Origin of the sequence: Polyangium sp. 6x1, assembly GCF_029946515.1 — a bacterium.
Lineage (GTDB): Bacteria > Myxococcota_A > Polyangia > Polyangiales > Polyangiaceae > Polyangium.
Genome location: NZ_JARZHH010000022.1, coordinates 1 through 115,343 on the forward strand (window position 1 = coordinate 1; position 115,343 = coordinate 115,343).

The 115,343-nt window shown below is 69.5% G+C and carries 82 protein-coding genes (1 of these 82 running past the window's edge); 30 read left to right on the plus strand and 52 right to left on the minus strand.

Annotated features, from left to right (window positions below; genetic code table 11):
* The 4 genes from QHF85_RS21310 to rpsL form a co-directional block, all read right to left on the minus strand.
* A partial coding sequence (locus QHF85_RS21310; RefSeq protein WP_281329091.1) for a GTP-binding protein occupies window positions 1–196 on the minus strand: 196 nt, incomplete at its 3' end.
* A gap of 3 nt (window positions 197–199) precedes the next feature.
* Window positions 200–2,314, minus strand: a complete 2,115-nt coding sequence (fusA, locus tag QHF85_RS21315; RefSeq protein ID WP_281329092.1) for an elongation factor G — start codon at window positions 2,312–2,314, stop codon at window positions 200–202.
* Window positions 2,315–2,618: 304 nt separating this feature from the next.
* The gene (gene rpsG, locus QHF85_RS21320; protein WP_136932397.1) at window positions 2,619–3,089 is read right to left on the minus strand and encodes a 30S ribosomal protein S7; all 471 of its coding nucleotides are present in this window, start codon (window positions 3,087–3,089) and stop codon (window positions 2,619–2,621) included.
* A gap of 46 nt (window positions 3,090–3,135) precedes the next feature.
* Entirely contained in the window at window positions 3,136–3,534 is a 399-nt protein-coding gene (gene rpsL, locus QHF85_RS21325; RefSeq protein ID WP_136932396.1) for a 30S ribosomal protein S12, read from the minus strand.
* Window positions 3,535–3,688: 154 nt separating this feature from the next.
* Between rpsL and QHF85_RS21330 the strand changes: the two genes are divergently transcribed.
* Complete coding sequence (locus tag QHF85_RS21330; protein ID WP_281329093.1) at window positions 3,689–4,507, plus strand: hypothetical protein; 819 nt, start codon at window positions 3,689–3,691, stop codon at window positions 4,505–4,507.
* A gap of 133 nt (window positions 4,508–4,640) precedes the next feature.
* Entirely contained in the window at window positions 4,641–5,504 is an 864-nt protein-coding gene (locus tag QHF85_RS21335; RefSeq protein WP_281329094.1) for a hypothetical protein, read from the plus strand.
* A 19-nt stretch (window positions 5,505–5,523) separates the two neighbouring features.
* Here QHF85_RS21335 and QHF85_RS21340 read toward each other — a convergent pair whose 3' ends face one another.
* The 9 genes from QHF85_RS21340 to QHF85_RS21380 all read right to left on the minus strand — a co-directional run bounded on the left by QHF85_RS21340 (window position 5,524) and on the right by QHF85_RS21380 (window position 14,205).
* Complete coding sequence (locus QHF85_RS21340) at window positions 5,524–6,567, minus strand: hypothetical protein (protein ID WP_281329095.1); 1,044 nt, start codon at window positions 6,565–6,567, stop codon at window positions 5,524–5,526.
* A gap of 46 nt (window positions 6,568–6,613) precedes the next feature.
* Window positions 6,614–7,207, minus strand: a complete 594-nt coding sequence (locus tag QHF85_RS21345; RefSeq protein ID WP_281329096.1) for a hypothetical protein — start codon at window positions 7,205–7,207, stop codon at window positions 6,614–6,616.
* Between the two features lie 42 nt (window positions 7,208–7,249).
* Window positions 7,250–8,875 carry a 1,4-alpha-glucan branching protein domain-containing protein gene (locus tag QHF85_RS21350; protein WP_281329097.1) on the minus strand — a complete coding sequence of 542 codons (1,626 nt, stop codon included), beginning with the start codon at window positions 8,873–8,875 and terminating at the stop codon, window positions 7,250–7,252.
* A gap of 24 nt (window positions 8,876–8,899) precedes the next feature.
* Window positions 8,900–9,796 (minus strand): hydroxymethylbilane synthase, encoded by an 897-nt coding sequence (gene hemC / locus QHF85_RS21355; RefSeq protein ID WP_281329098.1) that lies wholly within the window; start codon window positions 9,794–9,796, stop codon window positions 8,900–8,902.
* On the minus strand, window positions 9,793–11,280 hold the full coding sequence (gene hemA / locus QHF85_RS21360; protein ID WP_281329099.1) for a glutamyl-tRNA reductase: 1,488 nt from the start codon (window positions 11,278–11,280) through the stop codon (window positions 9,793–9,795). Before hemA ends, hemC begins: the two co-directional genes overlap by 4 nt.
* 7 nt (window positions 11,281–11,287) lie before the next feature.
* Entirely contained in the window at window positions 11,288–12,160 is an 873-nt protein-coding gene (ccsA, locus tag QHF85_RS21365; RefSeq protein ID WP_281329100.1) for a cytochrome c biogenesis protein CcsA, read from the minus strand.
* Between the two features lie 66 nt (window positions 12,161–12,226).
* Entirely contained in the window at window positions 12,227–12,622 is a 396-nt protein-coding gene (locus QHF85_RS21370; RefSeq protein ID WP_281329101.1) for a hypothetical protein, read from the minus strand.
* 66 nt (window positions 12,623–12,688) lie between these two features.
* Window positions 12,689–13,516 (minus strand): CDP-diacylglycerol--serine O-phosphatidyltransferase, encoded by an 828-nt coding sequence (pssA, locus tag QHF85_RS21375; protein WP_281329102.1) that lies wholly within the window; start codon window positions 13,514–13,516, stop codon window positions 12,689–12,691.
* A 254-nt stretch (window positions 13,517–13,770) separates the two neighbouring features.
* A complete protein-coding gene (locus QHF85_RS21380; protein WP_281329103.1) occupies window positions 13,771–14,205 on the minus strand; it encodes a helix-turn-helix transcriptional regulator in 435 nt (144 codons plus the stop codon).
* Between the two features lie 305 nt (window positions 14,206–14,510).
* Between QHF85_RS21380 and QHF85_RS21385 the strand changes: the two genes are divergently transcribed.
* On the plus strand, window positions 14,511–15,302 hold the full coding sequence (locus tag QHF85_RS21385; protein ID WP_281329104.1) for an alpha/beta hydrolase: 792 nt from the start codon (window positions 14,511–14,513) through the stop codon (window positions 15,300–15,302).
* Window positions 15,303–15,312: 10 nt separating this feature from the next.
* Here QHF85_RS21385 and QHF85_RS21390 read toward each other — a convergent pair whose 3' ends face one another.
* The 5 genes from QHF85_RS21390 to QHF85_RS21410 form a co-directional block, all read right to left on the minus strand.
* Complete coding sequence (locus tag QHF85_RS21390; protein ID WP_281329105.1) at window positions 15,313–16,851, minus strand: ATP-binding protein; 1,539 nt, start codon at window positions 16,849–16,851, stop codon at window positions 15,313–15,315.
* A gap of 147 nt (window positions 16,852–16,998) precedes the next feature.
* The gene (locus tag QHF85_RS21395) at window positions 16,999–18,072 is read right to left on the minus strand and encodes a hypothetical protein (RefSeq protein ID WP_281329106.1); all 1,074 of its coding nucleotides are present in this window, start codon (window positions 18,070–18,072) and stop codon (window positions 16,999–17,001) included.
* Entirely contained in the window at window positions 18,072–18,905 is an 834-nt protein-coding gene (locus tag QHF85_RS21400) for a hypothetical protein (RefSeq protein ID WP_281329107.1), read from the minus strand. Before QHF85_RS21400 ends, QHF85_RS21395 begins: the two co-directional genes overlap by 1 nt.
* Complete coding sequence (locus tag QHF85_RS21405) at window positions 18,902–19,831, minus strand: ABC transporter ATP-binding protein (RefSeq protein WP_281329108.1); 930 nt, start codon at window positions 19,829–19,831, stop codon at window positions 18,902–18,904. Before QHF85_RS21405 ends, QHF85_RS21400 begins: the two co-directional genes overlap by 4 nt.
* Window positions 19,832–19,844: 13 nt before the next feature.
* Complete coding sequence (locus QHF85_RS21410) at window positions 19,845–23,429, minus strand: CHAT domain-containing protein (RefSeq protein WP_281329109.1); 3,585 nt, start codon at window positions 23,427–23,429, stop codon at window positions 19,845–19,847.
* On the opposite strand from QHF85_RS21410, the gene QHF85_RS21415 reads away from it, so the two are divergent.
* Window positions 23,428–24,372: an alpha/beta fold hydrolase gene (locus tag QHF85_RS21415; RefSeq protein ID WP_281329110.1), complete on the plus strand. Its 945-nt coding sequence runs from the start codon at window positions 23,428–23,430 to the stop codon at window positions 24,370–24,372. The genes QHF85_RS21410 and QHF85_RS21415 overlap by 2 nt on opposite strands.
* Before the next feature lie 3 nt (window positions 24,373–24,375).
* Here the strand turns inward: QHF85_RS21415 and QHF85_RS21420 are convergent, their stop codons facing one another.
* Window positions 24,376–25,908 (minus strand): cytochrome c peroxidase, encoded by a 1,533-nt coding sequence (locus tag QHF85_RS21420; protein WP_281329111.1) that lies wholly within the window; start codon window positions 25,906–25,908, stop codon window positions 24,376–24,378.
* 790 nt (window positions 25,909–26,698) lie between these two features.
* Between QHF85_RS21420 and QHF85_RS21425 the strand changes: the two genes are divergently transcribed.
* Window positions 26,699–27,502 carry a GNAT family N-acetyltransferase gene (locus tag QHF85_RS21425; RefSeq protein ID WP_281329112.1) on the plus strand — a complete coding sequence of 268 codons (804 nt, stop codon included), beginning with the start codon at window positions 26,699–26,701 and terminating at the stop codon, window positions 27,500–27,502.
* Between the two features lie 15 nt (window positions 27,503–27,517).
* Window positions 27,518–28,210 (plus strand): iron-containing redox enzyme family protein, encoded by a 693-nt coding sequence (locus tag QHF85_RS21430; protein WP_281329113.1) that lies wholly within the window; start codon window positions 27,518–27,520, stop codon window positions 28,208–28,210.
* Here the strand turns inward: QHF85_RS21430 and QHF85_RS21435 are convergent.
* From QHF85_RS21435 to QHF85_RS21460, 6 genes are all read right to left on the minus strand, one after another.
* Window positions 28,182–29,207 (minus strand): LuxR family transcriptional regulator, encoded by a 1,026-nt coding sequence (locus QHF85_RS21435; protein ID WP_281329114.1) that lies wholly within the window; start codon window positions 29,205–29,207, stop codon window positions 28,182–28,184. The genes QHF85_RS21430 and QHF85_RS21435 overlap by 29 nt on opposite strands.
* Before the next feature lie 73 nt (window positions 29,208–29,280).
* Window positions 29,281–30,849 (minus strand): sigma 54-interacting transcriptional regulator, encoded by a 1,569-nt coding sequence (locus QHF85_RS21440; RefSeq protein ID WP_281329115.1) that lies wholly within the window; start codon window positions 30,847–30,849, stop codon window positions 29,281–29,283.
* Window positions 30,850–31,231: 382 nt separating this feature from the next.
* Window positions 31,232–32,662, minus strand: a complete 1,431-nt coding sequence (locus QHF85_RS21445; protein ID WP_281329116.1) for a peptidoglycan-binding domain-containing protein — start codon at window positions 32,660–32,662, stop codon at window positions 31,232–31,234.
* 77 nt (window positions 32,663–32,739) lie between these two features.
* Window positions 32,740–35,349 carry a polynucleotide kinase-phosphatase gene (locus tag QHF85_RS21450; RefSeq protein ID WP_281329117.1) on the minus strand — a complete coding sequence of 870 codons (2,610 nt, stop codon included), beginning with the start codon at window positions 35,347–35,349 and terminating at the stop codon, window positions 32,740–32,742.
* Entirely contained in the window at window positions 35,346–36,743 is a 1,398-nt protein-coding gene (locus tag QHF85_RS21455; RefSeq protein WP_281329118.1) for a 3' terminal RNA ribose 2'-O-methyltransferase Hen1, read from the minus strand. Before QHF85_RS21455 ends, QHF85_RS21450 begins: the two co-directional genes overlap by 4 nt.
* Window positions 36,744–36,786: 43 nt before the next feature.
* A complete protein-coding gene (locus tag QHF85_RS21460) occupies window positions 36,787–39,147 on the minus strand; it encodes a MopE-related protein (RefSeq protein ID WP_281329119.1) in 2,361 nt (786 codons plus the stop codon).
* Window positions 39,148–39,312: 165 nt separating this feature from the next.
* On the opposite strand from QHF85_RS21460, the gene QHF85_RS21465 reads away from it, so the two are divergent.
* The gene (locus tag QHF85_RS21465; protein ID WP_281329120.1) at window positions 39,313–42,576 is read left to right on the plus strand and encodes a DUF2135 domain-containing protein; all 3,264 of its coding nucleotides are present in this window, start codon (window positions 39,313–39,315) and stop codon (window positions 42,574–42,576) included.
* Between the two features lie 75 nt (window positions 42,577–42,651).
* Here QHF85_RS21465 and QHF85_RS21470 read toward each other — a convergent pair whose 3' ends face one another.
* Together QHF85_RS21470 and QHF85_RS21475 are read right to left on the minus strand one after the other, a co-directional pair.
* Entirely contained in the window at window positions 42,652–45,846 is a 3,195-nt protein-coding gene (locus QHF85_RS21470) for a beta-propeller domain-containing protein (protein ID WP_281329121.1), read from the minus strand.
* A gap of 186 nt (window positions 45,847–46,032) precedes the next feature.
* Window positions 46,033–47,637, minus strand: coding sequence for a L,D-transpeptidase family protein (locus tag QHF85_RS21475; RefSeq protein ID WP_281329122.1), 1,605 nt, complete (start codon window positions 47,635–47,637; stop codon window positions 46,033–46,035).
* Between the two features lie 109 nt (window positions 47,638–47,746).
* Here QHF85_RS21475 and QHF85_RS21480 point away from each other — a divergent pair, with 109 nt between their 5' ends.
* Complete coding sequence (locus QHF85_RS21480; protein WP_281329123.1) at window positions 47,747–48,661, plus strand: hypothetical protein; 915 nt, start codon at window positions 47,747–47,749, stop codon at window positions 48,659–48,661.
* A gap of 59 nt (window positions 48,662–48,720) precedes the next feature.
* Window positions 48,721–49,872, plus strand: a complete 1,152-nt coding sequence (locus QHF85_RS21485; protein WP_281329124.1) for a hypothetical protein — start codon at window positions 48,721–48,723, stop codon at window positions 49,870–49,872.
* Between the two features lie 7 nt (window positions 49,873–49,879).
* Here the strand turns inward: QHF85_RS21485 and QHF85_RS21490 are convergent, their stop codons facing one another.
* From QHF85_RS21490 to QHF85_RS21500, 3 genes are all read right to left on the minus strand, one after another.
* Window positions 49,880–50,290, minus strand: a complete 411-nt coding sequence (locus QHF85_RS21490) for a CBS domain-containing protein (protein WP_281329125.1) — start codon at window positions 50,288–50,290, stop codon at window positions 49,880–49,882.
* A 71-nt stretch (window positions 50,291–50,361) separates the two neighbouring features.
* A complete protein-coding gene (locus tag QHF85_RS21495; protein ID WP_281329126.1) occupies window positions 50,362–50,889 on the minus strand; it encodes a hypothetical protein in 528 nt (175 codons plus the stop codon).
* Between the two features lie 15 nt (window positions 50,890–50,904).
* Complete coding sequence (locus QHF85_RS21500) at window positions 50,905–51,678, minus strand: SDR family oxidoreductase (protein ID WP_281329127.1); 774 nt, start codon at window positions 51,676–51,678, stop codon at window positions 50,905–50,907.
* 144 nt (window positions 51,679–51,822) lie between these two features.
* Between QHF85_RS21500 and QHF85_RS21505 the strand changes: the two genes are divergently transcribed.
* Window positions 51,823–52,266 (plus strand): hypothetical protein, encoded by a 444-nt coding sequence (locus tag QHF85_RS21505; protein ID WP_281329128.1) that lies wholly within the window; start codon window positions 51,823–51,825, stop codon window positions 52,264–52,266.
* 10 nt (window positions 52,267–52,276) lie between these two features.
* On the opposite strand, the gene QHF85_RS21510 is transcribed toward QHF85_RS21505, so the two are convergent.
* From QHF85_RS21510 to QHF85_RS21525, 4 genes are read right to left on the minus strand one after another with little or no spacing between them, the layout of a single operon-like run.
* Window positions 52,277–54,760 carry a CehA/McbA family metallohydrolase gene (locus QHF85_RS21510; RefSeq protein WP_281329129.1) on the minus strand — a complete coding sequence of 828 codons (2,484 nt, stop codon included), beginning with the start codon at window positions 54,758–54,760 and terminating at the stop codon, window positions 52,277–52,279.
* Between the two features lie 28 nt (window positions 54,761–54,788).
* Window positions 54,789–58,172, minus strand: a complete 3,384-nt coding sequence (locus QHF85_RS21515) for a Zn-binding domain-containing protein (RefSeq protein ID WP_281329130.1) — start codon at window positions 58,170–58,172, stop codon at window positions 54,789–54,791.
* Window positions 58,169–60,541 carry a hypothetical protein gene (locus tag QHF85_RS21520; RefSeq protein WP_281329131.1) on the minus strand — a complete coding sequence of 791 codons (2,373 nt, stop codon included), beginning with the start codon at window positions 60,539–60,541 and terminating at the stop codon, window positions 58,169–58,171. The genes QHF85_RS21515 and QHF85_RS21520 overlap by 4 nt, the downstream gene beginning before the upstream one ends.
* 15 nt (window positions 60,542–60,556) lie before the next feature.
* Window positions 60,557–63,775, minus strand: a complete 3,219-nt coding sequence (locus tag QHF85_RS21525) for a tubulin-like doman-containing protein (RefSeq protein WP_281329132.1) — start codon at window positions 63,773–63,775, stop codon at window positions 60,557–60,559.
* 201 nt (window positions 63,776–63,976) lie between these two features.
* Here QHF85_RS21525 and QHF85_RS21530 point away from each other — a divergent pair, with 201 nt between their 5' ends.
* Window positions 63,977–65,464, plus strand: coding sequence for an arylsulfatase (locus QHF85_RS21530; protein ID WP_281329133.1), 1,488 nt, complete (start codon window positions 63,977–63,979; stop codon window positions 65,462–65,464).
* A gap of 27 nt (window positions 65,465–65,491) precedes the next feature.
* Here the strand turns inward: QHF85_RS21530 and QHF85_RS21535 are convergent, their stop codons facing one another.
* The 4 genes from QHF85_RS21535 to QHF85_RS21550 all read right to left on the minus strand — a co-directional run bounded on the left by QHF85_RS21535 (window position 65,492) and on the right by QHF85_RS21550 (window position 73,675).
* Window positions 65,492–66,001: a hypothetical protein gene (locus QHF85_RS21535; RefSeq protein ID WP_281329134.1), complete on the minus strand. Its 510-nt coding sequence runs from the start codon at window positions 65,999–66,001 to the stop codon at window positions 65,492–65,494.
* Window positions 66,002–66,025: 24 nt separating this feature from the next.
* Entirely contained in the window at window positions 66,026–68,143 is a 2,118-nt protein-coding gene (locus QHF85_RS21540) for a vWA domain-containing protein (protein WP_281329135.1), read from the minus strand.
* 19 nt (window positions 68,144–68,162) lie between these two features.
* Entirely contained in the window at window positions 68,163–70,376 is a 2,214-nt protein-coding gene (locus tag QHF85_RS21545) for a SulP family inorganic anion transporter (protein ID WP_281329136.1), read from the minus strand.
* A gap of 149 nt (window positions 70,377–70,525) precedes the next feature.
* Window positions 70,526–73,675 carry a tetratricopeptide repeat protein gene (locus QHF85_RS21550; RefSeq protein WP_281329137.1) on the minus strand — a complete coding sequence of 1,050 codons (3,150 nt, stop codon included), beginning with the start codon at window positions 73,673–73,675 and terminating at the stop codon, window positions 70,526–70,528.
* Between the two features lie 355 nt (window positions 73,676–74,030).
* Between QHF85_RS21550 and QHF85_RS21555 the strand changes: the two genes are divergently transcribed.
* The 3 genes from QHF85_RS21555 (at window position 74,031) to QHF85_RS21565 (ending at window position 76,323) form a co-directional block, all read left to right on the plus strand.
* Window positions 74,031–74,627: a hypothetical protein gene (locus tag QHF85_RS21555; RefSeq protein WP_281329138.1), complete on the plus strand. Its 597-nt coding sequence runs from the start codon at window positions 74,031–74,033 to the stop codon at window positions 74,625–74,627.
* Between the two features lie 161 nt (window positions 74,628–74,788).
* Window positions 74,789–75,520 (plus strand): hypothetical protein, encoded by a 732-nt coding sequence (locus QHF85_RS21560; protein WP_281329139.1) that lies wholly within the window; start codon window positions 74,789–74,791, stop codon window positions 75,518–75,520.
* Between the two features lie 59 nt (window positions 75,521–75,579).
* Complete coding sequence (locus QHF85_RS21565; protein ID WP_281329140.1) at window positions 75,580–76,323, plus strand: ABC transporter substrate-binding protein; 744 nt, start codon at window positions 75,580–75,582, stop codon at window positions 76,321–76,323.
* A gap of 46 nt (window positions 76,324–76,369) precedes the next feature.
* Here the strand turns inward: QHF85_RS21565 and QHF85_RS21570 are convergent, their stop codons facing one another.
* Window positions 76,370–77,368 carry a hypothetical protein gene (locus QHF85_RS21570; RefSeq protein WP_281329141.1) on the minus strand — a complete coding sequence of 333 codons (999 nt, stop codon included), beginning with the start codon at window positions 77,366–77,368 and terminating at the stop codon, window positions 76,370–76,372.
* Between the two features lie 233 nt (window positions 77,369–77,601).
* Between QHF85_RS21570 and QHF85_RS21575 the strand changes: the two genes are divergently transcribed.
* A complete protein-coding gene (locus tag QHF85_RS21575) occupies window positions 77,602–77,970 on the plus strand; it encodes a hypothetical protein (protein ID WP_281329142.1) in 369 nt (122 codons plus the stop codon).
* A gap of 23 nt (window positions 77,971–77,993) precedes the next feature.
* On the opposite strand, the gene QHF85_RS21580 is transcribed toward QHF85_RS21575, so the two are convergent.
* The 4 genes from QHF85_RS21580 to QHF85_RS21595 all read right to left on the minus strand — a co-directional run bounded on the left by QHF85_RS21580 (window position 77,994) and on the right by QHF85_RS21595 (window position 86,587).
* Window positions 77,994–83,543: an AAA family ATPase gene (locus QHF85_RS21580; protein ID WP_281329143.1), complete on the minus strand. Its 5,550-nt coding sequence runs from the start codon at window positions 83,541–83,543 to the stop codon at window positions 77,994–77,996.
* A gap of 227 nt (window positions 83,544–83,770) precedes the next feature.
* A complete protein-coding gene (locus tag QHF85_RS21585; protein WP_281329144.1) occupies window positions 83,771–84,283 on the minus strand; it encodes a hypothetical protein in 513 nt (170 codons plus the stop codon).
* A gap of 528 nt (window positions 84,284–84,811) precedes the next feature.
* The gene (locus tag QHF85_RS21590; RefSeq protein ID WP_281329145.1) at window positions 84,812–85,852 is read right to left on the minus strand and encodes an STAS domain-containing protein; all 1,041 of its coding nucleotides are present in this window, start codon (window positions 85,850–85,852) and stop codon (window positions 84,812–84,814) included.
* Between the two features lie 207 nt (window positions 85,853–86,059).
* Complete coding sequence (locus QHF85_RS21595) at window positions 86,060–86,587, minus strand: sterol desaturase family protein (protein ID WP_281329146.1); 528 nt, start codon at window positions 86,585–86,587, stop codon at window positions 86,060–86,062.
* Between the two features lie 408 nt (window positions 86,588–86,995).
* Here QHF85_RS21595 and QHF85_RS21600 point away from each other — a divergent pair, with 408 nt between their 5' ends.
* Genes QHF85_RS21600 through QHF85_RS21610 form a run of 3 tightly spaced genes read left to right on the plus strand, consistent with a single transcriptional unit; the run spans window position 86,996 to window position 89,735 of the window.
* Complete coding sequence (locus QHF85_RS21600; protein WP_281329147.1) at window positions 86,996–87,919, plus strand: hypothetical protein; 924 nt, start codon at window positions 86,996–86,998, stop codon at window positions 87,917–87,919.
* Complete coding sequence (locus tag QHF85_RS21605) at window positions 87,916–89,076, plus strand: hypothetical protein (RefSeq protein WP_281329148.1); 1,161 nt, start codon at window positions 87,916–87,918, stop codon at window positions 89,074–89,076. Before QHF85_RS21600 ends, QHF85_RS21605 begins: the two co-directional genes overlap by 4 nt.
* Window positions 89,077–89,114: 38 nt before the next feature.
* Window positions 89,115–89,735, plus strand: a complete 621-nt coding sequence (locus QHF85_RS21610; protein ID WP_281329149.1) for a TetR/AcrR family transcriptional regulator — start codon at window positions 89,115–89,117, stop codon at window positions 89,733–89,735.
* A gap of 16 nt (window positions 89,736–89,751) precedes the next feature.
* Here the strand turns inward: QHF85_RS21610 and QHF85_RS21615 are convergent, their stop codons facing one another.
* The gene (locus QHF85_RS21615; protein ID WP_281329150.1) at window positions 89,752–90,273 is read right to left on the minus strand and encodes a hypothetical protein; all 522 of its coding nucleotides are present in this window, start codon (window positions 90,271–90,273) and stop codon (window positions 89,752–89,754) included.
* A 171-nt stretch (window positions 90,274–90,444) separates the two neighbouring features.
* Here QHF85_RS21615 and QHF85_RS21620 point away from each other — a divergent pair, with 171 nt between their 5' ends.
* Window positions 90,445–90,948: a GFA family protein gene (locus QHF85_RS21620; protein ID WP_281329151.1), complete on the plus strand. Its 504-nt coding sequence runs from the start codon at window positions 90,445–90,447 to the stop codon at window positions 90,946–90,948.
* On the opposite strand, the gene QHF85_RS21625 is transcribed toward QHF85_RS21620, so the two are convergent.
* A complete protein-coding gene (locus tag QHF85_RS21625) occupies window positions 90,905–91,921 on the minus strand; it encodes an ABC transporter ATP-binding protein (RefSeq protein WP_281329152.1) in 1,017 nt (338 codons plus the stop codon). The genes QHF85_RS21620 and QHF85_RS21625 overlap by 44 nt on opposite strands.
* Window positions 91,918–93,309, minus strand: coding sequence for a sigma-54 dependent transcriptional regulator (locus QHF85_RS21630; RefSeq protein WP_281329153.1), 1,392 nt, complete (start codon window positions 93,307–93,309; stop codon window positions 91,918–91,920). The genes QHF85_RS21625 and QHF85_RS21630 overlap by 4 nt, the downstream gene beginning before the upstream one ends.
* Before the next feature lie 181 nt (window positions 93,310–93,490).
* Between QHF85_RS21630 and QHF85_RS21635 the strand changes: the two genes are divergently transcribed.
* The 4 genes from QHF85_RS21635 to QHF85_RS21650 all read left to right on the plus strand — a co-directional run bounded on the left by QHF85_RS21635 (window position 93,491) and on the right by QHF85_RS21650 (window position 98,389).
* Window positions 93,491–96,187, plus strand: a complete 2,697-nt coding sequence (locus QHF85_RS21635) for an OmpA family protein (protein WP_281329154.1) — start codon at window positions 93,491–93,493, stop codon at window positions 96,185–96,187.
* Window positions 96,188–96,233: 46 nt separating this feature from the next.
* A complete protein-coding gene (locus QHF85_RS21640) occupies window positions 96,234–96,890 on the plus strand; it encodes a hypothetical protein (RefSeq protein WP_281329155.1) in 657 nt (218 codons plus the stop codon).
* 82 nt (window positions 96,891–96,972) lie between these two features.
* Window positions 96,973–97,371 carry an STAS/SEC14 domain-containing protein gene (locus tag QHF85_RS21645; RefSeq protein ID WP_281329156.1) on the plus strand — a complete coding sequence of 133 codons (399 nt, stop codon included), beginning with the start codon at window positions 96,973–96,975 and terminating at the stop codon, window positions 97,369–97,371.
* Window positions 97,372–97,384: 13 nt separating this feature from the next.
* Window positions 97,385–98,389 carry a glycosyltransferase gene (locus tag QHF85_RS21650; protein WP_281329157.1) on the plus strand — a complete coding sequence of 335 codons (1,005 nt, stop codon included), beginning with the start codon at window positions 97,385–97,387 and terminating at the stop codon, window positions 98,387–98,389.
* Window positions 98,390–98,715: 326 nt separating this feature from the next.
* On the opposite strand, the gene QHF85_RS21655 is transcribed toward QHF85_RS21650, so the two are convergent.
* A complete protein-coding gene (locus tag QHF85_RS21655; protein ID WP_281329158.1) occupies window positions 98,716–99,813 on the minus strand; it encodes a DUF2786 domain-containing protein in 1,098 nt (365 codons plus the stop codon).
* Between the two features lie 196 nt (window positions 99,814–100,009).
* On the opposite strand from QHF85_RS21655, the gene QHF85_RS21660 reads away from it, so the two are divergent.
* The 4 genes from QHF85_RS21660 to QHF85_RS21675 all read left to right on the plus strand — a co-directional run bounded on the left by QHF85_RS21660 (window position 100,010) and on the right by QHF85_RS21675 (window position 106,450).
* A complete protein-coding gene (locus tag QHF85_RS21660; RefSeq protein ID WP_281329159.1) occupies window positions 100,010–101,974 on the plus strand; it encodes a sulfatase-like hydrolase/transferase in 1,965 nt (654 codons plus the stop codon).
* A 13-nt stretch (window positions 101,975–101,987) separates the two neighbouring features.
* Window positions 101,988–103,988: a sulfatase-like hydrolase/transferase gene (locus QHF85_RS21665; RefSeq protein WP_281329160.1), complete on the plus strand. Its 2,001-nt coding sequence runs from the start codon at window positions 101,988–101,990 to the stop codon at window positions 103,986–103,988.
* Window positions 103,989–105,161, plus strand: coding sequence for a formimidoylglutamate deiminase (locus tag QHF85_RS21670; RefSeq protein WP_281329215.1), 1,173 nt, complete (start codon window positions 103,989–103,991; stop codon window positions 105,159–105,161).
* Window positions 105,162–105,535: 374 nt separating this feature from the next.
* Window positions 105,536–106,450: a zinc metalloprotease gene (locus tag QHF85_RS21675; protein ID WP_281329161.1), complete on the plus strand. Its 915-nt coding sequence runs from the start codon at window positions 105,536–105,538 to the stop codon at window positions 106,448–106,450.
* Between the two features lie 91 nt (window positions 106,451–106,541).
* Here the strand turns inward: QHF85_RS21675 and QHF85_RS21680 are convergent, their stop codons facing one another.
* Both QHF85_RS21680 and QHF85_RS21685 read right to left on the minus strand, forming a co-directional pair.
* Entirely contained in the window at window positions 106,542–108,827 is a 2,286-nt protein-coding gene (locus tag QHF85_RS21680) for a tetratricopeptide repeat protein (protein WP_281329162.1), read from the minus strand.
* A 1-nt stretch (window position 108,828) separates the two neighbouring features.
* Complete coding sequence (locus QHF85_RS21685) at window positions 108,829–109,647, minus strand: SDR family oxidoreductase (RefSeq protein ID WP_281329163.1); 819 nt, start codon at window positions 109,645–109,647, stop codon at window positions 108,829–108,831.
* Between the two features lie 108 nt (window positions 109,648–109,755).
* Here QHF85_RS21685 and QHF85_RS21690 point away from each other — a divergent pair, with 108 nt between their 5' ends.
* The 3 genes from QHF85_RS21690 to QHF85_RS21700 are packed head-to-tail and all read left to right on the plus strand — an operon-like array spanning window position 109,756 to window position 113,431.
* Window positions 109,756–110,514 carry a ribonuclease H gene (locus tag QHF85_RS21690; RefSeq protein WP_281329164.1) on the plus strand — a complete coding sequence of 253 codons (759 nt, stop codon included), beginning with the start codon at window positions 109,756–109,758 and terminating at the stop codon, window positions 110,512–110,514.
* 10 nt (window positions 110,515–110,524) lie between these two features.
* On the plus strand, window positions 110,525–112,081 hold the full coding sequence (locus QHF85_RS21695; RefSeq protein WP_281329165.1) for an alkaline phosphatase family protein: 1,557 nt from the start codon (window positions 110,525–110,527) through the stop codon (window positions 112,079–112,081).
* 9 nt (window positions 112,082–112,090) lie between these two features.
* A complete protein-coding gene (locus QHF85_RS21700) occupies window positions 112,091–113,431 on the plus strand; it encodes a serine/threonine-protein kinase (RefSeq protein ID WP_281329166.1) in 1,341 nt (446 codons plus the stop codon).
* Here QHF85_RS21700 and QHF85_RS21705 read toward each other — a convergent pair.
* The 3 genes from QHF85_RS21705 to QHF85_RS21715 all read right to left on the minus strand — a co-directional run.
* Window positions 113,423–113,788, minus strand: coding sequence for a YkgJ family cysteine cluster protein (locus QHF85_RS21705; protein ID WP_281329167.1), 366 nt, complete (start codon window positions 113,786–113,788; stop codon window positions 113,423–113,425). The genes QHF85_RS21700 and QHF85_RS21705 overlap by 9 nt on opposite strands.
* Window positions 113,789–113,799: 11 nt before the next feature.
* Window positions 113,800–114,666 (minus strand): hypothetical protein, encoded by an 867-nt coding sequence (locus QHF85_RS21710; RefSeq protein ID WP_281329168.1) that lies wholly within the window; start codon window positions 114,664–114,666, stop codon window positions 113,800–113,802.
* 87 nt (window positions 114,667–114,753) lie between these two features.
* Window positions 114,754–115,343, minus strand: the 3' portion of a protein-coding gene (locus QHF85_RS21715) for a hypothetical protein (protein ID WP_281329169.1). It continues 370 nt past the right edge of the window; the window shows 590 of its 960 coding nt (coding positions 371–960); the start codon falls outside the window, past its right edge; its stop codon occupies window positions 114,754–114,756.

The following is a 115,343-nucleotide window of genomic DNA, read 5'->3' on the forward strand; positions in this document are numbered from 1 at the left end:
CGATCGTCACCGTCTTGGTCTCGTCGCGAACGGTGCCGCCCTTGGCGATGTCGGCGTACTTGATCTCTTTCGCAAGCTTCTGCTTGGACTGGACCTTGACGATGGCCGCCGTGAGCGTCGTCTTGCCGTGATCGATGTGACCGATCGTGCCGACGTTCACGTGGGGCTTCGTTCGACTGAATTTCTCCTTGGCCATTGCCTAACCTCGCTGCTTGGCGACGATCTCTTCCTGGATCGCGACCGGGACTGGTGCGTAATTCGAAATCTGCATCGTGTGCGTCGCGCGGCCCTGCGTCTTTGAACGCACGTCCGTCGCGTAGCCGAACATCGAGGCGAGCGGAACCTCTGCGCGCACGACGCGCGCATTTCCCCGCTGCCCCATGTCGAGAATCCGCCCGCGACGGCTGTTCAGGTCGCCGATGACGTCGCCGAGGTATTGCTCCGGGCAAACCACCTCGACCGACATGACCGGCTCCAGGAGCACAAGGCCCGCGCCCTTGGCTGCCTCCTGGAACGCAATCGAGCCAGCCACCTCGAAGGCAGGGCCCGACGAGTCGACCTCGTGGTAGCTGCCGAAGTGCAGCCGCACCTCGACGTCCACCACCGGATAACCAGCGAGCACCCCGCGCCCGAGCGCGTCTCGAATCCCCTTCTCTGCGGAGGGGATGAACTCCTTGGGGATGATGCCGCCGGTGATGTCGTTGACGAAGACGAACCCAGCGCCGCGCGGCGCAGGGCCGAGATCGATCACGACGTGACCATATTGACCGTGCCCACCGGTCTGCCGGACGAACCGACCTTCGACGTCGGTGACCTTGCGCGTCACCGTCTCGCGATAGGCGACCTCGGGCTTGCCCACGTTGGCGTCGACCTTGAACTCGCGCTTCAGGCGGTCGACGATGATCTCGAGGTGCAGCTCGCCCATGCCGGCGATGATCGTCTGCCCCGTCTCCTCGTTCGTGTACGTCCGGAAAGACGGGTCCTCGAACATGAGCTTCTGGAGCGACACGCCGAGTTTGTCGAGATCCGCCTTGGTCTTCGGCTCGATCGCGATGGAGATGACCGGGTCCGGGAACTCCATCCGCTCGAGGACGACCGGGTGCTTCTCCTCGCAGAGCGTGTCACCCGTGCGCGTGTCGCGTAGACCCACCGCCGCGTAGATGTTGCCGGCGTAGCAGGTCTTGACCTCTTCACGCTTGTTCGCGTGCATGCGCAGGATGCGCCCGAAACGCTCGCGCTTGCCGCGCGTCGAGTTGAGGACGCTCGAGCCGCTCTCGACCGTGCCCGAGTAGACGCGGAAGTACGTGAGGTGGCCGAAGGGGTCGTTCATCACCTTGAACGCGAGCGCAGCGAACGGCTCTTTGTCGTCCGCTTTGCGCGTCACCACCTTGTCCTTCTTGTCCGGATCCGTGCCCTGCACCGGCGGGATGTCGACCGGCGACGGCAGGAGCTGGATGATCGCGTCCAGCAAGAGCTGGATGCCCTTGTTCTTGAACGCCGAGCCGCAGAGCACCGGGACGAGCTTGAAGTTCAGCGTGCCCGCGCGGACCGCCGCGTAGATCTCTTCCTCGGTGATCGACGCGATGTCACCGGCGACGAACTTCTCCATCACCGCGTCGCTCGCGTCCGCGCACGCCTCGATGAGGCGCTCCCGGAGCTCCTGGCACTTCGCCACGAGATCCGCGGGAATGGCTTCCCACTTGTACTCGGCGCCCTTCGTCTCATCGTCGAAGACAGCCGCCCGCATCCGCACGATGTCGATGACGCCGCGGAACTTGTCCTCCGCGCCGAGCGGGTAGTGCACCGCCACCGCGTTCGTGCCGAGACGGTCCTTCATCGAGTCGACGCACATGTCGAAGTCCGCGCCGATCTTGTCCATCTTGTTGATGAACGCGATCCGCGGGACGTGATACTTGTCCGCCTGACGCCAGACCGTCTCGCTCTGCGGCTCGACACCGTTGCCGCCGTCGAACACCGCGACCGCGCCGTCGAGCACGCGCAAGCTGCGCTCGACCTCGATCGTGAAGTCCACGTGGCCCGGCGTGTCGATGATGTTGATGCGGTGCCGGAGCCCCGCGTTCGGACCTTCCTTCGGCTCCCAGAAGCAGTTCGTCGCCGCAGCCGTGATCGTGATCCCGCGCTCCTGCTCCTGGACCATCCAGTCCATGGTCGCAGCGCCCTCGTGGACCTCGCCCAGCTTGTAGTTGACGCCCGTGTAATAGAGGATGCGCTCGGTCACCGTGGTCTTGCCCGCATCGATGTGGGCCATGATCCCGATGTTTCTCGTGCGCTCCAGGCTGTATTCGCGGGCCACTGCTTCCTCCTGCGGTCGGTTTGTCTCTGCAGATGTCGGGGCGTCGGTATCGGTTGCTAGGTTTCGTCTGGGTCGTCGTCGCCTGCGCCGTTCGTCGCTTCGAACCCCGAACGCACGACACCCTCTCCAGCCCTGCCCGCCTCCGTTTGGCGTGCTTCGAGAACCTGGAGAGGGTGTCGGGGTACGTTCGTTGGCGGAGCGCTTCGCTCCGCCATGTTCGAGCACGTAACCCGATCCTTATGTCGCCTTCGCCATCTCGCTCGACGTATCTCCTGCCGTGTCCGACCGCTCTAGGTCCGAACGATCACCAGCGGTAGTGCGCGAAGGCCTTGTTCGCCTCCGCCATCTTGTGCGTGTCGTCCTTCTTCTTCACGGCGTTGCCGCGGTTCTGCGCCGCGTCGATGAGCTCGGCCGCGAGGCGCTCGCGCATCGTCTTCTCGCCGCGCGAACGCGAGTACGTCACGAGCCACCGCATCGCCAGCGCCACGCGACGCTCCGGCCGAACCTCGACCGGGACCTGGTAGGTCGCGCCGCCGACGCGCCGGCTCTTCACCTCGAGCTTCGGCTTGACGTTGTCGAGCGCCTTCCGGAAGACCTCGATGGGCTCCTCCTTGAAGCGGTCGCGGATGACGTCGAACGCGCCGTAGAGGATGCTCTCCGCCGTCGCCTTCTTCCCGCTCAACATGAGCGAGTTGGTGAACTTGGCGACGAGCTTGTCCTTGAACTTCGGGTCCGGAATGATTCTGCGCTTCGGAACTTCACGTCGACGAGGCATGGTGCTTCCTTCTGGCGGACTGTGATCGGGGGAGAGCGAGCTCGGCTCAGCTCTTCGGACGCTTCACGCCGTACTTCGAGCGCTTGCGGTTGCGGGTCGCCTTGTTGGTCGAGCTCGGCCCCGCGGCGCCCGAGGCGTCGAGCGTGCCACGCACGACGTGGTAACGAACGCCCGGCAGATCCTTCACGCGACCCCCGCGGATGAGCACGACCGAGTGCTCCTGCAGGTTGTGCCCCTCGCCCGGGATGTAGCTCGTGACCTCCATCTGGTTCGTGAGGCGCACGCGACACACCTTGCGGAGGGCCGAGTTCGGCTTCTTCGGCGTCGTGGTGTACACGCGGACGCACACGCCACGCCGCTGCGGGCAGGACTTGAGCGCCGGAGAGGCCGTCTTGTAACGAGCGGCTTCGCGGCCGTTTCGGATGAGCTGGCTGATGGTCGGCATGGTGGTTCGTCTACCCGGAATCGGGGGACGCGGAGGATACTCGGCGAAGGGGCCATGTCAAGCCGTCCGAGAACGGACTTGCGGACCAGGTTGCTTTTCTTGCCCTGGATCCGAGGTTTTGCCTGATCGAACCCGCTTCGGCTAGCGTCGGATCGTGAGCAAAAAGCTTTCCCGTGCCCAGCGCAAGGAGAACCGAGCGCGCGCCGCGCGTCCGCCGTCGGTCTCCACGTCCGTCCCCAAGCCGACCGCGACGGCCAGCCCGGCGAAGGAATCGCCGGCCGCCCCCCGTGGGACGAACCCCACGGAGGCCACGAGCCCTTCGAGTGTAGCCGCCCGAGCCGCGACGCGAAAGGCCACGAAGGCCACCACGAAGACCACCTCGGACACCGTCACGAGCGAGAGCGCTGCGCCCGAGACGAAAAAGCCAGAGATCAAGACAGAAAAGAAGTCCGCGAAGGCGACCGCACGCGCCGCGGAAGCGACGCCGGCGAAGGAGAGCGACGCGAGCGCGAGCAAAGCGATCGAGCCCGCGAAGAAGAAGGGCCCGAAGACGGAGCACGCAGTGCTCGTGCTGCTCGGCCTCGTGGCCATCGCGTTCGTGTTCGTCTATCTCGGGCAAGGTCGTTCGTCGCCGACGGTTCAGCCGGACAAACCCACCACGAACACGCAGGAAAAGAAGCCCGCGCCGAAGCCCGAGGCCCCGCCGGAGACGAGGCCCGCGTCGCTGCCGCTGCCGCCGATCCAGGCGGCGCCCGCGGAGGCACCGAAGCCCGCCGCGGACGAACCCGCCACGAAGGCGAGCGCCACCGTGTCCGCGGAAGAGCCGCCCGCCACGAAGGAGGCGGCGTCGAAGCCGGCCGCGAGCCCGACGGCGACCCCCACGGGCAAGCCCAAAGCCGCGCCGAAGAGCGGCGCGAGCAAGCCCGCCGCGCCGAAGGCGCCGAGCCGCTCCGCCGAAGATGCCTACGAGTGATCGCGCCCTCGACGCGGGAGCACGCTTGACGCGCCACGTGCATCTCGTTTTTCGTTATCGTAAGAGCGAGCCCGGTCCGCGAGGCCTCGACTCCCCTCGCCCAGGCCCCTTCCTTCCGAAAGGACAGTCCTCGATGCCCACGTTGCCGGATCCGGAGCTTCTTCGCGCGACGCCCGCCGCTCGCCGAGCGCGCGCTTCCCTCGCGTGCGTCGCAGCCGCCGCGCTGGGCCTCTCCGTGCTCTCGATCGGGCCCGCGGCGCACGCGCAGGTGCCGCCCGCGCCGCCTCCGCCGAGCACGGCGCAGGCCCCGGCGCAGCAGCCCGCCGCGCCTCCGCTCGCCGCACCTCCGCCCGCGCCGAGCGCGCTTCCCGGCACCGCTCCAGGTGCGCCGCCGAGCGGTACGAGCGCAGGTGCGCCGCCGCCCGCACCGCCGCCGCCCGCGGGATACGGATATCCGCCCGGCTATGGCCCGCCTCCGCCCGGATACGGCCCGCCTCCGCAAGGCGGCGAGTACGGCCCGCCTCCGCCCGGATACGGTCCGCCGCAACAAGGATACCCGTACGGATATCCGTACTACGGCCCCTACTACGGCGAGCCGCAGCCTCCGCCGCCGCGCTACGAGCGCAAGAGCACGGCGATGATGGTCGGCGGCATCCTGGCCACGACCGCGGGCATCGTCGGCGTGCTCGCGGGCTCCGCGATCGCGAGCACCGCGGCGAACCAGATCCCGATCTACTGCGACTCGCAGTTCGGGCCCACGATCTGCGAGACACGCGCCGACGAGACGCAACAAGCCGTGGGCTACGGCGTCCTGATCACGGGCGTCGTCGCGCTCGGCGTGGGCGTGCCGCTGTGGGTGATCGGCAGCAAGCGCGTGCCCGTGAAGAGCGACGAGACCACGCCCGGCGCGCCCTCCACGACCCCGCCGGCCGCGCCGCAGACGAGCTTGCGTCTGCTCGTCGGGCCGACGTCCGCGGGGCTTCGCGTCGCGTTCTGATCACGTCGCGCCCGCGACGTCACTTGCAGTTGCCGCTCCCATCACACGTGCCGGGCAGAGCGCCCGCCATGCACATCGTGCCCTGCATCGCGGGGCCCGTCGATGGCGTGCCGCTCGAACACACGGGGATCGTGCAGTCGCTCGGGGTCGGATCATCGGGCAAGTCCGCGTCGTCAGGCTGATCGAGCGTGCCTCCCATGCCGTCGCACACGGTGCGGCGGCAATCGCCCGGCACCTGCGTCTCCGTGAGGACGTCCGTGCCCGGCAAGGGCATCATCTGCACGCACGCGCCCGCCGAACACGAGCTCGGATTGCACGTGGAGGATCCGCCGCACGTGGTGCCGTCGGGTTGCGGCGTGTGAACGATCGCGCCGCTCTCGCCACATGACTCGACGTCGCATTCGTTGGTGTCGGGCGAGGGCATCTCGAGCGGCGCGGGCGCGGGGACGATGAGGCCGTTCATGTCGCAAACGGCCTGCACGCAGTCGCCTGGATCGACGTTCGAGACCCCCTTGCCGACGGCGATCTCGAGGCCACACGCGCCCGTCATGCCCATCAGATTGCACACGGCGACGTGGCAGAGGCCGCCCTGCGGACACTGCAAAGGATCGGTGCAACCGACGCACTGGCCAGCGGAGCAGATCATCATGCTGCTCGCGCCGCACGCCGCGCCCTCCATCGCAGGATCCGGCGCGTGGAGCGGCACGCCCTCGGTGCACGTGTCGAGCGTGCAGGGGTTGTAGTCCTCAGGTTTGTCCGTTTCGTCGGAGACCTCCTCGATCGTCCCATCGGCCTTGCAATGCTTGCGTTTGCAATCACCGGGGACGAGGCCGTCGAGGACGAGCTTGCCCTCGGGCGCCTGGGTCTCGACGCATGCGCCAGCGACACACGCGGCAATCTTGCAAGGATCACTCGCGCCGCACTGCGCGTCGCTCGTGCACACGGGCTCGGATCCGCCGCCCGACGACGACGACGCGGCGTTGCCTTCACCTCCGCCGCCGCACGCAGCCGCGAACACGAGACCAGCAAGACCAAGCCCGAGCAGGGGATCGGAGCGAAGCATGGAGCGATCGTCTCCACGCGCGGCGATCGCTGTCAACTCGTGCCGCTCAAGGCGTCTTTTGCGCGAGGCAGGAGAGGATGTAGGGGCCGCACGAGGTCTCGACACACGCGTCACACGCCGCCACGTCCGTCCCGGTGTTGCCGCACGCTGGCGTGGACGAGCAGCTCGAGGAACACACGCTCATCGCCTCGCACCGGCACTGGTCGAGCAAGGTGTAGATGTCGACCGAGCTTGGACACACGGGGACATCGGCAGGTTTCGCCACGCCCGCGCCCGCGAGGTTGGCGCATGGGATGCAGGGGCCGCCTCCGCTCGTGCCGCCGCCCGCTCCCGCAGCGCCGCCCGCTCCCGCAGCGCCGCCCATGCCCCCTGCGCCGCCCGCTCCCGCAGCGCCGCCCATGCCCCCTGCACCGCCCGATCCACCGGCGCCGCCCATGCCCCCGGCACCGCCTGATCCCGCAGCTCCGCCGCCCTGCCCGGCGCAGCCCTTCGCGGTCGGATCCACGTCGCAGCGCGTGGCCCAGTCGGTCGAGTGGAAGAGATCACTTCCGCAGGCGATCGACGCGAGCGCAAAGCACGACGGCAAAAGGGATGCGAGACGGGACCAGCTCGAACGAACACGCATCGCGAAGAGGAGCATCCGTGATCCAGGGGCGGATCGACAAGGGCGAAGATGCGTGCGTCACACGTCGAACGCGTCGCGCAAGCGCTCGCCTTCGAGCCCCGCGAGAAACGGCGTCCGCTCGCACGTCGCCTCGATCCACCGCGCCTCGCTCTCGCCGAGCCAGTCGCGCCCCGCGAGCCTGCAAAGCCGATCTACGCGGCTCGCGTGCGCGCGCACCCGCGCCGCCGCGTACGTCGCCATCTCGCCGCGCCGGATCATGAAGCCCCAGTCGCTCGCCTCGAGCAGCACGAGCTCGCGGATCGCTTGATCGAGCGCGCGCCCTGCGAGCCCGTCCACGCCGCGCCGCGCCCGCACGAGCCCCTGCACGGTCTGCTCTGCATGCCGCACGTGCCGCACGAGGTGCGCCGGCGACATGCCCTCCGTGCGGTCGGGCTCGAGCGCGCGCCCGAGCCACGCCTCACCGAAGCCCCCTTCGCCCCACGACGAGGCCGAGGGCTCGGCGACCGTGAGCGCAGGCTCGGCCGCGAGATAGGCGCCGAGCGTCACGGGCGCGATCTCGCCCGAAAGCTCCGCGTGATGCAGAGCGCGGAGCGCGTGTTCGAGGAAGATCGGTCCTTCGAACCACCAGTGGCCGAAGAGCTCGGCGTCGTACGGCGCCACCACGACGGGCCGGGGTCCTCGTCCTTGCGCTGCGCGCAGCGCGGCGGCCCGCTCGGCGACGAAATGCGCGGCGTCCGCGCGCGCGCGCGCCTCGGCCGCGGCCGGATCCCAGAGCTCCTTGCGAGACCCGGGGCCCGTGATGCGGTGGTACTTGAGGCCCGTCATGAGGCGCGCGCCGCCCGGGCCGATCTCCCCGGCGAGTGCGGCTTCCGGCAGATCGAAGCCGATGTCGCGGTAGAAATCGCGATAGTCCGGGTGGCCCGGATAGCCGACCTCGCGTGACCAGACTTCTCGCGAGGCACGCGGATCACGGCCAAAGAACGCGACGCCCGCGGGCGAGAGGATCGGCGCGAGCACGCCCCGCGGAGGACGCGGCAAGGCGAGCTCGAGGCCGTGCGCGTCGAGCACCGAGTACCCCACGCCCGCTGCCGCGAGCTCCGGCAAGAACGAAGGATCGTAGCCGCACTCGGGCAGCCAGAGCCCGCGCGGCCTTCGCCCCACGAGGGCCTCGAACGCGCGCAAGCCGAGTTTTACCTGGGCGCGCGCGGACGAACGCGTGAGCGCGGGCAGATACGCGTGCGTCACGCTCGTCGTGAGCAGCTCGATCGAGCCGCGATCCTCGTGCCCCGCGAGCGCGCCGAGCACGTCGCCGGAGATCCGCTCCCACGCCGCGCGCGTGGCCTCGATCCGCGCCCGGTAAAACGCCACGATCGGGCGCAGCGCCGCGTCGCCGCTCGTCCGCCGCGCCTCCTGCGCGGCGAGCTCGTCCAGCCGATCCATGTGCAGGACGAAGCGCTTTCGAAGCAGCGGATCGGCGAACATCGCCGCGAGCGTCGGAGACACCGACACCGTGATCCGCGCCGCGATCCCGTCTGCTTCGAGCCGCGCGAGCATGTCGAGCAGCGGCAGGTACGACTCCCAGAGCGCCTCGTGGAGCCATCGCTCTTCGAGCGGGCGTGCGTGCTCGGGGTGGCGCACCCAGGGCAGGTGCGCGTGCAGGACGATCGCGACGTATCCCAGCATCGGCCGCAGGATAAGCGAGCGCCCTCAGGCGCGGAGAAGCTCTTGCCCGAGATCCAGACCGACCCGCGTCGCCTCGGCCGCGCTCGGCCACGCGACGCGCCGCTCGCCCATCCGCGGACGCGTCCCGTCCGCCTCGGCGATCATGGCCCGGAGCCAGAGACCCTCGTTCACGCGCACGGCGTGCGCCGCCACGGGCGTGCGGCAGTCGGCCCCGAGCGCGACCATCACGCCGCGCTCGGCCGCCACGCGCACGCTCGTCTCGGGATCGTCGAGCGGCGCGAGCGCGCGTCGCGTCTCCTCGTCGGCCTCGCGGCACTCGATCCCGAGCGCGCCTTGCCCGATCGCGGGCAGCATCACGGCAGGATCGAGGATCTCGGTCGCGCGTCGTTCGAGCCCGAGACGCCTGAGCCCAGCGAGCGCGAGCACGATCGCGTCCACGTGCCCCTCGTCGAGCTTGCGCAGCCGCGTGTCCACGTTCCCGCGCAGCGGCACGATCACGAGGTCGGGCCGCGCCACGCCGATCGCCGCCGCGCGCCGGAGGCTCGACGTCCCCACGCGCGCGCCCGCGGGCAGGTCCGCGAGCGTCGCGCCCGTCCGCGTGATGAAGACGTCGCGCGGATCTTCGCGCCGCGGCACGCACGTGATCACGAGCCCGTCCGGGATCACGGCGGGCACGTCCTTGTACGAGTGCACCGCGAAGTGGGCGCGACCGTCGAGCAGCGCCTCTTCGAGCTCCTTCACGAAGAGCCCCTTGCCGCCGACCTCTTGCAGCGGCCGATCCGTGATCTTGTCGCCCGACGTGACGACCTCGAGCTCGCCGACGTCGAGGCCGGGCGAGGCCTCGACGAGGGCGCGCGCGAAGGCGCGGGACTGAGCGAGCGCGAGGGCCGAGCGACGAGTGGCGAGTATCAGGCGAGTCATCCGAGATCCTTTGCGCCCGCAACCTCCCGCGGGGAGGCGGAGGACGATGTCGAAGCGAGTGGCGCCGCGGCAGGCGAGCCCGCGGCCGAAGCCTGCGCCGCCCCGCGCGGGAGGACCGACGATGCGCTCTGCGCCTTGCCGTTCGTGCCCGCGGCCTTCAGCGTGATCGCTCCGTCGATCGCGCTGGCGTCGCCGCCCTCCAGGGAGATCGCCGACAGAGGGAGCGCCGACAGGTCGAAGAGATCGTGCACGGCCTCGACGTACCCCTCGGCGCGCGCGTCGCCCGCGAGCTCTTTGAGGCGCGTCACCGGCGCGTGGAGCAGCTTGTTCGTCGCGGCGTCGACCATGACGAGCAGCGCCTCCTTCTCGGCGGCGCCGAGGTGCTTGAGGCGCCCGGCAAAACTCCGCTCGAGCTCGGCGAGCAGCACGGCGCGCGTCCGGCTGAAGAGCGCGACGATCGTCGGCGTGAGCTCTCGCTCGAGCGTCCAGTGCTCGAACGCGCGCGCCTCCTCCTCGACGATCGCCTCGGCGCGCGCCGCCTCCGCGGCCCGACCTTCGAGCGACTGCGCCACGATCTGCGAGAGGTCGTCGACGTCGTAGAGATAGACGCCGTCGAGATCGTTCACGGCGGGCTCCACGTCGCGCGGGACGGCGATGTCGATCAAGAACAGGCTCTTGCCGCGCCGCACCTTCCGCACGCGCTTGACGAGATCCACCGTGATCACCGGCGTCGGGCTCGACGTCGATCCGATCGCGATGTCGACCTCGCCGAGCGTCCGTTCGAGCTCCGCCATCCCGCGCGGCTCGCCGCCCACGTCGTACGCGAGCACCTTCGCGCGGGCCGGGCTTCGGTTCAGCACGATGATCTTCGCGCCCGCCTTCGCGAGCAGCTTCGCCGCGGCCTCGGCCATCTCGCCCGCGCCCACGAGCGCCGCCTTGCGCCCCGCGAGGTCCCCGAAGATCTCCTGCGCGAGATCCACGGCCACGCTCGAGACCGACACCTGACCTTCGCCGATCGCCGTCTCGCTCCGTGCGCGTTTGCCCACGCGGACCGCCCTGAGCATCGCCTTGCCGAGCGTCTGTCCGAGCGCCTTGCCTTCCCGCGACAGCTCGATCGCGTCCTTGAGCTGCCCGAGGATCTGCGGCTCGCCTACGACGAGCGAGTCGAGCGACGAGGCCACGCGGAAGAGGTGCCGCACCGCGTCGCCCCCTTCCTTGCGCCCGAGGTGCATCGCGACGGCGTCGCCGCCGATCGCCATGAGCGCGCTGATCGTCGCGCGGCTCGTCGCTTCGAGCGAACCTCCGCGCGGCGGCGCGGCGTACACCTCGACGCGGTTGCACGTGGAGAGCACCACGGCTTCCCCGATCGCCCGCTCCGCGAGGAGCCGCTCGTAGAGCGCGGGGAGCGCGTCGCGCTGCACGGCGAGCCGCTCGCGCACCGCGATCGGCGCTGTCTTGTGGGAGAGGCCGACGACGACGATCACGCTCGCCCTAGCCTCCGATCCTCGGCGAGCCGAGCTCGAGCATGGGTCGCACGAGGTAGACGACGAGCACCGCGGCCACGCAGCAGAACCCCGCGATCGTCCCGTACGCCGCCCGCCGCCCGCGCCACCCCGCGGCGGCGCGCAGGAGCAGCACGGCCGCGATCACGAGCCACGTCGCGTACCCCAGCACGGCCCGAAGGATCTCCTCGACCGAGCCGTTCTCCAGGCTCTTCGCCCAGATCGTGCCCGTGAGCACGCCGAGCGTGAGCAGCGGGAAGCCCGCGACGAGGAAGCGGTGTACGGCCTGATCGAGGACCTCGAGCGGAGGCAGGTTGCCGATCCGCAGGCGATCCGTGCGCTTCTTTTTCAGGCGCTTCTCCTGGACGAGGTAGAGCATCGCCGCGCCGCCCGCGAGCAGGAACAGCGCCGTCCCCGCGAGGTTCGCGAGCACGTGCAGCGCGAGGAAGACGGGGCTCAGCGGATGCGCGGGCCCCGGCTGACCGAGGAAGAACGTGCCGAGCACGAAGACGAGCCCGAGCGGCGCGAGCAAGAACCCGATCGCGTCGATGCGGAACCAGCGCCGCGCCGGCAGGTACACGACGATCGCGAGGATGGACGCCATGGAGAGCGAGAAATGCACCGAGGTCACGGGGCACACGCGCGCGACGAGGCTCGCGAACGTCACGTATGCGAGGTGAAACGCCGCGGCCACGCCGAGCATCGTCGCGGCGTGCGACATGCGCCGCGGCGGCGGCACGGAGCCGATCGACGCGTTGATCCGCGTCTCCTTGCGGGCGATGTCGAGGAAAAAGAGGGCGCTCGCTGCCCCGTAGAGCAACACGGCCACGAAGAACGTCCCCGTGGAGAGAGCGCGTGTCATGGCGGGAGAAGGTAGCGCGTCTTTTGTGCGGCGGCAGGCCGATGCGCGCGGAACTCTATCGAAGGGTCAGAGCTTCGTGGCGAGGAACGCCGCGAGCAGATCTTCGTCGGTCGTCAGGTTCCGGGTCTGCGACGGAGGCCCGCCGCGCTGGTGATCCGCGAAGGTCCCGACCGGCGCGCCCACGAATCCAGGCACGACGTCGTACGCGTTGTCTCCGAGGATCATCGAGGTCTCCAGGATCTCCGCGCCGAGCTCGGCGAGGAAGGCCTTCGACTTCACCTTGCCGAGCAGCTCGTGGCTGTCGGGCGAGCCGCTGACCTCGCTCATGACGCGAATCGCCTCGATGATGCGGTATTTTCGCCCCTCGCTCTTGATCGTCAGCTCGTCGTTCCTGAGGTCGACCCTGTCCTCGACCAGCCACTCGTCGAGCGCGACCTGCGGGAAAAATACGCGATTCTTCATGGACGGCGCGCAGTCTACATGGTTCGGCCCTGCCGCAAAGTCAAAGCCGTTCCGAACGCCCCAGGTTCAGGTCGAGGCCGCGGGCGGCGGCTCGGTCGAATCCCTGGCGAGCAGGCTCGCGCGGAGACGCCGGGGCAGATGCCAGAGCGACTCCAGGATCCCCATCGTCACATAACAGCCGAGCAGCCACACGAGCACGAACGCCGGCTGCATCTTCAAGGACACGACGACGGACGAGCCCACCATGAACACGACGAGCAGGGCCGTCCGCGCGTTGAGCTTCACGTCCTTGAAGGAGCGGAACCGGATCGTCGACACCATCAGCATCGACAAACCGATCGTCACGGCCAGCATGAGCACGGCGTACTCGGCGCGCCCGAGGATCCCGCCGGCCGCGTGGCTCGCCACGACGAGCGAGACGAGGATGCCCGCGGCGCCCGGGATCGGCAGGCCCACGATGTACTTCGAGGGCTTCGAGGGTTTGCCGTCGTCGCCGGTCGAGAGCACGTTGAACCGCGCGAGCCGGATCGCCCCGCACGCCGTGAACATGAATGACGCCACGAGCCCGAGCGTGCCGAACCGGTTCAGCGTCCACTGGTAGAGCAGGAGCGACGGCGCCACGCCGAACGACACCACGTCGGCGAGCGAGTCGATCTGGAGCCCGAACGCGCTCTGCGTCTTCGTCGCCCGCGCGACGCGGCCGTCGAGCGTGTCGAAGAACATCGCGAACACGATGAGCAACGCGGCGCGGTAGAAGTCCGCCTCGCCTTGCGCCGTCGCCGACGTCCGGATGCTGTCGAAGCCACAGAAGATGCTCGTCAGCGTGATCATGTTCGGCAGCAAGAAGAGCGTCTTCTTGAGCTCGAACTTTCGCAGCCGGATGCCCTTCCCCATCGTCCTACTCCTCCAGCGCATGAGGATGACGAGCGTAACGACGCAGTGCGCGAAGACGCAAGCAAAGCCCAAAGAACGGACACATTTCGTCCGATCCTTGGAAGCGTGTTACGCACCGCGCGCTCGCGCTGGGATGGAAGTGGATACGTCGCTTCGCACCCCGAACCCACGAGCGTCGATCCCTTGACGGAACGCGGGGCCGCAGGATCGTCCGTGGGAGAACCGATCCGTTTGACCAGCAACGAAATGCGGATCTACGACGAGCGCTTCTTCTTCCGCGCCTTCGCCGGCGCGCTTCGCCGCTTGGCGGCCTTCTTCGGCGGAGGCGCCGCGGCCGCGGGCTCCTTCGAGGCCTCGAGCGGCGCCATGTCCTTCAGGATGTCCTTCAAGAGCTTGCGGATCGTCCCGCGCCCGAGGTGACGCGTCAGGTCCACGAGCTTCTGGCGATCGCCTTGCTCGGGGAACGTGAGGAGGTCGAGCACGTCGACCTCCAGCCGCTCCGCGAGGACCCGCAGCGTGTGGATCGTGGGCCTCGCGAGCCCTCGCTCCAGGTTCGACAGGTGTCCCTTCGAGCCGAGCTCGCTCTCGAAGGCGAGCTTCTCCATCGTGAGGCCCTGCTCCTCCCGGAGCTGCTTGATGCGGGTACCAACTTGGAGGGCAAACGGATCGGGCTCGCGTCGTCGCGGCATGTGGGCACGGTACCCAAAGTCGCGCGTGGACTGGTTTTCCTAGACAAACTTCCACGGGAGGCCCCGGAGGCCGCCCCGTACGTGTCGATCCGCCCGCCCTTTTCCGCGGTTTTCGGCGGCGAGAGCGCGCCCTGTAGCCCGCCTCGCGCATCGATTGGGAAAGCGCGAACGAGCCGGACGACCCGTGAGGCTTCCGGCCAGACAGGGATCGGACAACACGCGAAGTCGGTAGGTTCGGGCAGACCGGATCGGGCCTCCCCCGAGAGGGCTCGGGCCCGGATCGGAGCGGCGCGAGGAGGGGACGGATGCTGTCGGTCGATGTGGCGCACGGGGTGGATGCAGGGATGTTCGTCCGGGACTATCACCCATCCGCGCGGGGCACCCCGCTCGTGTACCTGCACGGGCTCGCGGGACACGGGCTCGTGTTCGAGGCGGTCGCGCTGCACGCGCGGCTCGCCTCGCATCGCCACGTCGTGCCGGATCTGCCGGGCCATGGGCGGAGCGTCCCGGCCCCGCGGCCCGCGCCGCTCACGGCGTTCGCCGATCACTTCGCGCGGTGGCTCGGAGGACGCTTCGGCGAGCGCGTGGCGCTCGTCGGACACGGCCTCGGCGGAACACTCGCCATGTTCATCGCCGAGCGCCACCCGGGCCTCGTCCGCGCCGTCGTGGACGTCGACGGCCCGAAGTGCATCGACGACTGCGCGTGCCTCCGCCCCGCCGCGGAGCTGACCCTCACCGATCTCGGAGGCCCGGGCATCAGCGCGCTGCGCGACGCGGTGAGGCGCGCCTCGCGCGGAGCGACGACAGCCGAAGAGCCGAGCCGCGTCCCCTGCGACGCGCGCCTGCTCCACGCGTGGGGCCGCGAGATCGTCGCGCTCGCCGAGGAGGGCTCGCTCGCGTGGCGGCTCGCCCGTTTGTCCGTGCCCGCGCTCTTCGTCACGGGCAGCCGCGGCGGCACCTCGTCGCGCTCGCTCTCGCGCCTCGCGGAGGCGCGCGTCGTCGTCGCGGAGATGCCGAGCACCGGACCGTCGCCCTTCCTGGAGCGACCGCACGAGTTCGCCGCCATCCTCGGCGACTTCATGCGCTTCCAATCGTGACGCGCGTGGCTCAAGCCCGGACGAGCATCACCTCACGTCCGGCCGGCGTCTTCTCCTTCACGGCGCCGAGCCGCTGCGAGACGGGCGAGACGCCCTTGCGCCGATCGAACACCACGAGCCAGCCGTTGTCGATCCCGAGCCGCGCGAGCGCCTCGTCGACCTGCGACAAACCCTCGGGGATCGGATCCGGATCGCGATCACGACGCACCTTCACCACGAGCGCGACCGCAGCTCCGCCCTGCCGGATGCACACGTCCATGCGGCCGCGGCCGATGGCGTAGACACGCTCGATGAGGCCGCCGCTCTTCACGACGCGGTTCAAGAACGCCGTGAGCACGAGCGGCGAGAGCTCGCCGTAGGGCGCGCTGGAGAAGAGCGCGTCGCCGTGCCGCCGCCAGAAATCGAGGAACGCTTCGAGCAGCCGATCCGTGTCGAGCCGCCCGTCGGGTCCGACCCACGGAGGCTGTCCGACCGGGAACACCGATCGCACCGCGCCCGGCAAGAGGCGCGCGACGAGCGCGTGGAAGATCGGGTTTGCCAGCGCGATCGTCCCGTCGGGCAGGCGTCGGACGAGACCGAGATCGAAGGCGGCCCGCAGGTCCTCGGCCGGCGGCTCGCGCTGCACCTCGGCGAGGATCTGCTCGAGCGCCGCCCGGAGCTTTCCGTCGCGCATGCGATCGCCGATCTCGTCGAGCAGGCCGCCGCGCCGATCCAGCAAGAGATCCTTGGCCCGCTCGATGTCCACCGCCGTCAGCGGTCCCTTGCGACCGTCGGAGCCGTCGGCGATCCGCTGCGCGAGCGCGTTCACGAGGAACGGATGACCCTGCGTGAGCTCGTGGGCGCGATCGATCGCGCCGGGCAAGAGCTCGAACCCCGTCCGCTCTTCCAGCCCTTGGAGCAGCGTCGCCACGTCGTTTCGCGAGAGCCCCTGGAGCGGGAGCACCTCGGCGTCGAGGCCGGTCGAGCTCGCGGGCGCGCGGGAGCTCGAAGGCGCCTGGCCTGCGTCGAGCTCGCGGGGCTCGCGCACGGAGGCGAAGCCGATCGACCAGGGGAAGGCGCGCGGGCGGCGCGGTTTGCCCGCGCGGATCTGGCGGAGCAGCGAGCCCCGCACGTCGCGCGACAAGGAGTCGAGGCCGTCGAGGAGGATCACGAGCGGCCGCGGCGCCTCCTGGGAGAACGCCGAGAGCGCCGCGCCGATGCGGTTTCCCTGCGGCGCGTCGGGCCAGCGCGGGACCGAGACGTCGGCGGGCAGGTAGGCGGCGAGGTCGTATCGCCACGAGTCGAGCATCGCGAGCTCGGCCGCGTCGATGCTCGTCAGCGCGGCGCCGGGCTCCAGCGAGAGCACCGCGGCGACGTACTTGCCCTCCCGGTTCAGCCCGGAGGCGAGGTCGAGCAGCGCGGTCGTCTTGCCGGTCTGCCGGGGGGCGTGGAGGATGAAGTAACTGCCCTGCTCGATGAGCTCCCGGACGCCGGGGACACGGGACAGCGCGGGGACCGTGTGGTGCCGCGCTGGATCGTTCGGGCCAGCCGTGTTGAAGCGGCGGGACATGGGCGCAGGATCCCAGGGCGCCGATGGGGCGTCAAGCGAACCCCAAATCGAGCACGGGTGGTACGTCGCGCGCTCACACGTCAAACCCGGGGGCCACATCACCATCCGCGGGCGGCGGGGTGGTGTGCTTCCGGGTCGCATTTTCCCTCACCGAGAGGGGGACGGCGCCGCGTCGCGCTTGCGGCACGGCCCCATTTCCTTGAGCACCTCGAGCGGCAGCGCCACGTCCAACGAGAATCGCCCGCCCCGCGGCTTGATCGTCGCGTAATCGAGCAGCTCCCGCAGCCGTTCGTCGCCCTCGTCCTCGGCGCCCGCGCGGGCCAGGCTCAGGGCCGCGCCCATCGATTTCGCGAGATCCGTCACGTCAGCCTCGTTCGCACCATTCACGTCCGCCACGATGGCCACGTCCTCCGACGTGTCCACGTGCAGATCCACGCGGTCGATCGCGGCCCGGATCCGCGCGGCGATCTCGCCTTGCCCCTCGGGCAACATGTCGGCGAGCTCGTCGGGCGACAGCACCCCGTAAATGTCGCCGTACACCGACCATTCCGGGATCGACGAATCGCGCGGCGGCGACTTCGATTCGAGCCGCTCGATCGCCGCTTCGATCTCCTTCACGTCCGCGCCGGCGAGGACGATCTCGTCCCCCCACGCCCCGAGCACGCCGCGGCCCTCCGCGTCCTCCCAGATCGTGCCCTTCTCGCCGAACGAGCGCTTCGGCCAGCCGCTCCTGTCGAACTTCGCCGCGCCCTCTGCGACCGATAGGATCGCCACCTTGCTCGACGACATCGCGATCCGATCGACGTCCTTCAAAAGGTCGATCCCGAACTGCTCTTTGAACACTTCCCGGCCGCGCCCGCGGCGTTGATTCTCGGCCTGCTCCTCCAGCATGCAATCGAGCCAGATCTGCCCGATCGGCGACTCCTTCAGCGCCGCGACCTCGAACACGACCGCGCTCTTGCCCTTCTCGATCGGCAACGCCACGAGCAGCGGATCCCGCTTTCGCAGAACGCTCTCCTCCTCCCCGGGCTTCGGCGCCGCGGGCGGCAAGGTCCTCCGTTTTCGGTTGCGCTCTTCTTCCCAGGCCTTCGGGAACCGCGGGAACTCGGCTTTGAGCACGCGCTCGGGCTTCTTGGGTTTGTCCCCCCGCGACATCAAGAAGGCCGACAGCCCGAGGAGCGCGGCGAACGCGACGAGCCAGGCCACCCGTCTCATCCTCATCAGAAATCCTTCCGTTCGAAGAGGTGAATGCCGAGCGAGAGCGCTGCGAGGCCGAAGACCACGAGCCCGAAGAGCAAGCTCGTCAATGCGGCGGGATCGACCGGCTCGGACCCCGCGATCTCCGCGGCCGAGCGCCCGAGCGAAGAGACCCGCGGCAAGAACAACGTGAGCCCCCGAAAAATCGAGCGCGAGATCCCCGGATCGAAAAACTCCGCGATCCGCTCCCGCTCCCCGGCCACGATCCCGAGCAGGACGAGCGCGCCCCCGGACGCCGCCGAGAGCGCCGCGCTGCGCGCCGCGATCGCGACCGTCAGCATCGCGCCGTAAATGGCGGAGAACGTCACGCTGGCGAGCAACGCCGAGACGATGAGCCGCCCCGAATACACGCCCGTCTTCACGCCGAAGATCAAGACGAGCCCGCCCGCGCCATAAAGCGCGCCGAGCAGCGCGAGCGCGAGCACGCCGAGGAACGTGCCCACGACGAGCTCGAAGCGCCGCACCGGCAGCGAGAGCAGGTGCTCGATCCGCCCCGGCGCGAGCAGGCTCGGGCCGAAATCGGCGCACGCGACCACGCCGAAGAGCAGGCCCCCGTAAAAGATCAGATACGACGACGCCACGAACACCGGCCGCAGCGCCACGTCCGCCGCGCGGATCTGCGTGTTCACCGATTTGCCGAAGAGCCGCGTCGCCGCGAGCGCCCCGTCCACGACGTCCATCCGCAAGGACAAACCGATCACCACGAGCCCCAGGGTGATCCCGAGGCCGAGCGCGAGGAACCAGCGCCGCGACGCCGCCTCGCGCAGGAGATCCCTGGCCACGACAAACGATTTCACGCGCGCTTCCGCTCCTCGCCCTGACCGAGCGCCTCCGCCAGCACGTCCTCGAGATCCCGCACGTCGTGCGTGAGCCCCACGAGCCGCGCCCCCGTGCGCCGCGCCTGATCCAAAAGATCATTGAGCGCCGTGGGATCCGGCGCATCCACGACGAACACCCCCTCGCCCTCCCCGGGCCGATAGCCGAACACCGCGAGCGCCTCCGCGTCGACGGGCGGGGCAAACCGCACGCGATACCGCGTCTCGCTCCCGCAAAGCGCCTCGATCGGCCCTTCGCGGAGCAGCCGCCCGCCCGAGAGAATGCCGATCCGATCGCAGACCCGCTCCGTCTCCGACAGCAGGTGCGAATTCAGAAACAACGTCGCGCCCCGCGCCCGCTCCTCCGCGAGGATACGCCGGATCTCGGCCCGACCGAGCGGATCGACGCCGTCCGTCGGCTCGTCGAGCACGAGCAGCATCGGCCCGCCGAGCAGCGCCGCCGCGAGCCCGAGCCGCTGGCGCATTCCCTTGGAAAAACCTCCGATGCGCCGCCCCTCCTCCCCCGACAAACCCACCCGCCCGATCTGCCGACGCACCTCGTCGTCGGCCCGCGGGATCCCTTTCAGCCGCGCCACGCTCGCCAGGAATTGCACGGGTGTGAACGCGTGCGGCAAAAAGAGGCGCTCGGGCAGATACCCGACCTGCCCGCGCGCGGCCGGATCCTCCGGGTCCTTGCCGAGGACCCGCACGACGCCCGCGCTCGGCCGCACGACGCCGAGCAGCGCCTTGATGAACGTGGTCTTTCCCGCGCCATTGAGCCCGATCAGGCCAAACGCGGCGCCCTCGTCGACCCCGAGATCGAGCCCCGCGAGCGCCTCCTTCCCCGCGCCCCGCGAAAAGCCGCCGCCGTACGTCTTGCGCAGCCCCCGGGCCTCGATGGCCAGCATGGCCGAGACCCTATCACCGATGCCGGCGCCGCGCGACGAGCGCGAGGAACCCGAAGAGCCCCACGAGCCCGAGCGGCCCCTCCCCCGTCGACGCGGGGAGCGCACACGTGCACCCACGCGGGCCTGGCATGACCGGCATGACCCGCGGCGGTTCGTGCGGTATTCGCCGATCGCCAATGACCTCGACCAGCGGGCCCATCGGCGATGGATCCCCAAACACGCCGAAGCTCGCCCAGAAGTACGGGTGCGACGTGGGTGCGTCGGCGAGCATCGCGAGCTGCACGTCCCGGAGCGCAGAGCTCCGGCCGCTGCCCTTCGTGATGCGCTGGTAGTAGTTCACCATGAGCCGCTGCGTCTCCTCGTCCGCGACCTTCCACAAGCTCGCGACGAGCGACTCGGCGCCGGCCACGACGAGCGCGCGCCGCAGGCCGTACACGCCCTCGCCGCGCTGCACGTCGCCGAGGCCCGTCTCGCACGCCGAGAGCACGACGAGCTTGGTGCCCCAAAGATCGAGCGAGCTCGCCTCGAGCGCCGTGAGGATCCCGTCCTCGCCGCCGCCGCCTTTCCTCGCGTTCGCCCCCGCGAGCGCGAGCCCCGAGCGGAGCAGCGGATCGTCCGGCAGCCAGTCCGGTGCTGCTTCGAGCTCGAGCCCCCGTTCGTTGGTCGACGTGCGGGGGCTACGCTCCTCGATCGGAGCTGCGCCCCCGCCCCCCGGCGCCGCCGCGCGCGCCGCCGCGCCCTTCGCGGACAGGAAAAACCCGTGCGTCGCCACGTGCACGATCCGCGGCGCGTGCGCCTTCTTCAGCGTCGACTCCGTCGCCTCCAGGTCCACGTGCACCGCGGCGCCCGGCAGGATCGGGGCGAGCGCGCGCGCCTCGGCCGCCGTCGCCGGCAGCGGCTCGAAGTACGCCTTTTCGAGGCCACGTGTCTTCGCGTCGGGTTTGTCCCCGAGCATCACGAGCGCGCTCTCCCCCTGCTCACGCCGCCCGAACGCCGGGTTCGCCACGACGAGCGCGCCCTGCCCCGACGGCGCCGTGCGCGAGAGGCGCAGGAGATCACGCCCGCTCGTGAGGTACGAGATCTCGAACCGCTCGACCAGATACCGCCCATCCTCATCGACGAGCGCCGCGAACGGCACGAGCGAGAGCGCGCCGTCGGCCGCGATCATGAGCTTGGTTTTTCCCCCGACGAGCGGCCGGATCTTGCGCATGACGAGCTCGTCGAGCGCCCGCGCCGGCGGCTTCGGATCCTTGTCGAGCGACGACGTGAGCGTCTCGCGCAGCGCCTTCGTCGCCTCCTCGATCGGCGCGCTCTCGCCGAGATCGACGAACGCCACCTTCCCCGAGGCGTCGAGCACGTACGCCGCGAAGCGCGGCGGCCCGTCGCGGCTCGGCATGTCCGTGTCGGCCGAGCGCCGCGGCACGTACAACGAGAGCTCCACGAGCGCCGTCCCCGCCGGCACCTCGGCTTGCACGCGCTCGATCGTGACGGGCGTCTCCTCGGCGCGGAACACGTCGCTCCGCCCGCCCATCTGCTCCTCGATCGCGCGCGCCTTCTCCTCGCGCCGCGTGATCTCTGCTTTGAACTCGTCGAGCGGCGCGCCTGCGGGCCCTCGCATGGCGAGCCGCGCGACCTCGCTGCGCGCCGCGGCGAGCTCGTCCGCGAGCTTCGCCTCCTCGGGCCCGAGCTTGCGCCGGAGCGCCGCGTTCGAGCTCGCCATGACGTCGAGCACGCGCCCTTTGCGCTGGAAGATCGTGGTCAGCGCGAGCTTTTTCGCGTCCGCGTCCGCGGGCATCGTCCGCGCGTGCAGGCTCGTCAGGAAATCGGTCCCCACGCGCATCGTCGCGACGAACGCGCGCTTCTGCGCCTCGGATCCACCGGCGATCACGAGCGCCGCCTGCCGCTCGCGGATCTCGGCCGCCCGCGTCGCGGCGCGGAGCGCGAGGTCTTGCTTGCCCGTATCCACGTAGAGCGCGGCGAGCCCTTCGAGCACCGCCGCCACCTTTTCGTACTCGGCGCCGAACGTCTTCTCGAAGATCGAAATCGCCCGCTTGTAATGCCCCTCGGCTTCGCCCCCGTTCTCCGACGTTCGGGGCTTCGGCTCGCCTTTGGCGCCCTGCGCCCCGAGCCCCCCCTGCCGCCGCGCGAGATCCGCGAGATCGAGCAGCGACGCCGCGACGAACGGGTGCTCCTTTCCGAACGTCTTTTCACGCGCCGCGAGCGCCTCGTCGTGGAGCTTCTTCGCGGCCGCCGCGTCTCCGCGCATCTCGCGGATGCGCCCGAGGATCGCCCGCGCCTCGGCCCGATCCGGGTGCATGGGCGGCAAGACCTCGTCGAGGATCGCGAGCGCCCGCGCCGCGTGGGTCTCGGCTTTTTCGAGCTTCTGCGCGCGCCGGTAGAGCTCGGCGAGGTCCGCCGACACCGCGGCGACGGACTTGTCCTTTGGACCCTTCGTCTTTTCGTCATGGGTGAGCGTGCGGAAAAGCAGCCCCTCGGCGCGGGAAAAATCTCCCTTCTGCGTCGCGATGCGCCCGAGGATCCGCTGCAAGGCGACCCGCAGCTCCGGCGCGTCCTTCCCCTTTTCGGCGTTCTTGTCGAGGATCGCTTGCGCGCGCAAAAGCCTCGGCTCGGCCTGGTCATACGCCCCCATCTCCACGTCGAGCACGGCGCGCGCCACGAGCGCGGTCGCGTACGCGAGGCTCGCTTCCCCCGCGCGTTCCTGCATGATGGCCACGATCTCGTCGAGGACGACCTGCGTGCCCGGATAGTCCTGCAGCGCAAGCCGCGTCTCCGCGAGCTCGGCCATCTCCCTCGTGGCGTTGAAGCGAAATCCCCCCACGTCCGCGCTCCGCTCGACGGCCTGCGCGCGCACCGGCTCGGCCCGCGTGTAGCGGCCGGTCTCGTGGTACAAACGGCCGAGGTTCGTGAGCAGATACGAATAGGGTTTTCGATCGCGCGTGACGTCCTCGCAGATCTTGATCGCGCGGAGCAGCGCCGCCTCGGCCTCGTCGTACCGCCCGAGCGCCTTCAGCGACTCCGCCCTCGCCGCGATCGGCCCGATCGAGGCCTCCCCCTCCACGCCACGGCCCGCCTTCACGGCGAGCACGATCTCACGGTCGAGCAGCGTGATCGCGCGCGCGTGCTCGCCTGCGGCTTGCAACACCTTCGCGAGCTCGTGGATGCGATAGCGAACATCCGCCTCGTTGTCCGGCCTCTTCTCGACGATCGCGAGCAGCTTCTCCCGGTACGGCACGGCGCGGGCGTACTGCTTTTTCCCCTCGTGAATGTCCGCCATCTGGCGCAGGCTCATCTTCGTCCACACGCTCTCCGGATCGATCTTCTCCCGGATCACGAGGGCCTTCTGCGCCGGCGCGAGCGCCGCGTCGTATTGCTCCTTTTCGAGCAGCTTCTGGGCCTCGCTGACGAGCGTCTGCGACTCCGCCAGCGCCGCCTGCTGCGCGCTCGTGAGCGGTCCTTTCGCGGGCGCCGCGCTCGGCGCCGGCGGCGGCGCGCCCATCCCCGGCGCCGCGGCGAGCGTCCCCCCCGCGAGCAGCAACACCGAGGAGATCCGACGGAACGTGCGGTAAGCTCGCGCCATGACGCGCTTCTACCCCTCCCTCGTCTTCGCATCCATCCCGTTGTTCTTTGCCCTGGCCTGCGCCTCGAATCCCTCGGGGTCGAGCGGCACCGCGGGCTCGGGAGGCGCCGGCGGCGCCGGCGGCTCGGGCGGCGAGGATCCCGGCGAGCTCGTGGTCGGCGGCGATCGCCCCGTCACGGTCCACGTCCCGCCCGGCCTCGACCCGGCCAAACCCTCCCCGCTCGTGATCCTGCTCCACGGCTACAGCGCCTCCGGCCTCGTCCAGGAGCTCCTCTTTCAATTGAAACCCCAGGCCGACCAGCACGGCTTCTTGTACGCGCACCCGGACGGCACGCCCGACGCGGACTCGAAGCGCTTCTGGAACGCGACCGACGCGTGCTGCGATTTCGGTAGCGTGGGCGTCGACGACGTCGCCTACCTCTCGGGCCTCGTCACCGAGATCGGCCAGCATTACAAGGTCGACCCGAAGCGCGTCTATTTCGTGGGTCATTCCAACGGCGGCTTCATGTCGCACCGGCTGGCCTGCGACCGCTCGGACCTCGTCGCCGGCATCGCGAGCCTCGCGGGCGCGACGTGGAGCGATCCGTCGAAATGCCCGGCCGAAAAACCCGTCGCGGTGCTGCAAATTCACGGCACGGCGGACGACACCGTGCCCTATGACGGCGAGTCGATCATGGGCGTGAGTATTCCCGGCGCCGTGGCGACGACCGAACAATGGGCCGAGAAAAACGGCTGCGCGCTCACGCCCTCCGCGGGGGAAGCGCTCGACCTCGACGCGACGATCGAGGGCGCCGAGACCAGCGTCACGCGATACACGACGGGCTGCAAAGCCGGCGGCGCGGCCGAGCTCTGGACGATCGACGGCGGGACGCACGTCCCTGGTCTCGGCGCGAATTTCGCTCCTAAGGTGGTGGAGTGGCTCCTCGCGCACCCGAAGCCGTGAACCTCACTGGGGCACGTAGGGCAGCGGCTGCGTCGGGGTCACGGTATCGGTGAGCGCCTTCAGGTACGCCACGAGCGCCGCCTCTTCCTGCGCCGTCAGCCCCAGGTTCCCGATCAGGCCGAGCCGGCCGGCCTGGTTCGGGGTATCGAACTCCGCGGCCGGCCAGCACCCCCTCTGCATCGCCTCGTCCGCCCTCGTCCCGGGCGGGCAGTTCACTTTGTCCTGGAGCAGCATCGACGTATTGTAGAAGTGGACCACCTGCTCGAGGCTCTTGAAATAGCCATTGTGCATGTAGGCCTTCGGGAACCCGTCGCCGCGGCGCTTGTCGACGTTGCGCAGCGTCGGGGTCTTGAAGTGGCCGGCGAGGGGCGTCGCCGCCGGGCTCGCCGCGTTGAACAAGGTGCTGGGATCCGCGTGCCCGAGGATCCCGGCGTCACCGCGGGCCGGATCGAAGTTCTCGATCTCGAAGTTCGGCGGAACGCCGATGTGGTGATAAGCAAAGTCGCTGTAGACCTGGTTCCGCTCGTCGCCCTTGGAGCCGAGGGCGGGCCCGAAGAACGTCGAATTGTGGCTGTTGTGGCACCCCGCGCACCTCGCGTTCTTCAGGCTGGTGTTCAGCCCCGAGTCATTGCGACCATAAAAGAGATCGTGCCCCAGGTTCTCCTGGGGCGTCAGGCTGGAGAACGGGAGCGCGAGGACCTGCTCGCCCTGGGCATTCTGGACTTTGTTGCCCTGGTCGCGTCGGGAGCTGAACGAGTTCACCTCGGAGGAATGCTGCCAGGCCGAGAGCGCGAGCGCGACGCGCTTGAAGCTGATGGCCGGATCGGCGCATTGGATCGGCGCGCCCCAGGCCTTCGTGTAGAGCGCTGCGTAAGTGGACGACTTGACGTGCAGGCAGACCGCCTGCGCGCCGGGCAGGCCGTGATCGAGGCCGTCGGGAACATTCTGCTCGGCGTCGTTCGGAAAGGGCCCGAGCGCCTGATCCGCGAGCGGCCCGAGGAAGAGGCCATACGCCGCCTGGAGGGACGCACTGCCACCGAAGATCTCCGTGCCCACATGCGCGGTCGCGCCCGCGCCCGTGAACGTCGGGAGCGCCACGAACGGCGCCGCCGTGCCCTCGGCGCGTCCATCCCAGAACGTACCCCCGGTGCAAAAAGGCATGATGCGGAGGGCGCACGCGACGGAGGGAGGAATCAGGCTGACGGTGACAGTCTTGGCCGTCTCGCCGAACGCCGGGCTGAAGCTCGCATAGGCGTTGCTGGGAGGTTTGCGGAACCCGACCGCCCTGGGATTGGCGCCCGGGATGGCGACGCCGTGCAGGTTGATGCCGGCGACGGCCCCCGTCCAGCCGTGCGCGGCTTCGTGACAGGAATGGCACCCCTGGCGCGGCGGGGCCGAAATGTTGTCGAAAAAGACGCGCTTGCCAAGCTCCTCGAGGGCGGCCATGTCCTCGGCAAGGGCCGTCCCGCTCGTGAGCAACACCGCCGCGGACGCGAGCAGCGTCACGCGTTTCTTCATCACCTTAAGGACAATCACGATGGCTCTCTCCTGATGCTTCGAGGTCGGTCTCCGTCGGCTCGTCATGCTCCCCGCGCAAACACGCCTTTGCTTCGGGCTGGACCCTGACGTGGGGGCCATGCCCGCGACGCATGTCGTTCGTGGGTTCGTCAATGGCCACCACGCGCAGGAAAAGCACGGCGCGGTCCGCAAAGCAAAGCCAGTGCCAACGAGATCGGTCGCGGGCGCGTTCTTGCTGCACGGCGAGACACCGGTCAGGCATTCCCATGAACCGCATGCGTAGCCCATTGGTTTGTCGTGATAGTACATTCGTACATGGATGCGCCGGACGTCGCGCCGAGCACGGGTGCCTGGCGCGATGCCTCGGCCCGAACGGCCCGGCGTCGGGCCCCAGCGCCAGATCACCCGATGGCAGGCGACGGGCGTGACGCTTCGGCGTTGCACCCGTCGGGTGTTGCAGTTGCATGTTCCACGGACGGAAGCTCTACGTCTTTCCGCCGCGCGCGCCGGGCCTTCTGCTTCCGTCTCGGCCGAGCCTTTCGAGGCTCGCGCGTTTTGCGCGATCGCGCAAGCCGGGCTTGCGCGAGTCGGGCAGGCGAGGTGATGGCTCGTCCCTTCAGGGTGCTGCATGCGCGCGGATCCACCTCGCGACCCTTTCTCGACGCCGCTGCATCCATCCGGATCCACCACGCCCCTTTTTCCCGGTGGTTCGGCCTGAAAATCGAACGACCCAAGCTGGGCACGTTGTCTGCAATCAGAGCCTCTTCGACGACCGCGCCCATTTTCGCGTTCGCCGCTGGAGGACATCATGTCGGACATCCGCTGCATCATCGCCGAGACCCAGAGACACCTCGACGACGCCGTCCGCGTTCGTTTCGACGTCTTCGCCCGCGAGCTCGGGTACCTCGACACGAAAGACCACGCGGTCCCCCGCGAGCTCGATCCGTTCGATACCCTGCCCACCACGCTCCACCTCATCGCCTACGACGGCGACCTCGCCGTCGGCACCCTCCGCCTCCTCCTGCCGAACCCCGAGATCGCCGCCACGAACGGCACCTCCTTCGGCCTCTCCGTCGAGTCGCACTTCGACCTCGCGCCCCTCGCCACCGCCGGGCTCCGGCTCGCAGAGACCTCGCGTTATTGCGTCCTCGCCACCCACAGGCGCTCCATGGCCACGGCCGAGCTCCACGCCGCCGCCGTCCACCTGAGCCGGCTCCTCGGCGTCGGTCACTGGATTGCCACGGCAAACACCGAGACCGACGGCATCGAGGACGCCCACCTCATCCAGCACGTCGCCCGCGAGCGCGGGTTCGTCCGGAACGACCTATCCCTCGCCCCCCGCCTCCCACCGCCCGCCCCCGCCCCGCCGAAACGGCCCTTCTACGACGATCACGGCCGCACGGAGGCGAAAGCCTCCCCCTCGCGATCCCGGCTCCCGCGCACCCTCGACTTGTACACCCGCCGCATGCGCGCCCGCTTCGTCGGCCCGCCAGTCTTCGACACGCGCTTCCGCATGTGCGCCCTTCCTTTGCTCGCCGACGTCGCCGAGCAGCGCGCCGTCCGGCGCGCAAAGCCGCCCGCCTTCCCGAATCCGGGCTCGATCGCCGCCTGAAAGGAGCCTCGGACCATGAATTCCCTCGTCGACGCCCTCGATACCATTGTCTCGGACCTGCTCTCGACCCTCGACGCGCACGCCGCCGCGCGCCGCCTGCTCGCAGGCGACCTCGATACCGACGAATATGCCGCCTTCCTCGGACAAACCTTTCTCTACGTCCGCCAGACCCGCCCCTTGCTCCGCCGCGCCGGCGAGCGGCTCACGCGCGCGGGCAAGGCGCCCGACCTCGCGCGGCTCTTCTTGCAAAAGGCCGAAGAAGAGCAGGGGCACGATCTCTGGGTCCTCGAAGACCTCGCCGCCATCGGCCGCGCCCTCCGCCCCACCGCGCCGCCGCGCCCTTGCCCGGCCGTCGCCGCCTACATCGCGTGGAACCAGTTCCAGGTCGACGCCGGCTCGCCCCTCGCCTTCCTCGGCACGGCCTACGTCCTCGAAGCCCTCTCCCAGGCCCGCGCCGGCACCACGGCCGCGCACCTCGTCGCGCGGCGACGGATCCCCGGCATCGAGCGCGGCGTCCGTTTCCTCCGCGGCCACGCCGACGCCGACGAGGGGCACACGAGCGTCCTCCGGGGCCTCTTCGCGCGCATCGAGAGCGAAGGCGATCGGCGCGCCGTCAAGCTCTCGGCCGCGGTGACGGCTGCGCTTTACGTGGGGATGTTCTCGGGGGACGCGTCGACGATCACCGCTGCCGCCACGCCATGTGAATGAGCGCGGCGCGGTTCGGAATGCCGAGCTTGTCGAAGATGTGCGAGAAATGCTTCTTCACCGTCAGCTCCGTGATGCTGAGCTCGGAGGCGATGAGCGCGTTGTCCCAGCACACGCGCTCCGCCACCTTGATCTCCGCGGCCGTCAGGACTTTCAGCCACGGAAGGGGGATGGGCACGAGCTGCGGGACCTCCTCGAGCAGCATCACGAACGACGCGCCGGAGAGGCCCGGCAGCTTCTGAATCGAGACCTTCAGCTCGGCGAGCGCGCCGCTCCGCCAGAATGGATCGAGCAGCGCGTGCGGGTCCTTCACCAGGGACGCGACGCGCGCGGCGAGCGGCTCGGGTAGCCCGCCCGCGTCGAGCTCGGTCGGCTTGAACCAGGCGCGGAGCATCTTCTCCGCGCCCGCCGTCCGCGCGACCTCCGCGCCCGACGCGCTGAACACGAGGGCCTCGTGCCCGATGCCGGAGAGCACCCCGTCGAGCAGTGATGCGCGCGCGGCCATCGACCCGAAGAGGCGGCAGTTCTTCACGGCGTTCGTGAAATGCCGGGTGAGCTTCTGCAGGATCACGCGCTCCCGATCGGAGAACGAGACCCGCTTGTCCCGGTAGAGGATGAGCCCGCCGTGCCACGACGGATCGTCGCGCAGCATGACGGCCATCACGTGCTCGAGCTGCATGCCGATGTCGCGGCAGTGGTTGTAGAGATAGCTCCGTTCCATCGCCGCGCGCGGCAGCATCTCGGTGTCGCGCAGGACCTCGTTCGGCCGTTCGGCGACGGAGATCCGGACGAAGTCGTGCGGGACCATCTCCGCGTATCCCTGGAAAAACCTCTCGGGCATCTCGGCGACCGCCCAGTCATAGACGGCGTGCCCCTCGGGCCGGCTCACGCAGAGCGCCCCGTGATCCGCCGGCACGAGCTGCGAGAGCAGGCCGTACGCGCGGCCGAGCACCTCGTGCAAATCGAGCGATCCGCCGAGCTCGGCGACGAGGTCCAGCATGAGGCCCTGCTCATGCTCCGTGAGATTGGAAGGCCCCCTCATGCGGCCATGATGAACCCGAACGGACCGCAGTTCAACGCCCGCCTTCGTCCCGGCGCTTCGATCCTTGCCGGCTCCGCGCGCTGAACCCGTCGGCCCACGGGCGCGCTTCGGGCGAGGCGAGCGGATGTTTTCGATACCATTGGTAAAGCCCGTGCCCCGGCGCAGGCGCCCCCGCTTTCGCCGGCGCGGGCACGGGCACCTGCGCCGGCGCGGCCGCGGGCGCGGCCCCTCCGCTGCCCTCGGATCCGCCTCCCTCCTCGCTCGATCGGATCCCGTGTTTTCGCATCACCCGCTGGACGAACGCCCGCCCCACGCCCGCGATCTTCGCGGCCTGCGACACGTTGTACCCCGTCTCTTGCAGCGCGCGCTCCACGTAGGCCCGTTTGTAGGCGTTCTCCACGTGCGCGAGCCCCACGTGCAAAGGCAGCTCGAGGTTCACCACCGGCAGCCGCAACGATGGCGGCGCCTCCGCCTCGTCCTCGTCCGCGGCCCAGGGCGGCTCGGCGAGCCCGAGCGAGAGCATCATCTCCACCTTGTTCCGGAGCTCCCGCACGTTCCCGGGCCAGGGCCGCGGGTGCGCCTTCATCCGCTCGAGCACCTCGTTCGGCAAGAGCGTCGGCGCGTCCTTCCGCCCTTGCCATTCCTTCTCGAAATGACGAACGAGCAGGGGGATGTCGTCGAGCCGCTCGCGCAGCGGCGGCATCCTGACCGGCACGACGGCCAGCCGGTAATAGAGATCCTCGCGGAACCTGCCCCGATCGACCTCGGCCGCGAGCGATCGGTTCGTCGCGGCCACGATGCGCACGTCGGCCCGCCGCGGCTCGTTCTCGCCGAGGCGCGTGATCGTGCGCGTCTCCAGGGCCCGGAGCAGCTTCGGCTGTAGCTCCAGGGGAAGCTCGCCGATCTCGTCGAGGAAAAGCGTCCCGCCGTGCGCCGCCTCGAACCTCCCCACGCGGTTCTCGGTGGCGCCCGTGAAGCAGCCGCGCCGATGCCCGAAGAGCTCGCTCTCCAGCATGCTCGCGCTCACCGACGAGCAATCGAAGACCATGAACGGCCCCCCTGCCCGCGCGCTCTCGGCGTGCAGCGCCGCGGCCACGAGCTCCTTGCCCGTCCCGGTCTCTCCTTCGACGAGCACGGTCGCGTCGGTCCGCGCGATCCGTTCGAGCAGCGCGAAGAGCCGCCGCATCGGCACGCTCGCGCCGACGAGGCCCCCGAAGCGCGTTCGGGACGAGAGCGGCAGGGCCACCACGTCGCGGATCATTTGCAGCCGCAGGGCCGAGGCGCCGAGACCGATCGACGAGTTCGGCCGGGCGTAGGCGTCGCGGATCCGCACGCCGTCGACGGTCGTGCCATTGCGGCTGCTCGTGTCGAGCACGCGCAGGAGGTCCCCTTCGATACGGAGGAGCAGGTGGTGCCTGCTCACGGTCGGATCGTCGAGGACGAGATCACAATCTTTCCCGCTCCCGACCCTCACCTCCGGCCCCGGAACTTCGGTGACGACGCCTGCCATGGGCCCTCGGCTCACCTCGACGCGAATCTTGTGCGTCCGAAGCTCGAGCCCCCGATCGGCTTCCATGGTCCAGGTATTCCACTCTTTCATGCCCATCATTTGTAGCCGGGCCGTCAAAACTGGACAAATATAGAGCGAGCCGGCGTCCGTCTTGGATGCACGGCGATTTGGATTACGAATCGACTACAACGAAAGTAGTACGAAGCCAAAGCCTCGAGGGGCCGTAATCCTTTTTGGGGTGGGCGAGGAGCGACGCTCCGACCGGGGCAGGGGCGGCGGCAATACGGATCACCAGACGGCTACTACCAAAGTGGTACGAAGTCGCGACGCGGAGGATCCGTAACCCTTCATGAGAGGTCGAAGTCGCCGGGTGGGACGAAGAAGGCGACGCGATGACGAGGCGGCGCGACCTCGAGCCGACGAAACGATGTCGCGAGGATGACGCGACGATGACAAAGAGGTCGCGCGCCTATCAGCCGCGGACCGTGGCGCCAAATACGTTTTCGATGAAGTCGGCATACTTCATCCGGACGCGTCCCCCGCCTTCGGGCATCGCCACGCGGGGCGGTTTGTCGCCGCCTTCGTCCTTGCCCCACGGGTTTCGCAGGACGATGGAGGCGGGTTTGCCGTCCTTGCCCGCTTCGAGCCACTCGACCGAGAGCCAGTGGTACGTCCGGAACTCGAGGATCACCGGCACCCGCTCGCCGCGCGCCGCCGACGTCGCCACGAGGGCCGCGACCTCGTCCTTCGGCCGGGAGAGCCTGGTCGCGCTCGCATAACTCCCGCCCAGGATGGCTTGATACACGCTGGTGAAGCCATACACGGCCATCTGGCTGTTGCCGCGGACGGCCGCCCAGAACGTATCGTTGTCCTCCGGGTTGTCGTAATCGAACAGCCAGCTCATCGCGGAGGCATGGTTCATGATCGCCGACTGAAAGAGCCGGTCGAGGTCCACGCGCCCCGAGGTGTCCCGCGCGATCGCGCTGCGAGGCATCTCGAGCCTCTTGCCCGATCGGAGCGTGACCTCACGCGCCTCGCGGGTGATGCCGTCGACGATCCGCACGAGCTCGGCCGGCTCGCTCCGCAAAAGCACATACTCCATCACGCCGGCGCCACACGTCCCGTGCCCGGCCCCCTGCTGCACCCGGAGGGGGTTGTCCACGTGGCGGATCACCTGCCCGAGCAAGAGCTCCGGCTCGATCCCCGCCTCCAGCAAGAGCGCCGGGTTGCGCGGCGTCCGCGCGAACGTGGCGAGGTTCGGCAAAAGCGCCCCGTCGTGCAAACGCCCCGCCGCGAGGAGCCGCTCGAGGGCCGCGTTCGCCGGGGCGTCGTCGCCGATCGACCGCCGAACGGCCGCGAGCTGCTCCGCCCGGTCCGCAGGCAGCGGCCCCTTCGCCTTCCCGCCGGCGCGATCCTGGGCCGGCGGAGGTGAATCCGGATCCGCCACGGGCCCCGCCCCCGGACCCCGGAGCGCGGCCGCGTCGTCGAAATACCCCTCATCGTGCCGCGAAGGCCCGCCCGCCACCGTCGCCGCGCCCGCGGCCCTCGAAGGCGCGCCCCCGACCGCCGCCGCCATGGCGTCGTGAAGCCGACCTTTCCGCCGCATCTCCAGGCGCCGACCGATGGCGAGCAACGTCGCGGCGTCGAGCACGCCCGTCTCGGGCAGCCCCGCCGCGGCTTGCTCCGCGACGATCGCCGCGTGCGTCTTCGGTCCGAACGAGCCATCCGGGGTGAGGGACGCGCCAAGCTCGACGAGCACCTTCTGGAGCAGGACCACGCTCCCGCTCTTCGCCCCGCGCGCGAGCGTCGCCTCGCCCACGGCCACGGCCGAGAGCATCCCGTCCTCCGCGAGCTCGGGCGAAAGAAGTGCCCCGCCCCCTTCGTTCGACTCGTTCTCGTTCATTCGAATCCTCCATCAGGCGCGTTTGGCTGCTACGCGAAGAGAATAGCAAACGTGGAGCATCCCGCCCGGGTATGGCATCAAAGCCGCGGATCGACAGGCTCGCTTTCCAGTGCCAGGATCGCGAACACGCATTCGTGCACGCGGCGCAAAGGCTCGCCCCGGACGAAACGCTCGAGCGCCTCGACGCCGAGCGCGAGCTCCCGGAGCGCGAGGGAACGTTTCGCGCCGAGGCCACGATTGCGGAGACGCGAGAGGTTCTCGGGCAGATCGTATTCGGGCCCGTAAATGATCCGGAGATACTCGCGGCCGCGGCATTTCACGGCCGGCTGCACGAGTCCGCGTTTGCCCCGCGCGAGGAAGGACATGGGCTTGACGACCATCCCCTCGCCGCCGCTCGCGGTGAGCTCCTCCCACCACGCCGCGCCCGCCCGCTCGCTCTCCTCGTCCCCGAGCGTGACTTCCACGTGCCGCGTCGCCACGAGCACCTGCCCGTCCGCCTCGGCGAGCCGCGCGGCGATTCCGAGGTGGAAAGGATGGTCCCGATCGACGAACACGTGTCCCTCGGCCGCGAGCAGATGAAACGGCGCGACGCGATAATCCTCGATACGCTCGACGGGCCAGCAGTAACGTCGATACGCGTCGACGTAGAGCGAGGCGGCCCGCGCGCGATCGTGCATGCGGGAGAGCATCTCGTCCGCCTCGATCCCGCGCGCCTTCGCCTGCGCGAGCGCCTCGATCGCGGTCCCGAGCGCGGACCGGCTCGCGCTGCCCACGGGCGCATATTGCACCCGGACGAGCGCCTGTGCCTTCGCCGACCACGGCATGATCTCGGCGTCGAGCACGAAAAAGCCGCCAAGCTCCTCGAAAAGCCCGCTCGCCTCGGCCGCGCGCCGCACCCGCGAAAGGAGCGCCTCTTCGAGCGCCGCGTCGTCGAAGAACGGACGGCCCGTGCGCGTGTACACGACGCCCGTCCGGCCGTCCGTCGTGCCAAACCGCTTCTTCGCCGTCGCCTCGTCCCGGCACACGACGATCACGGCCCGCGAGCCCATGTGTTTTTCTTCGCAGATGACCCGCGGGACCTCGTTCCGCCGGAAATACGCGAATGCCTCGGCCGGGTGCTCCAGCGTGCCCGGGAGATCACTCGTCTCGGTCGGCGACATCGTCGGCGGCAGGTAAACGAGCCAGCGCGGATCGACCGCGAACCGGCTCATGGCTTCGAGCGCCGCCGCCGCGTTCTCCTCGCGCACCGAGACATACCGCGCGAGGCGCGTGCTCACGGGCCGCTTGCCGATCACGTCGTCGAGATCGAGCGTGTCGTCATACTCCTGCTGCGCTGTACGGCCATCCTCCGGCGCCACGGCGACCAGCGGCTTCTTCGGCTCGCAATATTGACGCGCCGCCGGCACGCTGACGAGCTCCCGCTCGGGATACCGCAGCGCCGTGAGCGCGCCGCCGAACACGCAGCCCGTATCGATGCAGATCGTGTTGTTCAGCCAATCCGCCGTCGGGACCGGCGTGTGCCCATACACGACCGTCGCGCGGCCGCGATACTCGGCCGCCCAGTTGTGCCGCACGGGCAAACCATAGTCGTCCGTCTCGCCCGTCGTGTCGCCATAAAGACCGAACTCGCGCACCCCGCCCGAGGAGCGCCCCTGCATCGACGCCTTCATGCCGGCGTGCGCGACGCAGAGCCGGCCCTCGTCGAGCACGTAATGGCTGACGAGATCGTCGATGAAACGCGCGAGCTCCGCCTGGAACGCCTCCGTCGTGTTCGCGAGCTCGGCGAGCGTCTCGGCGAGCCCATGCATGATCGTGACCTGCTTGCCGCGGAGCACCCGCAGCAGCTTCACCTCGTGGTTGCCCGGCACGCAGAGCGCAGCGCCGCTCTGCACGGCCGTCATGACGAGACGCAGCACGTCCACGATGCGCGGGCCGCGATCGACGAGATCCCCGAGGAACACGAGGCGCCGTCCCGGCGGCGGCGTCACGCGCACCCCGTGCGACCCCGCGGCCGGATCCCATTCGACCCTGTAGCCGAGATCCTCCAGCAACGCTTCGAGCTCGTCGCAGCAGCCGTGCACGTCGCCGATGATGTCGAAGGGCCCGTGATCGTCGCGCCGATCGGTCCAGAGGCGCGTGCGCTCGACGGTGACGCCCTCGATCTCCTCGGGCTTGCGCAGCACGTGCACGACGCGGATGCCCTCGCGCTCGATCCCGCGCAGCGACGCCCTTAGATCCTGCGATTGCCGCCGCACCACGTGGGCCGGGACGTTGCGATCCGTGCGCGTCTCGTTCCGCTCGACGCAGACCCGCTCGCCCACGTCGAACGCGATCCCCGTCGCGAAAACATGGTGCTTGCGCGCGATCGCCACGAGCGGCTTGCGGAACTCGGGCCGCACGTTCGTCGCGTCGACGACGACGAGCTTGCCCGCCTCGAGGCGTTTGTCCACGACGAGGTGCAGCACCTCGAACGCCGACGCCGACGCGCTCTGATCGTTCTCGTCATCCGAGACCATCGCGCGAAACATGTCGGACGAGACGACCTCGGTCGGCGCGAAATGCCGCCGCGCGAACGTGCTCTTGCCCGAGCCCGACGCGCCGAGCAAGAGGACGAGGCTCGGCGCCGGCAGAGAGATCGTGGGGCCTTTCGCCGTAGCCGCCTCCGCGACCGGAGCTTCCGTGCTCATCGGGAGAACACCGCCATCTGCGTGGGAGAACCGAGGGTTTCATTCACCGGCCCGATGGGAGCGAACCGGACGGCATATCCATGGCGCTCCGCGACGCCGCGCGCCCACGCCTCGAATTCGGCGCGCGTCCATTCGAAGCGGTGATCTTTGTGGCGCATGTGGCCCGCGGGGAGCGAGGAAAACACGACGTTGTATTCGGCGTTCGGCGTGGTCACGACGACGACGCGCGGGCGCGCATGCTCGAAGACCGAGCGTTCGAGCGCGCCGAGGCGCGAGAGCGGCAGGTGCTCGATGACCTCCACGAGCGCAGCCGCGTCGAAGCCCGAGAGACGCGCGTCGCGGTAGAGCAAGGAGCCGTGCAGGAGCTCGATCCGCTCGGATTTCCGGCCGCCGTGCCGATCGAGCTTCAGCCGCTCCGAGGCCACGTCGAGCGCGCGCTGCGAGACGTCGAGCCCCACGAGCCGCTCGAACGCCCTGTAACGCACGAGCTTCGCGAGCAGCTTGCCCTCCCCGCAGCCGAGATCGACCACCGCCTTCGCGCCTTCCTCCGAGAGCACCTTCGTCACGGCCTCGATCCGGGCCTCGTCGAGCCGCACGGGCGCCTCGATCGCGGCCTCCTCCTCGGCGTGCGCCTCGGCCTCCGCGTCGGGATGCTTGGCCTCGCCCGAGACGAGCCTGTCGAGCGCGGCGCGCGCGAGCCGCGCCCGATGCTTCAAATACCGCCGCGCGATGAGCTCCTTTTCGGGGTGCGTCGCGAGCCACCCCTCGCCGTGATGGACGAGCTTCTCCACCTCGTCGTCGCCGACCCAGTAATGCTTGTCGTCGTCGAGCACGGGGACGAGCACGTACACGTGCGAGAGCAGCTCCGAGAGCGGGCACGCCTTGCGCAGGCGGACGTCGTGGTGCGCGCCCTCGCCCCACGCAGGAAAACGCTCGTCGAGCGGCAAACGCGACGCCGTGACCTCGTATCCGAGCGGCTCGAACAGCGCGCGCAAGAGCGCCGCGCCGCCGCGGCACGGCACCGCGGAGAGCGTCGCTTCGAGCGGGATCGACGCTTGCGCGAGCTCCGGCCGATCCTTGCAGCGCCCCGCGAGCGCCGAGCCGAGCACCTGCGCGATCGCCACGCTGAGGAACGACGACGCGGCGTAAGGCCTATCGTTCACATACTGATCCACGAGCCCGCCCTCGGACGAACCGGGCCGGCCGCGCACGAGCGCGACCGGATCGAGGTCGACGAGCAGCGCGGCCGTCACGGCCTCGGCCTCGGCCTCGGGATAAAAGACGTGCGCGCGCCCGAACGCGAGGGGGAACGACTGGAGTTTGTCGGGGTGCTTGTGCAGCAGGTACCCGAGCCCCGACGCGTGGGGACCCGTGGCGCGGAGGGTGAAGAGCATGCGAAGACCGTTCGGCCGAGGCTATCAAAGCCCGGCGCCCGGGTCACCCCTCGATCTCGCCGCGGGAGCGCCGTTTTTCCCGGGAGAGGCGCCTCACGACGAACGCGGAGAGCCCGAGCACCAGCGCCAAAGGCACGCCGCCGCTCGTCCTTCGTCCCCTCCCTGCGCCCGAGGCGTCGCAGAACACGCCGTTGCCCTCGAAGCCCACGTCGGGCACCGGGGCGCAGACGCCGGGCGTCGAGGTCTCCGAGGTGCAGAACGATCCCGCGGGACAACCGTTGCCCGCCGCGCCGCGGCAGCCCGCCTGGCAGAGGCGCGCGGGGATGTCGCAAACACGCCCGCTGCCCGGCGCGCCGCAATCGGCGTCCTTCGAGCACTCGTGCGGCGCGGGCTCGCAAACGCCGAGCGACGCATCCGTGGACGTGCATACCTCGCCATGAGGACAACCATTGCCCCCCGCGCCGCGGCAGCCCGGCACACAAACGCCCGCCTCGCAAACGGTGCCGCTCACGGGATTGCCGCAATAGGCGTCCGTCGCGCAGAAGTCGTCCGAAGGATCGTTCGGGTCCGTCTCGCCCACGTCGACCACGCCATCGTGATCCGCGTCCTCGATCCCGTCGGGTTTGCCGCCGCCGTCGGTGTCGGCCTTCGTCGGATCGGTCGTCGTCGCGCCGAGATCGCCGTCGGGCACGCAGCTCATCGAAGCGGGGTTCGTCGCGGGATCGTCGCAGCCGTAGCCCATCTCGGTGCCGTCGGGCAGGCCGTCGTCATCACTGTCCGGATCGAGCGCGTTCTTGAGCCCGTCGCCGTCCGTGTCCGCGTCCTTCGAGGGCTCGGCGCCGTCGGGCACGCCGTCGTCGTCCGTGTCGGCGTCGGCCGGATTCGTGCCGAGCAAAGCCTCCTCCGCGTCGCTCAGGCCGTCGCCGTCCGAGTCCGCGCAGCCCTCGTCGGTCAGGCCGTTGCAATCGTCGTCGACGCCGTTGCACGTCTCATCCGAGGGCATCCCCGGCATCGCATTGCACATCGTGCCGGAAAGCGCGCCGTCGCAGACGAAAACGCCCGTCGCGAAGCACGCGCCCACGCCCACCGCGCACGGGTCGCCGAGCCCGAGCCCGTCGTCCACGGCGCCGTCGCAGTCGTCGTCGATGCCATTGCACGCCTCGGGCATCGGCGTCCCGGGCTCGACGCTGCACGTGGTCGAAAGCTCGTCGTCCGTGCACACGAGGACGCCCGACGCCGCGCACGCGCCGACGCCCACGTCGCAAGGCACCCCGAGCACGAAATCCTCGTCGGGCTCGCCATCGCAATCGTCGTCGATCCCGTTGCACGCCTCGGGCTCGGGGTAGCCCGGCTCGACGCTGCATTCGCTCGAGACCTCGTCGGGGGTGCACACGATGATGCCTGTCGCCGCGCACGCGCCGACGCCCACGGCGCAGGACACGCCGAGACCAAAATCCTCGTCGATCTCGCCGTCGCAATCGTCGTCGGTCCCGTTGCACGACTCGAAGCCGGGTTCGTCCGGGAACGCGTCGCAGTAAGGGTTTTGCCCATTGCACTGGATCGTGCCGGTCTCGACGCAGGACCCGAGCCCCACGGTGCAGGGCTGACCGAGGCCGGGGCAGGCGTAAATGCACGTCGCGCCGTCGCAGGCGATCGGGTCGGTCACGAGCCCGCCGAGCGTGAGGGCGCCCGTGTCCGAGATCAGGTCGGCCGTGAGGCTCTGGGCGTTGCTGGAGGTGCCGCAGGCGAGCCGGAACGGCGTGAGCGGCCCGATCCCGAGCTCCCCGCGGCCGATGGCCCAGTCGATGAATACGTCGGGGTTTCCGCTGGTGTTCGTGGCGGCCGCGACCGAACGCGCGTAGGTGCTCGCCGGGTGGCTCTGCAGCAGCAGCTCTGCGACGTCGCCGGGCGAGCCGTTGCCGAGCGGGGTCGTGTTCTTCCGCAGCTCGACGACGTCGCTGTTGCCGTCGACGCCCACGGCGAGCTCGTGGCTCGCGAGGTTGCCGTCGGTGTCGATGAGACAAACCCACCCGAACGACCGGAAATCCGCGGGCGCGGCCTGGAGGACCGCGTCGTTGATGCGCATGCGGAAGTAGACGAAATTCGCGTCGCCCGCGAAGTACGCCGCGGCGCCGGCCTGCGTCGAGGCGCCGACGACGTCGCGCCCCGTGGCCGCGTCCCCCGCGGGATCCGCGACCGACAAGCCGCCCCGGAGCAGCGGCTTCCACGCCGCGTCGAGGGGAAACGTCTGCGCGCGGGCCGGCCCTCCGAAGGCGAACGAGGCGAGCCCGAGCGACGCGGCGAGGAGCGCGGACCGAGCGGAGCGACGAAGGCGGAAGGTCGAAGCCATGAGCGTCCGGCCGATCGTGCCGGGAAGCGCGCCGCGGCACAAGAGGCCGCTCACGGGTTCGCCATCCGCTCCTCGAACGCGCGCAGGGCCCGCGCGCGTTCGAGCTTCATGTCCCCTCCGAAACGGAGAACCAAGTCATACCGCGAGCATACGTCACGCGCCCCGCGATCGGTCGATCTTCCTGTAAGTCCCGACGTAGGACTCCGTTATGCTCGGGCCATGACATCGCGCGCGCGTGCTTTCCTGGTCCTCCTCGCGCTGTTTTCCGCCCTCGCCCCGAGCGCGGGCGGCTGCGGCGGCAGCTCGCCCCCTGCCTCGATGGCGGACGCGCCCGCGAGCGCCGGGGCGGCCGCTCCTGCGGAGGCGGAATCGATGGAGGCGGAGTCGCCGCGGGAGTCTCGATCGTACGACGTCGACGAAGAAAAGGGCGCGGCGCCACCTCCGCCGCCGGCCGCGCCGGCCCCTGACACGGCGGCGAGGCCCGCGCCCACCTCCGCGCCGCTGCAAGCGCCGGGCGGCGGCGGAGGCCCGCGCCTCTCGGTCGACGCGAAAGCGGCCGCCGCAGACAAACCCAAATCCGCCGCTGGCTCGGACGAGGCGACGACGTGGAAACGCGCGCAGAGCGGGGCGCACGCGGTGCGCGTGGAGATCGGCGATCGCGACGCGCTCCCCGTGCGCAGCGTGCAGGCCAAGGTCGCGATCGACGGCTTCATGGCTCGCGTCGTGCTCGACATCGTGGTCAAGAACGACCGCCCTTCGACCTATGAAGGCACGCTCAAGCTGCGCCTGCCCGTGGGCGCGTCACCGTATTATTTCGCGTTCGGACAGGACGCGATGGCCATCGCGGGCGACGCCGTGCCAGCGTTTTTCCCGGCGGAGCGCGCCCGCAGCATGGGCGGCGAGCCGGCCGAAATCCGCTCTGCGCGGCAATCCGCGTGGCAAGGCGTGAAGGAGGCGCGCATGGTGCCGAAGGAGAAGGCCGCGCTCGCGTACACGCAGACCGTGCGTCGCAACGTGGATCCGGCGCTGCTCGAATGGGCCGGCCCGAACGTCTTCAACACGCGCGTCTTCCCGCTCGTCGGGGGCAAATCCCACCGCATCGTCCTCGGCTACGACGTGCCGCTCACGCGGATCGGCGGGGACCTCGAATATAGCTTCGATCTGCCGGAAAACGTCGGCAGCAAGGCGATCGATTTCGCCGTCGCGGCCCCGCAGGGCGCTTCCGTCGACGTCACGCCGGCCGCGCCGGCCTTCTCGGGCCCGGACAAACGTTTCTATCGTTTCGACGATCCGTCCGGAAAAACGGTCACGGTCCGCATCAAGAAGCCCGCCGCCGCGCACGTCGTCGCCACGGACGCCGCGACGGGGCCGTACTTCGCGGCCGACATCGCGCCGCAGTTCCCGGCGTCGGCGGCGGCGAAGGGCGAGGAGAACGCGCTCTTCCTCGTCGACACGTCGCTCTCGTCGAACCCCGACCGCTTCAATGTCTGGCTGAAGCTGCTCGACGCGATCCTCGCGAACAACGAGGACGCGATCAAGCACTACAACGTCCTCTTCTTCAACATCGAGCAGACCCTCTGGAAGCCGCGCTTCGTCACGAACGACGCCGCCTCGCGCCGCGAGCTCCAGACGTTCGCGCAAGGCCTCGCGCTCGAAGGCGCGACCGATCTCGGCGCCGCGCTCGGCCGGGCCGCGACGGCGCCCGGCGCCCCGCAGTTCGACGTTTTCCTCCTCAGCGACGGCGCCGCGACGTGGGGCGAGCCCGACGCGCAGACGATCACGCGGCGCCTGCAGAAGACCCCGGTCCGCGCGATTTACGCCTATCAAACGGGCCTCGCGGGCACGGACGAAGGCGCGCTCACGCTCCTCACGCGCGAGACCGGCGGCGCGCTCTTCTCCGTCACCGGCGACGCCGAGGTCCAGAAGGCCTCCACCGCGCACAAGAGCCGCCCCTTCCGCCTGGTCTCGGCGCGCGTCGCCGGCGGCAGCGACGTCCTCCTCGCCGGCCGCCCCCGCTTCGTCTTTCCCGGCCAAACCCTCCGCGTCGCCGGCCGCGGCACGCCCGACAAGGACGCCGACGTCGAGCTTACGCTCGAATCCGGCGGCGGCACGCAGGTCGTCAAGGCGCCCCTCGGCCAGGCGATCCCCTCCCCGCTCGCCATTCGTGGGTATGGCCAGATCGCGGTCGCGCAGATCGAGGAGCTCGCCCCCGCCACCGAGACCATGGCGAAGGCGTATTCGATCCACTTCCGCGTCCCGGGCAAGACCTCTTCGCTGCTCATGCTGGAGTCCGAGGCCGATTACCAGCGCTTCGGCATCGTGCCCGAGGATTTCGCGCGGACGATCAAATCCGCGGCGGCCTCGCGCGTCGTCGAGGACACGCTGGCCCTCTCGGCCTCCGCGCTCGGCAATCCCAAGGCCACGTTCCTGCGCTGGATCGACGGTTTGCCCACGACGCCCGGCGTGAACCTCACCGTACACGCCTCGTTCCGCCAGGCGCTCAACCAGATGCCCGAGGAGAGCTTCCGCGTGGAGGCGGCCCCGCTCGCCGTGAAATCACGCGACAAGAAATCGATCCCGGCGCCCGTGCTCGCTGACCTCGCCGCGCACAAGCTCGATTACGATCGCATGACGAACGAGGCGGAGCGCCGGCGTGCCTCGCTCGGGCCCGCGGACGCGCTCAAGGCCCTGAGCTCGCTCGTCGAGGAGAACCCCGGAGACGCCGTGCTCGCGCGCGACATCGGCGTCACGGCGATGAGCTTCGGCCTGCCGTCGGACGCGTTCCACCTCTTCCGCCGCGTCGCCGTCGCGCGGCCGTACGAGCCGCAGACCTACCGCGCCATGGCGCAGACCCTCGCGCGGCTCGGCCGCACGGACCTCGCGATGGCGTATTTCGAGGTCGGCCTCGCGGGGCAATGGGAGGTGCGGTTCGGCGAGTTCCGCAAGATCCTCGCGCTCGAATACTTCGACCTGCTCCAGCGCGCGGCGCGCGGCGACCTCAAGACGAGCGTGCCCGAGTACGTCAAGGGTCGCCTGCCCCAGGTCGCCCGCGAGACCCAGCTCCAAAGCGCCGATCTCGTCGTGATGATCACCTGGAACACGGACGCGACCGACATCGACCTGCACGTGACCGAGCCGAACGGCGACGTCTGCTATTTCGGCAATCGCCAGACGCAAATCGGCGGCCAGCTCACGCTCGACGTCACGCAGGGCTACGGCCCGGAGATGTACGTCCTGAAGAACGCGGCGGACGGCAAGTACAAGGTCCAGGCCCATTACTTCGCGTCGGACCGGAACCGCGCCTCGACGCGGACGAAGGTGCAGGTGATCGTGTTCGAGGACTTCGGCACGAGCGCGCAGAAGGCGACCGAGAAGGTCGTCACGCTCGAATACGGCAAGCAGAAGCACGACCTCCTGGAGATCGCCCGCAAAGCAAAGCCGGGCCAGAAGCCCAAGTCGACGCTGGAGATCGCCGGCCCCTGAGGGCCCGGGGAACGGGGCGCTCGTCGATGGAAAGGGACCGCCGGATCTCCCGGCGATCCCTTTCTCGAACGTGTATCAGGGCGATTGCAGCAGGTTCGACTCGCCGATCCCGAGCTGCTGGATGCCGGTCGGCCCCGCGGGGAGGTAGACCTCGTCGTCGATGATCCGAATAGCGCTCGGTCCATAATACCAGGACTTGAAGTAGGCCTGGGCGAGCGGCGTCTCCGGCGCGTCGAGGTTCACCATCAGGACACCGTCCCACGTCGCGAGGAACGCGCGATGGCGCTCGACGTGCTGCAGCCACAGGTGGGCCGGCAGGTACGTGCTCGAGAGCGCGACGAAATCGTCACCGTCCGGACGCGGCGCAAAGACGGAGAACGAGGGGAAGAGGCTCGCGTACGTGGCCCCACGCGGCTGCCATTGCAGCCCCTGCACGGCCACGGGCAGGCCGCCCTGCTCCACGCCGATGGACTGCACCCGGCGGAACGGCAGATACGTGTAGTTCTGCAAAGACGCGAGGTCGCCCGAGAGCTCGAGCTTGGCGAGCCCCGAATCCACGAACTGCTCGCCCCACACCTCGTCCAGCGTGAAGAGGACCGAGCCCTGCTTGGCGACGACCTCGCCCGGGACGTTGATCGCCACGTCGATCACGGGCGACGCGGGGTTCGCGAAATCGACGCGACGAACGAAGTATTGCGCGTAAGGCCGAGGATCGAGCGGCACCTCGACGGGCTTCTTGACGGAGACGTAGAGCGAATCGCCGTCCTCGAGCAAACGAACCACGTCCTCCTCGACGGGCGTCTGGACGGCGGCGCCGATCTTCGGATCCGTGGGATCCGAGAGGTCGAGCGCCCGGAACGAGTATTGCCAGGTCGTGGGGTAATGGACGGTACTGTAGCAATAACCGGAGACCGTGACCTCACCCTCCGCGATCGGCATGCACGTCGGCTCGGCGTTCAAGTGGTCCGTGCAGGAGGCAATCCCGCCGACGCAATACGCGGGGTTGCCATTGATCTCGTAACAGTCGCGCTGGCCCGCGTAATACGTGCAGCCCTCTTCACCGTAGCAGCTAGCGTTCGAGAACACGTACTCCGAGCACTGGTTCACGTCGACCGGGTCGTGATCCACGAACTCTCTGCGGGTGAAGACGAGCGAATCGCCGATCGCGTGGACGGACGAACTGTAGGCATAGCCCTGGTAGAAGGTCGACACCCCGGGCAGCTCGGTCGTGACGAGCGAGCCGACCTCCACGGGATTCGTGGGGTCGGAGAGATCGTGGACGTGCACGGTGGTCGTGTAGTTCGGCCAGCCGTTCGGGACCGACTGCACCGTGACGAGTTTGTCCTCGCCGATCTGGAAGATCGACGCATCCTGAGGCACCTCGATGCTCGCGACGGGCGCGGCGAGCTCGGCGTCCTCACCCCTCGGGACGATCTCCACGGTCTTCGGGGCATTCGAATTCCACCACCAGTAAAAGTAATTCGGCTCCTTCACCCGCGCGAGGTGGGAATCGCCGATCGGATGGACCGCGCTGTACTCCGGCGCGAGCTCGAGCTGATCGAGCTCGACGGGGTTGTCCGGGTTCGTCTGGTCGTAGACGCGCAGCTCCCGCTCGGACAGGTTCGCGCCATTCTGGTTCGGCAGGCGGAAGGCGCGGCGCACGGGATCCGAATGCAACATGACCCCGCGCTTCGTCACCGTGTGGTCCGAGAACGTAAAGATCTGGACCGCCGATTTCGCCTCCCACCCGTTCGGCCCGTACTGGTGGCCGTAGAAGGGCAGGAGAACGAGGCCCGTCTCCGTCTCGCCGCTCGGCGAGAGCACGTTCACCGCGCTATCCGACACGGTGAACGCGCGGTGATCCCAGTTTGCCTCGGACCAATTCCATCCGCCGCCCTGCCCGCCGACCTCGGCCCGCGTCACGAGCGGGTTCGGGTTCTGAAGGTTCGTGATGTCGTAGAGGCTCACCGCAAGCTTGCGCGAGCCATTCTCGTCATTCACCCCGATGCCGATGAGGCGCGACGCGGAGAAAGCCGGCCGGAAGAAATCGTTCCACCCGGAGACGATGAACTCGCTCTTCTCCTCGACGTCGCCGTCCGCTCCGACCGAGAAGGCGTGGAACGGATCCGTCTGCCGGTATGTCACGGCAAACGCCCGATCGTCGAGGAAGATCGCGCCGAACATCGCCTGATCCGTCCCGAAGGCGGCGTGATCGATGGGGACGAGCGCGTCGAGGTTCGAGGTATCGAACGTCGTGAGGTGGCTCTGCTGGCCGACGCCCCACCGCGGCCCGGAGAAGACGCGCAGGACGTCGCCGCGCAGATCCATGTGGAATTGCGAGCGCACGAAGCCCGGGACCGTGACCTCGTCCCGCAAGGTCATCGCGCCGTCGATGTTCGAGATGTCGACGACCGCGACGTTGCTGCTCTGGTTCTCCCAGGCGGAGCTGCCGCGGGCCACGAGCAGGACGTCGCCCTCGGCGTGCACGTCCGTCACGTCGCCGCCGAGCGTGATCTCCGATTTCGAGATGAGCTTCGTGGGGGCGACGTCGAAGCTCTTCACGGTGCTCGTGAGCACGTAATCCCAGGCGTTGTCGACCTTCTTGTACTCCCACAGGCTCGCGGCGACGTACAGCGAGTCCTTGCTCGCGCCGTTCGCATAACGGCTCGTCTGGATGTAGCCCGGGATGTATCGCTGCGAGAGTAGCTTCGGGTGTTGCCGATCGGCGACGTCGACGAGCAGGATCGTCCCGCCCGTTCGGTTCTTCACGACGAGCTTCTCGGGGTGCCCTTCGTAGCCGGACCACTCGTTCAAGAGGATGATGGCGCGATCGCCGTCGACGTACATCTCGACGGGCGTGCCCTGAATGGGCAAACGGCCGATGATCTCCGTATTCGAGAGGTCGCCGATGTCGATGACCTGCAGGCCCCGATAGAGGTTCAGGTTGAGGAGCGTGCCGTCGCCGAGGACACGATAGATATCGCCCTCCTCGAGCTCGCGCTCTTCCTCCTCCTCTTCTTCCTCTTCCTCCTCTTCCTCTTCTTCGCCCCACTGGAGCCAGGGTTCGTCGGCGGAGAGGAACGAGGTGGCGCCTTGCGCCGGCATCGGCGGCGGCTCGGGGCGCACGTTGGGGCCGTGCGGCAGGGGCGGGAGCGGCCCGATATCCCGCGGCCCGTCGGGGACGTCCGGGAGCACGGGATCGAGGTTGATCCCGCTGCCTCCGCCGAGCGGCCCGCCGGTCGGGTCGGAGCCGCAACCGGCGCACAACATCACGAGGAGGGAGCCACAAAGCCCGGCACGCGACAGGGAATAACCGGCCCGGAGAGCCCGCATGACCTTCGTCCTTTCAGTGATCCCGGAACGAGCCACGAAATCTCGAAGATCTAACCCATGCTGGCAAGAAGGGTCAAGCAGGAGGCACGCGTACCAATCGTGCTCTCCAGAAGGCACGGGCGTTCAGGGGTGGACGTACACGAGCGTGCCGCCGGCGGGGGTCATCGCGCCGTGCCAGGCGGCAGGGACGGGCGGATCGGTGAATTCGAAGAGCCAGGCCGCGTCCGCGGGCGAGACGTTCACGCAGCCATTGCTGCGCGCCTTGCCGAATTCGTCGTGCCAGTAGGCGCCGTGAATCGCGTAGTTCTGGTGGAAGTACTGGACGTAAGGCACGTCGTGGAGCTCGAAGGCGGCCTCGCTCGCCGGATCTCCGTCCATCGTCGCCGTGACGTGCTTCGATTGCACGAAAAACGTGCCCTGGACCGTGGCGCCCGTGGTCTCCGGGTCCGAGAGCCCGCCCCTGCCCGTGGAGACGAGCGTGGCGAACACGGGCGAATTTCCCTCGTAGGCGACGAGCATCTGCAGCTCGATCGAGATGTCGATCCAGCGCTTGCCGCGCTTCGCGTGCCCCCAGAGATCCTGCCCGAGCCGGCCGATCCGCAGGCTGCTCGACGCGAGCCACACGCCCTCGGTGGTCTCCAGGTAGGCCGCGAGCGCCTCGCCCGGTTTGCCCTCCACGCGGTGCTCGCCGCCGCTCGACGCGCGCCCCGTGAGCACCCAGCCGCTCCGGAAAGGGACGTACTCCGCGGGCCGAAGCTTTCCCTCGTCGTCGGACCGGAGCGCGCGGAGGCCCTGGTGCATGACGAACGCCGGCACGCCCGGGGCCTTGAAGACGACGCCACGCAGCTCCGAGAGGTGCGCGGGCCGCGTGCGATCGATCGGCACGAGATCGAGCTCGGTCGTGAGGCCGAAGCGGCGGCCCGTCCAGTCGAAGGAGGCCATCAGCCCGAAGGCCGATCGCGCCTTGGCGCGGCCGCGGTGCGCGGGAAACCGGACCTTCTCCTCGGCACCCGCAGGCTTCGGCAAATCGCGGCCGGATTCGAGGAAGGGCGAGATCGGATCGGCGTCGCCGATCGTCCTGCCAATCTCCTGCACGATCCAGGCATTCATGCCCCGGGCGCCGAGGGGGCGGCCCTCGACGGTCCGTTGCTCCTCGGGCGTGGGGAGGTGGACGTAGAGGTGCGGCGGGGGGCTGCGCGAGACGACGTAATCGTACGGGAAAGGCTCGCCCCGGCGCGGGCCGCGGACGGCCGCGAGGGCGACCGGATGCGCGACGTCGAGCGTCGCTCCCGTGCCCACGCAGACGTATCCGCGCGGGTGGATCCGATAAAAGCCGCCCTTGCAGCGCTTGAAGCCGGCGGGCTCGGCGGCCCGCGGGACGAGGGCGCCGGCGCGCAAATAGCCGAGCCGCGTGGACTGGTAATCGGGCGCGATGTACACGAAGTTGCGCATCGCGATGCTGGCGAGCTCGTGGCCCTGGCCCGGCTCGAGGTCCGCGGGCGCGGGCCCCTCGGGCTCGGGCTCGCTCGCGGCCGAGGGCTCGGGCGGGAGCGGGAGCGCGCCGCCCGAGGCGAGCGAAGCCGCGGGCACGGCCGGATCGGGCCCCTCGACGGAGCGGCCCGGCGGCTCGTCGGGCGCGCCGCACCCGACGAACGCGGAGAACGCCAGGGCGAGCGCGACCGAGCGCGCTCGCGGCACCTCGTTCGGGGGCGTTCGGCGCGCGTCCACGGCGGGGACTATAGCCGATCCTCACGGAACGCGCGGGGTTTGCCCGCGGAGGGGGGAACTGGCATTTTTGGGCTCCCGGAGAGGGGTCGGGTCTGCTAGGTTGAAGGGCATGGATCCGAAGCCTGATCGCTCGACGGTCCTCCTCGCGCCGCCTCGTGGCGGCGGCGCAGCGCTGTCGTTCCCACCGTCAGGCTCCCGCCCGGGACGTTTTCCGCCGGTCGACGAGCACATCGTCGTGCCCGAGACGACGCGGGACGAGATGATCCGCGGCCGCAAGGTCGTCGCGCAGCCGGCGCTCGAGCCCCACGCGGACCTGCAGACGAGCCTGGACTTCTTGATCCTCCCGCACGTCCGACCGGGCTACCGGCCCTCGACGGAGCTGCTCACGCGCGTGTCCGAGGGCTCGAACTTCGCGACCGACCTGTCGATCCGGCGGGAGGGGCAGGATCCGGCCACCGGGCGGCGTTTCCTGGAGGAGATCTCGTTCGAGATCGTGAACGAGCAGCGCGTGCGCGACGTGCTCGAGAAGGCCGAGGAGCTCGCGGAGCGCGGCGTTCGTCGGGTGTTCGCGATCTTCGTCAAGCGCCGCGAGGTCTGCGAGTGGTCGACGGAGAAGCGCGCGTTCGTGCCGCTCCTCCTGGACGGCATGCTCGAAGATCCGTGCTTCGTCCGCCCCATTGCGGTGCGCGCGCTCCTCGACGTGCAGAACGCGGAGCACGAGGTGGTGCGCGCGCTCGAACGAAAAGGAAACGCGGAGCTCGAAAAGCTGAAGGAAGGCGCGCGTGAAGCGGGCCGCGAGGAAGGCCGCGAAGAAGGTCGCGAAGAAGGTCGCGAGGAAGGCCGTGAAGTCGGCCGCGAAGAAGGCCGTCGCGAGGCGCTCCGCACCCTGCTCCGGGCCCGCTTCGGCGAGATCCCGGCGAACACGGAGGCGCGGATCGCCGGGGCTCCACGCGCCTCGCTCGACGCATGGATCCTGCGCCTGCTCTCCGCGACGATGCTCGACGAGGTCTTCGCGGAGCCCTGAGCATCTGCGCGGGGGCGACCCTTTACGCTCGCGACATCGATGAGGCACGATGGCTCCCCATGCCTCGCGCCCTCGCCCTGCCCCTGGCCCTCGTCACGCTGTTCGTCCTGCCCGCCTGCGGCCCGTCCGAGGGCTCCGGCAGCGGCGGCGCTGCGTCGAGCGGATCCCAGCAAAGCAGCGGCACGGGCGGCCATGGTGGTGACGCGGGGAGCGGGGGCGCGGGCGGCAGCGGCGGCGGGGCGGGCGGCGGCGATCCAGGCCCCTCGGCTTGGCAAACCGTGCTCGACGCGCAGGACCTCGACGGCGCGGTGCTCTCGATCTGGGGCGCGAGCCCCTCGCACGTGTTCGCCGTCGGCGGGCCGCTCGGAAACGAGGGATTCGAGACGCTCGTGGTGCACTTCGACGGCGCCACGTGGAAGCGCCTCGCCCCGGGTGGCGCCGAGACGTACTGGTGGGTGCACGGCACGGGCCCCGACGACGTGTGGTTCGTCGGGGAAAAAGGGCGCATCACGCACTGGGACGGCGCGTCGTTCACCGAGCACGCGTCCGGCGTGGACGCGACGCTCTGGGGCGTCATGGCGTTCTCGAAGACCGAGGCCTTCGCCGTGGGCGGCACGCCCGGCGGTGGGATTGGCGCGCCAAACGACATCGTCCTCCGCTGGGACGGCGCGACCTGGAAGCCCGAGCCGCTGCCCGGCGCCCCCCTTGGCCGCACGCTTTACAAGGTCTGGGGCAGCGCGCCCGACGATCTGTATGCCGTGGGCGAGAAAGGGACGATCTGGCGCAAGAAAGGCGCGGCGTGGTCGCTCGTCGAGCCCGCGCCCACGCAGGGAAAGCTCTTCACCGTGTCCGGGTGCGGGGCGCAGGAGGTGTACGCCGTCGGCGGCGCCGTCGTGCTCCGCTCGGCCGGAGACGGTTTTTCCGAAGTGAACGTTTCGTTGACGAACCTCGTCAACGGCGTCGCCTGTGGCCCCTCGGGATCGGCGCTCCTCGTGGGCGACGGAGGGCAAAAGCAGAGGCTCGTCGACGGGGCGTGGATCGACGAGTTCGTCCTCGAACCCTATGACGATCTGCACGCGGCGTGGTCCGACGGGGCAGGCTCGTTCTGGGCCGTCGGGGGTGATTTTTATGCGCCCAAAGCCGCAGGGGCGCGGCGCAAGGGCGTCGTCGCGCGGTACGGACCGGGCACCTTGCCCGGCGTGGTGCAATGAGCGCGGCTCAGCCGCCCTCGACCTCGTCGAGCATCGTGGTGAGGGCTCGGAGCGCGTCCACGGTCGTGAAAAGACCGACGACCGTGTCGCCGTCGACGACGACGGCCGAGCCGTATTTCTTCTCGGCCATGGTGCGCGTGACCTCGGCGAGCGGACACTCGGGCGAGACGCTGTAGGGCGGGCCGAGGATGAAGTCCTCGACGCAAGCCATGCCCGCGTCGACGACGCGCATGTTCTCCACGATCTTGAGCTCGCGCTCCGAGAGCAGGCCGATGAGCTTGCCGGCCTCGTCGACGATGGGCAGGTGCCGGAAGCCGTGCTCGTCGAGCAGCTTCATCGCGCGGGCCATGGTGGTCGTGCGCGGGACGGTGAGCGGGCTCCGGGTCATGTAGTTGCTGACGATGCGGCGCGTTCCCATGCGCCAACGCGGTACCGCGACGCGACGCGCTCCGCAAGCGGGGAGCAGCGTGTCACGTGACGTCATGTCCGTCAGAGGGGAGGCAGGACGGGCGCGAATCGCTCCTCGAACGAGGCGTCGACGAGCAGGCTGCGATCGAGCTCGACGGTCGTTCCGTCCTTGCCGACGAGCCGGTATCGCGCCTCGCCCATGGCGTCGACCGCGACGAACGAGATCGTCCGGGCGCGAAGGACGGGCTCGATCGCGAAATACCGGGTCAGAAAGGCCCGAATGCGCTGCGCCGCCCGCTCGTTGTCCATGTACACGCCGCCGTGCGGGAGGCGGAAATAGACGCGGCTCTGGGCGTCGACGCGGACGTAATAAAATGCGTGGCTCTGCACGCCGTGCCCCCAGAAGCCGACGAGCAAATATCCCTCGGGGGCGGTCCGGAGAAACGGGCCGATCTCGGCCTGCGCGAGGGCGACCCCGTGCGCGTGCGCGATCTCGGAGCCGACGAGCATCGCCGCGCCGTCGAAGGGCAGCAGCGGATGCTTCGGGAGCATGCCCTCCGGCGGGAGGATGCCGAACCGGTCGCGGAAGGTCTGAACGAAGTCCTGCATGGGCACGCGCCGGGCTCACCAGAGCACGCGCCCCTCCATTCCACCGGCGACGAGGAGCGCCTCGCCCGAGAGGTGCCCCGACATCGCGGGAGAGGCCAGAAACAGGACCGACCGCGCGACGTCCGTTGGGGTCGCAAGCTTTCGGAGCGGCATCGTGCGCAGCGTGGACTCGAGCGCGCCGTGCTCTGCGAGGCACGCCTCGACCATCGGCGTCACGGTCCAGCCCGGCTCGACCAGGTTCACGCGGCCGCGCGGATCGAGCGCCACGATCTCGTTCTTGAGCGAGAGCAAAAGGCCCCGGAGCCCGGCCTTGCTGACCGCATACTCGCTGTGCCCGCGCTCGCCGAAGCGGCCGGCCGTGGAGCCGACGAGGACGAGGCTCGCGCCACGTTCGTCCGCGCGCGGGCCTTTTCGCGCGAGCGCGGCGAGAAACGCGCGCGCGGTCCACAGCGCGCCGAGCAGGTTCGTCTCGACCACGTCGCGGGCGCGGGCCGGATCCATCTCGTGGAGCGGGGTCGCGTCGGGCGGCCAGATACCGGCGCACGCGACGCAGACGTCGACCCGGCCGAACGTCGCTTCGGCCTCGCGCATGGCCTGGTCCACGGCGGCGGGATCACGCACGTCGCCCACGAGCGAGACGGCGCGGGCGCGGTCTCCTTCGGGCATCCCGCGGCGCGAGAAGGCGACGACGGAGGCGCCCTCCTCGAGGAACGCGCGGCATATCTCGTTGCCGATGCCGCCGGAGGCGCCGGTCACGAAGACGACCGAGCCCTGTAGTTCCAGGTCCACGGAAGTCCGCATAAAACGAATGCGGCCCGACGACAAGCACGAGCCGAGCCTTCCCCTTCCCTTCGAGCCCGGCCCTGCGATAGCCTCGCAGTGATGCAGCGCGGCGGCAAACGAGCATTCGGTCGGATGGGAGCGTGGTGCGTCATGGTCTTGACTTTCGCGGGGCTCGCCGCCTCGTGCGGGGGCGGCGGCGCGAGCACCCAGGTCGAGACGCCGAAGACGCCGGCCGTGGCCGAGCTGCCCGCCTGCACCACGGAGGCCTGCGAGGACCTCTCCGCATGTCCTTTGACCTCCAAGGAGCACCTCGACGCCTTCAACTGCCGGCCCTGCGGCGAGGACGCGGCGAAGGACTGCGAGGACGCGAAGGCCTGCACGGTGCGCGACGCGAGGAGCCTCGAGGCGCTGATCTGCCGGGCGATCCGGCAAGAGGTGCCCTGCCAGGCGGCCACGGCGCGGGCGCTCGAAGGATGGCGCAAGGACGGCGAGCTGCCGTTCGTCGACGAACCCATCGTGAAGCGCGCCGTGGAGGAGCGTTACGCGCGGCACGCGAAGGCGGCCCTCGCCTGTCCGAGCGCGCCCGCGCGTTGAAGGTTTTTCCTCAACGCACGAAGACCGGGTTCGTGAAGGAGAGCGGCGGGACGCCGGGCACGTAGGCGTCCATGGGCTTGCTCCCGCGGGCGATGGCGAGGATCCAGTCGCCCTTCTCGAACGTCTCGCGGCTGCGCTGCTCGATGGGGCCCTTGCGGCCGGTGATCGGGAAGGTCCGCAAGGTTTTTCCGCGCTTGACGAGCTCGATCCGATCGATCTCGATCCACGGCGGCGCGTCGACGCGCACGACGACCTCGGCCTCGCCCGGCGCGATCGTCTCGCCCATTCCTTTGCCCGAAACCTCGATCCGGACGAAGGGCCCTCCCGAGACGCTGACGTTTCCCTTCCGCAGCGCGTCCACGAAGGCCGCCTCCGCGACCGGGCGTTTTCCGTCGTTCCCGACGAACACCATGTTCCGGGGCAAACCCGCCTCGTGGTAGACGAGCTTGTGCGAGTCGGAGTTGCCCGTGCCGACGACGCGGAATCCGGCGTCGAGCAGCGCATACCAGTCGCGTAAGACCGGCTCCACGCCGGCGATGTAACGGGAATGGTCACCGTTGTAGACCTCGAGCAGATCGAAGCCCATGTCGGCGATCGGGGAACGGTCGAGCCAGCCCTTGAGGTCGTCCGTGTCGAGGCGGAGGAGCTCGAAGTATCCGATGCCGCCCCAGCGCGGGTGGTTCACCTGGAGGATCGTGCTGGTGCCATAAGGTTTTTGTGCGCGCGCAGCGGCGAAGATTTCGGCCGGCAGGACGCCGATCCAGGGGAGCGGCGGGGACGCGGGGAGCATGGGGAAGACGTTGAAATGGCCCCAGGCGGGCGAAGTGACCTCGTCGCCGACGATGCTCACGAGATCGGAGGCGAGGCCCATTTCGCGGATCGTGGGGCCGTAATCGGTGACGGCGTTGTGATCGGTGGCCACCGCGACGTCGACGCCCACGGAGACGAGGCTGCGCACGCGCTCGGCGAGCGGCGCGGGGGCGTCGGGGGAAGGCTCGGCGTGGAGGTGCAGATCGGCCGAGACGAACCCTTTCGTGTCGACGACACGCTCGAGCTTCGCGCGGACGGAGACGTCGCGGCCCGCGGCCACCTCGATGTCTTCCTCGTGGGCCGAGTACGAGAAGCCGCGCGTGAGGGCGACGTGGTATTTGCCGGGCGGGAGGAAAAGCTCGCGCTCGCTCCGGTCGAGGTAGACGACGTTGAGGGCCGCGCCGGCGAGGGGCTCGTCGCCCCAGTCGGGATCGGGCGTGCCGTCCTTGCCACGCACGAGGAGCCGCGCGGGGATGGGCTTTCCGCCCTCGGTCGCGGCGACACGCAGGCGCCCGGCGGTCGGTTTGGCGCGAAGAACCTCGGCGGCGAGGGATTCGACGCGGATCCAGGGGCCCGGCGCGTGGCCCGGCGCGACGAGGCGAGCGTCGAAGCAGCCCTCGGGCAGGTCGATCGCGCGGTCTGTCTTGCCAAACACGCGCTCCTCGGCGCCGAGCTCGGCATAGATGCGGCGGCGCCCGGCGCCGTCACAGCGGGCGAGCTCGACGCGGGCGCCGCGAACGGGGAGCGCGGGGAGCGAGATGCGGCGGCGGGCGGCGGGGGCGCGGCAGGGCAAGGCGAGCGCGGCGTCGCCGGAGGAGCGGTCGCTCAGGGTGACGGCGATGCGGCGTCGCTCGGAGGCGCCGGCGTGGACGACGGGGACGACGCGTTCGCCGGTGAGGGCGGCCTCGAAAAACCCATATTCGGGCGAGCCGAAGCGGGCGAAGAGCGGGCCCTCCGCGGAGCACAATGCGTACGCGGTGCCGAGGCTCTGGCGGGCGACGAACTCGGTCCGGAGCTGCAAGGCGCTCGTGACGGGGCCGGCGCCCTCGACCCAGGTGGGCACGTTGCCCCAATGAATGTTCTCGCCGAGGGTGACGGCGAGCGCGGGGAGGCGCTTGGCGGCGCCGGGAGGGCCCGGATCGACCGGCTCGATCTCGGGCGAGGCGACGGCGACGCTCTCGATCCAGAGCGCATCGCCCGGGCCGAAGAAATAAAAGCTCACGTGCGAGAGGGGCTGTCCACGCACGGCGCGATCGACGCGGACCACGTTTTTCTTTTCGCCGACGAGCTCCACGCGGACGACGTCGGTGGCCGCGACGCCGAGGCCAATCTGGAGGACGGATTGCAGAGAGACCATTCCATCCGCGCCGCCCTCGGGGCCATAATCGACGAGGTGGCCGCGCGCGGAGACGACGGCGACGCGGCCCGCGTGCGAAAGAACGAAATCCCCGGTGCGGGCGTCGACCCGCAAGCCTTTGAGCGGGACGTTTTCGCGCGACGCGACGGGCGCGGCGGTGCCGAGGGCGCCGGCCGGAGGATCGACGGGGACCTCACGCGGGACGACGGGCGCGGGCGGCTCCTCGGGGGGATCCGAGGCGGAAGCGCCCGTGGGGCCGGTGGGCGCGGCGGCGCAGGAGGCGGCGAGCGCGGTGAGCGCGAGGGCGAACGGGGAGGAGAAACGCATCGAGGGGCGCGAGGATAACCGAAAGGCGCTAGCCACGGCCGAGGATCTTTCCGAGGAGCTCCCGCACCCCCCGCTTGTCGAGCTTGGTCTCCTCGCCCGGGGCCGCGTGGCATTGCGGGATCTGCAAGCACGAGGGGCACCCCTCGGCCGCGGCGCAACGCGCCGGGCATCGCTCGACGATCGCCAGGGAAAACCCCGCGACCACGCGCAAAACGTCGAGCGTCACCGCCTCGGAAAAACCCACGCCGCCCGGGTGGGCGTCGACGAACGCGATCGCGGGCGTCTCGGCGGCGCCGAAGCGCGCGACGCGCACGATGAGCAGGTCCTCCTCGCGGCACCACACGAATGCCGGCAAGGTGACGCGGAAGAGGTGCACGAGCGCGTGGAGCGTGCTTTCGCCGATCGCGCCGAACGAGGCCTCGGGCAAAGCGAGGACCGTGGCCTTCGTGGCATAACGATGCACGAGCGGCTCGGCATAAAGGGTCACGTCGCGTGGTTTGCCGTCGGGGCCGTGGCGGCGGAGGCCCAGGCTTCGCTCCTCGACGTCGACGAGCCTGCGCTCGAAGACGAACTGCGCGCCGCCGAGCGATCGGAGCGGCTCGGCGCGGCGTTCGGCGCGCTCCCCTTCCCGGCTCTCCGTGGGCGAGGCTTCCTTGCGACGCTCGATCGGCGTGACATTGACTTCACGAATGGGGCTCGTGACGAGCAAGCGCTCCTCGCGCTCGCACGCGACACGGCCGGCGGCGAGGCCGTCCTGCTCGGAGGCGGGTTTGACCACGTACCGGCCGCCGCGGAAGACGAAGATACGGCCGGGATACGCGGCCGAGAGCATGCGCGCGCGCTCGACGCCGTAGAGGACCTCGCCCGTGTGGCGATCCACGAGCCGCGCAGGCTCGGCCGCGACGTCGAAGCAAAGCGTCGGGTGCGCCTCGCCCGCCGCGGAGATCCGGACGACCTCGCGGCGCTCGCCGGACTCCGGATCGAGGACGCTGTGCACGGTCCGCGCGAGGCGCGTGGCCTCCGTGGAATTGCCTTCCGCGGGCGAAAGCTCATTCTGCACGACGGGTCGCGAAAAATCCGCGGCGAGCTCGTCCTCGCTCCACGAGGCCTCGACGAGCGCGGCCCGGAGGTGGGATCGCTGAATGGCATCGGCGAGCGGATCGACGACGAGCGCGCAGCCGAGATCGAGGTCGGGGTGGCGAAAATGCGGGCGCTCGGCCGCGAGGAGCGCCGAGAACGGGTCGGGATCGGGCTGCCAGAGGACGAGGACCTTCCGTTCGAGGTCCGTCTGCGCGATGGCCTCGGCTTGCAGCTCGCCAGGCGATTGCGGGGTTTCCGGCTCTGCCGGCGAAACCTCCTTGGGCTCGGGCTTCGGGGGCGCGATGGCCTTGCCGACGCGCTCGCCCGCGCCGAGGGCGGCGACGCGCGCCTCGGGGACCGTGGCGGCGCGGAAGCCGATGTGGGCGGCGAGGATCGGGCTTTTTCCGTACGTCGCGGCGCGGACGCGGGCAACGACGACCTCGGCCTCGGAGAGAGCGCGCGAGAGCTCGTGGCGCTCCTCGGCGAAGGCGCGGCCGCGCGTCGCGACGTCGCGCCCGAGGGTCCATTCGTTCGCCCGCGCGACGTCGGCCCGCGAAAGGACGTCGTCGTATCCGAAGAGCTCCGCGGAAAAACCTTGCGCGAGCGATTCGCCGAGCGCGCGCACGGCGGGGTGGACGTCGGCCTGCGCGCGCGGGCGCGGGGGGAGGAAATACGAGACGATCGGCGGACGCGGGGCGCCGTCGACCTCGGGGCCGAGCACGAGCATGGGCCGGCCGACGAGGCGCTCGCCGAGCTGGCCGAGGTCGCGAAACGATGGATCGGCGGTGCAAAGGAATCGAATGCGCTCGCCATGTTCGACGGCGCGGGCCGAGACGCGCGAGGAGGCGCGGCGCAGGCGGCGCAGGAGCAGGGCGAGGTGCGCGCCGGGGGCGCCGTGCCATTCTTCGAGGTCCGGCAGGACGACGAGGCCGAGGCCCCCAAGGAAGCCGGACCATTCGTTTTGCCGGCCGCAGAGCTCGCGGTGCACGCCCTCGGGGTCGGCGAAGACGAGCGACGGCGACGCGTGCGTCGGATCGGCCGCGCCCGCGCCGGATGCGATGTTCGCGGCGTGGACGTTCCATTTCCAGCGCAGGGCCTCGGCGCGGCCGAGGACACGACGCTCGGCCACGCGCGCGGCGGCGGCGGAGGGCGCGAGCCAGAGGACGTTCTCGGCCTCGACGAGGAGCGCGTAAAACAGGAGCAGATCGAGGGTCGTGGTTTTCCCCGAGAGCGGCGGCGTGCAGAGGAGGATGTTTTTCCGTTCCTCGAAGGCGTCGCAGGCGAGGCCCTGGTGGACGTAAAGTCCCTTTTTGGCGCCGAGCTCGCGTGAGAGATCGTCGAGCAGACGTTTGGCGCGTAAATCGGTCCCGGGCGAGATGCGCGCGGGCTCGACGCCGGGCGTCTCGGGGGGGAGGAGCAAGGGGCCCTGGGCCGCGTGAATGGCCTCGACGAGCGGGCGGAGCTCGGGCCGCGGCGCGGGGGGCTCTTCCTTTTTTTCGGGTTCGGGTTTGTCGGGGCTCTTCGTGCGGGTCGCGAGGTTTCTGCGCAGGCCGTCGAGCGCGATCGCGGAGCCGACCCAGAGCGGCGCCGAGAAATGCCCGGCGAGCGCGGCCGGGAGGGCGAGCGCGGCGAGGCCGGCGAGCGCGAAGACGAGCGGCCCTTGCCAGCGCACGAAGCGCGCCTCGACGTATTCGACGCTCGTCCAGTGGCCGAGGAGCTTGAAGACGCGGCCGAAACGATCGTCGGCGAGGGGCGCGCTCTCCACGGGTTTGACCGGGAGCGGCCGGCCCTCGGCGAGGGCCTTCGCGATGGCTTTTTGCTGTTCGAGCCGCTCACGCGCGAGGACGTCGTCGGGCTTCTGTTCGAGCGAGCCGAGCTCCTCGATCGTGCGCGCCGCCCAGAAAACGAGGCCGAGGTACACGACGGCGCCGAGGAGCAATGCGAGCGGCAAATGCACCGGGCCGGGGAGCACGAATCGCCCGCCCGCGGCGAGCGCGAGGATGCGGCGCAATGCTTCGTACGCTTCCCGCCCCTCCCCCGGCGCGAGGAGCAAGAGCGCGCGCTCCTCGATCAGGAGCATGTCGTAATGCGCGAGCAGGGCGTCGACGATCGCCACGACGAGCGAGAGCGCGAGGACGACGAGGCCGGCGAGCGCGAAGAGCGGGCCGGTGGAGACGCGGACGGCGCGAAGCTCGAAGCGGGCCTTCGCGAGCGCGCCGAGGTAGAGGAGAATGGCGAGCGCGATGGCCATGCCGCCGAGGCTCGTGCGAATGGGTTTGGCCTGGGCGAGGCGCGACCATTCGCCGAGGAGCGTGAGGATCGCGTCGATCACGTTTCCTCCGGGGAATCCGCGGCGCGCGCGAGGGCGAGCCCTTCGAGCGGCAAGCCCGTGCGCGCGACGACGAGCAGGATCGAATCGGGATCCGGGGAGAGGGCGCGCACGTCCCAGGCGCCTTCGAATCCACCTTCGGCGAGCGTGGCGTCGACGAGCTTGCGCGCCGCGGGCGGCGCGAAGAGCAGGCGGAGCGGCGCGGGCGCTTCGGTCGCGTATTTCGGGGCGAGCTCGAGGCCGGGCGAGAGCTTGAGGAAGAGGCGGCGGAGGAAGCTCTTGGCCGAGGATTCGGCGGCCTTGTGCAGCGCGGATGTGCCTTCCTCGAAGGGCGAGGTCTTCTCGAAGGATTCGAGCTCGGCGTGGCAAAAGGCGAGGAGGTCGTCGTGCGCGGCGAACGGGGCCTCGGTCCAGGGGCGCTCGGCGAGGCTCTCGCGGAGCCAGCGCTCGGCCGCGGCGCTCGGCTCGGGCGGGCGAATTTCGGCGTAAATGGCGTCGAGATCGTCGCGGCCGACGATGGTCGCGTGAAGGACCGAGGAGGAGAGCAGACCGCCTGAAAAAAGGTTTTGCTCGCCCTCGTGTTCTTCGCGGTGCAAGGCGCGGTCGGCGACGGCGAGGGCGGCGCGCGTGGCTTCGAGGGCGGCGATGGTCTGCTCGATGCGGCCGAGGAGGTGCGCGAGGACGCGCTGCACCCAGAGGAGGCGCGCGTAATGCAAGCGGCGCTCGTAATGGCCGACGAGGTCCTCGCGGATGTGGCGCGCGATCGACTGCGCGAGGTCGTCCCGGGCCTCGCAGGCCCAGTTGTGGTGGCGTTTGCGGTGCTTCCAGAGACGATAACCCGTCGAATAAGCCGAGAGGGCGGCGCCGGCGAGGAGCGGGACGGGCGGCGTGAAGAAGGGGCGGAGGCGGCCGTCCGGCAAAGGCGCGACGGCGTCGAAGAAAGGAGGGAATGGCGCGAGCAGGGCGCGATAAGAGGAAGCGAGCACACCCGAGAGGAGGAGCGCGGAGACGAGGCCGAGGGCGGCGCCGAGGACGACCATGCGGCGCGGGCGCGGGCGGTACGAGAGGGCTTCCTCCAGGGCCGCCAGTTTTTCCGCGAGCGGCGAGGTCGGGAGCGGCGAGAGCTCGGGGGCCTCGATCGCACGGACGACATCGTCGAGGTGCCCCTTGGCCCGGGTGCGTGCGTCCCGTAAAACCAGAAGGGCCCGCGCGTGGCCCGTGGGGCGCTCGGCGACGAGCTCGGCGGCGCGCGTCTCCAGGGCGCGCTCGCCGCCTTCGAGGCGGACCTTGCCGCGCTGTTCGAGCGCGGCGGCGAGCTTGTCCATGCGGAACCGCTCGACCTCGTCCTGGAACGCGGCAATCGTGGCCTCGGCGCGCGCCCGGAAGAGGGAGCCGAATTTGCGTTCGAGGAGCGTCTCGGGATCGTCGTCCCATTCGATCGGGGGGACGTCGATCGTCGGCGGGGCGAGCAAGGAGGCGAGCGGCTCGGATTCGCCGAGCTCGGTGTCGAGGCGGCTTTGCGTGGGGACGAGCGTCGCCGAGAGCGAGGCAATGTCGAGGGCGGCCGGATCGACGGGGGCGCGGAGGAGCGCGAGGATCTCGCGGCCGAGGCGCGCGGCGGCGATGCGCGAGAGCGCCGCGTGATCGAAGGCGAGGCTCGCGCAGGCGAAGGTGGCGAAGGCGCCGGGCGGCCCGTCGTCCTCGACGAGGCGACGAACGCCGCGATCGTCGTCACGCACGGGCGGCAAGCAAAGCGTCGAGAGAAACGCCGCGAACGAGCGGACCATCTCGGCGCGGGAGAGGAGGTATTTGCCGCTCTGGTCCTCGACGAGATACGCGCGGCCGCCGAGGCGCGCGCGGGCCGAGGACGCGGTTCGTCGGGAAAGGTCGGCGAGGGAGGAGGCGGCCCGCGCCATCACGGCCCGATCGCCGGTGCGAGGGCAATAAAGGAGTGGGCAAACGACGAGCGCGCCGTCGCCGGAGCGGAGGATGGCCGAAAAAGCGCGGCGCAGGCCCAATGCGAGCGCGGCGGCGAGGGGCGCGACGAGGGGCGCGACCGAAGGTTCGCCGAGGTCGGCGACGACGAGGACGTCGCAGAGCGGGCCGCGCGGGTCCGTGGGGGACGAGGAGCCGAGGTAATGGCCGACGTCGAGCAGCGCGGCGAGGGTGTCCTCGGCGCGCTTCACGACCGGCGAATACGGGTCCTTTGCATTCGGATCGAGGGTCGCGCCGTCGGGTTTTCCGTCCGTCGAGACGGCGACTTCGAGCGCGACGAGCGAGGCGCCGCGGGCCGCGCGCGCGACGTCACGGCCGAAGGCGCCCACGCCGACGAGCAGCGTGGGGCGCCTCGTTCGATCGTCGATTCCGCGCACGCGCCCCCCGGGGCCTCAGAGCCCTTTTTCCCGACGGAACACCGCGAGGCATTCGATCTCGCGGGTGAGGTGCTCGAGCTCGGGTTTGCCCCCCGCGCCGTCGGCGAGCTTGACCAGGCGCTCGATGTCGGCGACGTGCGTTTCGAGGCGCGTGGTGAGCTCGGCGTGATTGCGGTCTTCCTCGATCCGGAGCAGGTGCGCCGCATACGCGCGACGCACCCAGGTCTTCTGCGCGTCGATGCGGCCGCGATAACTGGAGAATGCCTGGTCGCGGAATTTGCCGAGCTTGCGGCGATCCTCCGGCAGATCCGGGTCCTCGATCAGGTAGACGCCCTCGATGCGGCGAATGACGCCGAAGCAGACGGCGAGCGTGAAATCACGCATGTCGTCGGTGCGGACCTGCTCCTCGCCGGCCTTCTTTCGGACGTGCGAGAGCCGCTCGGTCCAGGCGAGCTTGGAGTCGTTCTCGCGGACGCCGTCGATCGAGATGCGGAAGAGGCGCGTTTCCGGCTCCGGCGCGCCCTCCCAGTTCTTGTCGATGTGCAGCGGGATTTGCGGGACGCCCTTGGGCAAACCCGGGACCTTCGCGCCCTCGGCGAGCTCCTTGTCCTTCACCGCGCGATAACGGCGCTCGTAGTCGGACAAACTCTTCACGGCGTGCAGCGGGCAGCCGAGCCGCGCGAGGTAGAAGATGATCTCGTAGGGGTGATCCGAGGCGACGATCTGGCCACGATCGACGCGGTGGGTCGCGAGGTGCGCGAGCACGGGCCCAAGCGTGCGCTCGTAATCGCCGTGCATGACGACGTACGCCTTGTCGGGCAGGAGCGGAGCGCCCGCGCCGAGCGTCACGAAGGGCGCGCATTTCGCGGCCGCGAACTCGAGCTTGTCCTTGACGTACTTCTCGATCTCGTCGTCGGGCGTGCGGCGCGCCTCCTCGATCCACTGCGGATCGGACGCGGGCGGGAGCGGGCCGCCGCGGCGTTCGAGCCTGCGCGTGGCCGAGACGAGCTGGGCCTCGAAACGAAGCTCTTCGTCGATGCGCAAGCCGCGCTCTTCGAGGCCGCCCGCGATGCGGCCGCGGAGCGCGGCGGAGGCGAGCTGGACGAGGTCGTCGATGATGCGGCGCTCGATGTCCTGCTCCGCGCCGCCCTGGCTCGCGACCGCCGCGAGGCGCGAAAGCGCGCCCGAGAGCTGGAGATCACTCGGGCGCACGAGGCGCGCGTAGAGGTGATCCCAGAGCCGATGGCCCGTGCGGTGATCTTGAAGGACCTCGACGTCGAGGACGTAGCGGTTCGCGTCGCCGCCCTCGTGTCGTCGGCCGCCCGCGGCCACGATGCGAGCCGCGCGCTCTTCGAGGCGGCGCTGGATGCGATCGACACGCGCGAAGAAATGGAAGCTCGAGAGGCGGCGACGATCGAGCTCGCGCAGGACGGCCGAGAAGTACTCGATCAAGGCGTTCGCGCGGATGCGCGCGCGCAGGCCGTCGAGCACGTCGCGATACCAGCCGGCGAAGGAGGCGGCGACCTCGAAGTAATCGTTTTCCCGGCCGGGGAGCTTTTCGAGAAGCGTCTCCGGCGCGGCCTCGGCGAGCTCGTCGACGCGGCGCTTGAAGTCCTCGCCGAGGCGGCCGTCCGAAAGGACGAGGCCTCGTTCGTAGGCCTTGCGCGCGGTCTCCTGCTCGGCGGCGACGGCCTGGCGGAGCAAGGCGTGGAAGTAACGCGCCTCGGTCGGGCCCTTGTCCTTCGCGAGCTCGGTGAGCGAGAGCTCGCCCGATTCGGCCGCGACACGCAGCGCAGCCTCGCGCGCACGCTCGCGCGCGGCGTCCTCGCTCTTGCCGACCTGGACCTTGAGCGCGGCGAAGGCCTGCGCGGTCTCGGCGCGGACGCGCTCGGGATCGCGCTCGAACGCGGAGAGCTCAGCCTCGTCCCAGCCGCGCAACTTGATGGCCTCGTCGATGCGCTTGGCGACGTCCTCGCGCGTGCGGCGGAGGAACGCGCCGATCGTGCCCTCGCCGCCGCTGCCGCCGCCGCGCGCCCACTCGACGGCGCGGCGATACGGCTCGGATTCTTCGCCCTTGCCCTCGGCCTTGCTCTCGAGGCCACGGACGAACGCTTGATCGGCTGCGTCGAGATCGGCGCCGTCGCCGAGCGCCGCGCTGCCCCCGGGCACGGCCGCGAGCAAGAGCTCCGCGCCGAGCTTCAAGGCCGCGTGTTCGAGGACGTCCTCCACGGGCAGGACGAGCGCGCCGATGCCGAAGGAGCCGAACGACTTCGTGAACGCCTGCTCGTCGAGCTGCATGAGCTCGCGCGTGTCGTTGTCGAGCGTCGAGCCCTCGCGATCGAGGATGGACGTGAAGATCTGCGCGTGCGCGGCGTCCGCGATCGCAGGGTAGATCTGCTGCGAGTCGGCGAGGACGACGCCGCTCTCGGTCTTCTCCTCGACGAGGTAGATCTGATCGAACGGGGGCCGGTCGACGAGGACACGCTCGGGGTTGTCCGGGTCGTAGTGGAACTCGACGGGCGCGGCGGGGCTGGCGCTCTGGAGGAGCTCGAGCTCCTGGAGGGCCGCGTGGCCGTTCGCCATGATCTTGTCGAACTGGTTCGGCGGGAGGCCCTTGCCACGGAAAACGTTCGGCAGGACGAACGTGCCGATCATGCGATGCCCACGCTGGCCGCCGAGGAGGCGCCGCACCGTGAGGGCCATCGTGGCGAAGCCGCCGGAGCCGGTGCCGCCGGCGAGGGAGGCATAGACGTGGATCTTCGCGGCCTTGTTGGCGCGGAAGGGGTTGTGGACGTCGTAGGCGCGCCGGATCGCCTTCTCGAGGGTCTCGAGGATCTTGGCGCGATCGTTTTCGAGGTGGTGGTAGAGCGAGAGGCGGCTCTCGATGCGGATCTGGCCGGCGCCCTTGCCGCGGTGCGCGCGGGGCTGGTACCACGCGGGCCACCACTGCTCGAAGAGGGGATCGGCCTTCGCGTGGAGCTTGCCGCGCTTGAGCTCCACGTACTCGGGTTTGTCGAAGTCCGAGAGGACGAACTTGTGGGCCGCGTCGATCCAGACGAGCCGCGCGAGATCGTCGGCGTCGGTGTCGAACGCGAAGAAGTGAACGAGGTCCTTGTATCGCTCGAACGAGTCTTCCTGCTTCACCTTGCGGGCGAGCTCGTCGACGATGGCGCCTCCGGCGCCCCCGAGACCAATGAAAAATGCGGGGGCGATCTTCTTTTCGCTGAGCGGCATGCAGGTTCCCCTCCCCGAGTACGGGGGCCGAGGAGCGTACCAGAGACGTGGCGGCCGAGGAAAGATCGATGTTCCAGAACAACTCCCCGTACTTCCACGACGATCCACGGGAGCGGCCCTCGCGAGGGCGGGGGCCGCCTGCTGACCCCCCCGGCCCCCTCGCACTAGGTTCCGCGCACACCACCAAGGGGGGGACCATCCATGCGAAAGCACAAGAAAACCGCGTCGCAGGGCAAGAAGCCCAACATCCTCATCATCTGGGGCGATGACATCGGCCAGTTCAATCTCAGCGCCTACAACAGGGGCTTGATGGGCTACAGGACGCCCCATATCGACCGGATCGCCAGGGAAGGCGCGCTGTTCACGGACTGGTATGGCCAGCAGAGCTGCACCGCAGGCCGCGCGGCATTCATCACTGGTCAGTCGCCCATCCGCACGGGCCTCACCAAGATCGGAATGCCGGGCGGACACGAGGGATTGAAGGTGGAAGATCCGACGATCGCCGGCTTGCTCAAGGCGCGCGGCTACATGACCGGCCAGTTCGGGAAGAACCACCTCGGGGATCGCGATGAAATGCTGCCGACGAACCACGGGTTCGACGAGTTCTTTGGCAACCTCTACCACCTGAACGCGGAGGAGGAGCCGGAGCACCCCGACTATCCGAAGGATCCGCAGTTCAAGAAGAGGTTCGGCCCGCGCGGCGTCCTTCACAGCTTCGCCAATGGCCGCATCGAGGATACCGGCCCGCTGACGAAGAAACGCATGGAGACGATCGACGAGGAGATCACCGAAAGGGCGCTCGACTTCATGGTGCGCGCCAAGAAAGCAAAGAAGCCCTTCTTCCTTTGGTGGAACTCCACGCGCATGCACGTCTTCACGCACCTGAAGAAGTCGGCGCAGGGCAAGACGGGGTATGGCATTTACGCCGATGGCCTCGTCGAGCATGACGGCCAGGTCGGCCAATTGCTGGACAAGCTCGAGGAGCTAGGCCTCGCGGAAGACACGATCGTGATGTATTCCACCGACAATGGCGCGGAAACCTTCACCTGGCCCGACGGCGGTACGACGATGTTCCGCGGCGAGAAAAATACGAGCTGGGAAGGTAGCTACCGCGTGCCCTGCCTGATCCGATGGCCCGGCGTCGTCGAGCCGGGCACGGTCATCAACGACACCGCCGCGCATGAAGACATGTTGCCGACGCTGCTGGCAGCGGCGGGAGATCCCGGCATCAAGGCACAATTGTTGAAGGGCAAGAATGTCGGCGACAGGAACTACAAGGTCCACCTCGACGGCTATAACCTCCTGCCCGCGCTCCAGGGTCAGGGGCCATGGCCGCGACGGGAGTTCTTGTACTGGACCGACGACGGCAGCATCGCGGCGCTGCGTTATGACGATTGGAAGGTCACCTTCCTGCGGCAAGACGCCCACGGGCTGCATGTCTGGATCGAGCCCTTCACGGAGCTGCGCGCGCCGCTGCTGACGAATCTGCGCATGGACCCGTTCGAGCGGGCCGAGTACGAGGCCATCGGTTACGGGCGCTGGTACATGGAGCACATGTTCGTGGTCCTGCCCGCGGTGGCCTATGTGGCGCAGTGGCTCGAGAGCTTCCGCGAATTCCCGCCGCGTCAGAAGCCAGGCAGCTTCAATCTCAACCGCGTGATGGAAGCGGTGATGAATCTCAGGCAGTGAGGCCGCGCCGGTGGGCAGAGGGTCGTGTCAGGGCGCGGCCGTGGTGAACGACGACGTGGCGAGCGGGTAGTTCTTGTGGTTCGCGCCGCCGTCGATCACGCAGAACCACCCCACGTCCAGCGTGTACTGCGTCGCCGGGGCAAACAGGTAGAGGTCGTAGTCGCCATTCTCGTCGACGCCAGCGCCGCTCGGCGTGATGACCTCGCCGGTCTGCGTGGTCATCGAAATATACCGATCCGAAATGCCGTCCGACCACTGGATACGGACGCGGACATCGGTGGGGACGTCGGTCGCGCCGTCCGTCGGCGCGACGATCGTCGCGGTGTAGGGGCGTCCCTCGCAATGGGCGAACGGATCCGCGCCGCCGCTTCCGCCGGAGCCGCCGCTTCCGCCGGAGCCGCCACTCCCGCCCGCGCCGCCGCTCCCGCCGGAGCCGCCGTTCCCGCCGGAACCGCCGTCTCCGCCGCCGCCGCCCGAGCTGCAGGCCGAGACGACCATCGAAATGAGGAGCAAACCTGCCAAAGCCAATCGATTCATTTTAAGCTACCTTTTCCGGTATATTCAACGCGGGCTCCACCAGAACACGAGCCCCGTCCCCTCGATCGCGTATTTCACGCCCGGCGAGACGCGGAACCAGCCGTTCACGAGCCGCGGCTCGCGAGGCTCGCCTGCGCTGAAATCGTCCTCGCGTGGGAGCTCCGTCGCGCGTTTGCCCCCGACAGGGCGGGCGAGCATCGAGCCACCGGGGCCCGCGCGGAGCTCGACGACGCCGCCGCGTGGCATGGGGCCCATCGGACCGATGGTGACACGCGCCGATCGATAAAGACCCGCGCGCACCTTGGCCCCGAGCGGGAACTTGGCCTGGCGCGGGAGGTCGGGGTCGCGGCGATCTTCGTAATGGAGGATCGCCGTGCGCCGGAATCGCGCCGGGAGCATGAGGCCGATGACGAGGAAGAAGGTGAAGAAGGCGACGAGAAAGAGCTGGATGTTGCGGCCGTGGCGCTCCCAGAAGGTGAGCGGGACGATCGTGACCGGAATGCGGACGGTGACCGCGCGATCCTCGAAGCCGGCGGGCTTCTTCGGGACGAGGCGGAGCGTGATCTCGCGCGGGCCCGGCGGCGCGTCGCGGCCGACGGCGAGGTTGATGCCGAATTCTTTCTTCGTGGCAGGGCCAATCTCGAGGTCGCGATGCGAAAGCGACATCCCCTCGCGGTTGCCCTCGTTCTCGAGGTGCTCGTGCTCGATGTCGGCAAAGATGAGCTCGCCGACATCGCTGCCTTCGAGGGAAATGATGGCGGCGGCGTGGCCGTCCTGTTTGACCGTGCCAAACGGTTGGGTGACGGCGGCTTTCAGGTGAATCGGCGGAATGACGCGGATCGGGGCACTGCGTGCCTCGCGCGTGAGGACGCCGGATTCGCCCGGGCTCATGCGGCCGAGGAGGCACAAGGCGCCTTTTTTCGAGGGCGTGATCGTGGCCTCGAACGAGCCGTCCGGCAGCGCGCGGAGGGGCACGGGCGCCGTGGAGGCGTCCGCGTCGTCGCAGGCGCTCGCGCCCTCCACCGACGTGAGGGAAAACGCGTGGCGATCGAGGAAGGTTTTGGCGGGGGTTTTCCCGCCCGGGGTCGCGAGGCGGAGGCGGATGGTGGCGGTCTTGCCGATTTCAATGACCTCGGGCAAACCGGGGAATGCGAGGTGCAAATCGAGGTTTTGCAGGACCGCATATCGGCCCCCGGTGCCGCCGCCCGCGACGTCGAGGCGATACGCGCCGGGCTCGGGCGCGTCGAGGCGCAGGAGGCGGTACGCAGGGTTGTCCGAGAAATACACGCCGGGACGATCGCCCGCGATGGAGACCTCCGCGCCCTTCGGGTCGAAGAGGCGCATGCCGAGCTTCGGGGGGCCGACGAGGACGAGGTCGAGCGAGCTCGCGCCCTCGTCGACCGGGACGGAGATTGAAGGCGCAGACGCGCCCTCGGAGAGGCGGCTGCCAAAGAGGCGGGCGTAGATGTCGGCGAAGAGGCGCGGGAGCTCGTCGGGGCGGTCGGTGGCGACGCCGATGCCGCCGGTGCGGCGGCCGAGGTCTTCGAGGAAGGCGCGGGGGGCGCTCTTGGACAAACCCACGGCGTAGATGCGGGTTTTGCCGAGGGAGGGGACCAGGTCGTCGAGGACCTTGGCCTGACAAACCTGTTCGACCTTGGCCTTGCCGCCAGTCGCGCGGGCGGCGTCGGCGAGCGGGCCGCGCGGGTCGGGATCGCAGCGGCCGTCCGTGAGGAAGACGATGAGGTCCTGATCGCCGGGGGCGCGAGGTTTTCCTTCGAGGAGGCGGCGCGCGCCTTCGAGGCCGGCGGTGAAATCGGTCCAGCTTCCGTCGTTGCCGACGGCGCGGACGGCGCGCTTGATCTGGGCGCGATCGTCGGGCGTCCGCACGACGACGAGGGAGGCCATGGCGTCGCGCGCGGCGCCGTCGAAGCCGACGACCGCGAGCTCGTCGCCGTTTCGCGTGAGGTCGACGAAGAGCTCGGCCGCGACCTTGCGCAGCTCCTTGGGGTCGGTGCCGCGCATCGACGAGGAGGCGTCGATGACGAGGACCGTGCGGAGCGCGCCGTCGGCCGACGCGAGGCGCGGCGCGAGGAGCGCCCCGGTCATCATCACGGAGCAGAGGAGCCTCGGGAGGATCTTCATGGCGCCCGGGGCTTTCGCCTCAGTTGAAGAGGGTCTTCGAAGCGCCCGTCGCGAGGACCATCCGCTCGGCGAGCAGGCAAACGACGAACTGGTGGAACGAGGCCGCGAGGTGCGGCGCTTCGCGCGTCATGCGTTCGAGCGAGTCGAGCGAGAGGCGATAGAGGACCGTGGGGCACAAGGAGACGACCGTGGCCGAGCGCCGCGCGCCGAGGTAGAGGCCCGACTCGCCGACGACGGTGCCCGGGCCCATCGTGCGCAGGCGCTTCGTCTTGCCGCCGTCGAGCTCGAGCCACGCCGTGAGCTCGCCGGACTCGATGAGGTAGAGGTCCTTCGAGACGTCGCCCTGGCGGTAGATCTGGTAGCCCGCGGGCGCCTCGACACGTTCGAGGTACTGGAGGAAGCCGGAGACGAACTCGCGCGTGCGGAAGACGCTCTCGAGCTCGTCGACGAGCTTCGTTGGCGGGAGCATGCTCGGCGGCGCCGCGCGCAGGACCTGGTTCTCGACCCATTCGAGGCCGTGATCGAGGTCGGGGAAGAAACGGACGCGCTTCGATCCGTCGGCGAATCCGCCACGTTCGAGCTGCTTGCGCACGGCGCTCGGCAGGTCGGTGAGGACGAGCGTGACGCCGTTCGACTCGGCGAGCTTGCGCATGCGAACGAAGGAGAGGACCGCCGAGGAGTCGATGCCGTCGACGTGGCGGAAGTCGAGCAGGACGTACCGCGTGGGCGCGGGATCGTCGCTGAGCATGCGGTGGTGCACGCGCTTGAGCAGCGTGTACGAGGTGCCGAAGAAGATGTAGCCCTGGAGCTGGAGGATGTAGAGCTCCTTGCCGCGCTCCTCCAGCGTGAGCTCGTCCCCGGCGCTGCGCTCGACGTTGCTGCGGATGTCGGAGCCCACGGCCGCGCGCTTGATGACGTCGATGCGGCTGTAGTTGACCGCGAAGAGGACCGACGAGACGACGATGCCGACGCCGATGCCAGGCAAAAAGCCGATCCAGGCGATGACGACGAGGATGATGACGACGAGGCCGTACTCGACGCGCGGGAGGCGGAACCAGGAGTCGTAGAGGGTTTCGAGGAGGAAACCCGCGCCGAGGAAGACGAGCAGGCCGCCGAGGACGGGCTTCGGGAAGTACGAGAAGACCGAGGCGCCGAAGAAGAGGGCCGCGGCGCAGATGCACGCGGAGAGGATGCCCGCGATGCGGCTCTCGGCGCCGGCCTTGTGGTTCAAGGTCGACTCGCTGAGCGAGAGGTACCCGACCATGCCGAAGCCGAGGCCCGCCGCGAGGTTCGCGATGCCCGTCGCGCGGAGCTCGCGATCGAGGTCGATCTCGCGCTCGGTGGCGATCTCGAGGCCCGAGGCGTTCAGCAAGATCGAGATCGTCGCGAGCATGGTGATCGCGAGGAGATTGCCCGCGTTCGAGCCGATCTCGGCCCAGTCGATGCGCAGCGCCTCCGACGGCGGCATCGGCGGCCAGAGCGCGCCGCTCGGGAAGGGGCCGAGGAGCATCCCGCGATCGAGGGCCTCGGAGACGGTGCCGCCCGCCGCGTAGAGGACGCCGTAGAACATGGCGACCGCGAAGACGAGCAGGCCCGGCAAGAGCAGGAAGTGGTGGTAGCGCCGGAGCAGGATCGTCAAAAAGAGCCCGAGCGTGAGGCCCGGGACCCAGTTGACGAGCGCGTCCGCGCGGAGGAGCAGCGGCAAGGACGCGAGGGAGAACTCGGTCCCCACCATGACGGAGATGGATCCCGTGAAGAGGAGCCATCCCGTGCCCGCGAGGAAGCCGCCGACGACCGGATACGGGATGAAGCGGACGAGGGTGCCGAGTCGAAGGCCGCCGAGGACGAGGAAGAGGCCACCCGTGACGAGCGCGGAGAGCGAGCAGACCGCGACGATCGTGGGGAAAGGGTCGCCGCCCTTGGCCGTGATGTGACTGCCGATCGACGAGGCGACGAGGGCGAGGACGACGGCCGTGTTCTCCTGCGGCGCGGCGATGACGGCGCGGTAGGAGCTGCCGAGGGCGACGATCGCGCCGATGATGGCCGACCCCGCGAGGGCCATGCCGATGCCCGCGGGCAGGTATCTCGTCAGATTGCCGGAGAAAATGAGCGCCGCGAGCGTGATGCTGAACGTGGCGACGAGGGTGCCCGACATGGCGCCCGCGAAGAGGCCCGAGAGGACGCGCGATCCACGGAGCCCACGCCCGAGGGAGGGCGCGGGCGTCGAAGGCATCGGCGGACTCTGCTGCCCTTCCATCGTCGTCGTCGGGAGAAGCTCGGGGGGCCGTCATCTTCGGCGAACAGGGGCTCGCCTGGCAAGGGCGGCGCACATCGTCGCCCCCGAGCGCACAAGCGGCGCCCCGGGAGGCGGGTCGTTCGAGCTCAACCGAGCTCGCGCGCGATGGCCTGGGCCTGCTCCTGAAGCGCGACGGCCTCGTTCACGTGGCCCTGCTGGTGATGCAGGCTGGCGAGGTCGGAGAGGATCTTGCCCTCGTCGCGGCGATTTCCAACCTTGCGCGAGATGTCGAGGGCCTGCTCGAAGAACGTGCGCGCGAGCTCGAACCGGCCTTGCTCCTTGTGCAAGACCGCGAGGCTCTTCAGCGCGAGCCCCTCGTTCCACAAGCTCTGCGCCTCGCGCGCCGTCGTGAGGGCCTGCTCGTAGAAGGCGCGCGCGCTCTCGATGCGCCCCGTCGCCCAGTTGACGCGGCCGAGGCCGAGCAGGCCGAGCGCCTCGGAGGCGCGATCGCCGAGCTTCTGCGCCTCGTCGAGCACGCGCACGTGCTCCTGCATGGCCTCCTCGTGCCGGCCCTGGAGCTCGAGGACGTCGCGGCCGAACTCGTACCGCACGACGACGCTCTCCAGCGTGGGCTCGGTCGTGAGCTTGAAGTAGGCGCGGTAAAGGCGCTTGGCCTCGCCGTGGGCGTACCGCTCCGCGGCCTTGCGCGCGCCGGCGAGGAAGTACCAGCGGGCGCGCTTGGGTTGCCCGGCGCGTTGCCAGTGGCGCCCGAGCGCGGTGAGCTGCCCCGTCAGGTCGTCCTCGTGCGCGACCTCGATGGCCTCGGCCGCGCGGCGGTGCAGCTCCTGCAAGCGCGCGCGCGACTGCATCTCGTACGCCGCGTTCCGCAGGAGCACGTTGCTGAAGCGATAGCGGCCTTTGGTCTGGGGGTTTGGGGGCGCAGCTCCGCTTGTCGGAGCGTAGCCCCCAAGCGCGACCATGGGCGACCAGATGCACTGCTCCTCGCCGACGCGGACGAGCTCGGGGAGCAGCGGGTCGTCGTCCATCATGCGCGAGAGGATGCGCAGATCGAACTCGCGGCCGAGCGTGGCGGCGGCCTGGACGACGCGCTTGACCTTGGGCTCGAGGCGGTCGAGCCGCGCGATGAGCAGGCTGTTGACGTCGTTCGGGAGGAGGAAAATGCTCGGCGTCGAGACGCCCGTGTCTTCTTTCTCCTTCTTCTTGCCCGCGAGCTGATTCGCCTCGAGCCAGTACGTCATGATCTCCTGCGCGAAGAACGGATTGCCGTTCGCGTTCTCGCTCAGGAACATGGCGAGCACCTCGGAGACGGGGCCGCCCATGAGGCCCTCGGCGAGCTCGCGTAGCTTCTCGCGCGAGAGCGGCCCGAGCGTCACGGCGTGCTGCGGGACGCTCTCTTCGAGCTCGATGCGGAACGGGGTGCCGTCGTCGTTGTTGCGGCAGGTGCAGAGGATCGCGACGGGGCAATCCTTGACGGCCTGCGCGACGTGGCTGATCGCTTCGAGCGAGTCGCCGTCGGCCCAGTGCGCGTCTTCGAGGTGGAAGATCACGGGCTGGAGAAGGCTCTCGGCGCGCAGCCAGAGCGAGAGCGCGGAGAGCGCGCCGGCGAAGCGGAGCTTCGGATCCATGCGCTCGTAGACCGAGCCGTCCCAGCGGATGCCGATCATCGCGGCGAAGACGCTGCGGGCCTTCTCGAGCTCGCGCTTGAGCCCGGCCTCGCTGTCCGGGAGGCGGTCGATCAAGCGATCGAGGGCGTCGTCGAAGTTGACGTGTCGCTCCTCGCGGCCCGTCGCCGACGACTGCACGAAGTACTCCTTCAGCGCGTACTCGAAGGGGTTCAAGCTCGACCGGAGCGTCTGATCACAACGCGCGTCGATCCAGAGGATCGGGCGGTCTTTCTTGTTGTCCTCGAGCCTGCGGCGGTAGGTGTCGACGAGGAAGCTCTTGCCGAGGCCAGGCTCGCCGTCGACGTAGACGATGCCCGCGTTCTGGCCGGCGAAGATCGGGCCGAGGTGCTTCGTGAGGTCGTCGAGCTCCTGCTCGCGCCCCACGAGGCCGCGGGCGAGGAACTCGCGCTGCACGGCGACGCGCTTGCGATCGAGGACGTAGACGCTGATCGGCTGCTCGAAGCCCTTGAAGACGCGATCCCCCGCGGGCTTGAAGTGGTGCGTGCCCTGGGCGCGCGCGGAGACCTCGGCGTCGCACCAGAGCTCCTTCCACGGCGCGGCCATCATCAGGCGCGCCGCGAGGTTCGTCCCGGGGCCGAGGCAGGCGAACTCCTGCCGCTCGGTGCCGCCGTTGAAGCCGGCGTACCGGAGGCCGTGCGTGATGCCCGCGCGGATCTGCATGCCCTTCGGCGCGTTCTTGCGGAGGCCGAGCGCGAAGTCGAGCGCGCGCTCGGTGTCGTTCTCGTGCGTGATCGGCGCGCCGAAATGGATGAGGCAGTTGATGCCCTTGTCGCCCGAGTCGACGCCCGTGAACGTGCCTCCGTAGCGGCTCGCCTCGACGTCGACGAGCTTGATCAGGTCCTCGAAGCTCGGGATCTGATCGAACGAGAGGAAGACGCTCGTGACGTGGCGGAACTCGCCCTGCGGCGGCATGTCGCGGATGCCCGGCGGGACGAAGTGCGCGCCTTCTCCCTGCGGGCGGACGCGCGGCACGGGCGGCAGCGGCATATCGGAGAGGTCCGCGAGCTTGAGCACGCCCTCGGCGACGGGCGTGACGGCGCGGCCCGGGATGCGCTGCTGGAAGGCGAGATCCATGAGGATGTCGCCCTTCTCGGCGTGGTGCTCGATCGAGGCGCACTTGTCGATCGCGGGGCCGCGGAAGTAGGGATACGCGCGCTCGGGCGAGGTGCGGACGATGCCCCACTCGACGGCGCCCCACGAGAGGCCGACCTTGTACGAGAAGGGGAACGTGCCGAAGCGCGTCGCGCGGACGGCGCGGTTCAGGAAGAACTGGCGCATCTTGAGCGCCGCCGCGAGCGCATGCTCGGCGACGTTGCGCCCTGTCGAGTGCGGGAAGACGGCCGTGAACGCGTCGCCCGCGAAGCCGACGATGATCCCGCCGAGCCCGTGCACCGCGCCGATGAGCGGGTCGAAGTAGAAGCGCAGCGTGCCGGCGAGGATCTCGGCGCCCTCGCGGCCGTGCGGGAAGAGCTTCTCCGTGAGGTTCGTGAAGCCCGGGATGTCGATGAAGAGCGCCGCCGCCGCGAAGTTGCCTTCGGTCTTCCCCCGCGTGTCCTGGTACAGGATGAAGTCGGGGACGAGCGGGTTCATGTCCGTGGATTCCGGCGCTCCGAACGCGGCAGGATCCCCCACCGCGGCGCCCCGGCGGCCCCCACGACGCGCCGAGCAAAGATGCCCGAGGCAGGCGAGGGCGTCGCGCGACGCCAGAACGCAGAGTGCAAGGGAAGCGAGCAAAAATCAACGGAAGCTTGTCGACGGGACGCACGCGATCGCGCAGGCGTTGGCTGCCTCCCACGCGCCTGCGGCGACGTCGGAAAATGGCGGGCGGCGCGCGATCCCCCCTTGGCGGCCTCCCGGGCCTGGGATACGCAAAAAGTGCCCCCGTCCTTCCGTCGAGACGGCGCCGCCGCGGAGCGCGGCGACGAGGGGGTGCGTGAAGAGACGCATGAGCGCGAGAAGACCCTCGGAATCGGAGCACGACGGCGATCTCGTCGATCCCTCGTTCGGGGCAGGAGCGTCGCCGGAGCCGCCCCCCGTCCTCAGGCCCTCGGTCCCTCCGAACCAGGCGAACGTCCTCGTCGGCGGCGGCGAGCGCGAGGCGCGGGCTTACGTGGGCCCGACGGCGCTCCCCACGGTGCAAGCGCCGAAGCCCGCGGACGCAGGCAAGGTCGCCATTGCGAGCAGCGTCGATCCGCGGCGCATGCCGACGGTGCGAATCTCGCCGGGGCGCGCCAAACCCCTCGCGCCGGGCGAGCGGCCCGGGCCGCCCGAGGGGCTCATGTCTCCGTTTGGCCCGGTGAGCCCGCGCCCGGCCCCGCCGCCCGCGATCGTGATGCCGCATTCGGCGCCGCACAGCGTTCCTTCGTCGGGGAAGGTGTCCTCGCGTCCGGAGCCCTCCGCGAGCCCAGCGACGGCGATCTGGGTGCTCGCGGTGGTGCTGGCCGCGCTCGTCGGCGCAGGCGTGGCGCTCTACATTCGCCGAAACATGGCGGCGCAGGAGCCGGCCCCGCCCGCGCTCGCGCCCGCCGCGCCGCACTCCTGACGATACGTCGAGGGCTGGGTTTTCCCGCGCGCGCCGGACGAACGGCGTGGTGCGCGTGAAGGACCGGGCAGGCCGGCGCGCATATCGCCGGTCGGACGCAAGAATACGCCAGGTCGAGCCGGTCCGCGCATTGCATTGGCGTCCGGGTCGGAGGACCGAACATGGATCGGAGCACGTACTGGCTCAGGGCTGCGTGGAACGATTTCCTCGCGTTTCTGCCGGATCTCCTGTGGGGTCTCGCCATCCTCGTGGTCGGCTATTTCATCGCGAGGCTGCTCGCCTCGATCGCGAGGCCGATTTTGCACAGGGTAGGCTTCGACCGGCTGGTCGATAGGCTCGGTATCTCGGTGCGGGCGGACCGGACGGAGCAAGGATCCCGCTGGGGCGCGTCGATCGTCTTCTGGGTGACGATGCTGATCGTGGCCATGTACGCGGCCGACGCATGGCGGCTCGGGGCCGTGGCCGCGGGGATCGCGGCGATCATCGCATATTTGCCGCATGTGCTGGCGGCGGCGGTGATTTTCGGCGCGGCGCTGCTGTTCGCGAACTGGGTGCGCGCGCGGATGCTGGAGACGGGCGGGCCGATTGTGCCGGGGGAGGCAGAGGCGACGCATTCGCAGCGGCCACTCGTGGCGGGTGCGATCCGGGCGGGCATTCTGGCGCTCGGCGCGTTCATGGCGTTGCGGGAACTGCAGATCGCCGAGGAGATCGTGACGCTCGCGTTTTCGCTGACGCTGGGCGCGATTGCGCTCGCGGCGGCGCTGGCGTTCGGGCTCGGGAGCCGGGACGTGGCCGGGCGTGTGACGCGGCGCTGGTATGAGGAGCGGCTCGGGAAGCGGGCCGGCGCCGGCATGGGCGCGGACGACGAGACGCACATCATCACGCCGCCATGAGGGAGGAGGCGGAAGCGCCGATTGTATTGACGGCCGCGCTTGGCTAGTCTCCGGCCATCATGGCAGACGCGATTCCGCCCCACGTCGTTCAAGCCCTGGCGCCGACCGGACAGCTCCGCGCGGCGATCAACTTCGGCAATACCGTCCTGGCGCAGAGGGACCCCGTCACCGGCGAGCCGCGCGGGGTCTCCGGCGAGCTCGCGCGCGAATTCGCCAAACGACTCGGCATCCCCCTCCAGTTCGTCACCTTCGACGCCGCCGGCAAGGTATTCGAGGCTTTGAAGCGCGGCGAATGGGACATCGCCTTCCTGGCGATCGATCCGGTGCGCGCGGCCGAGATCGACTTCACGGGGCCTTATGTGCTGATCGAGGGCGCCTACGTCGTGCCGAAGGACTCGCCCATCCAGACCACCGACGAGGTGGACCGCGACGGCATCCGTGTCGCCGCCGCCAAGGGCAGCGCGTATGAGCTCCATCTGACGCGGACACTGAAGCACGCCAAGGTCGTCACACAGCCGACCGGCTCCGAGGCCTGCGAGATGTTCCTGCGCGACAAGCTGGAGGTCGCCGCCGGCGTGAAGCAGCCCATGGCCAAGTTCGCCGAGGAGCATCCCGAGACGCGCCTGATCCCCGGCCGCTTCATGGCCATCGAGCAGGCGATGGGCATGCCGAAGGGCCGCGACGCAGGCGTGCGCGCGCTCCGCGCGTTCGTCGAGGAGATGAAGGCATCCGGCTTCGTCGCGAGGGCACTCGAGCGCAGCGGCCAAAACGAGGCGGTCGTCGCGCCGCCGACGCCGATTTGATTCGCGCGTTCACCGTCGCGGGGGTGGCAGTGGCCTTCACGCGCGCTCACTGCGCGTCGCGGGTGAACGGAGCCGGGAGCGCGGGCACGCTGCCCTGGGCTTGTCGCGCGCGGCAGCTCGCCGCGGTGAGGTAGAGCTCGCGGTTCTCGACGAGCATGAACTGGTCGCCGAAGTAAAGCGGCACCATCGGAGACGGAATCATCATCCCGCTCGCGCTCCCGCTTCGGCTGCCGTCGGGAAGCGTCACCGAGCTGAAGTCGGTAAAGGGCATCGCTTGCCGCGTCGACGGCCTCAGCAACTCGAACTGGGTGTCGCGCTCCACCCGCCGCCCGTCTCGCGTGGTGTAACGCTGCGAGAGCTTCACGCCGCCGCCCTGGCGCGGCATCGCCGTGAGCGTGCGGCACTGCGCTTCGTTGGCCATGTACTCCCACAACGTCCCGCCGTGCGCGATCAGCGCGTCTGCGCTCGTGATCGTGCGCGCGAGCGCCGCGTCCGAAACGTCGGTCACCCGCGCGCGCATCCGCTCCGCCTCGGCCATCTCCTGCTCGCACGCGGGGAGCAGAAACGGTCGCTCGGTGGGCGCGATCTCGTCGCACGCGTCTCCCACGCAGCGCAGCGTGAAGCGCGTGTTATGCGCGCACGCTTCGCGTTCACGGAACAGCGCGCCCACCGTCGTGAGCACCACCGCGTCGCTGCTCTCCTCGAGCCGATCGATCTCCTGCTGTGTGCCCCCGCGAAGCGAGAACGCGGGCGACGCCTGCGTGAGCGTGGGCGACAACAACGTCCAGTGATCGCCCCACTCGGAAAGCACAAACGAAAACGGACCCAGCGTGAACGTGAGCTTGTCGCTCACCTTGCGATCGATCGTCGCGGGCACGCACTCGACCTCGCCCGAGTACGCGCGCTCTTGGCCCACGCCCGACGCGACGTGGATCCCGCGGGTGAGCCGCCGCACCCAGTAGTTTCCACTGGGAGGTCCGGGCTGTGCGGGCTGCGCGGGCTGCGCAGGCTGTGGGTCAGGGGGCTCGGCGGTGACGTTGCGCACGGGCGCTTCGGTGGGCAGCACGACCACAGGCGGTGCGGTGTGCGTGACAACCGGCCGCACGCAGGCAGAAAACGTGGCCGCTGTGCAGCACAAGAGGGAGAGAGAACGCAGCAAGGGACCCATCGCGCGGCGAACGACACCACGCACGGCGCGTCGGTTCCCTGGGGGCGGGATGCTATACGCTGAACCCCTGCGAAGCGCCCTGCGGCGCGCGGATCGTATCGAGGTCTCGAATGAAGAAAAGTTCGCTCTCCCTTTACCGACGTTCGCCCATGTACGCCGTCTTCGCGTGTTTCGCCGTGTCGACGGCCGGCGCTTGCAGCGGTCAGGCGCCAGCGTCCGGCGACCAGGCGCCCGCCACGCCCCAAGCGCTCGGGGCGTCCACGACGTCTGAAAGCGCGCCGCCGTCGTCCGCCCCGCAGCCCGCCCAGGCGCCTGAGCCGCAGCCCACCACGCAGGTCCCCGCGGCTGACGGGTGCGACCCTGCCAAAGAGCCCCACCGCAGATACCTCGGCGACAGGGACAAATGCATGCTCATCAAGTTTCGCTGCGATCCGCCGCAGAATTACTTCTCCAATGCCTGCGGCTGCGGCTGCGAATAGCATTGCAGCCGCAGGGCAAAGGACTACGACGACAGATCCCCCCCGCGCTCGGTCGAGAGCGGCAGCTCGACGCAGAAGGTCGAGCCCCGGCCGACCTCGCTCGACACGCAAATGCGGCCGCCGTGCGCCTCGACGATGGTGCGGGTGATGTAGAGGCCGAGCCCGAGCCCCCCGTAATGGTTCGACGAGACGCCGCGGCGAAATCGTTGGAAGAGCTGCGCCTGCACTTCGGCCGGGATCCCGATCCCGCGGTCCGTCACCGAGAGCCGCGCGACCCCATCTTCCTGGGTGATGGCGATGTCGATCGGCTGGCGTTCCCCGAACTTGATCGCGTTGGTGAGGAGGTTGGTCACGACCTGCTCCAGGCGGTGCGGATCCCATCGGCCGACGACCGGCTGCTCCGCGCGCACGGCGAGCGTGCTGCCTGACCGCGCAATCAGATCGCCGAGGTGGACGACGACCTCGTCGACGAGCACGCGCAGCTCGACGGGCGTCGTGTGCAGCTCGAGCCTCCCCGCCTGGATCCGGGAGACGTCGAGGAGCATATCGACGAGGTCGGCGAGGCGCTTGACCTGGCGGCCCGAGAGGGCGACCGCGGATTGCACGCGCTCGACGTCCATGCCCCGCGCGAGCCTTTGCCCCAGCGATTGAATGGCGAGCTGCAGGCTGGTGAGCGGAGTGCGGAGCTCGTGCGAGGCAATCGAAAGGAACTCGTCCCGCAGCTGCACGGCGTTCTCCGCTGCCGTGCGCGCGCGCCGCTCGTCCAGGAGGAGCTGATCGCGCTGCTGCTCGGCGCGCACACGCGCGGTGACGTCGCGGAAGCTCCAGACCCGCCCGACCACGCGCCCGCCGAGGCGCTGGGGCTGCGAATAACGCTCGAAGATGCGCCCGTCCGAAAACGGGATGACATCGAAGCTCGACTCCTCGGGCGAGGCATAAAGCGCGCGGATCCTTTGCAGGAACGCATCGGAATCGAGGAGCTGGTCGCAGACGAACGTACGGAACGTGTCGTCCGACCCGGTCGCGAGGATCTCGTCCGGGATGCGCCACATCGCCGCGAACCTGTGATTCTGACGCACGACGCGCTGCTCGGCGTCGACGACGAGGATGCCGTCCGCCGTCGATTCGAGCGTGGCCTCGAGGAGCGAGTAGGAATGGCGGAGCACCTCCTCGGCGCGCCGTCGCTCCGCGTTCTCCTGCTGCAGATCCGCATAGAGGCGCGCATTCTCGATGGAGTTGGCCGCCTGGGCCGAGAGCAGCCGGATCACCTCGACGCGATCGGGGGTGAAGGCCGAGCGGGTGAGGTCGTTTTCGAGATAGATCACGCCGGCGAGGCGGCCCTTGTAGACGAGGGGCGCGGCGAGCGAGGAGCGCGGCGCACCGCCGGCGAAGCAGGGATCACGCCCGAACGGCCCGTCGATCACGAGGTCGTCGAGCAGGACGGTCTCGCGCGTCCGCGCCACGTACGTGACGACGCTGGCCGGCAGGTCCTCGCGGCCCTCGAGGGGCGCCGCGCCGAGCACGTGGACGGCCGCCTCGCCGGTGCGGTGCTCGGCCTCGACGACGAGCCGCCCGTCACGCAGGAGCAGAAGGACGCCGCGCCGCGCGCCGGCGTTCTCGACCAGGATGCGCATGAGCGCGTCGAGCAGGCGGTCGAGGACGATCTCGCCCGAGATGGCCTGGGAGGCCTTGAGCACCGAGCCGACGTCGAGCGCGGCGGCTCCCAGGCCCCCCGCGCCGCGGAGGATCTCGCACGGGACGAGGTCGGGGTACGCGCGCTCGAGGCGCCGCATCGCCTCCGTCGCGCCCCATCGGCCGTAGGCCCTGTGCGCTTCGGTGAGGTAGGCGCGGGCGATGGTGGTCTTGCCGAGAGCGTGGAAGGAGAGGCCGGCGAGCTCGTTGGCGAGCGCCTCGTCGTGGAGGTAGCTGCCGCGCTGGGCGAGGGCGATCGCCTCGTCGTAGCGATTCCACGCGGCATGCGCGTCGCCGCGGACGCGCGCGAGCTCGGCGCCGAGCAGGGCGCTGCGGTGCGCCATGTTCTCCGGGCAGAAGTTCGCCCAGCGCGAGAGCTTTTCAGCAACGATCTCCGCGCGGGCGAGGAAGAGCGCGCGCTCGTCCGGGGAGACCACGTCCGCCGCCTGCGTGAACGCGACGGCGGCGTAGAAATGGAACACGGGGGTGGCGTGCCAGGCCTCCACGTTCGGGAACTCGATGTCCAGCGGGAGCGCGGTGCGCGCCGCGTCCTCGAACGCGCCCTGGAAGACGTCGAGCAGAACGGTGAAGATGTAGGCGACGACGAGCGAGCACTGGTTGTCGAGCCGGCGGCACTCCTCCATCACCTCGTCGATGTCGACCCACGCGCCCTCGAGCTTGGTCGGGTGCGCGGTCTCGACCGAGAGCTGGTGCGCGAGCTGTGCGACTGCGCCGACGGTCCAGGTGATGGCATTGAACTTGTCGAGCTTCCGCATCGGCTGGTAGCTCTGCGCCTCGGCGAGGATATCGGCGAGCGGCAGGCCGCGCAGGAGGCTGTTCGTGCTGGCGTTCATCGTGGCGTAGAACGCCCAGATGTACTGGCCCGTCTCGAGCCCGGCGTGTATCCCCGCGAGAAACGAAGTCTTGCAGGCGGAGTAACCCTCTCTCCAGTACTGCACGAAGGCGCCCCACAGGTTCCAGAGCATCGCTTCGGAGTTCTTGTCCGGGTAGCGCTCCAAAAGGTCGAAGGCGGCGCGGCCGAAGCGGTAGCCAAGCTCGATGTCGCCGCGGCCGCAGAGGAACGCCCCGAAGTTGATGCAGCCGTAGATCGCGTGCTTCGACAGCCCGTGACGCAGCGTGTTTTCGAGGACCTTCGCGACCGTGATGCCGTAGTTGTTGGGGCTCAAGAACCAGCAGGGAGAAAGGAGCTCCTGGAGCACGTCCTGCATGGCGCGGATCTCCGGGTCCGCGAGCGGCGGCAGGTCTGGCAGCGCTTCGAGCGTCTTTTCCTGGACGAGAGCCATCGTCGCTCGGATCTGGGCGTCGACCATGGCTTCGTCAGGGAACGGGGGCAGGTCGATCCCGAACGGGCGCAGGGCCGCGAGTCCCTCCGCGAGCGCGGCGCGCAGGTCATTCTTGAGCACCTGCACGCTCATCTTGAGCCGCAGCACCTCGGTGCGATCGAGCCGGCTCGCGGCCCGCTCCAGGCAGTCGGAGAGGGTCGCGAGGGCGTCGTCGTGCTGCCCGCAGAGCGAGAGCATGAGGGCGGTCTTCATCGCGTACGTGAGGCGGAGCGGGTATTGCGACGTCCAGGCGTCCTCCGGAAGGCGCGGGAGGCCGAGCTGCAGGTAGCGCAGGCCGGCGCCGAAGGCGGCCGCGTCTTCGGCGTGGCGGGCGGCATCGAGGCTCATGCGGGCGAGGGAGAGCCGCTCCGCGGGGTCCGACACGAGGTCGCCCGCGCTGTTCAGGTGGCCGACGACGTCGAAGAGGTTCTGGCTCTCGGAGAGGTCCAGCTTGTCCGCGAGCAGCCGACCGATCCGGAGGTGAAAGGCGGGCCGGTCCGCCTCCGGGATCATCGCGTAAGCGCCCTCCTGGACCTTGTCATGGGCGAAGCGGTAGCCCTCGCGCCCGGCGAGCACGAGCCCCTCACCGACGGCAGGATCGAGGCGGCCGTACGCCTCTTCCGGCGAGCACTCGCTCACCGTGGCGAGCACATCGAGCTCGAACCGGTTGCCGATCGCCGCGGCGAGCTTCAGGGCCGTCTGGGTCGTCGCTGGGAGCCGCGCGATGGTGCGCACCATGAGGTCGACGACGTTGTCCGTGTACGCGAGCGCTTCGATCTTGGCGAGGTCCCAGCGCCAGCCTGACCCGGCAGCGAACGTGAGCACGCCGTGGTCATGCAGCGACCGGACGAACTGCTTCACGAAGAAGGGGTTGCCGCCCGTCTTCTTCAGCACCGCGTCGGCGAGCGGCCCGCAGTCGTCGCGCTTGAGGCTGTCCGAGAGCATCTCGAGCAGGTGCGGGCGCGCGAGCGGGGCGAGGACGATGTCGCGCACGGCGAGCCCCGTGTGCTTGTGCTCTTCGATGGCCAGGATGAACGGGTGCGCGGGCGACACCTCGTTGTCGCGGTAGGCGCCGCAGAAGAAGAGCGACTCGAGCGATTCGTCGGCGAGGAGCGCGCGGAGCAGCCCGAGGCTCGCGGGGTCGATCCACTGGAGATCGTCGAGGAACAGGACGAGCGGGTGCGCGCGGCGCGCGAACACCGAGACGAACAGCAAAAAGCACCGGTTCAGGCGGTTCTGCGCCTCGACAGGCCCGAGCTCGGGGACGGGCGGCAGCGGGCCGAGCACGTGGGACAGCGAGGGGACGACGTCGCAGACGACCTCGGCGTTCGGCCCGAGCGCCTCGAGGATCGCGCTCCGAAAGCGGAGGATGCGCGCCTCGCTCTCGGTGAGGATCTGCCGCACGAGGCCGTCGAACGCCTGGATCACCCCGCTGTAGGGCGTGCCGCGGTTGTACTGGTCGTATTTGCCGCTCGTGAAATAGCCCTTCTGCCGCGCGAGCGGCTTCAGGATCTCGTGAACGAGCGAGGACTTGCCGATGCCCGAGTAGCCGGAGACGAGGACGATCTCGCGGCTCCCCTCGAGCGCGCGCTCGAACGCGGTGGTGAGCGCCTCGATGTCATGCGCGCGGCCGTAGAGCTTCTGGGGGATCCGGAAGAGATCCTGACGATCGCGCTGGCCCGCGACGAAGGGCTCGATCGTCCCCGTTCCGCGCAGGGCCTCGCGGCAGCGCTCGAGGTCGGCGAGCAGGCCCTCGGCGCTCTGGTAACGGTCCTCGGCGTTCTTCGCGAGCAGCTTGAGCACGACGTCGGAAACGGCCTCGGGGATCGTCGGATCGACGCGGGACGGCGGCGCGGGCGCGAGGGCGAGGTGCGCGTGAATGAGCTCCATCGGGTCCAGGGCCTCGAAGGGGCGTTGACCCGTGAGCATCTGGTAGAGGATGACGCCGAGCGCGTAGAGGTCGGTCCGGTAGTCGACGCCGCGGTTCATGCGGCCTGTCTGCTCGGGGGACACGTAGGGCAACACGTCGGCGATGACCGCTGGCGCGTAGAGCCGTTCGTGCGCGTGGGTGATCTCGGCGTCGACGCCGAAGCTGTTGATCTTGACCGCGCCGTGCGCGCCGACGAGCACGTTCTGCGGGCGCAGATCGCGGTGGACGAGCCCTGCCGCGTGCACCTCGGCGAGACCTTCGGCGAGCGCGGCCGCGAGATCGAGCGCCTCGCCGACCGGCATCTTGCGTGACGGGCGCGCGGCGAGGATCCGCGCGAGATCGCGGCCTGGGAAGTCCTCGAGGACGACCATCAAGGAGCCGGCGAGCGCCTCGATGCCGCGCAGCGCGACGAGGCGGGGCGAGGCGAGGCGCGCGATGCGCTCGTACTGGTGCTTGAAGCGCGCGACCTCGGCGCCGGTCGATCGTTCCGCGCGCAGGACTTTCAGCAAGACCGGGACGCCGTCGCCCTCGCGGCACGCGCGGTACAGGGAAAAATCGGCAGATTCCTCGATCTTCTCGCGGAGCGCGTAGCCTCTCCCGACGATCATCGAAAACCCTGCTCGCTCGCCCTCGAGGCGCGCACACGACCAACTCCCTTTATATCCCAAAGGGGGCGACTTGGCACCGGCGGAGTTTGGCCCGTGCAGAGCTCGTGCGACGCTTGGGTGTGCAGGCGCGTGAGGTCGTCAGGTCGGCGGGAGAGCGGCTATCGCCCCCAGGACGAGGGCGATACGCCGGAGGGGTGAATGCAATGGGAGTGGACGCACGAGGCGCCTCAGGCGGGGGAAGCTGTGGCGGCGGCGGGCTCTGCGTCGCCCTTGGCCTCTTCGTTCTTGCGCCGCGTGGCGGCGGCCTTCTCGGCGTATTGCGAGCGGTACTTCATCGTCTTTTCGAAGCTCGCGAGGATGCCGGGCTTGTTCTCGAGCTTGGCCGTATCGATGGCGTTCTTGGCGACACGGATGATCTGCCCCTCGCGCAGGTCCTCATAATAGACCTCGCTCTCGTTCAGGATTTCGAGCAGCTTGGCCGCGGCGGGCTTGAGCGCGCGGATCTGCGAGAGGATCTGGGTGGCCTGAACGATCTGATCGTAGGTATGGGGGTGAATGCCCGCTTCGTCGCCGTGGTTGGGCATGGCGGAGGCGAGCTCTTCGAGCACCTCCGCGAGCGCCGGCTTTTCGCGCTTGTATCCCTGCAGATCGCCGCCCTTGATGTCCACGAGCATGTGCTTGATCGGCTGCGCATCGATCAAGGCGGGTCCGGTGTATTTGACTACGGTATCGTCGTTCATGGTGGGTCCTCCCTACCTGCTCCGTTTTGGAGATGGGCGTGAGACTGGAAGGTTCGGCTTTCGATGTAACCCGTCAGCGACGGAAACGTGCACGGCGACAGGTCGATCGGGCAGGCGACAAGTCTCGATAGGGGGAAGGAGATGTGTCGATCGGGGATGGATCGATGTCGAAGCGGAGAGGAGAGGGATCGGTCCGGGAAGGAGAGATGTCGATCGTCGGGGGGAGATGGCGCCTGTGCCGGGATTGCGCGTGTGATTGCGGGGAGGATGGGTATCGGTCGGGAGAGGGGGGCGTGGGGTCGCCGCATCGGGAGGTGTCGGCGGGGGGATGGAGAGGGAGCGCTCGGGGGAAGGAGGGCTCGGGGGCGCGGTGGGCGTGGTGTCGGGCGGCGGAGGAGATGCGTCGGTTCTGGGAGGGGAGATCGCGGTGGTGGAAGGGCGATGCGTCTGTCGGATGCAGGCTCGGTCGCCGGACCCCGAATGCCGTGGCCCGACCTGCGAACGAGCTCCATCAGGGGCCGTATTGCCTTACGTCCTGCCCTGCCGGAGCCCGCGCAGGCAATGCTGGAGGCCTTGACGCAAGGTCGCGTGGGTCACGATGTTCCCGAGGTCCACGCCGAGCGTCACCATCGTTTGCGCGACGCTTGGCCGGATGCCCGTGATGATGCCTTCTGCGCCGAGCAGCCGCACGGCGCGGAGCAGGTCGAGCATGTAGCCTGCCGTGGCTGTGTCCACGGCCTCGACGCCCGTCAGATCCAGCAATACGAACTGGGACGCCTTGTTCACCACCTCGGCGAGCAGGTTCGTCATCACCATTGCTGCGCGCGTCGAATCGACCACGCCGAGCAGCGGCAATGCCAGCACCTTGTCCCAGACCTCGATGATGGGCGTCGACAGCTCGCTGATCACGCGCTGCTGACGTTCGATCGTCGTGAGCCTCTCGCGCAGCTCCTGCTCGGCGTGCCGGGCCTCGGTGACGTCCATCGACACGAGCGAGACGAGCTCGACCTCGCCGCCTGCGTTTTTCAGCGGAAAGCACCAGTTCTGCCAGATGATGCCTCCGTACTCCCAGGAGACCTCCACGATCTCGCCGTTGAACGCGCGCGCGACGTAGGGCGCGCAGGCGTGCTCGCCGAAGACCTCGTGGAAGCTCTGCCCGACGAACTGCCCGTCCTGGAGACCCAGTCCTTCGAGGGCTTTGCCTTCGTAATAGATGATGTAGCCTGCCTGATCGACGGCCCACATGGCCACCGGCGCCGTCGACAGGAGCACACGCAGGATGGCCAGGCGCCGCGCGACGTCTGGATCCTTTCGAGCATCGATGATCCCGTCGCCGAGGAAGGCGGTGGGCTCGCGGCGCAGGAGCTGGGGCGCGCGCAGGTGACCGGTCGCGGGATCGACGACGTAGAGCGAGAGCGCGAGCCCACGCTCCACGATCGTGTTTGCTTGCTCCTCCGAAAGTCCGAACGCCAAGCATCCGGCGAGCAGCCGCTCGCGCGGCGTGGGACCATGGGCATGGAGCAGTTTCGCGACTGCGGCCGCGTAAGCCGCTGCTTGGACGTCGGTCATCGTGTGAAAATGCCCCAACCGCCTGCGTCAAATCAACGCGCTCCGCGTGTCCGAGGACGCTTCTTTGCCGTTTTCCCACCTGCCACGTGTGGTAGGTCCCGATCGCGCGCGGATTCCAAATCTGCCACGTGGGGCAGCGCGGGATGCTGCGCTGGAGGGACGACATACACACGTGTCACATGGTCGAAGGCGACCGAGCCGCGAGCCTCAGGGGTGGCGCTTGCGCCCATGGTCCGAGCGAAACGGGACGAGGAGCTGGCCGACGTAGCTCTCGGGAAATTCCGCCGCATCCTCGCCGAGTCCCACGTCCTCGGGTGGAGCGACGTCGGGGCGGAAGCGATAACTCCCGAAGACGTGATCCCAGAGCATCACCCTCGGGCTGTAATTGGCATCGGCCTCGTGGCGGCGGGGCGAATGGTGCCAGCGATGAACGCGCGCGGTGCTGAAAAACAGATCGAGAAAGCCGGTGCGAAGATCGATGTTCGAATGCTGCAGCATGCCGTGCGCGCCGGAGAAGGCCGCCATCAGCGCGAGCGGCTCATCACCGACGCCGAGAAGCGAAAGCGGCGTGAAGGCGGCGACCGCGCTCAGCAGGTTGTCGAGCGGGTGGGTGCGGGCGAAGTTCCACCAATAGAGCCGGCGCGAGCTGTGGTGCACCGAATGCACGCGCCACAAGGGGGCCCAGATATGCTCGAGTCGGTGGATCCAGTACCAGGGCAGCTCGAACACCACCACGGCGAGCAGCGCTTGCAGCGGGAGGGGCCAACCGTGCGGCCAGAGGCGTGTGCCGAGCCGAGATGAAAGCGCCTCTCCGAGCGGGGCAAACACGCCGACGGCGACGAGCGTGCCGACGGATATGCGAGATACGAGAGCGAGAGCCGCAATGTGTTCGTGAGCGACATCTTCTCGGAACCCCTTCACCCGGAGGAAAGAAGTCCCGGTCGCCGGCGTCCTTCAGCAACGCCCGTTCGAGCTGCCATACCTTGCGCAGCGAGTAGAACATGCGCCCGGGGAGTGCGTCAAGCGACGCCATTGATATCATGTCACGGAGCCATCCCTCGGCAGACGCGTCCCCCGCGTGCCTCCCGCCTCACCTTCCTCATGGACGCGCCGCGTCCTCCTCGGCAAGATGGCGCGCACGTCATGAGGCTCTCTCCCGCACCTCTGCTCTCCGCGACGCTCCTCTGCGTGCTCTCGGCCTGCGCGAAGATGCCGCGGGTCAATACGGCGCCGGATACGCCGCGCCTCACCGAACCGAAGAGGACGCTCGTGCTCGGCGAGGTTTCGCGCGGGGACACGCGCTCGCCGGACCATGGCCCCGGCTCGTACTGCAAGAACGGCGGGCGCACGGGGCAGGACCTCGATCACTTCTATGGCTTCGAGGTGCACGAGACGGCGAGTTATCGCTTCGAATTCGTCCCCGAGACGTTCCAGGGCGTGATCCAGATCCAGCAGAAGAAGGCCGATGGCCGGGGTCACTTCGGGATCGGCTGCAAGGGCGCGCAGCCGGGCCACACGGCGACGCTGTCGCTCCCGCTCGAACCCGATTTCTACTGGGTCATCGTCGACGGAAATCTCTGGGACGAGGCAGGGACGTACACGCTGCGCGTCGATCGCGACACGTCGAAGACCGCCGTGATCCGCCCCGAGGAGCCCGCGCTCGTCGAGCCGCTCTGCGCGCGCGCGCCGCTCGTGCGTCCGGGCGAGCGGACGTATGGTGCATTCGAATCGAAGTCGGGCGGCGCGCGCGCCTCGTGTGGCCTGCTCGGGGGAGACGCCGTGCATCGAATCTCGCTGGCTACGCCCACGCGCGTCCGCCTGCGCGCCGCGGCGCATTTTCAGCCGGCGCTGGAGATCCGGAGCGGTTGTCACGAAAAGCCGATCGTGTGCACGCGGGCGGAGGCGGGGCAATCCGAGGTGGAGGTGACGGCCGATCTGCCGGCCGGCGACCATTTCGTGGTGCTGGATTCGACGCGGCTCGGCCCTCGGGACCCGAACGGGAGCCACCTCGACGAGGCGCGGCTCGCCGGGGCCTACGTGATCGACATGGAGGAGGAGGCACCATGAGCCTTGCACGAGCGCTCTTGCTCGCGAGCCTGTTCGGGAGCACGGCGTGCGCTTCGTACGCCACAGCGAGCTCCGACGATCGGTGTGGTCCGCCGCCCGGCGTGGAAAAACCGCTCGCGTCCCTGGGCCACGATACGAAGCCGTTCGAGATGCGGCACGTGCCGGAGACGGCCTTCGGGGGAAACCCTCCGGCTTACCTGTATCGATTCGAGCGGGAGGACAGCGGCACGACGGAGGCGCTGCGCGCGATCGAGATGATCAAAGGCGGGCGGGTGCTCGTCGTGGGGGACCACGGGACGGCGCTCGTGCGTGATGCGAAGACAGGCTGGCAACCCGAATCCACGGGGACGACGGAGAACCTCCACGCCCTGGCCCCGACGCCTTATTACAAGGACGGGCAGACCGTCACGGAAGAGCAAAGGAAAAACCCGCCCTACCTCGCGGTGGGGTCGAACGGGGCGGCCGTCTTCCGCGACCCGACCGGGGTTTGGCACGTCGAATCCACGGGGACATCGGCGAATCTCTTTGCATTGCTCCACCTCGGCCGCAAGACGCTCGCCGTGGGCGCGGGCGGGGTGATGGTGGAGCGGTCGCCCGAGGGGGCTTGGCAAACCGTGAAGACGCGGACGACGGCGGATCTGTACGCCCTCGGGAGCTGCGCGGGATACCTGTGCGCCGTGGGCGCGGGCGGGGTGATGGTCTATTGCAGATCCCAGGAGAACGAGCTCGTGTGCATTCCGCGTCCCCCCCCGACGCAGGCGACGCTGCGTGTCGTGGACGAGGCGCAGATCATGGGCGACGGGGTTTGGCTCGTGTATGTGCGGTCAGGGAAAACCGAGCCGCCCTCGCCGCCGCCCTCGTTCGTGCCCTGGTCCGTGGCGAAGGACGTCATCGCGGGCGAAGAGGTGCGCGCCACGGCGCACAACCACTGGAGCGGGATGAGCGAGATCCTCGCCGTGGGGCGGCGGGGCACGGTGTGGTTTCAGGGAGGCTTGTTCTCGGAGAGAAGCCGGCTCGAACGGGCGAAATTACCCTATGAGGTGGATTTCCACGGTGTCGCCTACGAGCTCGTGGACGGGTTTCTCGTGGGCGATCGAGGGACGATCCTGCACCTCGCCGTCGAGGGTTTCACGCCGACGCAGATTTGCCTGCTCTGAGCGGTACATCGGGCGCGGGTATGCTACCGCGCACATCGATGGTGCGCCCCAAGGACACGTGCTCCGAGGAGACCTGGAACCGGATCGTCTCCGCAGCCCGACAGGAGCTGGTCGAGACCGACGACGGCGACGTGGACGTGTCGGTCCGGCAGGTCGCGACGCGCGCCGGCGTCAGCCTCGGAACGATCCACTACTACTTCCCGACCAAGGAGAGCCTGCTGGAGGCTTGTCTCGACACGTATTACGAGCGGTTCGGCGCGCTGGTCGTCGAGCTCGCCCCGCTCACGACGCAAACGGACACGCGGGCCGGGATCGAGCAGGCGGTGCGGCGGATCTATTGCTTCGCGGTCGCGGAGCGGCAAAGCCTCAAGCTGCGCGCGAAGCTCAATGCAGAGCTCGGACGCCTGGAGCCGCAGCGGGCCCGGCACGTGCGCGGGCCCATGCTCGACGGATTCGCATCGCTGATCGGGAACATGGGCGGCCTCGGCGTCGCCGAGGCGCGGCTGACGATCCAGACGATGACGGGCGTCATCATGCACCTCGCGCTGCTCGCGGACGCGGACCTCGAACAGATCGCGGGCGCGGGAGGCGAAGCCGGGCGACGGATCGTGGAAGATCACGTCGCCCGGGTCGCGTTGCGGCTGGTGTTCCCGAACTAAGCCTGCTTCGTGGGGCTCAATCGTTGCAGAAGACTTCCATCGCGCGCGGATCGGTGTAGTCGCAGTTATTGACGTAGGACGCTCCGGCGCAGACGCCAGCCATCATCGCGTCCGGCTCGAGACAATCGCAGAAGTCGCTGCCGTTCGTCGTCGGCGTACACCCGGCGGGAAGGGGCCGGCACTCGGTCTGCCGCGGCGGCTCGCCGGCGCGAACGACGCAATACGTGTCGGGGGCGCAGGTCTGCCGGCCGTCGCAGTCGTGCTCCTTGGGCGTGGTCGCCTCCCAGCGATCGAGAATGCAAAGCCTGTTTCCGATGACCGGGCCCCCCTCGCCACAGGTCACCCACCGGTCGTCGTCGATCGGCCCGACACACGCCGCCTCGCCGCAGGCCAGGTCTTGCGAGTTCTCGTTGATCGTCACGGAGCAGGTGCAGTCACCGCCGCCGCCCGGGCCACCGTTCGCGTTCGAATCATCCCCACAGGCGACGAGGCCCGAGGCGACAGCGAGAAGGACAAGTGATCGAAGCCAAAAGCGCATGATTCCTCCAGGAAGGCCGCGAGCCTAGCGCGGCCTTCGGCGCGCGCCGCACCACGAATCGGACGGCGTCCGAACCTTCCGCTGACCACCGCCCCGCCCCGCACGAGCACGCGCCGTCAATACCTTGACCGTCCGGCAAACCTTCCACACATCCCCCGAACGGGAGGCGCGATGAAGGATTGGAAGTTGCCCTGGGAAGGTGGGTGTCGTTGTGGTCAGGTCCGGCTGAAGATCACGGCCCCGCCGCTGCTGACGCTCGCCTGCCATTGCAAAGGCTGCCAGCGGATGAGCGCCAGCGCCTTTTCGCTCGGCATGCTGCTACCGAGCGACGGCTTTCAGGTGACGCAGGGCGAGCCCGTGATCGGCGGCCTGCACGGCGCGGTCCGCCATTTCTTTTGCCCACATTGCATGAGCTGGATGTGGAACCGGCCCCCCGGCGTGGAGACGATCGTCATCGTCCGGCCGACGATGCTCGACGATCCGAGCTGGTTCTGGCCGTTCCTCGAGACGTGCACGCGGGAAAAACTCCCCTGGGCGAGCACGCCCGCCGTGCACGGTTTCGAGGGCTTTCCCGATCCTGCGGACTATGGTCGGCTCATGAAAGAATTCGCAGACCGGGCCGAGGAGGGCTTCAAGCCTCCCGCGAAGGCCCCTGCGAGAGCGCCCGTCGCATGAAGAGGTCCTCGAGCGTCTCGCGCCGCGGGACGACTTCGAGGATCTGCGCCCCGTCGTCGAGCGCCGCCCGGAGCACGTCGCCGACCTGCTTTTCGCCCTCGATCTCCACGACGACCACGTCCGCCCGCGTCCGCACGCCGTGGCCCTGCTGCTCGAACGCGCGGCGGAGAATCTCGCTCGCGCCCGCGAGCGTGATGTCCGTCCGGAGCACGTCGCCGCGCAGGAGCTTGCGGAGCGCGCCGCCCACGACGACCCGGCCCTCGCGCAGGATGGCCACACGATCACACATCGCCTCGACGTCGCTCAGGATGTGCGTCGAGAAGAAGATGGTTCGGCCCGCCGCGCGCTCCTCGAGGATGAGATCACGCACCTCCTTGCGTCCCACCGGATCGAGGCCGCTCATCGGCTCGTCCAGGACGAGCAGCTCCGGATCCGAGACGAGCGCCGCCGCGAGCCCCGTCCGCTGGAGCATGCCCTTCGAGAGGCGGCGCACCGGCCGATCGGCCGCGTACGCGATGCCCACCTTCGCGAGCATCGCCTGCGTGCGCGACGTGAGCGCCGCGCCCGCGAGGCCGGAGAGGCGGCCGCAGAGCGTGACGAACTCGCGCGGGGTGAGATACGGGTAGACGTACGGGTTCTCGGGGAGAAAGCCGATGCGGCGGCGCGCCTCCGCGCTCGGGACGCGCGCGCCGAAGAGGAACGCCTCGCCGCCCGTGGGCTTGATGAGGCCCGTGAGCATCTTGATCGTCGTGGTCTTGCCCGCGCCGTTCGGCCCGAGGAAGCCGAAGATCTCGCCGCGCCGGACGTCGAAGTCGACGCCCTTCACCGCCTCGACGCGCCGGCCGAAGAAGCCCACGCGGAAGGTCTTCCGGAGGCCCCGCACCTCGATCAACGTCTCGCCTGCAGCCGCGCTGTCGCTCGCCGCGCCGCCGCTGTCCGCGCCGCCGCCCACGTCGATCGCCGCCTCGCTCATGCGCCGTCCTCACCGCCCTCCCGGCGCGCGCCGGGCACGGTGCTCGTGTACTCGTGGAGCTTGTACTGGATCTTGCGCGGGCTGATGCCGAGGATCGTGGCGGCCTTCGAGGTCGATCCCTTGCACGCCTCCAGGGTCCGCAGGATCGCGTACTTCTCCAGGTCGTAGATCGTGCTGCCGGGGATCGGCGGGATCGCGCCCTCGCCGCCGCCGACGTCGAGCGAGGCAGGCAGGTGGCGCCGCTCGACGCGCGGGCTGTCGCAGAGGACGACCGCGCGCTCGACTGCGTTTTCGAGCTCGCGCACGTTGCCGGGCCAGTTGTACGCCGCGAGGGCCGCGAGGGCGTCGTCGGTAAAACCCTCGATGCGCTTGCCGTTCTCCTCGGCGTAGCGGCCGAGGAAGAAGGCCGCGAGCTCGGGGATGTCGCTCGCGCGCTGGCGGAGCGGCGGGATCTCCAGCGTGACCACGTTGAGCCGGTAGTAGAGATCCTCGCGGAAGTGGCCCTCCGCGATGCGCTGCCGGAGGTCCTTGTTCGTCGCGGCGATGATGCGCACGTCGACCTTCAACGTCTCGTTGCCGCCGACGCGTTCGATCGTGCGCTCTTGCAAGAAGCGCAGGAGCTTGACCTGCGTGGCGAGCGGGATCTCGCTGACCTCGTCGAGGAACAACGTGCCGCCGCTCGCTTGCTCGAAGCGGCCTTCGCGACGGCCGACGGCGCCCGTGAACGCGCCCTTCTCGTGGCCGAAGAGCTCGCTCTCGAGGAGCGATTCGCTGAGCGCCGCGCAGTTGAGCCGCACGAGCGGCGCCTTCGCGCGGGGGCTGCCGCGGTGGATCATCTCGGCGATGAGCTCCTTGCCCGTGCCCGTCTCGCCGACGATGAGCACGCTGGCGCGGCTCGGGGCGACCTGCTCCACGAGCCGGAGGAGCTTGACCATGCTCGGGTGCGAGGCGATCACGTGCCCGAAGGCGTTGCGCTCGCGGAGCTTCTGCCGGAGGCGCGAGTTCTCCTGGAGCAGGCGCGCTTGCTCGACCGCGCGCTCGACGACGACCTCGAGCACCTGAAAATCGAGCGGCTTCGTGAGGTAGTTGTAGGCGCCTTTTTTCACGGCCTCGACGGCGCTCGAGATGGTGCCGAACGCGGTCATCACGACGAAGGTCGCCGTGGTGCGCGACTCCTGCGCCTTCTCCATGAGGCCGATGCCGTCGAGGCCCGGCATCTTGAGGTCGGTCAAGACGACGTCGGGCGCGAACTCTTCGAGCTTGCCGAGCGCTTTGAAGCCGTCGGCCGCCGTCTCCGTCGTGTACCCCTCTTCACGCAGGATCTCGGCGAGCGCAGCCCGCGCGTTGGCCTCGTCGTCGACGATCAGGATTCGGCCGCGGGAACCCATGCTGGACCCTTCGTAGCATGAGGTGGGCGCTGGGAGGTGGTCCGGCGGTCTGGTCCAGATCCGTACCGGGACACAACCGGATAGTTTCTGCTTTCTCACGAGAATGATACAACCGCCCGCGCAGCGAGGACGGTCCACTCCCGTGGGGGGAGAGACCCCTCCCCCTGCCTTTCGAGGGTCGATGCGTACGCTTGAGAACGCCTCCTTTGCCGAGCCGCGGCGGCTCGTCGCGCTCACCGCGCTTCCCATGGCTTTCTGCCTCCTGGTCACCGCGGACGCCGAGGCGCAGCAACCGTTCGGCCCGCAGCCGCCGCCGGGGCAGTTCCAGCCGCAACCGGGGCAGTTCCAGCCGCAACCGGGGCAGTTCCAGCCGCCGCCCGGCCAGTTCCAGCCGCCGCCCGGCCAGTTCCAGCCGCAACCGGGGCAGTTTCAGCCGCCGCCGGGGCAGTTCCAGCCGCAACCCGGGCAGCCCCCGGCAGGGCCGTTCCCGCCGCCGGCCGGCCAGGGCGCGAACACGCAAGAGCTGCCGCCCGCGGGCGAAGCGCCCCCGGAGCCGCCGAAGGTCGACGAGCTGGAGGAGCGCGCGCGGACGCTGATCGAGCAGCCGAACTCGTTCGGATCGACCGGCCTCTTGCGCACCTCGTACGCCGGCTCGGGCGCGGCCGGGACGTTCCGCGTCTCGTTCCTCAGCGACTTCTTCTCGACCTCGAACTTCCTCTGCGATCCGGATCTGTCGACGGCCGCCGGGCAGCGGATCACCTGCACGCGCGACAACCTCGCGGACTCGGCGAGCCACGTCGGCGCGTTCTTCGCGCTCAGCGCGACGCCGTTCTCGTTCCTCGAGGCGTTCGCGGCGATCCGCACGTACGCGAACTCGAACGACCAGGGCAAACCCCAGCTCCTGCAGGTCCTCGGTGACACGAACTTCGGCCTGAAGCTCTTCACGCCCTCGCGCGTCGGCACGTACTTCTCGTTCGGCGCCGAGGCGCAGGTCTTCTTGCTGAACGGCACGGGCAGCGTGGGCGTCACGGGCGCGGGCACGAGCGCGTTCTTCCGCGCGCTCGCGACCGCCGACTTCCGCAAGCCCGGCGGGCAAGGTTTCCCGCTGCGCGTGAACGTGAACCTCGGCTACAAGGTCGACAACTCCGGCCAGCTCGTGCGCGAGGTGGAGGAGGGGCGCGCGCTCGAGTACCGCGACGGCCGCGATCGGCAGCCGATCTCGCGCATCGAGCGCTTCGGCCTCGGGATCAACCGCGTCGACTTCTTCACGCCGTGGATCGGCGTGGAGCTGCCCTTCCGGTACGCGCAGCCGTACGTCGAGTACACGGTCGACGTCCCGGTGAACCGACAAGGCTACGAGTGTCACACGGGCCGCGTGTCGCGCGGCGACGTCTGCCTCGGGCTCGCCGATTTCGGCGCGGCAGATCCGCAAGCGGCCGGCGGCCCCGGTTACTCGGCGCTGCCGTCGCGCCTCACGCTCGGCGCACGCGTGACGCCGTTCAGCAAGGCGTTCCGCGGCCTCTCGGGGCACGCGGCCGTGGACATCGGCCTCTCGGCGACCTCGGTGTTCATCGAGGAGATCGCGCCGCAAGCGCCGTGGACCGTCTACCTCGGGCTCGCGTACGCGTACGACACGAAGGAGCCGCCGCCCCCGCCGCCTCCGCCGCCTCCGCCGCCTCCGCCGCCTCCGCCGGAGCCCGTGATCCTGCCGGCGCCGCAGTCGTTCGTGCGCGGCACGGTGCACGAGACGAACAAGCCCGAGGCCGTGATCCCCGACGCGATCGTGTCCATCGAGGGGAGCCAGGATCCGCCGTTCGCGACGAGCGCCGGCGGCACGTTCCTCACGCGTCACCTCGAGCCGGGGACGTACACGTTCTCGGTGCGCGCGCCGGGCTACAAGCCGTCCACGTGCCAGGCGACCGTGGTCGCGCCGCCGCCGCCGACGCTGCCGAAGACGGAGCCGCCGGCGCAACCGGCGCAGCCGGCGCAGCCCGCGCCGGGGCAGTTCGGCGCGCAGGGGCAGTTCGGCGTCCCGCCGGGACAGTTCGGCGCGCAGGGACAGTTCGGCGCGCAGGGACAGTTCGGCGCACCGGGGCAGTTCCCGCCGCCGGCGCCGTTCGGTCAGCCCGGCGCGGCGCAGCCGCAGCCCCCGGCGCCGGCCCCGGCGACGCCTCCGCCGCAGCAAGGTCCGGCGATCGTGGACGTCGACTGCGCGCTCGAAGCGCTGCCGAAGATCGGCGCGATCGCGGGCGTGGTGCGCGACGCCGAGACGGGCGAGCCGATCCCCGCGGCGGTCGTGCGGATCGTCGACGCGACGGGCAAGGAGCGCACGGCGACGGCCGACGCGAAGGGCGCCGTGACGTTCCGCGATCTGCCGCTCGGCGGGACGAAGATCCGCGCCGAGGCCTCGGGCTTCATGAACCACGTCGGCGAGGCCGAGGTGCGCCTGAACGACGAGGCGAAGGTCACGCTCGCGATGAACAAGCGCCCGGCCGCGCGGGCCGCGAACGTGAAGGTGCAGGGCAACGAGATCAAGATCTCGCGGCAGGTGCACTTCGAGAGCGACTCGGCGAAGATCCTCGGCGATTCGAACACGCTGCTCGAGGAGATCGCGGACGTCCTTCAGCAGAACCCGAAGCTCCGCAAGGTCGAGATCCAGGGCCACACGGACAACACGGGCACGCGCGAGCGCAACCAGACGCTCAGCGAGCAGCGCGCCCAGGCCGTGCGGACGTGGCTCATCGCGGCGGGCGTCGACGCCTCGCGCCTCGTGGCGAAGGGCTACGGTCAGGACAAGCCGCTCGGGCCGAACGTGACGAGCGCGCAGCGCGCGAAGAACCGCCGCGTCCAGCTCATCATCGTCGAGAGGGACAAGTAACATCCTGCGCAACGGCCTCTCGGCTCCCGCAGCCTTCGCGCTCGTCGTGCTCACCGCATGCACGAGCGCACAGGCTCCCTCGGAGCCTCCCAAACGAGACATCACGGCCTCCTCGACGAACGCCACGGCGGCGCCACCGCCCTCCCCTGCGGCTCTCGTCGCAGACGGCGGCGCGGCGGACGCGGAGGCCGGCGACGCCACGGCGGCGGCCGAGATCGCGGACGCGGGCAGCGACGCGGCCGAGGTCGCGGCGCCGTACGTGGCGGACAACAAGGTCCTGCCGCCAACGACGAGCGACGAGTTGCAGAAGCGCGCGGCCGCGCTCTTCGACGCGATCGTGAACGACGATCCGGCGCGCGGCGAGTCGTTCTGGTTCCCGAAGGAGCCCTTCATCCCGCTGAAGGACGTGAAGGGCGCCGACAAGTACTGGGAGCAGCTGCACCGGACCTACGCGAAGGACATCCACGCCCTGCACAAGAAGCGCAAGTCGTGGGAAGGCGCGACATTCGAGGGCTTCGAGCTCGGCTCGACGCCGAAGTGGGTGCCGCCCGGCGACGAGGGCAACAAGATCGGCTACTACCGCACCTTCCGCGGAAAACTCCGCTACCGGATCGGCGAGCAAACGCAGTCGATCGAGGTGCGCGTGATCATCTCGTGGCAGGGTCGCTGGTACATCACGCACCTCAGCAAATTCAAGAAGTAAGCCCCGCCGGAGCGTGCACGGCGCACGTTCCGGGCGGGCATGGGAGCGTGGTATCGTCGCGCTCGCTCACGGAGCTCCGCGCATGTTCCAGATCAAGCTCGACAAGCTGAACACGCTGATCGAGTTCTCGCTCGAAGGGCTCGTGCAGCTCGACGAGATGAAGCAGTTCGTGGCGGAGCTTCGACGCTCGGCCGTCACGCTGACCGGCTCCGAGCTCAAGATGTTCGCCGACCTGCGGAAGTTCCGGCCCGCGTCGCCCGACGTGGTCGAGGTCATCCGCGAGGTGCAGGAGCTCGCGAAGACCATGGGCGTGCGGCGCATGGCGACCGTGGTCGAGAGCGAGGTGCTCACGCTGCACATGAGCCGCCTCGCCCGCGAGACAGGCGCGGACAAGTTCATCCGTCGCTTCACGGACGAGCAAGAGGCGCGCGAGTGGCTCATGCACGGCGAGTCGTTGCGAAAGAGCCGCAGGCTGACATAGCTCTCGCGTCTCCGTGTCGCCGCTCGTCTCCGTCCTGATCCCCTATCGCAACGCGGAGAGCACGCTCGCCGAAGCGCTCGCAGGCATCCTCGCCGAGCGAGACGTGCCGCTCGAGGTGCTCGCCGTCGACGACGGCTCGACCGACGGTGGCCCCGCCATCGTGGCGCGCCTGGCCGAGGAGGATCCGCGTGTCGTGCCGCTCGCGGCCGGCGGCGTGGGAATCGCGCGCGCCCTCGCCCGCGCCCACGCAGCCTCGCGCGCGCCCTTCCTCGCGCGCATGGACGCCGACGACATCTCGCTCCCGGAGAGGCTCCGGCTCCAGGTCGACGCACTCCGCAAGGATGACCGTCTCGGCGTCGTGGGGAGCCGCGTCGAGCCCTTCCCAGACGAGGCCGTCGGCGAAGGGCTCGCGCGGTACGTGGCGTGGCAAAACGCGATCGTGACGCCGGAGGATCACGATCGCGAAATCTTCGTCGAAGCCCCGCTCTGCCATCCCTCCGTGATGCTCCGACGCGAGGCGTTCGAGGCCGTGGGCGCATTCCGCGACGTGCACTGGCCCGAGGACTACGATCTCTGGCTCCGGCTCCACGCCGCGGGCTACGGGCTCGCCAAGGTGGATCGAACGCTCCTCCGCTGGCGTCATCACCCAGGCCGCGCGACGTTCCGCGACGGTCGTTACGCAATCGTACGATTCATCGAAGCAAAGGCGCACTACCTCGCGCCGCGGCTCGCGCAGGACGCGCGCGCGCTCGTCGTGTGGGGCGCGGGTCCAACGGGGCGCAAGCTCGCGCGTGCACTCGCAGTCGAGGGCGCGAAGGCCACAGCCTTCGTGGACATCGATCCAAAGAAGATCGGCCGCACGGCACGCGGGGCGCCGATCGTGCCCGCGGCTTCCCTCGATCCCACGCGGCACTTCGTGCTCGTGGCCGTGGGCGCGCGCGGCGCGCGGGACCTGATCCGAACGAACCTCGCCGCGCTCGGCTTCGTCGAACAGCGCGACTTCTTCTGCTGCTCCTGAGGCGCCACGCCGGGGCGCTGCCCCGGGCCCCGCGGGGGCTATTCGCCCCTCGACCCGAACCAGGGCAAGCCCTGGACCTCAGGGGGAAGAACTGCGCGATGCGCAGTTCTTCCCACAGGCCGGTGGTACCGCCTCGCCGATCGAACCGTCAGCGCTGCTGCCTCGGTTGGCAGCGTCGCTCGTGGTCTTGACCTGTCCCGTTCGATGAACTGCGCATCGCGCAGTTCATCGACCCCGAGTCCAGCGCTTGCGCTGGTCCGGGTCCAGGGGCGGACAGCCCCGGTGGGGCCTGGGGCAAAGCCCCAGCGAAGCCCTTCCAGATAAAATCACGACTTCCCCGGCAAGAGCCGCACCCCTCCGCTCGGCCCCTGCCCCACCGGCTTGTGGAGCACGATGCGCCTGCCTGCGGCTCGTCCCTCGGCGTGCGCCTCGCTGCGTGGCCCGCCTGCGTATTTCACGTGCTGGATGCGCGGATGCCGCTGCCGGTAGTACCGCCCGAGATCCGCGTCCTTCACCCACACGAGCCCTTCGCTCGTGTTGATCTCGCGTTGCGCTCCGAGCTTCTCGTCGAACCCCGCCATCACGCCTGCGACGAACGTGCGCCGATCGCGGTTGCCGCCGAGCCCCTTCGCCTTCTTGTGCGTGGTCCAGAGCTGCTCGGCTGTGCGCGTGAGGAATGCGTACACGTAGCTCGCCATCTCCAGGTTCGCGTGCGAGCCGCAGATCTCCAGCACGCTCCCGCGCTTGCCTTCGAGCGGCCGGTAGACCGGCACCCAGATGACCTCCACGAAGAAGTGCTTGCCGAGGATCGACGCGAGCCGACGCTCGGCTTCGGTCACGCGGCCCGTGGGCTTGCCGAGGTGGCGGAAGCCGTAGCCGTGGGCTTGCCGCTCCGCGACGCTGTCGATGTTGTACTTCAGCATCAAACGGTGGGCGGCGTTCATCGCGGCTTGCGCTTCGTTCACGTTCGCGCTCTCCGCGAGCGCGAGGAGCTTCGCGATCCGCTCGAGCACGCGCGCTTCGCCTGGTTCCTCGCCGCGTGCTTCGGGCAGCCCCGAGGCCTGCCCGTCGATCCCGAGCCGCTGGCAGACTCCGCGGAAGGCGGGGCCATGCGCCTGCTCGCTCGTCTGACCGAGCACCTCGTGCACGTACTGGTGCGCCATCTCGTGCTTCAGCACCTCGACCACGATCCCCCACGGCCGCTCGATCACGAGGCGCCGGCCGATCTCGATGCAGCGCGTCTCGCGGTGCCAGCGGCCGAGGTACCGCTCTGCGTCGCCGAGCTCGATCGTCGGGATCTTCAGCGCGCGCCGGAAAAACGTGGCGTTCAGGTCCTGGTAGGCCGAGCGCAGCTCGCGCAAGAGCGCGGTCTCGAGCTCCAGCGTGAGGCGCGCGTGTTCCGTGGGCTCGGTGTTCGTCGACATGGGCTGACTCCGGGCGGCCTTTCGGCCGGGGCGGAGCATAAATCGAACCGTCCGGCGGGGCATGGCCCCTGCTCCCGCGGCCGTCCGCTGCCGTGCTCGGGACAACGCGAGGCACCGGTCCTCCAGGGCGCTCGTGACAATCACGTCACCCATTCGTTGCCGGGACGTGAATTGGGCTAGGATGGGGCCCGAGAGCGTGTCCGCGACGACGAACTACCCCCTCGATCCCAGCGCGGAAGGCGCGCGGACGAGCGAGCCCGCGTCCCTCGCGCCGAAGAGCCAGAAGCTTCGGCGCCTGGCCCGCGCGCGGCGTCGCCTCGCCTGGCTCGTGCTCCTCGCCCCGGTCGTGCTCGTGCTCGCGGTCGACCTCTGGATCCGCGGCGGAAGGCTCCTCGATCTGCGCGGCAAGCACGTCGCGAGTTACGCGGGCGCCCTCCTCGAGAGTGCGGTCCTCTGGGGCCTCTTGCTCTACTCCGCGTCCTCGCGTCGCGGCGCCGTCCGCTGGGTCTCGGCCTCGCTCTTCGTGCTGCTCGCGACGGTCACGCTCGGCGTCCAGATCTACTTCCAGCGCTGCTACTCGACGTACGTGAACCTCGACGCGTTGCTCTTCGCGACGTCGTTCTCGGACAGCGTCGTCGGGCACCTGCGCGGCGACGGCGGCAACCTCGTCACGGCCGTCGCGCCGCCGCTCGTCTGCGCCGCCGCGCTGGTCGTCGCCGCGCGCAGGTTCGTGCGGCCGCGGCAGACGCGGAGCGGCCGCGCGGCCCGGATCCTCGCGCCGCTCGTGATCGTCTTCGGCTTCCTGATCCCGTGCTCGTACCGCACCGTGCAGGCCTCGACGCCGGACGTGATCTACCTCCACGCGATGGGCGGCGTGATCAAGCAGATCACCGGGCTCCGGCCGCCCGAGCACGTCCGCCCTGGGCTGCGCACGCCGCCGGTCCTCCCTCGCGCCACGGCGGTCCCCGGCGGCGCGCGCGTGACGCGGCCGAACGTGCTCTTCGTCATCACCGAGAGCGTGCGCGCCGACGCGCACTGCACCGCGCCGACGGACGAGTGCCCCTTCTCGCCGGCGACGAACGCCGCGGCGAGGAAGCGTTTTCCGCTGCTCCAGATGCGCTCGAACGCCTCGACCACCGCGATCTCGCTCGCGGTGCTCTGGTCGGGCCTCCCGCCGACGGCCTCGCGCGAGGACCTGCACGGCTATCCGCTTCTCTTCGATTATGCGAACGCGGCCGGGTACGACACGGCGTACTGGACCAGCCACCACATGATGTTCGCGAACTCGCGCCTCTACGTGCAGGACCTGCCGACCTCGCACCAGACCGGCGCGACCGATCTCGATCCGCTCGCGGACATGGATCTCGGCGCGCGCGACGAGCTGCTCACCGAGCGCATCCGCAAGGACATCCGCGAGATGCGCGAGCCGTTTTTCGCGGTCGCCCACTACGGCAACACGCACATCCCCTACCGCATCGATCCCGAGCACGCCCCGTTCCAGCCCGCGCAGGACAGCAAGGCGCCCGAGGACAACGAGGCCTACCGCAACTACTACCTCGACGCCGTGCACCTCCAGGATCGCACGATCGGCGAGATGCTGCGGTTCGTTCGGGAACAGCCGTTCGGCGAGCGCACGATCGTGGTGTTCACCTCGGACCACGGCGAGTCGTTTCGCGAGCACGGGCAGCTCGGGCACACGGGCGCGGTGCTCGACGAGGAGATCCACGTGCCGGCCTGGATCGACGCGCCCGAGGGCACGCTCACCGACGCCGAGGCGGCCGCGATCGCGTCGCACCGCGACTCGATCGTGTTCCACACGGACCTCACGCCGACGATCCTCGACATGCTCGGCCTCGAGCACGAGGCGGGCTTCTCGCCCTGGTACGGCGCGATGATCGGCAAGAGCCTGCTCGGCCCGATCGAGCGCACGGAGCCCACGCCGCTCACGAACTGCTCGGGCGTGTGGGGCTGCGCGTTCCGCAACTGGGGCATGATGCGGGGGAATTTGAAGCTCGAAGCGCGCGAGTGGGACACGGCGTGGCATTGCTACGACGTGCTCGCGGATCCGAAGGAGCGTAACGATCTCGGCGCGGCGGCGTGCGGGGACATGGCCGCGCGCGCGGAGGCCCTGCACGGCGGGCTACCGGGCCTCGTGAAGTGAACGAATCAAAGACGTGACGGAAGTAACCGAAGGCAGCCCTGGGCCCGCCGCGAGCGCGGCGACGAAACCCCCCGGCAAGCGCAAGACGAAGCATCAGCTCGGCCCCGCGGGGCAGCGGCGCAAGCGGCTTCGGCGGCGGCGCAGGTGGATCGGGTTTCTGGCGCTCGTCACGCCGACGCTCTGGGTACTCGGCACCGATCTCCTGCGCCGACACGACCACCTCCTGCGCCTCGATCGGCTGCATCGGCTCGGCTACCTCGGGGGGCTCTGCGAGAGCATCGTCTTCTGGGCCGTCCTGCTCTACGTGGCCGCGCGCGCCCGCGGGATCTTCCGCGGCGCCGTGGGCGGGCTCTTCGTCCTGCTCTTCTCGGTCGCGCTCGGCATCGAGGGCGCCTTCCACAGGCAGTGGAACACGTACCTCACGCTCGACGGGCAGATCCATTCGAAGTCGGTCGCGCACTCGCTCTACGGCTACCTCCCGCTCGGCCGCCCTGCCCTTCTCTTCGAGGTCGTGCTCGCGATCGCGGCCTCGATCGGGATGCTCGTCTTCGTGCGGCGGTTCGTACGACCTCGTAGGATCCCTCGCCTCGTCGCGCCGCTCCTCGTCCCGGCTGTGCTCGTCCTCGCGGTGAAGACGCCCGTCAGTTACCGCGTCGTCATGTCGTCGCCGCCGGATCTGCTCTACTTCCACGGCGTCACCGCGGTCGTGAAGGAGAACCTCGACATCACGAACGAGTCGCCCGATCTACGCGTCGAGCGCAGGCGCCCCGAGCCCGTGCCGAAGCTCTCCGCGCGCCCGAAGCGGCCGCGCAACGTGCTGCTCGTGCTGCAAGAGAGCCAGCGCGCCGACGTGACGTGCGTCGCCTACGATCCGGCCGGCGACTGCGCCACGCCCTTCTCGAACGAGGCCATGCCGAACCGCATGCCGCTCCACGAGATGCACGCGCACGACTCGACGACGGCGATCTCCATCTCGAACATCTGGTCCGGCGTGCGCCCGACCGAGTCGCGCGCCGTCTTGCATTCGGTGCCGCTCCTCTGGGAGTACGCGGCCGCGGCGGGCTGGGACACCGCGTACTGGACGAGCCAGAACCTCATCTTCGGCAATGCGCGGCTCTACGTGCAGGACATCCCCGCGAGCCATTTCGCGGTCGCGACGCACCTCGACACGATGGCCGACCTCGACGCGGGCGCGCACGACGCGCTCCTCACCGAGCGCGTGATCGAGGAGTTCGGCGAGCTCGAAGAGCCGTTCTTCGCCGTCGTGCACTACTCGAACGTGCACTACCCCTACGTCTACGACGAGAAGCACGCCCCGTTTCAGCCGTCGGCCTTCAAGAACGCGCCCGAGCTCAACGATCAGTTCCTGAACTACTACAAGAACGTCGTGTACTTGTCGGACATGGCCGTGGGCAAGCTGCTCCGGCACGTGCGCGAGAGCGACAAGGGCGCGCGCACGGTCGTCGTGTACACCTCGGATCACGGCGAGTCGTTCCGCGAGCACTGGCAGATGGGGCACACGAGCTCGCTCTACGAGGAGGAGATCCGCGTGCCGACGTGGATCGACGCGCCCGAGGGCACGCTCACGCCGGAGGAAGAGGCGAACATCCGCGCGGCCGAGCACGCGTACGTCTATCACCTCGACCTCGCGCCGACGTTCCTCGATCTCTTCGGCCTATGGGACGATCCTGCGCTCGTGCCTTTCCGGCGCCGCATGATCGGCCACCCGCTCACGCGGCCCGAGCGGACGCTCGAACCCGTGCCGCTCACGAACTGCACGGGCGTGTGGGAGTGCGCGTTCCGCAACTGGGGCGCGATGCAGGGGCCGCTCAAGGTGCAGGCGCGCGAGTGGGACGGCGAGTACCACTGCTTCGATCTGCGCACCGATCCCGACGAGCAGAAGAACCTCGGCGAGGCCGCGTGTGGATCGCTGCCGCTCTTCGCGCGCTCGCTCTACCATGTGATGCCGAACGTCACCCCGCCCGGTCGCCCCAAGGTCAACTGGGGCAAGTGAATCGCGGCCGCGCGTGACGCTCGCGACGAGGCGCTCATGAACGAGAGGTTTTTCCTGCCCGCCCTTGCGACCGCGCATTCCCACGCCTTCCAGCGCGCGATGCGGGGCGACGCGCAGCGGCCCGGCCCCACGGGTACGGACGATTTTTGGTCCTGGCGGACCTCGATGTACGCGCTCGCGGACACGCTCACGCCGGAGAGCATCCACGCGATCGCGCGCGTCGCGTACCGCGAGCTTTACCGCGCCGGCGTGCGCACGGTGGGCGAGTTCCACTACGTGCATCACCAGCCGGGCGGCGCGCCGTACGACGATCGGGTCGTGCTCGCCGATCAGGTGATCCGCGCGGCCAAGGCCGAGGGGCTCCGCATCGCGCTCCTCCGCGTGATCTACACGCGCGCGGGCGCTGGAAAGCCCCCCGAGGGGGCGCAGCGCAGGTTCTCCGATGCGGACCTCGATCGCTCGCTCGCCGACGTCGAGACACTCGCCGCGCGGTGGGCCCACGATCCCGACGTACGGATCGGCGTCGCGCCGCACAGCGTACGCGCGGTCCCGCCCGATTGGCTCGGGCCGATCGCGGCGTTCGCCGAGGCGCGCGGGATGATGGTGCATGCGCACGTCGCCGAGCAGCCCGCGGAGATCGCCTCGTGCCTCGCGGAGACGGGGAAACGACCCGTCGAGTTGCTCGCCGAGCGCGGGGTCCTCTCGCCGCGCTTCGTGGCGGTGCACGCGACGCACCTCGCGCCGCACGAGGCGCGGCTCCTTGGTGAGGCGGGCGCGTTCGTTTGCTTGTGCCCGACGACGGAGCGGGATCTCGGCGACGGGCTGCCGGACGTGACGGCGCTCGTGGGCGCGGGCGCCCTGCTTTGCACGGGGATCGACAGCCACGTCATGACGGCGCCGCTCGAGGATCTGCGCTGCGTGGATCTCGGCGAGCGGCTCCGCACGGGCAAGCGCATCGCCTTGCGCGGCACGGAGGATGCGGAAGGGCGGACGCCGGCCGAGGCGCTTTATCGGATCGGCTCCGAGCTCGGGGCGCGGGCGTGTGGGTTTTCGGATGCGGGGGGCGAGGTCGAGGTCGACCTCGAGGCGCCGGAGCTCCTGCTCGTGCGTCGTGAACACCGGCTCGACGCCGTCGTGTACAGCGCCAACACTGGAATATTCCGCCACCATTGATTGAATGCCGTGGTCATAGGAATGACCACAAGCCGATGGGAGCCAGTCCGATGACTCCCAATCTAATGCAATTCAATCGCATCTGCATCGCCTAGCCTGTGGCGTGACGCACGGCGGCGGGGCGACCATTCTCGAAACGCGTCGAAATTATCCACTGCTTCGGATATTTACACGTCACGCCCCAGGCGGACGTAGGCTCCATCGCGCGGGCGCGCCGCATCCTGTTTCTGCAATCAAATTGCTATTGATATTCCGCACATCATTACGCGTCCCGGCGTGGCGTCGATTTCGAATCGATTTCACTTGAATAAAACGGGGCGCGCCCTGTACATTGCGTCTGTCCTTTTTTTTCTGACAGCCAAAGGAGTGCCCGCATGCGCAATCTTCAGTACACGGTCGTTCTCGGGGGTCTCTTCTCCGCCTTCGCGCTGGTCGGCGCGGGCTGCAGCGCCGACTCGACCGAGATCGGCGAGGGCGTGGATGTCGGTGGCGAGACGGAAGCCGCCGGCGTGCCCGTCGTGCGCACCTGCGGCACGAAGGAGCTGACGCTGGAGGAGGCGGCCAAGCTCGAGGCCGAGTTCGAGCAGCTCGCCCCGTGGAAGGACAACCTCAACATCTCGGTCGGCGCGACGATCAACGTCTACTGGCACGTCATCAACAAGGGCACGGGCCTCGCGAACGGCGATATCCCGCAGAGCCAGATCGACGACTCGCTCAAGGTCCTCAATGACGCGTACTCGCCCTGGGGCGTGACGTTCAACCTCGTGAGCGTCGACCGCACGACGAACAGCACGTACTACACGGCCGGCCCGGGCACGACAGCCGAGAAGAACATGAAGACGGCGCTCCGCCAGGGCACGGCGGACGACCTCAACATCTACAGCTCGAACCCGGGCGGCGGCCTCCTCGGCTGGGCGACGTTCCCCTCGAGCTACGCGGGCAACCCGAAGGATGACGGCGTCGTCCTCCTCTACACGTCGGTCCCCGGCGGCAGCGCGGCGCCGTACAACCTCGGCGACACGGCCACGCACGAGGTCGGCCACTGGATGGGCCTCTATCACACGTTCCAGGGCGGCTGCCAGAAGACCAACGATTACGTCTCCGACACGCCGGCCGAGAAGTCGGCCGCGTATGGCTGCCCGACGGGCCGCGACACCTGCTCGACGGCGGGCGCCGATCCCATCAAGAACTTCATGGACTACACCGACGACGCCTGCATGGACCACTTCACCGAGGGCCAGAGCCAGCGCATGAAGACCATGTGGGACACGTACCGCAAGGGCAAGTGATCGCTGCCTGAGCGTCCGCTGAAATGAAAAACCCCGCCTCGGGACGACCGAGGCGGGGTTTCTCTTTTCGAAACCGCCGAAGCTCCGGCGGCTATTCGTTGTTGTCTTTCGGACCCTCGTTGTAGGAGCGCGGGCGGTGCTTCGGATCGACGCCGCCGTGCTTCTCGCCATTGTCGAGGGTGTCGACCGCGAGGTACGCGAGCCACGTCCCGGGATTCTCCTCCGCGAGCGTGCGCAGGGCGTCCTCGTGCTCCTTCAACTTCTTCTCGTCGTAAAGGCACTGGAGCCCGAGCGCGAGGAGGCCGATCTCGTTCGGGCCCTTGGCGAAGCCAATCTCGTAATGGGGCCAGGCCTCGTCCGCGCGGTGCATGCGGCAAAGCGTGTCACCGGTGTACACGTGCGCCATCGCCCAGTCCGGCGCGAGCTCGAGCGCCTTCCGGCTCTCCGCGAGGCGCGTCTCCATGTCGCTGCGCGCGCCCTTCATGACCGAAAAATTGAGGTGCGCCTTCGCCGACATCGGCACCGCGTCCTTCGTCGCCTCCCAGAACGTGAGGTCCGAGCGGTAATCCATGGCGTGCGCGTAGGCCTTGACGCACTGGAACCCGAAGAATGCCATGAACACGGCCGGGACCACGAAGCGGAGCCGCGGGCGCTTCGAAAGGCGCTCGTGCGCCGCCGCGAAGGCGACCGCGAGTACGAGCGAGGTGCCGATGACCGGGAAATACCAGAATCGCTCGGCCCGCACGGTCGGCAGGACAACCGGGATGTTCGAGTGCGGGAAATAACTCACGACGAGCCAGACGAGGCCCACGGAGACGAGCGCGAGCCCCGCGCGGCCAAGCGGGCGCGGCGCCTCGGGCGCGTCGGGCGGGACCACGCCGCGCGTGCAATCGGCGAAGAGGCCGAGCGAAATCGCGAAGACGGGCACGGCCAGGATGGCCCAGGAGAACCCGCGTAGCGTGATCGATATGCCGCGCGGACGGAGGACGAAGACCTCGACGGCGACGAGGGCGGGCGCAAGCGCGAACAGGAGGGCCGCGACGACGGCGAGCCGAGGGCGGCCCGGCGCAGGTTTTCCCGCGAGCCCGAGCCGAACGATCTCCTTGCGCGCCGCGCGTTCCCGGACGACGCCGACGATCCATCCCACAATGCCCGCGAGGGGCGGGCCGATCAGGGCCACGGCGCCGAGCACGCTCTCGGCAAAGACGAGTCGTTCCGGCGCGGGCTCCTGCGGGAACGAATAATCACCGCTCAGCGTGCGCGGGAAAACGACCTGCACGAGGCCACGCCAGTAGACGCGGAGCGCGCCGGCGATGCGGTGCGGGAGATCGACCTCGGCGAGGGGGTTGTTCAGCGGATCGCGCGGGAGCGGTGCCTGGTGGAACCATAAAAGGAAAACACGCGCGGCCCGCGAGAGGGCCGAGGCGCCTTCGGGCAAGGGTTCGAGCAGCTCGGCGGGCGTCGGCGAGGGGAACCAGCGTCTGCGCAGCTCGACGTACAGGACGAACGCGAAGACGGAGGCGACGAGCGCGGCCAGGGTGCGGAGAACACGCGCGGGGCGCTCGGGGTGGAAGTGCGGCGCGAAGACGAGCGCGGCGAAGGGGATGAGCGGGACGCAGACGACCGCGCTCTCCTTGCTGAAGAGGCCGAAGAGGAGCGCGAAAAAGACGCCCGCGGGCATGAGCCAGCCCGGGAGCGCGAGCGCGAGCACGGCGAGCAGGGCGCCCATGCCGCCGAAGACGTCGGCGATGCCGACGATGCCGCTCACGGCCTCGGTGAGAATGGCGGCGGAGACGAAGATCGCGCCGGCGAGATACGCCGTGCCCCGCCTGCGCGTGATCTGGAAGGTCACGAGCGAGAGGAGCGCGCCATTCACGGCATGGAAGAGGACGTTGTAGAAATGGTGGAAGAAGGGCTGCTTGGAGACGGCCCAGAGCGCGCGCCAGAGGAAATTGGGGACCGGGCGGTAGGAGCCGACGCTGCGATCGGGCGGCAAGCCCCAGAAATCGCGGAAGATGGCGTCGATGTAGCGCAGGCCGCCGGTGGCATTGACGTACGGATTCGCGAGGAGCGCTTCCTGCTCGTCGAAGATGTAGTTCGTCGTGGGCGCCCGTGTATAGAGCACCATGCAGAGCAGGATGAAAGGCGCGAGGACCCAGAAAAACCCGGGATCGTAGCCGAGGACGTATTCGCGGCACCACGCGTAGGCAGCGCGGAAATGGTTTGTCCTGGGCGCAGGCGCAGGCGCAGGTGCAGGCGCAGGCGCCGGCGCGGGCGCAGGCGTGGGCTCGGGCGCAGGCGGCAGCGCTTCGGACGCGGTCCGCCCGCTCTCGGGAATGCCTCCCTCGGGGGAGGTATGGGGATCGCCGGCGCTCACGCTAGGGGTCGGAGATGGGCCAGATGTCGCCCCAGAGCGAAGCGCCCCCGTCGATCGGGATCACCGCGCCCGTGATGAAATCGTTGCGCTCGCTCGCGAGGAACACGACCACGCGCGCGACCTCGTCCACGCCGCCGAGGCGCTTCAAGGGCGTCGCCTTGCGCGCGACGTCGAGCAGGCCGTCGCCATATTGCGCCGTGCCGCTCGAACGGATCGTGCCCGGCGCGACCGCATTGACCCGGATTCCATGCGTGGCCCACTCGATCGCGAGCGTGCGCGTGAGGTTCTCGACGCCCGCGCGCGCAGCGCCGGTGTGCGCCATGCCCGGGAAGCCCCGGACGACCATGGCCGTGACGTTGACGATGCGGCCGCGCTTCTGCGGGATCATCGCCACGTTCGCGACCTCGCGGGTCATGTAGAACGTGCCGTTCAGGTTGTTGCGGACGACGGCCTCGAAGCCCCTCGGCGAGATCTGCTCGGCGGGGCTCGGGAACTGGCCGCCCGCGTTGTTCACGAGGATGTCGACGCGGCCGAAGTGATCCTTCGCAGCGCGGACGAACGCCTCGATCTGCGCAGGCTCGCGGATGTCGCACGGCAGGCCGAGGAGGCGGCTCTCCGAGAGGCCCGCCTCGCGCAGGGTGCCGAGCGCGGCCGCGATCTTCTCGGGCTTGCGCCCGCAGATGGCGATGCTCCCGCCGAGCTTTCCGAGCTCCCGCGCCACGGAGAGCCCGATGCCGCTGCCACCGCCGGTGATGATGGCCACCTGCCCCTCGAAGAGGCCAGGCGCAAAGAAGGGTCGTGCGTCTTCGTTCTCGCTCACGAAGGGGGCGTGTACAACGGGCAGCGCCGGCTGTCACGGGGGCGACGGCGTGACGGAAGCGACGACGATTGCTTTCGCCAGGACGGGGGTCTGTGCCAAGGTGCGCGCGTGCCGTGGGTACGAGCGCTCCTGCGCGGGCAAAAGGTGTATGCGAAGGCCGACGAGGCGGGCCGCCTGGTCTCGGACGCCGGTCGTGTGGAGATCCGGTACAAGCCGAACGACGGGCGGAAGTACGGAGCCCGCGAGGACAACCTGAAGGTGGTTCCCGGCGAGGTGCTGCCGGACGACGCGTGTGGTGAGGCCGAGGCCGTCGAGAAAAAAGAGGGCGAGGCCAAGGTCGCGACGAAGTCCGCGGGCGCGAGCCGGGCCAAGGCCACGACGTCCGAGGAGCGCAAGGCCGCCGCGAAGGCCGCCCATGACGCAGCGCCGCCTCCCGCGGAAGGGCACGTCGTCGCGTACGCGGACGGCGCTTGCACGGGCAATCCGGGGCCGGCGGGGCTCGGGGTGCTCGTGGAAGACGGGGATCGGCGGATCGAGATCAGCGAGTACCTCGGGCAAGGTACCAACAACATCGCGGAGCTCACGGCGATCCTGCGTGCCGTGGAGGCGGTCGAAGGGACGGGCAAGTCCCTGCTCGTCCGCACGGACAGCCAGTACGCGATCGGCGTGCTCCAGAAGGGCTGGAAGGCGAAGGCCAACACGGAGCTCGTCGCCGCCGTGAAGGACGCGTTGAAGAAGAGCAAGGCGCGGCTCGAGTACGTCCCTGGACATTCGGGCGTCCGCGGCAACGAACGTGCGGATGCGCTGGCGCGGGAAGCCGTGCGATCGCGGCGCACGAGCAAGCAAGCGAGCGCGAAGAGCGAGTAGAGTACAGGCCATGATGGAGGCGGCGAAGCAGAGGCCCGTCGTGTTGTGCTTGCTCGACGGGCTCGGGGAGCGCGACGCGCGGGAAGGAAACGCGGTCCGGCTGGCGAAGGCCGAGGCGCTCGCGCGGCTCGGCGAGCAGTTCGGAAAGACGCACCTCCGGGCGAGCGGCGAGGCCGTGGGGCTCGGCGCGGGCAAGACCGGCGCAGGCGCGCTCGGGTACGAGGCGATCGGGACGGGCCGGACGCCGCGCCCTGCCCGCGCGCGGATCGACGAGGCGATCGCCGCGAAGAAGCTCTGGGCGAACAAGGTCATCGAGCGGGCGATGTGGATCGCCAACGATCGGAACTGCCGCATGCACCTCTTCGCGCCGATCTCGGCGGACGGCGCACACGGGACGCTCGATCACCTGCGCACGATGGTGCGTGTGTGCGACGCGCACAACGTGAAGGTCGTGGTGCACGCGTTCCTCGAGGAGAAGGCCGCGGCGCCGCGGAGCGCGTGGAAGCTGCTCGAGCCGCTCGCCTTCGAGCTCGAAGACAAAGGCGTGATCGGGACGATCGCGGGGCAGTCGTACGCGATGGATCGAAGCGGCCGCTGGGACCGCGTGCAGAAGGCCTACGAGGCGATCGTGCGCGGCGAGGCGAAGACGAAGGAGACGCCGTACGAGGCGCTGCAGGCCGCCTATCAGGCGAAGCTCACGGACGGGAACGTCGAGCCGACGCGGATCGGCGAGTACGAGGGGATGGTCGGTTCGTTCATGGCCGACTTCGCCTCGGGGCAGAGCGCGGGCTGGGCGTGGTTCGGCGAGGAAGCAGGGCTCGTCCTTTCGCACCGCGCGGATCGCATGGAGCAGCTCGCGGCGATGATGGTTCGTCGCAACGTACCGCCGGACGTCGAGGCGTTTTTGACGGATCGGAAGAAGCCCGTGTACGCGTTCGACGAGTTCGGTTTGCTCTCGCTCGTGGGGCTCGATCCGGCGCTCGAGGTGTGGAGCGCGTTCCCGGACGAACCCCCGGAGGGCACGCTCGGCGACGCGATCGCGGCGGCCGGTTTGACGCAGCTTCGCATCGCGGAGGCGGACCGGGCGAGGCACGTGGCGCAAGGGTTCGACGGCGGTCGCAGGACGCGCAAGGCCGGCGAGGAGATCCGCGTCGTCGACGCGGCGAACATCGCGGAGACCGCGGCGCGCGCGATCCGCGAGGGGAGCCACGACGTGGTGATCGTGAGCCTCGCGGCGACGGATCACGCGGCGCACCGCGGCGACCTCGCGGCCGCGATCGAGGCCGTCGAGGCGGTGGACGCGGCGGTCGCGCAGATCGCGGCGGCGACGGAGGAGAAGGGCGGCGCGCTCTTCGTGGTGGGAACGCACGGCGGCTGCGAGGAGATGCTCGACGCAGAGGGCAAGCCGCGCGGCGGTCACACGACGAACCCGGTGCCGTTCGTCTCGACGCACCCACGCGGAAAACTCGCGGAGGGCGGGAGCCTCGCGGACGTGGCGAAGGTGGTGCTCGATGTGCTCGGGATCGAGGCGCCGAGCGGGATGACGGGGGAGCGCTCCCTGCGTTAGGGGCTGGTGTTGCAGGCACAGATAGGGCCGTACCGGGTCCGGGAGAAGCTATCCGAAGGGGCGATCGCCACGCTCTACCGGGCCGAGCACGAGCGGCTCGGGCGCGTGGCGATCGTCAAGGCGCTGAAGGGGACGCTCGCGGAGGGGTCGCCGCTCGGCTCGGCGCTCGGGCGCGAGGCGCGGATCCTGGCGAAGATGGGGCACCCGTCGGTCGTGCGGTGCCTCGACGTGTCGCCGGGGTCGGGCGCGACGTGGGTGGCGCTCGAAGACGTGCCGGGGCCGCGGCTCGCGGCGGTGCTCGCGCGGACGAAGAAGCTGCCGCACGAGGTGGCGACGGCGATCGCGCTCGGCGTCGCGTCGGGGCTCGGGCACGCGCACGCGCGCGGGATCGTGCACCGGGACGTGCGGCCCGAGGGCATCGTGCTCGCGCCGGACGGGCGGAGCGTGCTCGTGGATTTCGGTGCGGCGATGGACGCGTCGGCGCCCGCCGCGCCGTCGCCGTTCGACGGGAGCGAGCGGCTCTCCGGGCCGGAGTACGCGGCGCCGGAGCAGATCGTGGGGGAGCCGGCGAGCCCGCGATCGGACGTGTTTTCCCTGGGGGTCGTGCTCTACGAGATGCTCGCCGGGGCGCGGCCGTGGGACGAGGGCGCGGAGGGGCGCGACGAGCTCGCGCGGCGGGTGCGCAGCCAGGAGCCGAAGACGCTCGAGCGGCACGGGCTCGTGCTGCCGCGAGGGCTCTCGCGGATCGTGATGCGGTGCCTCGCCAAGCGGCCGGAGGATCGGTACGAGGACGGCGACGCGCTGGCCGAGGCGCTGGCCGAGGCGCTCGACGAGGCGACGCGGGATGCGTCGCGGAAGCTCGTGACGCGGGCGCTCGCGCTGTCGTTTCTGGGCGAGGAGATCGGCGAGGAGAAGGGGCGGAGGCAGCCGAAGAAGGGGCCGCCGCCCTTGCCGCTCGGGCCGCTCGCGCAGCGGCTCGCCGTGCTGTTCGGGCTCGTCGTGGTGGGCGCGGTGGTCGTGGAGGGGTTCGTCCGCGAGGAGGACGTGCCGGCCGAGCAGGCGAGCGAGGCGGACACGCCTGCGCGGGGGTACGTAAAAGTACTCGCGCGGCCGTGGGCCGAGGTGCTCGTCGACGGGCGTTACGTGGACGTGACGCCGATCGGGCGTCCGATCCCGGTCGTGCCGGGCCGGCATTACGTGACGTTCAAGCACCCGAACGCGCCGGACGAGAAGCGGGAGATCCGGGTTGGTTCCGGACAAACTGTTTTGCTGGACGTGACGATGCGGATCGAGCGGCGCGCCGCGCCCGCGGGGGCGGACGCGGGGACGGACGCGGCGGATTCACCCTGAGCGGTTTTTCCGGACGAGCGCTTCGAGCGCGAGCGGCGGGCGGTCCTGCTTCGTGCTGAGCTCGCCGAGGCAGGCGGAGGTGCCGCGGTCGAGGGAGCGGCAGGCGTCCGGGCGCATGGGATAGATGGAGCAGACGAAGCGGCGCGTCTCCGGGTCGGGGATGAGCGCGGCGCAATGGCCGTCCTCGATGCGCATGTAGCAGCGATTGCCGATGAACTCGGTGCGCGCGCGGGCGTCGTCATCCATGCGGTCGTAATCGACGCCGAAGACGCGGATGTACTCGGGCAGCTCGGAGAAGCAGCAGGTGCCGCAGAGCAGGCAATCGGAGGGGACGGCGGGGAGCGGGCGGGATGGCATGGGGAAAGGAGTCACTGTTCGCACGTGCCGGATTTGCAGGAGAGGCCGGCCTGGCAGTCTCCGGGGACGAGGCAGCCGACGCCCTCCGTGCACGTCTTGGGGTTTGGCATGTCCTTGGCGCAAACGCCACCGCAGTCGGTGCCGGTCTCATCGCCGTCGCGGACCGTATCGCTGCAGGACGGCGCCTGGCATACACCGCCAAAACATACACCGTCCCCTTCGCAATCGGCGCGCTTCGTGCAGCCCTTACCGGCCCCACAAGGGACGCAGGGACCGCCACAATCCATGTCCGTCTCGCCGTTGGCGGTGTCCGTAGCTCCATTCGAGCAATACGTGGGGACGCACTTCCCGATGTCCGTCGCGCACTTCATGCCGTTGCACTGGATGTCTTCCGTGCACTCGATGCACTTGAAGGCGCTGCACAGGCCGCCGGTCTTCCCCCACTTCGTCGTACACGATTCGGTGGTGGGCTGCGGGTTCTCCCACGCGCTGCATCCATCCATGTAGCACGGGTTCCCCCAGTCGTAGACGTCGCTCGGGGCATCGGCCAGCGTGAGGGCGCCCGACGCGTCGCACTCCCGCTGCTTGCAATCACCGTACACCTGCGCGCCGATGGCAGTGCCTGGCATGTTCACGGTCGCATATACGCACATTCCCTGGCTGTTGCACGAGCCGCCCACCCGGCATTCGCTGTCCGGGCACTCGGCGTTCGTCGTACACTCCGCCGTGCCGCCGGCGCCTCCCGCGCCGCCCATGCCCCCCACCCCACCCGCGCCGCCCGTCCCGCCGGCACCGGGCGCCACAAGGTCCGGCGCGCACGCCGCCGCGACGAAAGAAATCGAAAGCCCAAGAAACCCAAAGACATGCCGATGCATCACCGCCTCCGGGCGGGATCCTAGGCGATGTCTTTCGAGGTCGGAAGAAAAACGCCGGCGCGTGACGAAATCACGCGCCGGCGTAGGGGATCACTTGCAGGGATCGCACATGGGACCGCCGCAATCGATGCCGGTCTCCTCACCATTTTGCAGGGCGTCCGTGCAGCTCGGCGCGGCGCAGAAGACGTCCATGCAGACGCCGCTCTGGCAGTCCGTCGGGAGCTGGCAGCCCTCGTCCGTGGCGCAGGGCGGGCAATCGGCGCCGCCGCAATCATAGCCGGTCTCGTTACCGTTCTTCACGGTGTCCGTGCAGGTCGGCGCGGCGCACATGCCGCCCGTGCAGACGCCGCTCTTGCATTGCGAGCCGTTCGTGCAGGTCTTGCCGTCCTCGCAGGGGAGGCAATTGCCACCGCAATCGACGTCGCCCTCGCCCGGGTTCTTGATCCCGTTGCTGCAGTTGATGCCGACGCAGACGCCCTGCATGCACATCTGGTTGCCGCTGAAACAGCCCTGCACGCCGTCGATGCATTGCACGCACTGGCCCGTGTCGTTGCAGATGCCCGCCGCGGAGCAGAGGAAGCCCTGCGTCTGGACGTTGTGCAGCGCGACGCCCTCGGCGCAGACGTCGTCGGTGCACTCGTTGCCGTCGTTGTAGACGTCGTCGTCGTTGTTGACGGGCG

Coding starts and splice junctions, on each gene's coding strand:
- rpsG (WP_136932397.1), bottom strand. CDS start 3,089: ATGCCTCGTCGACGTGAAGTTCCGAAGCGCAGAATCATTCCGGACCCG.
- rpsL (WP_136932396.1), bottom strand. CDS start 3,534: ATGCCGACCATCAGCCAGCTCATCCGAAACGGCCGCGAAGCCGCTCGT.
- QHF85_RS21335 (WP_281329094.1), top strand. CDS start 4,641: ATGCCCACGTTGCCGGATCCGGAGCTTCTTCGCGCGACGCCCGCCGCT.
- QHF85_RS21340 (WP_281329095.1), bottom strand. CDS start 6,567: ATGCTTCGCTCCGATCCCCTGCTCGGGCTTGGTCTTGCTGGTCTCGTG.
- QHF85_RS21345 (WP_281329096.1), bottom strand. CDS start 7,207: ATGCTCCTCTTCGCGATGCGTGTTCGTTCGAGCTGGTCCCGTCTCGCA.
- QHF85_RS21350 (WP_281329097.1), bottom strand. CDS start 8,875: ATGCTGGGATACGTCGCGATCGTCCTGCACGCGCACCTGCCCTGGGTG.
- hemC (WP_281329098.1), bottom strand. CDS start 9,796: ATGACTCGCCTGATACTCGCCACTCGTCGCTCGGCCCTCGCGCTCGCT.
- ccsA (WP_281329100.1), bottom strand. CDS start 12,160: ATGACACGCGCTCTCTCCACGGGGACGTTCTTCGTGGCCGTGTTGCTC.
- QHF85_RS21370 (WP_281329101.1), bottom strand. CDS start 12,622: ATGAAGAATCGCGTATTTTTCCCGCAGGTCGCGCTCGACGAGTGGCTG.
- pssA (WP_281329102.1), bottom strand. CDS start 13,516: ATGGGGAAGGGCATCCGGCTGCGAAAGTTCGAGCTCAAGAAGACGCTC.
- QHF85_RS21380 (WP_281329103.1), bottom strand. CDS start 14,205: ATGCCGCGACGACGCGAGCCCGATCCGTTTGCCCTCCAAGTTGGTACC.
- QHF85_RS21385 (WP_281329104.1), top strand. CDS start 14,511: ATGCTGTCGGTCGATGTGGCGCACGGGGTGGATGCAGGGATGTTCGTC.
- QHF85_RS21390 (WP_281329105.1), bottom strand. CDS start 16,851: ATGTCCCGCCGCTTCAACACGGCTGGCCCGAACGATCCAGCGCGGCAC.
- QHF85_RS21395 (WP_281329106.1), bottom strand. CDS start 18,072: ATGAGGATGAGACGGGTGGCCTGGCTCGTCGCGTTCGCCGCGCTCCTC.
- QHF85_RS21405 (WP_281329108.1), bottom strand. CDS start 19,831: ATGCTGGCCATCGAGGCCCGGGGGCTGCGCAAGACGTACGGCGGCGGC.
- QHF85_RS21415 (WP_281329110.1), top strand. CDS start 23,428: ATGACGCGCTTCTACCCCTCCCTCGTCTTCGCATCCATCCCGTTGTTC.
- QHF85_RS21410 (WP_281329109.1), bottom strand. CDS start 23,429: ATGGCGCGAGCTTACCGCACGTTCCGTCGGATCTCCTCGGTGTTGCTG.
- QHF85_RS21425 (WP_281329112.1), top strand. CDS start 26,699: ATGTCGGACATCCGCTGCATCATCGCCGAGACCCAGAGACACCTCGAC.
- QHF85_RS21430 (WP_281329113.1), top strand. CDS start 27,518: ATGAATTCCCTCGTCGACGCCCTCGATACCATTGTCTCGGACCTGCTC.
- QHF85_RS21435 (WP_281329114.1), bottom strand. CDS start 29,207: ATGCTGGACCTCGTCGCCGAGCTCGGCGGATCGCTCGATTTGCACGAG.
- QHF85_RS21440 (WP_281329115.1), bottom strand. CDS start 30,849: ATGAAAGAGTGGAATACCTGGACCATGGAAGCCGATCGGGGGCTCGAG.
- QHF85_RS21445 (WP_281329116.1), bottom strand. CDS start 32,662: ATGAACGAGAACGAGTCGAACGAAGGGGGCGGGGCACTTCTTTCGCCC.
- QHF85_RS21450 (WP_281329117.1), bottom strand. CDS start 35,349: ATGAGCACGGAAGCTCCGGTCGCGGAGGCGGCTACGGCGAAAGGCCCC.
- QHF85_RS21455 (WP_281329118.1), bottom strand. CDS start 36,743: ATGCTCTTCACCCTCCGCGCCACGGGTCCCCACGCGTCGGGGCTCGGG.
- QHF85_RS21465 (WP_281329120.1), top strand. CDS start 39,313: ATGACATCGCGCGCGCGTGCTTTCCTGGTCCTCCTCGCGCTGTTTTCC.
- QHF85_RS21470 (WP_281329121.1), bottom strand. CDS start 45,846: ATGTTGTGCGCCGGTTGCGGCTCCGACCCGACCGGCGGGCCGCTCGGC.
- QHF85_RS21480 (WP_281329123.1), top strand. CDS start 47,747: ATGGATCCGAAGCCTGATCGCTCGACGGTCCTCCTCGCGCCGCCTCGT.
- QHF85_RS21485 (WP_281329124.1), top strand. CDS start 48,721: ATGCCTCGCGCCCTCGCCCTGCCCCTGGCCCTCGTCACGCTGTTCGTC.
- QHF85_RS21490 (WP_281329125.1), bottom strand. CDS start 50,290: ATGGGAACGCGCCGCATCGTCAGCAACTACATGACCCGGAGCCCGCTC.
- QHF85_RS21495 (WP_281329126.1), bottom strand. CDS start 50,889: ATGCAGGACTTCGTTCAGACCTTCCGCGACCGGTTCGGCATCCTCCCG.
- QHF85_RS21505 (WP_281329128.1), top strand. CDS start 51,823: ATGGTCTTGACTTTCGCGGGGCTCGCCGCCTCGTGCGGGGGCGGCGGC.
- QHF85_RS21510 (WP_281329129.1), bottom strand. CDS start 54,760: ATGCGTTTCTCCTCCCCGTTCGCCCTCGCGCTCACCGCGCTCGCCGCC.
- QHF85_RS21525 (WP_281329132.1), bottom strand. CDS start 63,775: ATGCCGCTCAGCGAAAAGAAGATCGCCCCCGCATTTTTCATTGGTCTC.
- QHF85_RS21530 (WP_281329133.1), top strand. CDS start 63,977: ATGCGAAAGCACAAGAAAACCGCGTCGCAGGGCAAGAAGCCCAACATC.
- QHF85_RS21535 (WP_281329134.1), bottom strand. CDS start 66,001: ATGAATCGATTGGCTTTGGCAGGTTTGCTCCTCATTTCGATGGTCGTC.
- QHF85_RS21540 (WP_281329135.1), bottom strand. CDS start 68,143: ATGAAGATCCTCCCGAGGCTCCTCTGCTCCGTGATGATGACCGGGGCG.
- QHF85_RS21545 (WP_281329136.1), bottom strand. CDS start 70,376: ATGCCTTCGACGCCCGCGCCCTCCCTCGGGCGTGGGCTCCGTGGATCG.
- QHF85_RS21550 (WP_281329137.1), bottom strand. CDS start 73,675: ATGAACCCGCTCGTCCCCGACTTCATCCTGTACCAGGACACGCGGGGG.
- QHF85_RS21555 (WP_281329138.1), top strand. CDS start 74,031: ATGAGCGCGAGAAGACCCTCGGAATCGGAGCACGACGGCGATCTCGTC.
- QHF85_RS21560 (WP_281329139.1), top strand. CDS start 74,789: ATGGATCGGAGCACGTACTGGCTCAGGGCTGCGTGGAACGATTTCCTC.
- QHF85_RS21565 (WP_281329140.1), top strand. CDS start 75,580: ATGGCAGACGCGATTCCGCCCCACGTCGTTCAAGCCCTGGCGCCGACC.
- QHF85_RS21575 (WP_281329142.1), top strand. CDS start 77,602: ATGAAGAAAAGTTCGCTCTCCCTTTACCGACGTTCGCCCATGTACGCC.
- QHF85_RS21580 (WP_281329143.1), bottom strand. CDS start 83,543: ATGATCGTCGGGAGAGGCTACGCGCTCCGCGAGAAGATCGAGGAATCT.
- QHF85_RS21585 (WP_281329144.1), bottom strand. CDS start 84,283: ATGAACGACGATACCGTAGTCAAATACACCGGACCCGCCTTGATCGAT.
- QHF85_RS21590 (WP_281329145.1), bottom strand. CDS start 85,852: ATGACCGACGTCCAAGCAGCGGCTTACGCGGCCGCAGTCGCGAAACTG.
- QHF85_RS21600 (WP_281329147.1), top strand. CDS start 86,996: ATGAGGCTCTCTCCCGCACCTCTGCTCTCCGCGACGCTCCTCTGCGTG.
- QHF85_RS21605 (WP_281329148.1), top strand. CDS start 87,916: ATGAGCCTTGCACGAGCGCTCTTGCTCGCGAGCCTGTTCGGGAGCACG.
- QHF85_RS21610 (WP_281329149.1), top strand. CDS start 89,115: ATGGTGCGCCCCAAGGACACGTGCTCCGAGGAGACCTGGAACCGGATC.
- QHF85_RS21615 (WP_281329150.1), bottom strand. CDS start 90,273: ATGCGCTTTTGGCTTCGATCACTTGTCCTTCTCGCTGTCGCCTCGGGC.
- QHF85_RS21620 (WP_281329151.1), top strand. CDS start 90,445: ATGAAGGATTGGAAGTTGCCCTGGGAAGGTGGGTGTCGTTGTGGTCAG.
- QHF85_RS21625 (WP_281329152.1), bottom strand. CDS start 91,921: ATGAGCGAGGCGGCGATCGACGTGGGCGGCGGCGCGGACAGCGGCGGC.
- QHF85_RS21630 (WP_281329153.1), bottom strand. CDS start 93,309: ATGGGTTCCCGCGGCCGAATCCTGATCGTCGACGACGAGGCCAACGCG.
- QHF85_RS21635 (WP_281329154.1), top strand. CDS start 93,491: ATGCGTACGCTTGAGAACGCCTCCTTTGCCGAGCCGCGGCGGCTCGTC.
- QHF85_RS21645 (WP_281329156.1), top strand. CDS start 96,973: ATGTTCCAGATCAAGCTCGACAAGCTGAACACGCTGATCGAGTTCTCG.
- QHF85_RS21655 (WP_281329158.1), bottom strand. CDS start 99,813: ATGTCGACGAACACCGAGCCCACGGAACACGCGCGCCTCACGCTGGAG.
- QHF85_RS21675 (WP_281329161.1), top strand. CDS start 105,536: ATGCGCAATCTTCAGTACACGGTCGTTCTCGGGGGTCTCTTCTCCGCC.
- QHF85_RS21695 (WP_281329165.1), top strand. CDS start 110,525: ATGATGGAGGCGGCGAAGCAGAGGCCCGTCGTGTTGTGCTTGCTCGAC.
- QHF85_RS21705 (WP_281329167.1), bottom strand. CDS start 113,788: ATGCCATCCCGCCCGCTCCCCGCCGTCCCCTCCGATTGCCTGCTCTGC.